Below are 99,452 nucleotides of genomic sequence, written 5' to 3'. Positions count from 1 at the left end.
CCTTCGCCTGCATGTACGGCACCACCATTACCGTAGTGGACGGCTACGCACGCGCGATTGCCGAACCGGTACGCCTGTTGCGCGGTAAAGATAAAACCGGCAACGTCGAACTGTTTGCTTGGAACGTCTGGGTTGCAGGCTCAGGCTTGGCCGTGATTTTCTGGTTCAACAGCGCGATGGCCGAGCTGCTCAAATTCGCTATGATTACTGCTTTCGTTGCCGCCCCTGTGTTCGCTTGGTTGAACTACCGCCTCGTCAAAGGCGACAAACGCCACAAACTGACCATGGGCATGAACTTCCTCGCCATTATCGGTTTGATTTATTTGACCGGCTTTACCGTTTTGTTCCTACTGAACCAAACAGGCATTTTGGCTGCGCCTAAATAAACCCACATGGAAAAAAGGCCGTCTGAAACTTAAAAACAGGTTTCAGACGGCCTTTACAATCAATCATATCTTTTTGAATTTTCATTCAAACCCATTATAATGACTCCTTATTTCGCCGTTGCAGACCACCCGACGGCATCCGTATTTTGGAAAACTTATGAAGCCGTCTATCTTAGAAAAACTACAACAACTCAGCGACCGACTGGAAGAAGTCACGCACCTACTCGGTCAGCCTGAAGCCACGTCCGACATGGACAATTACCGTAAACTCACACGCGAACACGCCGAACTGACCCCCGTCGTCGAAGTCTTCCAAAACTATCAGCTGGCGCAAAGCGACTTGGCAGATGCCGAAGAAATGCTGTCCGACCCTGAAATGAAAGACTTTGCCGCCGAAGAAATCGAAGCGGCAAAAGCCAAAATCGACGAACTCGATACCGAATTGCAAAAACTGCTGTTGCCAAAAGATGCCGATGACGACAAAAACATCTTTATTGAAGTGCGCGCCGGTACCGGTGGCGACGAAGCCGCGCTGTTTGCAGGCGATTTACTGCGTATGTACAGCCGCTACGCCGAGCGCAACCGCTGGCAGGTTGAAATCGTGTCCGCCAACGAAAGCGAGTTGGGCGGCTATAAAGAAGTTATCGCCCGCATTATCGGCTTGGGCGCATACAGCCGTCTGAAATTTGAATCGGGTGGTCACCGCGTACAACGCGTTCCTGCCACCGAAAGCCAAGGCCGTATCCACACCTCCGCCTGTACCGTCGCCGTCATGCCCGAAGCGGACGAACTCGAAGACATTGAACTGAATCCGGCCGACCTGCGCATCGACACCTTCCGCGCATCCGGCGCGGGCGGTCAGCACATCAACAAAACCGACTCCGCCGTCCGCATTACCCACTTACCGACAGGCATGGTAGTCGAATGCCAAGACGGCCGCAGCCAACACGCCAACAAGGCGCAGGCGATGAAAGTCCTCGCCGCCCGCTTAAACGATGCACAAAAACGTGAAGCCCAAGCCAAAGAAGCCGCCGAACGCAAATCCCTGATCGGCAGCGGCGACCGCAGCGAACGCATCCGCACCTACAACTACCCGCAAGGCCGCGTGACCGACCACCGCATCAACCTTACCCTGCACAAACTGGATTTTGTGATGGACGGCGATTTGGAAGAAATCACCAATGCCCTGATTGCCGAGCATCAAGCCGAGCTTTTGGCGGCCATGGGGGATTGATATTTGCCTCACTCTGATCATCATTACCAATATAAAAGCCGTCTGAAATGTAAATTTCAGACGGCTTTTATTTAAAAACAAACAAACCTATAAAACAGTATTTATTTTGAGATTTGCTCCAAAGTCTGGATCATCAATAATTTAAAAGACTGTTGTAAAGGTTCAGGAAGTTGTAAAAAAATCAGTTCGACCGGCATTTCTTCTAAATCCTTTAATGTATTGTTTTGCTGTCTTTCCAAGTATTCTGCTAGCAGAAAAATAGACGAAACACGGCATCCCAATGCATCAGCAAGATATTTTAAGATAGCCTCACTGTATCCTTGATTACCATTCTCAAGATTGGAGATATTACTTTTCGAAGTATTTGCAAAATCAGCAAGTTGCTGCTGTGTCCAACCTTTTTGTTTTCTCAAAAATCTAATTGCACGACTTATATTCATGCAAAAGATATTAGAGAGAAATAGATTCAATTAAAATTGTATTGCTGTACTTCTTGACATAAAAATACTTAAATGCAATACTTCATACAGTTTTACTGTACTTTTCTATTTTTATGAAACTTTAAATCTTGAGGTGACCAAATGAAAATTAAACACTATCTCTTTGCTGGGATTTTACCAGTGATGTTATTAACTGGTTGTATGGGGGGCTTACCTTCATGCGGTTCAAGTGATGCAGAAGATTTGGTTAAAAAAATCATTAACCAACGCTCATTTCTTTTAGGTCAATTTGTTTCATTGGATGATGTGGAAGAAACTGCCGTTAATCATGATGCCGAAATAAGAGTATGTTCTGCCAAATTGACCACAACAAAAGGAAGTGAAAACATCACTTACTCAATCAAATGGCAGAATAAAGATAAAAGTAGTTTCTACTTAGAAATTAATTAAATATTAGGAGTGATACAAATGAAGGGACAAATTTTAGACTTTTCAATTCAAAACGGTGGTGGTCTGATCAACGGGGAGGATGGTAAGCGTTATCCATTTAAAAGCGAAGAATGGAAAGAACAAAACATTCCTACTCGAGGCATGAATGTTGATTTTGATATTAATGGAGATGGTCAGGCTATTGGTATTTACAAGGCACTAAATAGCAGTTCATCTAATAATGTCGTAAATGCATTCAATACTGTGGCGCAATCCAGAAATGAAAATGGACAATTATCACTGTTTGCCTTATTTTTGGAAACGCTATCTAAACGTTATGCACAATTTTCAGGGAGAGCATCCAAACGAGAATTTTGGGGATATACACTCTTTAGAATAATTGCAGATTTTTCCATTTTTATTGTCGCAATAATAATGTCTGAAATTAGCAGAAGTCTTGGAGATATTTTCTTCCTCCTATATTACCTATTTGCTCTAGCTGTAATTATTCCATCTTTATCTGTCGTTATTCGCCGTCTCCATGATATAGGAAAATCAGGTTGGTGGTTTCTCATTATACTTATTCCTATTATTGGCCCAATCTGGCTAATTGTTTTGATGTGCCAACCATCCTTCAATGGGGATAATCAATGGGGTAGTATGCCTGAAAACTAACCTTCTAGAGTAAGGCCATCTGAAACAAAAATTTCAGATAGCCTTTCCCAATGAATTAATCAAACTTTGTCTTACTCATTTCTATTTTACTGATACTCTAATACTTCCAAAAATTATGACTTAACCTTCAATCACTGATCTCCATTTCTAAATTACCTGAATACCAGAATTTCCCCTATGAACAGTATATTTAAAATAGTGCGATCTTTTTTAAAATTAAAAAATATTTATTTTGAGTAAATATGTAAACTGATACTTTTAGAGAAAATCATGATGCCCTGATTGCCGAGCATCAAGCCGAGCTTTTGGCGGCAATGGGGGATTGATGGATTTGGTCCATTGCGTTTATACTTTTCAGACGGCCTGATGACATATGTCAATATGACCGTGTATATGTTATCCCAAAGTGATAAAATGCAGCACCAGCTGCACAACAGCAACACCCTTCTACAATCACCGAAAGAGAGGACACAAAATGGCAAAAATCCTGATCGCACCGGTATCTACCGGCCTGAGCGCCGATGCAGCGGCAAAAGCATTTGCAGCGGCATTGAATGCGCAAGTTTTCCAAGCCGTTGACTCCACTACAGAAACCCTGTTGGCTCAAGGCAAGAGCGACGACTGGTTTGACGCGCTTGTCGGTAAAGTTGCAGCATTGAATGCAGACAATCTCGTTATCGAAGGCATCACTCCTGATGCAGACAAATTGTTCTTGGCAGGCAAAAACGTCGAATTGGCGCTGTCTTTAGACGCTGGCGTTGTATTGGCGCTGAAATCCGACAATACCGACGCGGCCGCCATCGCCCAACAATTAAACCTCGCCAAACAGCTCTACACTAACTCCCCAGGCTTATTGGAAGGCTTTATCATTGACGGCGCAGCAGCCGCTTTAGGCGCACAAGTTGCCGAGCAAACCGGCCTGACTTTCTTCGGCTCCAGCGACAACCTACAAGACGTATCCGCTTTGGCCAAACGCGAAGCCAAACGCCTGTCTCCAGCCCAATTCCGCTACAACCTGATCGATTTTGCCCGCAAAGCCGATATGCGCATCGTCCTGCCTGAAGGCGCAGAACCACGCACCGTCGCCGCTGCCGCTATCTGTCACGAAAAAGGCATCGCCCGTTGCGTACTGTTGGCGACCCGCGAAGAAGTTGAAGCCGTAGCTAAAGAGCGTGGCATTTCCCTGCCTGATTCTTTGGAAATCATCGATCCTGCCTCTTTGGTTGAGCAATACGTCGAGCCAATGTGCGAATTGCGCAAATCCAAAGGCCTGACTCCGGAAGATGCTCGCAAACAGCTGCAAGATACCGTCGTACTGGGTACCATGATGATGGCTCAAAACGACGTGGACGGTTTGGTTTCCGGCGCAGTCCACACCACTGCCAACACCATCCGTCCTGCCCTGCAACTGATTAAAACCGCTCCGGGTGCAAGCCTCGTATCCAGCGTATTCTTCATGTTGCTGCCTAACCAAGTATTGGCATTCGGCGACTGCGCGGTTAACCCGAACCCAACGCCTGAACAACTGGCCGACATCGCCATTCAATCTGCCGACAGTGCCAAAGCCTTTGGTATCGATCCAAAAGTAGCCATGATTTCCTACTCTACCATCAACTCGGGCAGCGGCCCTGATGTCGATGCAGTGATCGAAGCAACCAAACTGGCGAAAGAAAAACGCCCTGATTTGGCCATCGAAGGCCCGCTGCAATACGATGCGGCTACCGTTCCATCCATCGGCAAATCCAAAGCTCCGGGCAGCGCTGTTGCCGGTCAAGCAACCGTTTTGGTTTTCCCAGACCTCAATACTGGCAACTGTACTTACAAAGCCGTACAACGCAGCGCCAACGTCCTGAGCGTAGGCCCGTTGTTGCAAGGTTTGCGCAAACCGGTTAACGACTTGTCCCGTGGCGCATTGATTGAAGACATCGTCTTCACCATCGCCCTGACTGCCGTTCAAGCCAAACAAATGCAAGGCTGATTGACAAGCTGATGCTTTGAAATCAAAGGCCGTCTGAAACCGATGTTTCAGACGGCCTTTCGTATCTTTGCGCCAACTATATTATAATTCGCCATTATTTTCTGAAAGACTGCCCCAATGACTGCCTACCAGCAACAACTAGCCGACAAAAAGCAATATCTTCAGCAACTTTTCCAAGGACTGGATTTCCCTGAAATCGAAGTCTTTGAATCTCCGGAACAGCATTACAGGATGCGTGCCGAGTTCCGTATCTGGCATGAGGGCGGCGAAATGTTTTACGCCATGTTTGAGCGCGGGCAAAAAGCAAACGGGGCAAGCCTGATCCGTTGCGACCAATTTCCTGCCGCATCCGAATCCATCAATACCTTGATGCCGAAACTGATTGAAGCCGCGTCCAATCATCCCGAGCTGAAAAACCGCTGGTACGCCGTCGAATTTTTGTCCACTTTAAGCGGCGAAATGCTGGTTACCATGATTTACCACAAGAAGCTGAACGACGCATGGCAACAAGCCGCGCAAGAGCTGGCGCACAATTTGGGCATCCACATCATCGGCCGCAGCCGCGGACAAAAAATCGTATTAAGCCAAGATTTTGTGACCGAAGCGTTGGAAGTCAACGGCAAAACCTTCCGCTATCGTCAAATCGAGGGCAGCTTTACCCAACCCAATGCCCAAGTATGCCAAAAAATGCTGACTTGGGCGTGTGATGCCGCGCAAAACTTAGGCAAAGACCTGCTTGAGCTATATTGCGGCAACGGCAATTTCACCCTGCCGCTTTCACAACATTTCAATCAGGTGCTGGCGACCGAAGTTTCCAAAACTTCCGTCAATGCCGCCCAATGGAATATTGAAGCCAACCAAATTACCAACCTCAAAATCGCCCGCCTGTCTGCGGAAGAGTTTACCGAGGCCTACACGCAAAACCGTGAATTCCGCCGCCTGCAAGAACAAGGCATCGACTTGAAAAACTATGATTTTTCAACTATTTTTGTCGATCCTCCACGCGCCGGTGTTGATGATGAGACGCTCAAATTGGTTGCCCGATTCGACAATGTCCTCTATATTTCATGCAATCCTGAGACTCTGCGCGCCAATCTCGACACACTCTGTCAAACCCATACCATCGAACGCGCTGCTTTATTCGACCAATTCCCATTTACCCACCATATTGAAAGCGGCGTTTGGTTGAAGAAAAAATAAAACCATACAAAAAGGCCGTCTGAATGTTCAGACGGCCTTTAATTAAGGGCATATTAAGCGATTTTCAAATCAATCCGCTTCCAAAACCACTTTCATGGCTTGGTTTTCAGCAGCGTGTTTGAATACATCGTAAGCTTTTTCCAATTCGCTGAATTTGAAATGGTGGGTCATCATTTTGGTGTAATCCACTGAGCTGCTGGAAATGGCTTTCATCAGCATTTCGGTGGTATTGGCGTTAACCAGGCCGGTAGTGATGGCAAGGTTTTTAATCCACAGTTTTTCCAGTTTGAAATCAACAGATTGGCCATGTACACCAACCACAGCGATATGACCGCCGGGTTTCACAATGTCTTGGCACATATTCCAAGTTGCAGGGATACCGACCGCTTCGATGGCGCAATCTACGCCGTCTTCGCCAACAATGTCGGCAACTTGCTTGCTCACATCGCCGGAAGCAGGGCTGATGGTATGGGTTGCGCCCAATTCTTTCGCCAGTTTCAAGCGGTTTTCGTCCATATCGCAAACGATGATGGCGGCAGGGCTATACAGTTGAGCAGTCAGCAACGCAGACATACCGACAGGGCCGGCACCGGCAATGAATACGGTATCGCCAGGTTTCACATCGCCATATTGCACGCCGATTTCGTGGGCGGTCGGCAGGGCATCGCTCAACAGCAGGGCAACTTCTTCGTTGACGTTGTCAGGCAGCGGAACCAAGCTGTTGTCGGCATAAGGCGTACGGACGTATTCTGCCTGAGTACCGTCAATCATATAGCCCAAGATCCAACCGCCGTTGCGGCAGTGTGAATAAAGTTGGATTTTACAGTTGTCGCAAGTACAGCATTTGCTGACACATGAAATAATGACTTTATCACCGACTTTGATGTTTTTTACAGCATCGCCGACTTCTTCTACAATACCGATGCCCTCATGGCCGAGAATGCGACCGTCGGCAACTTCAGGGTTTTTACCCTTCCAAATACCCAAGTCAGTACCGCAAATCGTGGTTTTAACGATTTTGACGACTGCATCGGTCGGATCGATAATTTGAGGGCGGGGTTTTTCTTCGAAACGGATGTCGTTTGCGCCATGATAAACCATTGCTTTCATGTGAATCTCCTTGAACGGTTAATAAACTTTAACAATACAGCGTAAATTCACGTTAACTATATTTATATACCCCTCCACAAGATAAGTCAATCCTGATTATTATTTTATATGTCATAGTGTAACATACTGTTTTAAAAATAAATAATTAAAAATTAAATATTAATGAACATACCCACATCCTTCGCGCGACGACTCATCGATTGGCAGCGGCAGCATGGCCGTCACGACTTGCCTTGGCAGGTCAAAGACCCCTATTCCGTCTGGCTTTCAGAAATCATGCTCCAACAAACGCAGGTTGCTACCGTATTGGACTACTATCCACGTTTCTTAGCCAAATTCCCGACCGTGCAATCGCTTGCCGCCGCGCCGCAAGACGAGGTTTTATCCTTGTGGGCAGGCTTGGGCTATTACAGCCGCGCACGCAACCTGCACAAAGCCGCACAACAAGTCGTCGGACAATTCGGCGGTATCTTTCCGCCCGAACGCAAAGACTTGGAAACGCTCTGCGGCGTAGGCAGAAGTACCGCCGCCGCCATTTCTGCCTTTGCTTTCAAACGCCGCGAAACCATCTTGGACGGCAACGTCAAACGCGTTCTCTGCCGTGTCTTTGCCCAAGACGGCAATCCGCAAGACAAAAAATTTGAAAACTCGCTTTGGGCGCTTGCTGAAAGCCTGCTGCCGTCTGAAAACGCCGATATGCCCGCCTACACGCAAGGTTTGATGGACTTGGGTGCAACCGTGTGCAAACGAACAAAACCCTTGTGCCATCAATGCCCGATGGCGGACATCTGCGAAGCAAAAAAGCAAAATCGCATCGCCGAGCTGCCGCGCAAAAAAACTGCTCCCGAAGTGCAAACCCTACCGCTTTATTGGCTGATTATTCATAACGCTGACGGCGCATTATTGCTTGAGAAACGCCCTGCCAAAGGCATTTGGGGCGGTCTATATTGCGTACCCTGTTTTGAAAAATTAGACGATTTGTATGCTTACGCCGAACGCTTCGGCATTGTTTCAGACGGCCTTGAAGAACAAACCACGTTTACCCATCGCTTAACCCACCGCTTATTGATGATTACCCCTTTTCAGACGCAACAAAGGCCGTCTGAACATCTTTCAGACGGCCTTTGGGTATCAGCAGAACATTTGGCGGATTATGGCTTGCCCAAACCTTTAATCAAATATTTGGCAAAAGGCTAAACTGCCCTATTCCACAATCTCTTTAAATACAACTTCTTTTCCGCCGCGAATCAGTACGGCAAACCCATCGCCAATTTGCCAACGCGAGCTTGGATTGGCATACTCGACGCCCTGACTCCGCAAATGGACTTGCACCAGTTTCTCAACCGTATTGCCTTCACGCAACTCAACCATCATCGGGCTGTGGCTGTTGATATAAATTGCAGTAATCGTCCGACCTTGTGCGGATTGATAACGGACAGAATACGTCTGCGCCTGTGCAATGACCGGTAACGGCGCATCAGGGCGCACAGCCTTGTACGAGCCGCACGCAGCGCACAAACTCACACACAAAGCGCAGATAATTTTGTTCAACATAGGCATAGATTAGTAATGGTGATGCGGAATCTCGCCATCAAGACGGTAATAAGTGCCACAATACGGGCATTCAATCTCACTGTTGGACTGAATCGGCAAGAACACACGCGGATGGCCGTTCCACGTTTCATGATTAGGGCCGGAGCAATGCAACGGCAAATCCTGCGGCTTGATGACTACAACGTTTTTTTCAGACTGTGTACTCATGGTTTGGTTCCTCACTATGTTTTCTTATCTTCCGATATTGTAAAGCAAAACGGCCGCTAGGTTCAGACTGAAAACATTATATAATCACTTTTTTCAGACGGCCTTTGATGATTATGACCACCCTGCTCCGCCTTCAAGATTTTGATACTTCCGATTCCGCTTCATTTCTTTATACACTCAGCGCAGCCTATTTGGATCACACCGAACAGGCAGGCGACGAGGAAATGTCCGGCCTCAACGACGAACAGCATACATTGACCGCCCTTTGCTACCTCGACAGCCAAGTTCAAGAAGGCGGCTTCGTACAGCTTATCGCTTCAGGATACGGAGAATATATCTTCGGCAATCCGGTTGCCGACAGTCTGCGCCGCTGGCGCATCAAGCCGATACCGAGAATCTTAGACAAAGCCAAAACCTTGTACGAAAAACACGGCGAAGCCATTGAAAAAATGGCAGACGAACAAAGGGATTTCGACGAAATCCGCAAAGCTTTTTCCGATTTTGAAGAGCTTGACGGCGATTATTATGACGTCGCCGACGAAGACTTGGAAACTGCGGCAGCCTACGTTCAGGCAAATTGGGATAAATTTGCCAAACTGTCAGGCTAAGAATAAAACTTTGCCGGTTTGAATCATCTGTTCAAACCGGCAAAATCATCAATACGTCAAATTAACGTTTGTTTTTCTGATAAATCGGCATCACTTCAGGCAACATTTTGCGGATTGCATTGATACGCGCCTGATTGGTCGGGTGGGTCGACAAAATAGCCAATGAGCTGCCGCCCTGTACTTTGTTCATTTTTTCCCACACGCTTACCGCAGCCTCAGGATTGTAGCCTGCTTCAGCCATCAAACGCACACCGCCGGCATCCGCTTCGCTTTCCTGATGGCGTGAGAACGGTTTGGTCGCCAACAAATCTGCACCCAAGCCGACCAAATCACCATCTACACCGGTTGAGCTGGCCAAAATCGAACCGCCCAAGCCGGTCAATACTTGTCCGCCCAAAGCTTTTTTACTGTGTTCCAACAAAGCATGGGTCATCTCATGGCCGACAACGGCGGCAATTTCATCATCCGTCAGCTTCAATTTTTCTACTATGCCGGTGTACACAGCCATTTTACCGCCCGGCATTGCCCATGCGTTCATTTCATCACTGCGGATAACGTTCATCTGCCAGTTAAAAGGCACGCCGGTTTTGTTGGCGCGCTCAGCATGAGGACGCAGACGTGCAAACACGCGTTGAACGCGTTGAGCAGTCGGAGATGAAACATCCAAAGCTTTTTGACCACGCGCTTTTTGAATGACTTGTGAGTAACTTTTAGCCGCGTCTTCATTTAAAGTCGCAGTATCGTAGCCAACCATATCCGCTACAGAAGTACAGCCGGTCAACGCCAAAATCACGCCCATGCCGGCCCAATATTTTTTATTCCATTTTTTCAACATGTTTTCTCTCTGTGTTTTTAAGTTAATGTAACGACATTGTACCCAAATTTAATACACTTTACACAAAAGGCCGTCTGAACGGTTTCAGACGGCCTTTAAACATAATATTTAAGAACGGCGCTGCGACATCCAAGACTCAATCTTACGCGCATCATTTACGCGGGTTGTTGAAGACGGAGAGTTGAGCAACACAATGGTAATCGGCTGATTCTGTACATTGGCCTTAACCACCATAGAACGTCCTGCTTCACGAATATAGCCGGTCTTCTGCAATTCGATATTCCAGCTACCCTCACGCACCAAGGCATTGGAGTTTTTATAGTTTTGACGACCATTTGCCGTCCAAACCGAGCCGTAATTTGAAGTAGAATTTTTGCGGATCAGCGGATATTTGCTGGCTGCCGCAACCATGCGGTTCAAATCGCGTGCAGTAGAAACGTTTTGGAAATTCAAACCGGTAGGCTCATAGAAACGGCTGCTGGTCATGCCCAGGCTTTGTGCTTTGGCATTCATAGCCGCAACGAACGCGCTCATACCGCCCGGATAGGTACGGCCCAATGCATGGGTAGCACGGTTTTCACTGCTCATCAGGCTCAGGTGCAATAATTCGCCGCGTGTCAGCGTCGTACCGATGCTCAAACGGCTACCCGTACCTTTCAAACGGTCGATTTCAGCCTCAGTAATCGTGATAGGCTCGTTCATATCCAGATGCGCATCCAACACCACCATCGCGCTCATCAATTTGGAAATAGAGGCAATCGGCATGACACGATCAGGGTTTTTCTGATACAGCACTTCACCGGTTTTATTATTGAAAATCAAAGCAGATTGCGAAGACAGCAGAGGACCTGCCAAAGCGGCTTGAGCTTCGACTTGGCCGGCATGACTCAACGCAAAAGCTTCCATCGGGTCATTTTGCACTGGGAAATTTTGCTCCAAAAATTGTCCCAATACATCCATATCATCGGCAACAGCAGGTGCAGAAGCAAAGGCCAATGCCACACCTGTCCATACCATTCCTAAAGTTTTATAGAATTTCATATCTGCCAATTCAAAAAAAATACATTTAATTCAACATTCTGTTAAATTTTTCGCTAATTGTAAAGCGAGTTGAGAAAACTTTGCGTTTGTTTGCGAGATATTCAAATCCAGCGCCCGCATCTGTTTCTTAGACGATACGGCGCAATGCCTGCTCTGATTTGAAAAAACACAAGATAGTCATTATACTTAGGCTCCTTTGTCAGAGACATTCCCTCAATCCGGCAATACGCCCGAAATATCTGTTCCCCCTTTACAACACAGCCTCCATACAACCATACGAAGAAATTATTATGTCTGAAGAAAAACGCACCTGTTCATTCTGCGGGAAGTCCGAAAACGACGTTAAAAATCTGATCGAAGGCGAACACGCCTTCATCTGTAACGAATGTGTAGAAACTTGCAGCATGATGCTGCAAGACAACGAATCCGGCGAGATTGAAAACGAGCTTGCCAAAGCGAAAGAAGAAAACGCCGAGAAAAAACTGCCTACCCCGGCCGAAATCGTTGCCAACCTCAACGACCACGTTATCGGTCAGGAACACGCAAAAAAAGCGTTGGCGGTATCGGTTTACAACCACTACAAACGCCTGCGCCACCCGAAAGCAGAGGGCAAAGTTGAATTGTCCAAATCCAATATCCTGCTTATCGGCCCTACCGGCTCAGGTAAAACCCTGTTGGCGCAATCTTTGGCGCGCAAACTGGATGTACCTTTTGTCATGGCGGATGCCACAACTTTGACCGAAGCAGGTTATGTCGGTGAAGACGTCGAACAAATCATCACCAAACTTTTGGGCAAATGTGATTTTGACGTTGAAAAAGCCCAACGCGGCATCGTTTATATCGATGAAATCGATAAAATTTCACGCAAAAGCGACAATCCGTCCATCACGCGCGACGTATCCGGCGAAGGCGTGCAACAAGCCCTGCTGAAACTGATTGAAGGCACGGTAGCGAGCGTTCCTCCGCAAGGTGGCCGCAAACATCCAAACCAAGAATTCATCAACGTTGATACCACCAACATCCTCTTTATCTGCGGCGGTGCATTTGCCGGCTTGGAAAAAGTCATCCGACAACGTACTGAAAAAGGCGGTATCGGCTTTGGTGCAGCGGTGCACAGCAAAGATGAAAACGCCGATATTTCAGCACTGTTTGAAACAGTCGAGCCTGAAGACTTAATTAAATTCGGTTTGATTCCCGAGCTTATCGGCCGTCTGCCCGTGATTGCCACATTGGCAGAATTGGACGAAGATGCTTTGGTCAACATTTTGACCGAACCGAAAAACGCCTTGGTCAAACAATATCAAACCTTGTTTGCAATGGAAGATGTCGGTCTTGAGTTTGAAGAAGATGCCTTGCGCAGCATCGCCAAACTGGCGATGGAACGTAAGACCGGTGCGCGCGGCCTGCGCTCTATCGTCGAACGCTGCCTCTTGGACACCATGTACGCCCTGCCAGATTTGAAAGGCGTAGCAAAAGTCGTCATCAATAAAGAAGTGGTGGAAAAAGGCGATCAGCCAAAACTTTTCCGCGAAGACGGCAGCGAATATAAGCAATAAGGCCATTCCCTAAAAAGACGTGTACCCGTTACACGTCTTTTTTATTTTCTTTATAAAACCAAAAGCATATCTTTGAATAATGGTCTTATGCATAAAAAACAAAGGCCGTCTGAAATATACTCAGACGGCCTTTGTTTTCAAGTTGCTCTAAGTCTGTCTTCATCCGGAGTATTGATGAGAGTGACTTCCTTGAATTTTTTGACACTTATTTTTTTGCTTTCTTAACAGCTGCTTTTTTAGCAGGAGCAGCTTTGGCGGCAGGCTCAGAAGCCGCAGCTTCAGGAGCGGCAGTTTCAGAATCAGCTACAGGCTCAGATGCAGCAGGTTCGGAGGCAGCTGATTCAGCCGTACGTTGATAGCCTTTGCCTTTCATGCAGGCATCAAATACAGCGCGATCAGCATTTTCACCAGATGCTTGTTGACATTGAGTCATTGCTTCTTCAACAGTGATGCGTGGCGCTGCCGCTTCTTCAGGTTTGGAAGAAGAACAAGCTGCCAACATCAGGCTACCGGTTGCAAGAGCGATTAATAAAGTTTTCATAATTGTATATTCCTAAATTTTGATTTTATGGTTTACCGTTAAACGGGAGATACAGGCTACAAAACAAGCTCTGCACCTCAATATTGAGTACGTGAGTACAATTTAGTTTCATTTCAGCCTGTAAGTTTTTGATAAATTAATTCTATTGACGTTAAGACAAATGCTTAATTCCTAATAAACTCAAAACCTTGCAGGCCGGTAAATTTTTCTGTTTTTGAACTGTAAAAATATCAAAATATGGCTGTTTCTAGCCGCAACCATCATTTGGGGAGTCCCTCTTTTTATGGCATAATGGACTACTTGACGGATTGTTCCGCTCCCCATTTTTTTTCAAACCGCAGAATCAAAATCATACTGCGGTTTGTCCATTTCAGAATCAGATTTTTCAGACGGCCTCATCATTCCAAAGGCCGTCTGAACAGAAAGCCAGCATCATGAATCCTTTCTCTTCACTCGGTTTAGGCAGCGAATTAGTCTCTGCCCTGACCGATCAGGGTTATGAAAACCCGACGCCTATCCAAGCTGCAGCGATTCCTAAAGCCTTGGCAGGACACGACCTTTTGGCCGCGGCACAAACCGGCACAGGTAAAACCGCCGCCTTTATGCTGCCCAGCCTCGAACGCCTGAAACGCTACGCCACATCCAGCACCTCCCCTGCCATGCACCCTGTCCGCATGTTGGTATTAACCCCGACCCGCGAACTGGCCGATCAAATTGACCAAAACGTACAGGCATACATTAAAAATCTTCCTTTGCGCCATACCGTCCTCTTCGGCGGCGTCAATATGGACAAACAAACTGCCGACTTGCGCGCCGGTTGCGAAATCGTTGTCGCGACGGTTGGCCGACTGCTCGACCACATCAAGCAAAAAAACATCAATTTAAACAAAGTTGAAATCGTCGTACTCGACGAAGCCGACCGTATGCTTGATATGGGTTTCATCGACGATATCCGCAAAATCATGCAGATGTTGCCTAAACAGCGACAAACCCTGCTTTTCTCCGCCACTTTCTCACCGCCTATACGCAAGCTTGCGCAAGATTTTATGCACACGCCTGAAATGGTTGAAGTGGCTGCGCAAAACACCACCAACGCCAATGTCGAGCAACACATCATTGCCGTTGATGCACTCAAAAAACGCAGCTTGCTCGAACGTTTGATTGTTGATTTGCATATGAATCAAGTCATTGTATTCTGCAAAACCAAACAAAGTGTCGATCAAGTTACCCGAGACCTCGTCCGTCGCAACATTGCTGCGCAATCCATCCACGGCGACAAATCCCAACAAAGCCGACTGGAAACCCTCAACGCCTTTAAAGAAGGTACATTACGCGTTTTGGTTGCCACTGACGTTGCAGCGCGCGGCCTGGATATTGCCGAGTTGCCTTTCGTCATCAACTACGAGCTGCCAACCCAACCTGAAGACTACGTCCACCGCATCGGACGTACCGGCCGGGCCGGTGCCGACGGCGTTGCCATTTCCTTGATGGATAAAACCGAACAGAAAATGTTTGAATCCATTAAAGAGCTGATCGGCAGCGATTTGAATGTGGAACGCATCGAAGGCTTTGAGCCGCATTGGTGGGGCAACGACAATCAAGATGAAGCCGAAGCACAACCGGTTCAGCACAACGACAGCCGATCTCGCCGCGATGATAGAAACAAACGCAACGAATACGCGAGTAAATCAGACAAAAACTCGAAAAAAGCAGAAGAGAAAAACGATCCGGGTATTGTCTGCGGCAAAATTGCCGGCAGAACACGCCACAGCCGTCACGAGCGTCAGCCTTGCGCCCTGCTCCAACCTGGTTTTGGCGTAAAGTAAACAACGCTGATTAATCGGTTTTCTGATTATTTATCCTAAGCAAAGGCCGTCTGAAACTTATCTTTCAGACGGCCTTTTATTGAACTAAAAATAAAAAGGACGTGATGAACACGCCCTTTATTTTTCCGTTTCAGACGGCCTTTATTATTTAAGGCCGTCTGAAAATCGGTTTACCTTACTATATTAAACATTCACTTTCTCGGCTACTTCGTTGTAGCTGTCGATTTCATTGAAGTTCATGTAGCGGTAGATTTGGTCACCCTGTTCGTTGATGATACCGATATTGGCTTGGTATTCTTCAACAGTCGGGATTTTACCCAGTTTGGAGCAGATTGCCGCCAACTCAGCCGAGCCGAGGTAAACAAAGGTGTTTTTACCCAAGCGGTTCGGGAAGTTACGGGTAGAAGTGGACATTACAGTCGCACCTTCGTGTACTTGCGCTTGGTTACCCATACACAATGAGCAACCCGGCATTTCCATACGCGCGCCTGCACGGCCGAGTACACCGTAGTGACCTTCGTCAGACAACTCTTTCGCATCCATTTTGGTCGGCGGTGCCATCCACAGACGTACCGGGATGTCGCTCTTGCCTTCCAAGAGTTTGGAGGCGGCGCGGAAGTGGCCGATGTTGGTCATACAAGAACCGATGAACACTTCGTCGATTTTGGTGCCGGAGCGTTCAGACATGAAGCACACGTCGTCAGGGTCGTTCGGGCAAGCAATAATCGGCTCTTTAATGTCGTCCATGTTGATTTCAATCACGGCGGCGTATTCGGCATCTTTATCCGCTTCGAGCAATTCAGGATTTGCCAACCATGCTTCCATGGCTTTGATACGGCGTTCCAAAGTGCGTGAATCTTGATAGCCGTCGGCAATCATGTTTTTCATCAACACAATATTGGATTTCATGTACTCGATAATCGGCTCTTTGTTGAGCTTCACGGTACAGCCAGCAGCAGAGCGTTCGGCAGACGCGTCAGTCAATTCAAAGGCTTGTTCCACTTTCAAATCAGGCAGGCCTTCGATTTCGAGGATGCGGCCGGAGAAGATGTTTTTCTTACCGGCTTTGGCAACAGTCAGCAAACCTTGTTTAATCGCGTAAAGCGGAATTGCATTTACCAAGTCGCGCAGGGTTACGCCCGGTTGCAGTTTGCCGCTGAAGCGTACCAATACGGACTCAGGCATATCGAGCGGCATTACGCCTGTGGCTGCTGCGAAAGCAACCAAGCCCGAACCTGCAGGGAAAGAAATACCGATAGGGAAACGGGTGTGGCTGTCGCCGCCGGTACCGACTGTATCAGGCAGCAGCAGACGGTTGAGCCATGAGTGAATCACGCCGTCACCCGGACGCAGGGATACACCGCCACGGGTAGAAATGAAGGCAGGCAATTCTTTATGGGTTCTGACATCGACAGGTTTCGGATAAGCGGCAGTGTGACAGAAAGACTGCATTACCATATCTGCTGAGAAGCCCAAGCAAGCTAAGTCTTTCAATTCATCGCGAGTCATCGGACCGGTAGTATCTTGCGAGCCGACAGTAGTCATGCGTGGTTCGCAGTAAGTACCCGGACGCACGCCTTTGCCTTCCGGCAGACCACAAGCACGGCCAACCATTTTTTGGGCCAAGGTGAAACCGGCTTTGCTTTCGGCAGGCGCTTGAGGCAGACGGAACTCAGTAGAAGCAGGCAGTTTCAGTGCTTCGCGCGCTTTGGCAGTCAGGCCGCGACCGATAATCAGGTTGATACGGCCGCCGGCTTGTACTTCGTCCAGCAATACTTGAGATTTCAGGCTGAACTCGGCAACAGTTTCGCCGTTTTTCACGATTTTGCCTTCATAAGGCAGGATATCGACGACATCGCCCATTTTCAGAGCAGATACATCGACTTCAATCGGCAATGCGCCGGAGTCTTCTTGAGTGTTGAAGAAAATAGGAGCAATTTTGCCACCCAGGCATACGCCGCCGAAACGTTTGTTCGGTACGAATGGAATATCTTCGCCTGTATGCCAAATTACAGAGTTGGTAGCAGATTTGCGTGAAGAACCGGTACCGACCACATCGCCGACGTAAGCAACAGGATGGCCTTTGGCTTTGAGTTCTTCCAACAATTTAATCGGACCGACTTCACCCGGTTTGTCAGGATTGATGCCGTCGCGCGGGTTTTTCAACATCGCCAGCGCATGCAGAGGGATATCAGGACGGCTCCATGCATCAGGTGCAGGAGAAAGGTCGTCTGTATTGGTTTCACCGTCGACTTTGAAGACGGTAACAGTGATTTTTTCTGGAACTTTGGCGCGAGAAGTGAACCATTCGGCATCTGCCCAGGATTGCAATACTTCTTGCGCGTATTTGTTGCCTTTTTCGGCTTTTTCTTGAACATCGTGGAAAGAGTCAAACATCAACAGAGTGTGTTTCAAACCATTTGCAGCGATAGGCGCAAGTTTGTCGTTATCCAAGAGTTCGATGAGTGCATGAATGTTGTAACCGCCAAGCATGGTACCCAACAGCTCGGTAGCATACTCAGGGGAAATCAGCGGACTGGATGCGCTGCCTTCGGCAACGGCAGCCAAAAATGAGGCTTTAACTTTGGCGGCATCGTCCACACCGGGTGGTACACGGTGAGCCAACAGCTCAACCAAGAATTCACCTTCACCGGCAGGTGGATTTTTCAGCAGCTCAACCAAATCAGCAGTCTGCTGAGCAGTCAGAGGAAGGGGGGGAATACCAAGGGCGGCGCGCTCGGCGGCGGCTTTACGATAGGCTTCTAACATCTCTTTGTTCCTTTTTCTGTTTTTTCTTCTGGGCAATTGCAAATGATTTGCAATTAAAGATTGTAAACAATCCTTTTAAGCATCATAGACCAGTTTTCAAAAAATGGGAACAGTTATGTTACTGAATGTAATAAATTTAAACTATTTTGCCTAATGTGTTAATAGTCCAACCTATCTAAAGCCGCCCTCTTCTATGCGTTTTAGCCAAACAGACGGGAAACTTCGGCTGATTTTTTACGGTACGGCAATATGATTTCAACGCGGAACAGGCCGTCTGATTGGATGTTTCTGATTTTCGCGTCGGTGTCATACATCAAAGTCAGGCGCTCTTTCAGATTGCGCAGAGCCATAGAATTGCCTTTATGCGGCTTGGTATTTTCGTTAGGTTCTGTTCCGCACGGGTTTTCGATACTGATGAAAATAGATGATTTTTCCAATTTTGTTAATACCGTAATTATCCCTGGACGGTGGATAGATTCGACACCATGGAATACGGCATTTTCCAAAAGCGGTTGCAGCAGCAGATGCGGCGTTTCTGCATCGTCGGGGGCATGGTGTTGCCACATAACCTGTACGCGCATATGTCCCATGCGGATTTGCTCGATGGCAATATACTCCTGCGCCCACTCGATTTCCTGCCCCAAAGTGCTGTTTTGACTACCGTCGCGCAGTTGCGCGCGAAACAGGTTGGCCAAATTCTCCAACAAAGTTTCTGCGTCATACGGACGCAGACGGATTAAGCTGATAGCGGCATTCAGGCTGTTAAACAAGAAATGCGGACGGATACGCGCCGTCAACGCACTCAGCCTGGCTTCGGAAATGGAAGGCGCAAGGCTGTTGCGGCGGGCTGCTTCGATGTACATGAAACTGAAACAAAAAAAGGTCAGCAAGAAGAAGTGTTGAATCAGCGGCCAAATCTCCGTCTTCAAAATCACTAAATCGACAAACAAGAAAATCAGCAGATTGGAGACGTAGGAAACCACGACGCTATACTGCGAGCGAAGCAGGGACGGTGCAAATGCCTGTAAGAAATAGACTTTAAGTAAAATTAAGAGGATGACGGGGCAAGCCCATGAAAAATGTTGGAAAATCTGTTCCGGATAAGGCACGCCCGATACCGTCATCAGAGGAAAGATAAACAAACTGATTAACAAAACAATGAGCAGGCGCACCAGAGTTGCGGAATTGCGCAAATCCGGCACTGCGAAATTCTGGTTTATTTGACGTATAATAGACATGATTTCAACCGTTTTCTTTCATAATGTATAGACGGGTCTGCTATATCGAAGACGTAGACCCTGTTTTTTTATTTATATTTTAAGGATGCTGATATGAGCAAGGACAAAACCTGGTCAGGCCGTTTTAACGAACCTGTTTCCGAGCTGGTCAAAAAATATACCGGCTCGATTGATTTTGACAAACGACTGGCAGAATGGGACATCCAAGGCTCGCTGGCACACGCGCAAATGCTGACGCAGTCGGGCGTTTTGAGCGAAGACGACCTCTCCGCCATCCGTCAGGGCATGGCCGAGATTATAGCAGAAATCAAAGAAGGAACGATTTCCTGGTCACTGGATTTGGAAGATGTCCACATGAACATCGAACGCCGCCTCACCGACAAAATCGGCGATGCCGGCAAACGCCTGCACACCGGCCGCAGCCGCAACGACCAAGTCGCTACCGACATCCGCCTGTGGCTGCGCGATCAAATTACCGTTATTCAAAGCCTGATTCAAAACCTTCAGACGGCCTTGGTTGATTTGGCAGAACAAAACGCCGAAACCGTTATGCCAGGCTTTACCCACCTGCAAGTTGCCCAGCCGGTCAGCTTCGGGCATCACATGCTCGCCTACGTTGAAATGCTCGGCCGCGATTTCGAGCGCATGGCCGACTGCCGCAAACGCGTCAACCGTATGCCGCTCGGCGCCGCAGCCCTTGCCGGTACTACCTACCCGATTCAACGCGAAATTACCGCCGAGCTGCTGGGCTTTGAGCAAATCTGCCAAAACTCGCTCGATGCCGTGTCTGACCGCGATTTTGCCATTGAGTTCACGGCTGCCGCTTCTCTGATTATGGTTCACCTGAGCCGCCTTTCCGAAGAATTGATTTTGTGGATGAGCCCACGTTTCGGCTTTATCGATATTGCCGACCGTTTCTGCACCGGCTCTTCCATCATGCCGCAAAAGAAAAATCCCGACGTACCCGAACTCGTGCGCGGCAAATCCGGTCGCGTGATTGGCCACCTGATCGGCCTGGTTACCCTGATGAAATCGCAACCTTTGGCATATAATAAAGATAATCAGGAAGACAAAGAGCCACTGTTTGATACTGCCGACACGCTTATCGACACCCTGCGCATTTATGCCGACATGATGCGCGGTGTAACCGTCAAACCCGACAATATGCGCGCCGCCGTAATGCAGGGTTTTGCAACGGCTACCGACTTGGCGGATTACTTGGTGAAAAAAGGCATGCCTTTCCGCGACAGCCACGAAGTCGTTGCCCAAGCCGTGCGCCATGCCGATGAAGCTGGAGTTGATTTGAGCGAATTGCCGCTTGAGGTCCTGCAAGGTTTCAGCGGTTTGATCGCCGACGATGTTTACAGCGTGCTGACACCCGAAGGCAGCTTAAACGCGCGCAACCACTTGGGCGGCACTGCGCCTGAACAAGTCCGTTTCCAAGTCAAACGCTGGCGTGAATTGTTGGCTTAAACCCATCTAAACACACAATAAAAGGCCGTCTGAAAATTTTCAGACGGCCTTTTGATTACCCATGTTACACTCAACCTCACAATAAAAACAGATAAACCTAAACTTACCTTCAAACGAGAAAACACGCCTCCTGACTTTACCGCCATCTTCAAACAAAAGGAGCAAGGATGAAAAACTTTGTCTTTAAATTGGCTATGATCTGCCTATTCAGCGGATGCTATGCCGTATTTGTCGCCTGGGAAAATGGTGGATTCAGCCAGCTCCATGATTTTCAAGCAATAGAGAACAACGGCATGAGCGCATACCTTCATCAAACCTCCCCCATAGCCATGCAGGCTGAAAAAAATGAGCTGTCGATTTTGCAAAACAACCAAAACAGCTTGGCCTCTTGTGTCGGCATTGAATCTTTATGCGAACAAGCCAAGCCGGGCATCTAGGTTGAGCATGCCAAATTCTTACAACACAAAGACACGGGCAAATTATTGGTACTTTCGTTGGACTATTTGGAAAACAATGACACCGCAAAAACCCTACACAACCGCTATACTGCATCGCTCCTCCCCCAAGCAGACAGAACGGAAGCGTGGCATTATGCCTGGCGTACATTTTTGAGCTCAATGATGTTTCTAATGGTCGTCAATCTGACGCCAATGATTTTTACCCTATTCGAGGAAAAAACAACCGCAGCATAAAAACATGCCGTCTGAAAACATTTTCAGACGGCATGTTTCATTATTAAAGCTTAACGCGGATGAACCATATCGGCAGGAACGACCAATTCGTCAAACTCTTCGCCTGTCAGCAAGCCCAATTCGATGGCGGTTTCACGTAACGATTTGTCGTTTTTGTAGGCGGTTTTGGCGACTTTGGCGGCGTTTTCGTAGCCGATTTTACGGTTTAACGCAGTAACGAGCATCAGGGAATGGTGCAGGAAATAATCGATTTTTTCCGGTACGGGTTCAATGCCGACGGCGCAGTTTTCGTTGAAGCTGTTGCACGCATCGCCCAACAGGCGGATGGATTGCAAGAGGTTGTAAGCGATAACGGGCATATAGACGTTCAGCTCGAAGTTGCCCGATGCGCCTGCCATGCCGATGGTGACGTCATTGCCGAACACTTGGCAGCACACCATGGTCATTGCTTCGCATTGAGTCGGGTTGACTTTGCCCGGCATGATGGACGAACCCGGCTCGTTTTCGGGGATTTTGATTTCGCCCAAACCGCAGCGCGGGCCGCTTGCCAGCCAACGGATGTCGTTGGCGATTTTGTTCAGGCTTGCCGCCAGCGTTTTTAATGCGCCCGAAGCGGCAACGGCGGCATCGCGTCCGCCCAAGGCTTCAAATTTGTTCGGCGCGCTGACAAACGGCAGGCCGGACAATTCGGCGAGCTTGGCGGCAACTTTTTCGGCGTATTCGGGATGGCTGTTCAAGCCCGTACCGACCGCCGTGCCGCCCAAAGCGAGTTCATACAAGTCTTTAAGTGCATCGTTCAGACGGCCTAAACCATGATCAAGCTGGGAAACGTAGCCGGAAAATTCTTGTCCCAAAGTCAGCGGCGTCGCGTCCTGCAAATGGGTACGGCCGATTTTGACGATGGGGGCGAATTCTTTGGCTTTTTTGTCCAATGTATCGCGCAAGGCTTTTACCGCCGGAATAAGGTGGCGGTTGATTTCAATCGCGGCGGCAACGTGGATGGCGGTCGGGAACGCGTCATTGGTCGATTGTGCGTGGTTCACATGGTCGTTGGGATGGACGGGCTGATACGCCGCCAAACCCGTACCGGCGATTTCGTTGGCGCGGTTTGCCAGCACTTCGTTCATGTTCATATTAGACTGCGTACCGGAACCGGTCTGCCACACTACCAATGGGAACTGCCCGTCGAGCTTGCCGTTCAACACATCATCTGCCGCCTGCGTAATCAAATCTGCCTGTTCGGGCTTAATCCTGCCGAGAGAAACATTGGTGGCGGCGGCGGCTTTTTTCACCAGCGCCAAAGCATAAATCAACGGCTGCGGCAGGGTTTCGCCGCCGATTTTGAAATTGTTGCGGCTGCGCTGGGTCTGCGCACCCCAATAGGCTTCGGATGGGACTTCGACATTGCCCATGGTGTCGTGTTCGGTACGGGTACTCATGTGTTTCTCCTACATTTAAACAGAAATAATAATGATTCGTAAAATTATTATAACCAGCAATAGGCCGTCTGAAAAGAGAGAGTTTTTTCAGACGGCCTATCTGCTTTATGAACGGAAAACACAAACGCAAAATAAAACTCAAATACAAACCTCGCTAACACTTTCTTCTTCTAAAAGTTTTCAGTCCGTATCGGCTTGTGTACCAGGCTAAAGCTTCCTTACCGACAATAAAGTTTTGTCGGCTTCAGACACTTTATCGTTTCTTTACTTTGCTTCTTTCTAAGAGCATAATAAATAAAAATGATTATCAGGATATAAATAATGAAACAAAACCATTTGATTTGCTTGTTAATGAGCAGTTTTGCCGCCGCAAACGGCTTTGCCGAAACCTTGGCAGACCCTGATGAAATCCAGCCTGTCAAAACCTTCTCCCCGCCCAAACCGATTGCACCGACCGCCGCACAAGGCTATTTCCCCGAAAACCAATTCGACCGCACCGACCGCAGCGATCACTACTTTGTTACCGAAAACATAGACCAAGCCTTCCGTCCGTTGAAAGCAAACAGCGGCTTTTACGGCAAAAGCTTTTACAACTCCGTTACCGCGCAAGCGCGTGGAGCAAAAGTGTACGGCGTGGCCAACCTCAATCACACCAAGGCCAACGGCTATAAAGACGGCGGCGGCAATCAGACCGATTGGAAATACAGCCGTTTCAATCAGGCTTTGGTACTCGGTTTCGTGCCGTCTGAAAATCAGGAATACCGCCTCACCTACCTACACGACGACATCAACAACGACCGCCAGCCGCAGTTCGTCAACGACGCATTGGATACCGAACGCCACATCGCCAAACTCAACGCGCGTTGGGGCAATGCCGATTTGAGCAATACGGTCAGCGCAGAAGCTGGTGTCATCAAACTCAAACGCCATGCCGACAATTACTCCCTGCGCCCAAACAACACGCCGCAGCAAGTATTCGTAGAGCTTGACCGCAAAGTGTACGACTTCTCGCTCAAACACGATGCGGATTTCGGCAAGTTCCATAACACCGCCGCCGTCAGCTACCGCAACGACAGCCAAAACGGCGAACGCAACGCCCACACCGCCATGCGCGACTTCCTCAACGGCTACCGTTTCGCCGATGTGCACCTCGACCGCTGGCGCATTGCCGATACCCTGTCTTACAAGTTTGACGACCAACACAAACTGGGCTTGGGTTTAAGCTACGAGCTCAACGAAGCGGACGTTCGCAAAAATACAGTGCAGCCCGCCCATCCGATGAACCGCAATCTCGCCTTCGCCTCGGCTCAGCAAATCTGGAAAACCCATTACGGCTACGACTTCAACGGCAAAGTGCGCCGTCATGCTTTGTCGGGCGAACTCAAATATGATTTCACGCCGTCTGAAACGCAAAAATACAGCGTCTCCCTTGCTCACTTAGAACGCATCGGCGACAACACCGAACGCTTCAACTCGCTTGCCGCCATCGTGCAAAACCGCATGAACGGCGCGCTGATGAACCAAAACTCGGCCGCCGCCATCGCAGGCAATCCCCTGCTGAAAACCGAAAAACACAACCGCATCAAGCTCACCGCCGACAGCCGCAACGACTACTACAACGGCTATATGAACTCGCTCGCAGGCGCGGGCTGGAACGTGGGCGGCACGCTTGTGGCGGACAAAGTCAAAGACCTGATTATTTTTGACCGCGCCCACGGACAAAGCGGCACGGCTTCCAAAGGCGGCGGCATCATCACACGCAACGTGGACGCTCGATTGTTTACCGCACAGGCCTATGCGCGTTACAACTTCAATCCGCATTGGGCGGCAGGCATCAAAGCCACCTACAACTACGGGCACAACGAAACCGACGGCAGACCGCTCTATCAAATCCGTCCGTTTGAAGCCGCCGTCCAAGCCGACTACAAAAACTACTTTGCCCACGGAAGCTACAACATCGGCGTCGCAACACGCTTTGTCGCCAAACAAACGCGCGGCGATTTTGACGCGGCAAGCGGTCTGGGCATAGACAAACGCGAAGCCGCCAAAGGCTTTACCGTTGCCGACCTTTACGCAGGCGTAAACATCAAAGACAAATACGGCTTACGTTTGGGCGTGAACAACGTGTTCAACAAAAAATACGCCGAATACATCAGCGGCGACCACGTCCTCGCCCTGTCGCCCAGCGTGGTGTATGCACCGGGCAGGACGTATTGGTTGAGTTTGCATGCGGCTTTTTAAAATCAGGCCGTCTGAAAGAATGCCTGCATTGGCTTATTAAGAATTAGGAGATAAAAAATGGACATGAAAAGACGTGATTTCTTAAAAATGACCGCCGCGCTGGCAGCCGCAGGCGTTTCGCCTTCATTGTTGGCAGCCGGTAAAGAACAATTTACCGTGTACGGCGCACCGGCAATGCCCAGCGTAACCATTGCCGTAGCGGCGTTGCAAGGCAAGCTGGCGAAGCAGGCGGATGTATCGCTGAAAATCTGGCGTTCGCCCGACCAACTGCGCGCAGGTGTAGCAAGCGGACAATTTAAAGTCATGATGAGCCCGAGCAATGTCGGCGTAAACCTGCGTAACCAAGGGCAAAAAGTCGGCATGGTGAATATTTTGACCAACGGCATCACGCAGCTGATGTGCAAAGGCAGCGCGATTACCTCGCCGCAGGATTTGGTCGGCAAAAAAATCCTTGTGCCGTTTAAAAACGATATGCCCGACATCGTGTTGCAAGCCTTGTTGAAAAAACTGAAAATCGACGCGCACAAAGTCGGCATCACCTACACCGCCACGCCGCCCGAAGCGGTGGGACTGTTTTTAAGCAAAGACTACCACGCCGCCATCCTGCCCGAACCGATGGCGACCGCCAGCATGCTCAAAGGCAAAACCATGGGCGTAAACGTCGTGCGCGGTTTTGATTTGGTAAAAGCATGGGGGCAGGCGTTTGACACCAAACCGCTGATTCCGATGGCAGGCATCATCGCCAACGAAGAATATTTCCACGCACACAAGGCACAGTTCGACATCTTCCATCAGGATTTGAAAAACGCGCTCAACTGGATACTGGCCAACCGCCAAAGCGCGGCGAAAATCGGCAAAAACTACCTCCCCGCCCCCGAACCCGCCCTAGTCATGGGCTTGGACGGCGCGCGGCTGACAGTCACCAAAGGCAGCGAAGTGAAGAACGAGATTTTGAAGTTTTACGAAATCCTGATGCAGTTTAACCCGAAACTCTTGGGCGGCAAGCTGCCGGATAACGGGTTTTTCTTGGCTTAAAGGGAAAGAGGTCGTCTGAAAAAGGGGTAAGTTGTATTGGGGAATCCAATATACCCTTTTCAGACGACCTATCAGATAATAGTCAGAACAGTACACAAAAAGCCTTCATTACCAGGTAGGCGGGAATGACGGCAGATATCTGTATGTTGGTTTGTCAAACTCAACATACTCTTGCTAGATAAATATATTAATTTCATTTTAGAGGTAATTATATGAGGCTTAAATCTATTAGGATTAAGAATTTTAGAAGTATCAAAGATGATTTTGAAATTGTTGGAATGGAGCATGATATATCGATTGTTGGGCCTAATAGCAGTGGTAAAACTAATGTATTAAAAGCTATTGAAATGTTTTTTACAGGTCCAGATAATCGTTATGAGTATAATATAAAAAATGATTTAACTTTTGATATGAAAGGAGGGCAAACAAGTATTATTGCTACCTTTACTGGTGATAGAGAGTCGACTATAGATAGAGAATTTTATAACTCATATGATGAATTAAATAATTTTCTTGAAAAGCCTAAGCCAGAATCTAATGATATTGTTTTGTATCTAACGTTCTTATCAAATGGTAGCCCGCAATATAGGTTTTTCCCAAATGAAAAATATAGACCTCATGTTAGACGTGAAAAAGCAGCTGAAAAACAACAAGTAGCATTGTCTATTTTGTTAAGTCAATTTAGTTGTTATTATATTCCATCTTCAAAAAGTATCAGGGAATTAATAGATTCATTATTAATACCTTTTGTTAAACAATCAATATCTTCAATTTTAGAGGAAAAGATTGAAGATATTAATAATGAGTTGTCTTCCATATCTTCATCTATTACGTCATCGTTAGAGGATAATGGTGTTGGTAATGTTAAGGCGTTGCTTTCAATACCCAATAATTCAATAGAGAATATGATTTCATCCTTTGAGTTCAAACTTGAAGATAGTGAAGAAACATTGTTTTATCAGAAAGGGATGGGGATTCAAACTACTAGCTTATTAGCTGCTTTAAAATGGATTACAGATAAAGAGAATGAGCGTGATAAAAAAGTTATATGGTTAATTGAGGAGCCAGAATCTTTTTTACATCCACAACTATATAAAAGTTGTTTTGGAATGCTTAAAAAATTATCGAATATAGCATCGGTATTTTGGACTACTCATTCAATATCCTTTATTAATAAAGATGCACATAAAATTATTGGTACTAAGTTAGAAGGAAATAGAACTAAAAAAACCGTATTCAATTCATATCAAAATGCCGTCACTGAAATACAAAAAGCTCTTGGTATACAGTTTAGTGATTTTTATTCCCTATTAAAATATAATATTTTTGTTGAAGGAAAAACTGATAAAAGCACATTTGAATATGTATTAGAGGTAATTAAGAAAAGGCTTAACAAAGATTATATTTTTTTAGATCAATCTTGTTTTCTTGATATGGGGGGTGTTTCTGCTGTTGAAGGTTTTCTTAAGGCTACTTATGAATTTATTTCTAAGGAAAGAGTTTGTGTTGTCATATTTGATGGTGATGATGCAGGAGTCAAAGTATCAAGAAACCTACAAAAGTTTTTTGGAAACAAAAAAATAGCATTTCAATCAAATAATGATTATATTTTTGTTGGAAAAAATATTTGTTTAGAGGGATTGTTTCCTCCAGAATGGGTTAAAGAGTTACATAAGGAACATAATGATTACTTTTCAACCTATAGTGAATCTCCAAGTGGAGACATCATTGAGTTTAGCATTAAGGATGATAAAAAAACAAAAGCACAACAATTTTTTATGAATAAAATTGAGAATTCATCTAATGACGATTGGTTAGAGAGATTTATATCTATTTTTGATGTTTTAGAAAAAATGATCAGGAATAAAGATAAAAAAATCTATGGTGAATAGCAACTGTAGGTCGTCTGAAAAACACTATTTAGGAAAACCAAGCCATTTCGTTGGATTGCGACGTTCCGTCTAACCCAATCAACCATTTTTTCAGACGGCCTATCATCTCCAAACCATCACTATGAATCAACACCCAAACCATGATTAAAACCGACAAAATCCGCAAACCGCAGCCTGCAGTGTTTTACATCATCGACTACCTTTGGAGCGGCTTTGCCGGTCTGAGCGTAGCGATGGTGGTGGTGGCGTTGTGGGCGTGGGGCAGCGCCGTGTTCGGCGAGTTTATGTTGCCTGCGCCGGTGGAAGTGTTTCAAAAGTCGTTTGATTTATTGAAACATTTTCAGGAAAACGAAATCGGGATTTCGCTGTGGCGGTCGGTGGTGGGCATTTCGGTTGCGCTGGTAGCGGGATTGGCGGCGGGGCTGGTGGCGGGCAGTTTTAAGACGGCGATGGCGTTGCTCAAGCCTGTGATTACGATTTTGTTGGCGATGCCGCCGATTATTTGGGTGGTGATGGCTCTGTTTTGGTTCGGTTTCGGCAATCCGAGCGTGTTGTTTACCATTATTGTGTTGGTTGCGCCGCTGACGTTTGCGAGTGCGGCGGTCGGGATGGCGAGCGTGAACAAGCAGCATGAGGAATTGTTTGACGCTTATAAGTTAGGCCGTCTGAAAAAAATCCGTTATCTGTATATCCCGCATCTGACGGGCTATGTGATTTCCAGCATCGGCGTGGCGGTGGCGATGGGGGTGAAAGTGGTGATTATGGCGGAACTCTTGGGCGCGAGCGAAGGCGTGGGCGCGCGGATTGCGGATGCGAGGGCGATGCTGGAGACTTCGACGGTGATGGCTTATGTGGTGTTGGTTATCATATTTGTGTCGCTGTTTGAATACTTGATTACCAAGCCTTTGGAAATTTTGTTTATGCCGTGGAGGAGATGATGCTCTGTCTTGAAAACGTACGTTTTGAAATTCTCCGCGATCCCATTGTGCGCGATTTCAGTTTGAACCTGCAACATGGCGAAGTGAAGGCTTTGTTCGGGCCGAGCGGCTGCGGCAAAACGACGGTTTTGCGGCTGATTGCCGGTTTGGAAACGCCGAAATCAGGCACGATACGCAATACTTTCCGCAAAACGGGTTTTCTGTTTCAGGAAAACCGCCTGCCGGAAAACTTGACCGCGATGCAGAATATCGCGATTTTTATGGACAAGCCCGATGAAGGTGAAATCGTCGCGCTGGCGGCGAAAGTCGGGCTGACTTCGGGCGATTTGAACAAATATCCGACCGAATTGTCCGGCGGCATGGCGAAACGGGTGGCGTTTCTGCGCCTGCTGCTGTGCGGCTGCGACCTTGCCTTGCTGGATGAGCCGTTTGTCGGTTTGGACCGCGATTTGCGCGATATTTTGGTCGCTATGCTGGTGGAAAAAATCGAGCGGCAGGGCATGGCGTGTATGCTGGTAACGCACGATCGCTTTGAAGCCGCGCGACTGAGCCGCGAGATTATGTTGCTCTCCCCGAAAGGCATGAACGTGCAAAATGTGATAACCTTACCCACGCCGCTGTCCGAACGCGATTCGGCTTTTGAAGAAGCCGTGGTGGCAAGGGAGTTTCAGGGGATTCATTATTATGAGTGATAGGAATTTAAATTTCTGACAAACCTTGCGGTTCGTTGCCCTCTCACTAACCCTCTCCCACGGGGAAAGGGGATCAGGTTTCTCAAAATCAGAGAGCCGTAGAATTGGGAATCAGATGTCAGGTAAACCTGAAAATGTTCAGGCTCGACAGCCCAATTCCCTCTCCCCGTGGGAGAGGGCTAGGGAGAGGGTAAGCAAGCCGCAGGCTTGCCTCTTTAGCGAAAGATACGAATCTGTTATCCGAACGCGATTCGGTTTTTGAAAAAGCCGTGGTGCCAAGGGGGCAGGGGATTCATTATGAGGTGCTTTATGTTTTCGACTGTGATTACTGCTGCTGTTTTATATATTGCTACAGCAGTAGATTTGTTGGTAATACTATTAATATTTTTTGCTAGAGCAAATACTAGAAAAGAATATCGAGATATTTATATCGGACAATATTTAGGTTCTGTAATTTTAATATTAGTTAGTTTATTTCTAGCTTTTGTTTTGCATTATGTTCCGGAAAAATGGGTGTTGGGTTTATTAGGTTTAATACCGATTTACTTAGGTATTAAAGTTGCTATTTACGACGATTGTGAGGGCGAAAAAAGAGCTAAAAAAGAATTGGATGAAAAAGGGTTGTCAAAATTAGTCGGTATTGTTGCTTTGGTTACAGTTGCTAGTTGTGGTGCAGATAATATTGGACTTTTTGTTCCTTACTTTGTGACTTTAGATCTTGTCGACTTATTAGTTACTCTTCTTGTATTTTTAATATTGATTTTTGTTTTAGTATATACAGCACAAAGATTGGCTAATATTTCAGGTGTTGGTGAAATTGTAGAGAAGTTTAGTCGTTGGATAATGGCTGCTATTTATATTGGTTTAGGGTTATTTATTATTATTGAAAATAATACAATTCAAACAATAATATCAATGATATGAATGATACGGGCATTTGAGTATCTGACGAACCTTGCGGTTCGTTGCCCTCTCCCTAACCCTCTCCCACGGGGAGAGGGAATCAGGTTGCTGAAAATTAGAGAACGTAGGATTGAAAATCAGATGGTAGGCAAACCTGAAAATGTTCGGGTTTGGCAGCTTAATCCCCCCTCCCCGTGGGAGAGGGCTAGGGAGAGGGCAAGCAAGCCGAAGGTTTGCCTCTTTGGCAAAAGATACAGCCCTGCCCACCCAATAAATCCATATCTGAAAGCATCTTCATGCAGAATCAAGCCAAGCCATGAATAAATTTTTCACCCACCCCATGCGGCCGTTTTTCGTCGGCGCAGCGGTGCTTGCCATACTCGGCGCGTTGGTGTTTTTCATCAGCCCCAGTGCCGTCATTTTGCACCGCCAAATCTTCTTAGAACTCATGCTGCCTGCGGCATACGGCGGCTTCCTGACTGCCGCTATGCTTGAATGGACGGGCTATAAAGGTCGTCTGAAACCCGTTGCCACCGTCTTGGCGGCGCTGTTGCTCGCCGCAACCGTCTTGCTGCCGTTTGCGCCGCAAACCGCTTCGTTTTTCGTTGCCGCCTATTGGCTGGTGTTGCTGCTTTTCTGTACTTGGCTGATTTGGCTCGACCGCAACACTGATAACTTCGCCCTCTTGATGTTGCTTGCCGCGTTCACCGTTTTTCAGACGGCCTATGCCGTCAGCGGCGATTTGAACTTACTGCGCGCGCAAGTACATCTGAACATGGCTGCGGTCATGTTTGTTTCCGTGCGCGTCAGTATTCTTTTGGGCGCGGAAGCCCTTAAAGAATGCCATCTGAAAGACCCTGTTTTTATTCCAAATATCGTTTATAAAAACATCGCTATTACTTTCCTGCTCTTGCACGCCGCCGCCGAACTCTGGCTGCCTGCGCAAACCGCCGGTTTTACTGCGCTTGCCGTCGGCTTCATCCTGCTCGCCAAGCTGCGTGAGCTTCACCATCACGAACTCCTGCGCAAACACTACGTCCGCACCTATTACCTGCTCCAACTCTTTGCCGCCGCAGGCTATTTGTGGACAGGCGCGGCGAAACTGCAAAACCTGCCTGCCTCCGCGCCCCTGCACCTGATTACCCTCGGCGGCATGATGGGCGGCGTGATGATGGTGTGGCTGACTGCCGGACTGTGGCACAGTGGCTTTACCAAGCTCGATTATCCCAAACTCTGCCGCATCGCCGTCCCCCTACTCTTTATGGCCGCCATCTCGCGCGCTTTCTTGATGAACGTGAACCCGATATTTTTCATTACCGTTCCTGCGATTCTGACCGCAGCCGTGTTCGTACTGTATCTTTTCACGTTTGTACCGATATTTCGGGAAAATGCGTTTACAGATGATCCGGAATAAAACAAAAGGCCGTCTGAAAATTTCAGACGGCCTTAGCTTTAAATAAATGCTTTATTTGTTGGCGTTCAAATAAAGATTAATCAGCCGTGTAGTGGAGCTGTCGTGTTTTTGCACTTCGGTCTCGCCGGTCAATTCGGCAAGAATGGTTTTGGCCAGTTGTTTGCCGAGTTCTACGCCCCATTGGTCAAAGCTGTTAATGCCCCAAATAATGCCTTGAACGAAAGTTTTGTGTTCGTACATGGCAATTAGGCTGCCCATATTGCGCGGGTTGATTTTGTCCATGAGGATGAGGTTGGTCGGACGGTTGCCGGAGAAGGTTTTATGCGGAACCAGCTCTTCGATACGCGCTTCGTCCATGCCTTGGGCTTGAAGCTCGGCGCGTACTTCGTCAGGCGTTTTACCGCGCATAAAGGCTTCGGCTTGGGCAAAAACGTTCGCCAGCAGGATTTCGTGGTGGCCGCGCAGGTTGCTGCGTTTTTCAAGGGAGGCAATCAGGTCAATCGGCGTGATGTGCGTACCTTGGTGCAGCAGTTGGAAGAATGCGTGCTGGCCGTTGATACCGGTTTCGCCCCAAATAATCGGCGAAGTTTCGTAACCGACAGCTTTGCCGTCAAGGGTCACTTGTTTGCCGTTGCTCTCCATATCGAGCTGCTGGATGAATTTGGGCAGTCGGTGCAGATGTTGGTCGTAAGGCGCGATAACGTGGCTGCCGCCGCCGTAGTAGTTGATGTACCAGATGCCGATAAGGGCAAGGATAACCGGCAGATTGCGCTCCAGCGGCGTGTTGATGAAGTGTTGGTCCATTAAGTGCGCGCCGTTGAGCATTTCGATGAAGTTTTCTTCGCCGAGGTACAGCATAATCGGCAGGCCGATGGCCGACCATAGGCTGTAACGTCCGCCGACCCAGTCCCAGAATTCAAACATATTGGCGGTATCGATACCGAATTCGGCGACGGCTTTTTGGTTGGTCGATACGGCAACGAAGTGTTTGGCTACGGCGCTTTCATCGCCTGCATGATCCAAGAACCATTTACGCGCGGTCAGGGCGTTGGTCAGGGTTTCTTGGGTGGTAAAGGTTTTGGAAGCAATAATGAACAGCGTGGTTTCAGGGTGGACTTTAGACAATACGTCGCGCAGTTGGGAGCCGTCTACGTTGGAGACGAAGTGCATATTCAGGCGCGGATGACCGAAAGGCTTGAGCGCGGTACACATCATCAGAGGGCCGAGGTCGGAGCCGCCGATACCGATATTAACAACGTCGGTAATCACTTGATTGGTATAGCCCAACCAGCTGCCGCTGCGGACTTCATGCGCGAACTCGCCCATGCGTTGCAAGACATGGTTGACCTTAGGCATGACATCCTCGCCATCCACGACGATCGGGGCATTGGTACGGTTGCGCAGGGCAACGTGGAGTACGGCGCGGTTTTCTGTCGTATTGATTTTTTCGCCGCGGAACATTTGCTGCATCCGTTCCGGCACGCCTGCTTCACGCGCCAACTCGAACAAAAGCGACATGGTTTCGTCGTTGATACGGTTTTTAGAATAATCCAAAGTCAGGCCGCCAACCTGCAGCCAGTAGCGCTCGGCACGTTCGGGATCTTGCTCGAACATTTCGCGCATGTGTTGTTCTTTGGTTTCGTCAAAATGTATCCATAATTTTGACCAAGCCGGTAAATCGTGAAGGTGTTTCATCGGATGCTCTCCTGGATAGTGGACAGTTTTGTTGAGAAAACGGCCGTGAGGTCGTCTGAAACGGGAACGGGGTGGTTTCCGTTTTTTGAGGTTTCAGACGGCCTTGATGTGGGTTAAGGCCGTCTGAATATATCAGTGAAGAATCAATCTTTATCGTATTCGATGTGTTTGTTATGTATGCTTTTTTTACTTTTTTGCAGTTGCGTGCTGGCAGTATCACCCAAGCGTAAAGCCAAGCCGATGGCAAGAATGTCGATAACGGCCAACTGCAAAAGACGGGACACCATAGGCGTATAAAGCTCTGCATTTTCCTGAGTGGCAATGCTCAATACGCAGTCGGCCATTTGGGCCAACGGCGAATCATTGCGGGTCAGCGCAATAACAGCTGCGCCGTTTTCTTTGGCGATACTGGCCGCATCCAACAATTCGATAGATGAGCCGGTATTGGAAATCGCCACCAACACATCCTGCTCGGTCAATACGGAAGCCGCCATCAACTGGGTATGCGTATCGACATAGGCGACGGTGGACATACCGAAACGGAAGAATTTGTGCTGCGCATCTTGAGCAACGATGCCGGAGTTGCCGACACCATAAAACTCAACGCGTCGCGCGTGCATCAGAATAGCAATCGCGTTTTCCAGCTCGGACTCTTTCAGGAAGCGGCGCTCGCCCAAGAGGGAGGCTGCGGCATTGCCCAATACTTTTTCGACCACGCTGCTCATGTTGTCATCGGCGTTCAATTCTTCATGAACGTAAGGCATACCTTCATGACCGATGCTGGCAGACAACGCGAGTTTGAATTCAGGCAAACCTTTGTAACCCAGACTGCGGCAGAAACGGATCACTGTCGGCTGACTGACGGATGCACGCTCGGCGATTTCGGCCACAGCGGCATGAACGAACCATTTCGGCTCAGCCAACGCAGATTCGGCAACTTTGCGTTCTGCGCCGGAGAGATTGGACAATGATTCGCTGATTTTGCTTAACATATACTCTACCCTTTGATTCTTTGACGTTCAGGACAAGGCACATTTTCGTACCCTGCACTGCACCGCCGTTTGTGTGTTTAAACGTTATTTAAATGATTGTCTAATGCCACCGCCGCGCCGACGATGCCCGGAAATTCGCTCAATACGACATACACGGGGATGGCGGCAAGATAAGCTTCAAAGCGGCCTTTGTTTTCAAAGCGGCTGCGGAATGGAGACGTTTTAAAGTAATCCAACACGCGCGGGATAATCCCGCCGCACAAATATACGCCGCCGCGCGCGCCCAAAGTTAAAGCCAGATTGGAAGCGACCGTACCCAGCATAGCGCAGAAAATATCCAAAGTCTGACGGCAAATCGGCGATGTTCCGCTCAATGCCTTATCGGTGATTTCAGAGGGTTTCAGACGGTATTGTTTGATGTTGTCGCGTTTGGCCAATGCCTCGTAAATCAGGCTCAAACCTGCGCCGCTCAAGAAACGCTCGGCAGAAACATGACCGTATTTGTTTTTAGCGTATTGCCAAATCAACACTTCCATATCGTCAAACGGTGGGAAGCTGGTATGGCCGCCCTCGCCTGCCAACGCCACCCAGCCGGCAGCGCTGTGCACCAAACCGCTGACACCCAAACCGGTACCCGGACCGATAACGGCTTTAGGCGCAAATTCGATTGGTTTTTGACCGCCGATTTGTATCAAATCTTTCTTATCGGTTTGTGTTACTGCCAAAGCTTGGGCGGTAAAGTCGTTCAACAGAATCAACGTTTCAAAACCCAAAGCCTGACGGGTGGTTTCGATGGAGAATGCCCAGTGGTGGTTGGTCATCTGCACCCAGTCGCCCAAAATCGGATTGGCAATCGCAAAGGCGGCATGCAAAACTTTCGGGCTGCCTGCGCGTTCCAAATAAGTTTTGGCGGCATCGATGATGGTGTCGTAATCCTTGCAAGGCAAGACTTCAGCTTTTTCAATAACCTGTGGTGCAGTTTCAAGTGCAAAACGGGCATTCGTACCGCCGATATCGGCGACCAAACGAGGATAAGCTTCAGTGTGCATAGTAGACATGGCAGTTAATTCCTTGGTGATTAAGAATCAGACTGGTCGGATATTCGGTGTCAGCCCTTGTAGCAGCCTTATCGAATACCGCTTTTTTCTCTGCGCCTTGAATGGCCAAAAATACATTCGGCGTTTTGGCAATCGCACCCAAAGTCATGCTCACACGCTCATGCGGCGCGGTAACCGGCGTAGTATGAATCAATGTCGGGTCATCATCTTCATTGATTGCGGCCTGTAATTGAGGCGCTTGAGGGAACAACGACGCCGTATGCCCGTCTCCGCCCATGCCCAACACCAGCACGTCAGGTTGCTTATAATGTTTCAATGCGTAAGCAACGACAACTTCAGGTTGTAATTCAGTTTCAGACTTTCCGTCTTCAACAACAGGAATCCATGTAGCAACGGCCGCATTATTTTTGAGTAGATATTCGCGTACCAAGCCCGTATTGCTGTCGGCATGCGTGGTCGGAACGATACGTTCGTCCACCAAAGTAATGCCGACATTTTGCCAATTTAAATCTTTTTGCGACAAAGCCTCGAAAAACGCAATCGGCGAACGACCGCCGGAAACGGCCAAAACCGCATGGCCTTTCTCATTCAACGCGGCTTGCAATGCGGCGGCAACGGCATCGGCGAGAGCTTGCGCGGCAGTTGCAGCGTTTTCTTGTTCGTGCCAAACAAACATGTTTCGTCCTTTCATGGTTTCAGACGGCCTTTTGTTGGAAAACAAGGCCGTCTGAAAGAAATATTATTGCTCTTCGTGCCACTTGTTGCCGTCACGAGCCAACAGCGCGCGCGCAGCTTCAGGACCCCAAGAATGGGCTTCGTAAGCATGTGGAGGCGTTGTATTGTTCGCCCAGTTTTCCAAAATCGGCATCACATATTCCCAAGCGGCTTCGAGTTCGTCACGACGGTTGAACAAAGCGAGTTTGCCGTTAATCACATCCAGCAGCAGACGCTCGTAAGCCTCGGCGCGGCGGCCCTCTACGGCTGAGCCCAAGTCCACGCCAATCGGTGTAACTTCGACTTTGTTGCCTGCACCCGGGGTTTTCACTTGGGTGTAAAGGCGGACGGATTCGGTCGGTTGTAGTTCAATAACCAAACGATTCGGCGCAGGTTGGCTGTTGTCAAAAATATGGTTTTGCAGCGGACGGAAGTTCAACACGATTTCCGCCACTTTGCCTGCCATGCGTTTGCCGGTACGCAGGTAGAAAGGTACGCCTTTCCAACGCTCATTTTCGATTTCGGCTTTGATGGCGACATAGGTTTCAGTAAAGCTGTCTTGCGGAACGTTGACTTCTTCCAGATAGCCGTTCATGCCGTTTGCTGCAACATATTGGCCGCGAATAACATTTTCATTGACGGATTCGATGGTCAGCGGTTTCAGCGATTTGATGACTTTCACTTTCTCGTCGCGTACGGCATCTGCATCCAAGCTCGCCGGTGCTTCCATCGCAGTCATACAAAGCATTTGCATCAAGTGGTTTTGCACCATATCGCGCAACGCGCCGGTAATGTCGTAAAACTCGCCGCGTTCTTCCACGCCCAACTGCTCGGCGATAGTCAGCTGTACGCTTTCAATATATTTGTTGTTCCACAAAGGCTCGAACATCACATTGGCAAAACGTAAGGCCAACAGGTTTTGCAGGCTTTCTTTACCTAAATAATGATCGATACGGTAGATTTGTTCTTCTTTGAAATAACGGGCTACATCTGTATTGATTTGTTGGGAAGAAGCCAAGTCCGTACCCAACGGTTTTTCCAAAACTACACGCACGTTATCGGCATTCAAACCGATTTCGGCAAGGTTTTCACAAGCTTGTGCAAAGAATTTCGGCGCAGTTGAGAGGTAGATCACGACATTTTCAGTATTCTTGCGTGCTTTTACCAAGTCGCCCAAGGCAATGAAATCGCCTTTCTCTGTAACATCGACTTTTAAATACTCGATGCGTTGGATAAACGACGTCCACGCTTCATCTGAGAAGTTTTGTTTGATATGGATTTTAGAATTCGTTTCCACTTTGGCCAAAAAGCCGGCGGTATCCAATTCGCTGCGGCTTACGCCCAAAATACGACCTTCGGGATGAAGCAAACCGGCTACATGCGCCTGATACAGGCAAGGCAAAAGTTTACGCATTGCCAAATCGCCGGTCGCGCCAAACAACACCAAATCAAAATTTGTCTGTGTACTCATTGTTTCATCTCTCGTTGAGGAAGCTTGCTTCAAAACTTTTGGACTGTCGTCATCCATAAAAATCAATTAAAATCAAAAGCCTTTAAGCAATAAGCAGTAAAAAACCAATCGCCTGCACCAAAATTTCAAACAAGCGGGCTAATGAGTAGTAATACTACACATGGCTACAGATTTTGTCCATTCTCATTTTTACAAATTGTTTGATTTAACATAAAAGTTTGATGACTTTTGCAGCCTGCCATTTTACGAATTGACCATACCTCGATTTAAATCAAATTTCTTCCACTTAGTGAATTATTTTGTAACAAAATTACAGAATTTGTACTATAATACGCAGACGCTTCGAAGAGAAAATCTTCAACACTTTCAGACAGCACTTATTATTTATTCCCACAGCTCCAGGCCGTCTGAAAAACACCCAATACAAAAATCAGAAACGCGCAAACAAAATCCCTATCACATCGTTTTGCCAGGAGACAGCACATGAACCCCACTCCTATTCACCCTAAACTCGCCGAGATTACCGAGCGCATTATCGAGCGCAGCCGCCCGACGCGTGAAAAATATCTGGCGAAAATCCGCAGTGCCAAACAGATGGGACGCTTAGAGCGCAACCAACTCGGCTGCAGCAACTTGGCGCACGGCTACGCCTCCATGCCCAAAAGCATCAAAATCGAAATGCTTCAGGATACCGTTCCCAACTTAGGCATCATCACTGCCTACAACGACATGGTTTCCGCACACCAGCCGTTTAAAGACTTCCCCGATCAAATCAAAGACGAAGCACAGAAAAACGGCGCGACCGCCCAAGTCGCCGGCGGTACACCCGCCATGTGCGACGGTATTACCCAAGGCTACGCCGGTATGGAATTGTCGCTGTTCTCCCGCGACGTGATTGCCATGAGTACCGCTATCGGTCTGTCTCATCAAATGTTTGACGGCAGCCTGTTTATGGGCGTGTGCGACAAAATTGTTCCCGGCCTGATGATCGGTGCGTTGTCTTTCGGCCATATTCCAGGCATCTTCGTTCCGGCAGGCCCGATGTCCAGCGGTATCGGCAATAAAGAAAAAGCCCGTACCCGCCAACTTTTCGCCGAAGGCAAAGTTGGCCGTGATGCCTTGCTTGAAAGCGAAATGGGTTCTTACCACAGCCCGGGTACTTGTACCTTCTACGGTACAGCCAACTCCAACCAAATGATGATGGAAATGATGGGCGTGCACCTGCCCGCCGCCGCCTTTGTCCACCCTTATACCGACCTGCGCGAAGCCCTGACCCGCTACGCTGCCGGACACCTCGCACGCGGCATTAAAAACGGCACCATTAAACCATTGGGCGAAATGTTGACCGAAAAATCCTTTATCAACGCCCTGATCGGCCTGATGGCGACCGGCGGTTCGACCAACCACACCATGCACCTCGTCGCCATGGCGCGTGCCGCAGGCGTGATTTTGAACTGGGACGACTTCGACGAAATTTCTTCCATCATCCCATTGCTGATCCGTGTGTATCCAAACGGCAAAGCCGACGTAAACCACTTCACCGCAGCAGGCGGCCTGCCTTTCGTTATCCGCGAATTGCTGGACGCAGGCCTGTTGCACGACGATGTTGATACCGTCGTCGGACACGGTATGCGCCACTACACCAAAGAGCCTTTCCTCATCGACGGCAAACTCGAATGGCGCGAAGCCCCTGAAACCAGCGGCAATGAAGACATCTTGCGCAAAGCCGACAACCCGTTCTCCCCGGACGGCGGTCTGCGCCTGATGAAAGGCAACATCGGACGCGGCGTGATTAAAGTATCCGCCGTGCGCGAAGGCTGCCGTATTATCGAAGCACCTGCCATCGTGTTCAACGACCAACGCGAAGTATTGGCGGCATTTGAACGCGGCGAATTGGAACGCGATTTCGTCTGCGTTGTCCGCTACCAAGGCCCGCGCGCCAACGGTATGCCCGAGTTGCACAAACTGACCCCGCCTTTGGGCATCCTGCAAGACCGCGGCTTCAAAGTGGCGCTGCTGACCGACGGCCGTATGTCCGGTGCGTCCGGCAAAGTTCCGGCGTCCATCCACATGACGCCCGAAGCCCTGATGGGCGGCAACATCGCCAAAATCCGTACCGGCGACCTGATCCGCTTCGACTCCGTTACCGGCGAACTCAACGTTCTGATTAACGAAGCCGAATGGAATGCCCGTGAAGTCGAACACATCGATTTGAGCGCGAACCAACAAGGTTGCGGCCGCGAACTCTTCGCCAACTTCCGCAGCATGACCAGCAGCGCAGAAACCGGTGCCATGAGCTTCGGCGGCGAATTTGCCTAAACCCTTTTCAGACGGCCTTTTAAAACAATCAGGCCGTCTGAAACCATGTTAACGACCCTATTACGATACAGTCCCCAACGGAGACCTAAAATGTCTAAACTGACCCCTCGTGAAATTCTGACTGCCGGCGCAGTTGTGCCGGTAATGGCGATTGACGACTTGAGTACTGCCGTCGATTTATCCCATGCCCTTGTCGAAGGCGGCATTCCCACCCTCGAAATCACCCTGCGCACCCCTGTCGGCCTTGATGCTATCCGCCTGATTGCCAAAGAAGTGCCCAACGCCATCGTCGGCGCGGGTACGGTAACCAATCCCGAACAGCTCAAAGCCGTCGAAGACGCAGGCGCGGTTTTTGCCATCAGCCCGGGTTTGCACGAATCCCTCGCCAAAGCCAGCCACAACAGCAGCATCCCCCTGATTCCCGGCGTTGCCACTCCGGGCGAAGTCCAACTGGCTTTGGAACACGGCATCGATACCCTCAAACTCTTCCCTGCCGAAGTCGTTGGCGGCAAAGCCATGCTCAAAGCCCTCTATGGCCCTTATGCCGATGTTCGCTTCTGCCCGACCGGCGGCATCAGCCTGGCAACTGCACCCGAGTATTTGGCACTGCCTAATGTCTTGTGCGTCGGCGGCTCATGGCTGACTCCGAAAGAAGCCATCAAAAACAAAGACTGGGATACCATCACCCGTCTGGCTCGCGAAGCTGCCGCTTTGAAACCCAAAGCCTAATTAGGTTATAAGGTTAAAAAAGGCCGTCTGAATATGATTTCAGACGGCCTTTTTTACTGCAAGCATACCGAATCAAACATTATTCGGCTTAATATTTATCCTAACTGGCGGCATTAACACACAAAGATTCAATCTTACCTGCCCTCGGGAAGCGGATGGTGTAACGTCCTTTTTGATTGATTTCGGCAAAGCTGAAGCGGTTTTCAGGCGCATCTCCATCAGCCCCTACTTCCAAAGCAATCCGTTTGCCTTTCGGGTCTTTTACAACGACACCTGGACTGACAGGCGCGAATGAAAGCACTAAACCGGCATCTGCCGAACTATTAAAACCAAACACTTGGCCACGTTTAACCTGTAAGGGTTGGTCAATGCAGCCCGTTTCGTTCAGAGGCAGCATTTTTTCAGCAGAGGCAAATGCCGCGCTCCCTAACCCTAAGGCAACAATCAGAGAAAAGCTCAAATATTTCATATAATTTCCTTTTAGAATTGAAATTTAAATACAAACAGATATTTAGCCCAGCATCTGCCCATTCAAATTATCCCTGCCCCAACACTTTCCGTGCCGCTTCCACACCCCAATACAAAGCCTCTTCAAATACCGAATAGCTGCTTAAATCACTGTGTGCAAACAATAATCCGGTATTTCGACTTCTGATTTTTAATAAAGCCTCATCGCTTAAATAGCCGGGTTTCGGCACGCTCATGCCATGCCCGCGAACGGTAATGTCAACATGGGAAACGTGCCGCCAAAAGCCTTCGCCGTAAGCGGTAAGCAGATCTTGGGCGGCAAGCTGGAGCAGCTCTTCGTCGCTTGCTTCAAGCAGCTGTCGGCGGATGGCTTGTGGCGTATCATGGTTGAGCGCGGCGTAGGCGGTAAAAATCGTGCGTTCAGGACGGGCAACCCGGATAAGCTGGTTGGTCGCAACAACATAACCCAGCCCTTGGCTGCCGTAAACCACATTGTCCCACGCAAGTTCGCTGTTGTTTTTTTCTTTCGGGAAACTGTGCAGTTCAAAATTAGAAACCAGCCATGGCGCGTATTCGGGAATGTCCAGACCAAATTGTTCGGGAAATTCAATAATGCGGGCGGCAACCATCAGCGGCATGGCGGAGATAACGTGTTGCGCGGTAACGGCAACGGTTTCCCCTTTTGCATTATCACGCAGCCACACTTTAATCCGGCCGTCTGAAAGCGGTTTGATTTTGACGGCAGAAGCATTAATTGAAGCAGGTTTTTCCAAACGGATACTGCTTTCAGACGGCCATTGCCAGCTTTCCTGTAAACCGGCATGACGGCGCAGGTTTTCAGAAAGATGCGCCAAACCTTCGGGCCAAGTGAGGACGGTTTCCGCGCTGTTGCGGGCGGCAAAATAATGCAGTCCGGCAAAGGCAGACACTTGCCCAATGCCTTGTCCGTAATCGTCGCGGCAACAATAATCGAGATACCATAAAAGCTCGGGTGAGTTATAACTTTCTTGCTCAAGCCATTGTTTGAACGTCAGATTATCGAGTTTGCGCCATGTCTCATCTGCCGATGACAGCGCAATCGGAATGGCAAAAATTTTCTTACCGTCATTGCCGTAAGCCTTTTTCAGACGACCGATTAAATCGAAAAAACGTTTGGAATCCGCATCTTTTTTCGGCAATAAATGTTCCACCCATTTATCCTGATACAAAAGGCGCGATTCGGGCGCATAAACCAAATCGGTTTCCCTAAAGCTGCCGTCCGGCTGCAAAATACCGAAATCCGCCAGCATCTCGCGCACATACACGCTTTCTTTCGACGGCAAAGCCAAATAATGCGCACCGCTCGGCGCTTTCAGGCCGTCTGAAGCGACGTAGGCGGCATTGTTGCCGTTGCGCTCGAACCCTTCCGCCAGCAATACATCGCGATGACCGTGTTTCGCCAAATACCACAACGCCCCCAAACCAGCCGCACCGCTGCCGAGTATCAACGTATTGCATTCATAACGACGAGCTGGCACTTGCAATAATTCTCCGTCGCGCAACAAATGCCCCAACGGTAAGCCGACACGGTTAATAGAAACCGGCGGTTTGCGGTTGAGGTATTTGTAAGTCTGCCAAGAAAAAGTAGAGGCAGCACTAAGCGCGGCGGTATAGCTGAGAAATTGACGGCGGGTTAGCATGTTTTATAAAAAGGTCGTCTGAAAAAATAAAAGTAAAACGGTACAACGAGGTTAAGCAGGTCTCACGTTATTTATGCCCTGCCGAATAACCATGATAGGAGCCGCTGGAACCGGAATGCGATGAATCACTGTCTTCCGCTTGGACATAGTTGAACAAGACGGTAAGGAAAATGATGAAAGCAAAGAAAATAATCGTCCCTACCCGTTCTTCTTCATAATTACGATCGTTTTTATATCTGTCGGAAACCCATATCCATACCAACACACACAGACTGACCGCTATACCAACAGGGTTACGTAGGTGCGGTGACAGCCAGGCCGGAAGGTTGACGATGATAAGAATCAGCATAGCAATGATACGGGCTACATTATCTCTGCTCCCAACATTTCTATTGTCGCCCTTCAGCCAGTAAGAGAGCATCTCCTTAGTATCAAAAGACAGGCCGAATGCCTTTCTCATTTGACGGTAAGACACAGGGCTGCTTTTACTCCAGACAATTTCATCCTTGCTCTGCTCGGAACACAGAATGACATTCCGGCCATAACTTTTCTTGCCGCTATATTCCTTGTAATGAAGCAAATCGCCTTGCTTGACTTTCCAATAAAAAGCACCAGCCGCTGCCTCGACCTGTCCGCGGTAATGATCAATCAACATTTCACTGGCAGGATTGCCACTTGAATCAAAGTCCGGCCATGTGTGTAAGGTTTCTGACAGCCGCCAGCGTTTTCCAGACTCAATCAGCCAGGCAAACCCTTGTTGCGTGTTATAAAGCAGATATTCCGTCCAGTATTCAGACTGATTTTGGTTATAAGACGATATTTCGGCAAATCTTACAGCCCCGATAATCAGATATTCTGTATCGTTCAGACGGCCTGTCGTACCAATGGGAAGCGTAAACAGGTTTTCTTGTTCTTTCCTTCGGGCATTTGCCTCCATCAACGCAACAGTATCTTTTGTCGTGTTCAAACTACTGCCGCAAGACTGACACAAAAGGAAAGAAGTAACACCACTTGGCCAATGGATAGGAGCGCCGCAATGAGGGCAGTTTTCAGAAAGAATCTCTCCTTTCAGACGGCCTGCACTTTCACGGATTTCATCATCACTGCGCTTATTTTCCAGCTTCAAACTGTCCAAACTGACTATGCGTCCGAAGTAGGAGTCCATTGGAAAAGTCGAATAATCCAAGGTCAAAAACAAATTGCCCCGTCGCCAGTCGCAAACCTTGCCTATCGCTTGATTCCCAGATAAATTGAACGGCAACTCGCCTTGCGCATCAGTATTACGGTAATGTATGGTGCGGACATCTGACGCAATAAAGGTTTGGCCATTAAAGATCAACGAACTGGAACCGGCTTTCACCGACTTAAAATTTTTCGGCCCCCGTCTCCTCTTCTGAGCAAGCAAACATGTCATCGCATATAAATCGCCAACCTCGGAAAGCCAGCCAGTCTGCCCGTCATCAAACAAGACATACCATTCATTCCATGCGCCGACATCGTAATGCACCTGCAATCGCCCAATCAGCGTAAATTTCCGATCATCAAAAACGCCTCGCGTTCCAATCTGCAACGGACTGAAATCCTCCATCAGCGCTGAATCACGCCCTGAATTGGCAACAAAATATCCGCTCCTCCCCTTACCGCTTCTAGCAACCAGCATACTGCGGCAATGGCCACACACCAGTGTTACGGCAGTAGCGGAATACGCCTCCACAGGCGCACCACAGCTTGGGCAATCAGTTTTAAAAAAAGGCGTTTTTTCCATATAGCGTCAATATTTCAGTTTAATCAGCGCAAGGTTTAAGGCCGTCTGAAAACGGATTGAATATGTTTTCAGACGGCCGGAAAGATTTTATGGTTCAACCGATAGTTGTATATCATCTAGTATACCTTCGCCACGTTGCGCAACCGTCCAAACAGCCCTTTCAGCCGCCAACTCCCTGCACAAGATTTCCTTCACTTCTTCCAATTTCATACCGCCGCAAATAAATGCGTCTATAGCAGCAAAACGGTGTTCCGGCCAAGTATGGATACTGATATGGGACTCGGCGAGCAGCAAAACGCCGGTTATGCCGCCTGCGCCGCCGAAGGTGTGGAAATGTTCAGTCAATATGGTGGCTTCTGCGGCCTGTGCGGCAGCTGTCAAAACGGTTTTCAGACGGCCTTCATCTTTTAAGATGGCTTCATCGCAGCCGTATAAGTCTAATAGACCATGATTACCGGGGACATGGGTCATTTATGGCCTCCGGAATAACCACTGCCGCCGTAATAACCGCCGGAGTGCATACGAGAGCCGTCAGAGTCAGAAGAGCCGTAGCTGATGATCATGGAGATGACGATGATGATGGTGCTGAAAATGATGTAAGTGATTCTCGACATATTAATCCTCGTCCTCGTCTTTTTTTCCCATGGTCCACAACAACCAGCATCCTATAAAGATGACGGTAAGTGCGGCAGAGCTGTCACCGGTCAGAAGCGCAGGGAAATTGACGACAACCAAGATGGCGGTCATTATGATTCTTAATGATTTATCAATACCGTCTACCGCCATGTTTGCAGTGTAATGCGGTGCGCGGCTGGTTAAATTAAACGCATCTGCAATTTCCCGATAAGCAATGGGTGTACTTCTACTCCATGCCATTTCGTGACTGTTTAGTTCTGCGCCAAGCTTACGGCTTTGTCCGTCTCGGTAATCGCTGTAATAGTTCAAATCACCGCTTCGGATACGCCAATAGAAGGCGCCGGCAGCGACTTCTACCCTACCTCCATAGTCATAAAGTTTGCCATAGCCTTGCGGTTGGCGGTTGCGGTCGAGGCGCGGCCAATCGTTCAAGGTTTCGGAAATATTCCAACCTTCATCAGCTTCAACCAGCCATAAGAAACCCTGAGTTGGGTTGTAAAGCAGATATTCCGACCATTGGCCTTCGGGTGTGAGCACGCGGTTGGCGCCGTTGAACAGGTTGTCGAATGTTTCCTGCGCATCTGTTTCTAAATATCGGATTGCGCCGATAACATGAAACTCTTTATTTTTCAGACGGCCTGTCGAGCCGACAGGCAAAGTAAACATCGTATTTTGTGACAAACGCAGATTATTGGCGGTAATAAGTTCCGCTTTATCTTTGCCGACTGCCAATTCGCTACCGCAACTTTGACAGTTTAGATGGGAAGTCAGACCGTTTACCCAATGAATGGATGAGCCGCAGTTAGGACAGTTTTCTGAAGTAATACTGCCTTTCAGACGGCCTGCGCTTTCTTTAATTTCATCTTCGTGGCGCGTGTTTTCCAGCTTTAAATCATCTAGGTTTACCATCCGCCCGAAGAAGACTTCGGGTGTTTTGTTGCTGTAATCGAGCGTGATGAAAAGGTTTTCGCAACGCCAGTCGGAAACCCGATTTTCTGTATCCTCTTTCAAAACAAACGGCAATTCACCCTGTGCGGCGGCGCGTTTCAAGCTGATTTTGCGGACATCGGAGGCAATATAGTGCTTATCTTGAAAAGTCAGCTCGCTAAATCCGGCTCGCGTGTCTTCAAATTTCGGCGGATTATCGATTTCGACCGGCATTGTCATCACATACAAATCACCCGCCTCAGAAAGCCACCCGGCCCTGCCGTCGTCAAACAGCGCATACCATTCATTCCACGCACCATCGTCGTATTTCACCTGAAGCCGTCCAACCAAGGTAAAGCGTTGCACGACAAATGTGCCGCTGGTTCCGATTTGAAGCGGACTAAAATCTTCTAGCAATGCGGAATCGCGGCCGGAGTCGACAACGCCGTTATCTTGCCGCACTAGCATGCTATTGCAATAGCCGCACACCAGCGTCACGGCGGAGGCAGAATGCGCTTCGACAGGCGCGCCGCAGCTTGGGCAGTCGGTTTTGAAGAAAGGAGTTTGAGACATGGATTTGCTTTTTCAGAATGGGTTGGAGTGTTTCAGACGGCCTTAACGTTTATATCAACTGGTTTTATCAATGATTTCAGATTAGAAACACACCAAATCGCCGAACAGACTCACTCAAATGATTCGAAGGCCGTCTGAAACCTTTTCACAAAAGCAGCTTAATGCTTCTTTTGAATAATATTTTTCAGACGGCCTTCAATTGCTTAACCAATCAACTGTTTCAACACTTCAGCCTTGGCTTTATCAAAATCTTCTTGCGAAATCAAACCGCCATCCAGCAAAGACTTGAGTTTCACCAATTTCACCTGAGGATCTTCGGCAGCCGGCTGAGCATTTTGCTGAGCCTGTTGCGCATTCGGCTGCATCATGCCCGCCATGGCACCCGCCATCGCCTGACCAATACCGGCACCCACGCCCAAACCTGCACCGATTCCGGCAAGTCCGCCTTCATTTTGTGCCGCAAGCGGGATGGATTCGGCGGTTTGATATTGGGTGTAGCGTCCCAAATCGCCGATAACGCCCATCGAAATTTTCTTATCCAACGCAGCCTGAATAGACGCAGGCAAGGTAATGCTTTCAACAGTGAAGTTTTCCAGCGCCAAACCCAGCTTGGCAAATTCCGCACCAAGCAATTCGCCGATTTTTTGCGACAGCAAAACTTGGTTCGCCGCCATATCCAAGAATGGGATACCGGAGCTGCCAAACGCGGCCGCCAATTGGGTGACTGCAATATTGCGCAACTGGTTTTCCAAATCTACACCGCTGTATTGCGCCGCCACGCCGCTGACTTCTTTGAAGAATTTTGCCGGATCGCTGATGCGGTAAGAATACATACCGAACGAACGCAGTTGCACCGCGCCAAACTCGGCATCGCGCACGGTAACAGGTTGGGACGTACCCCATTTTCGTGCGAGCTGTTGTTTGGTATTGAAAAAGTAAACATCCGATTTAAACGGGGATTCAAAGAGCTTGTCCCAGTTTTTCAAGTTGGTCAACACAGGCAACGTTTGCGTATTGAGCGTGTAACGCCCCGGCCCGAACACGTCGGCAGTTACGCCTTCATCGACAAACATCGCCATCTGCGCCTCGCGCACAGTCAGACTCGCGCCGTTTTGAATTTCCTCATCGGCAATCGGAAAACGCCACATCAGCAGGCTGTCATCAGGATTCGGCCATTGAATGACATCGATAAACTGTTTCTTGATAAAGTTGAACATCGCAGTTCCTTATTTGAAGAAGAAGGGATAACTTATGGGCAGTCAGGTCAATTTACCTGGCCGGTTATATCGCTTATTTTATATAAATAGAATGTCATATAATATGAACATTCAAAATGTCTTTATGTATGAAAATAGAGTAAGCAGCCGTATGTGCTTTTACTGTTAAACCAACTAGCCTACCTAGAAACATTAACATACCAACAGGCTTCAAAATTAGACTTTATATTGCCTTAGTTTTACACTATTTCCAGACTTTTTATCTGCACTGTCTCATAAAAAAGACAAATACTTGCGGTAAATCATTAAATAACACACCAAACAGTCAACATATTACCCCAACTGCATTGTTAATATTCATTAAATACTATAAAATCCACCATGCTATATCACTAAATTATCACACTGATTTTCACAAAGTAAAAGGAATTTACATGAAAAATTCTGCTCATTTCTGTCTTGCTGTATTGGCACTGTCTGCTGCAGTAGGCGCACAGGCTGCCCGCCCTGTTGAATTTACCGTTGGCAGCGAATATTACAACGAAACCTATCGCGAATATGAACAAGATGGTAGCCGAATAATGCAACAAAAAGGCAACCTGTGGTCTATTAATGCGGGGGTTAAATACCGTTTCAACGATCGCCATGCAGCGAAATTGGAAGGCCGTTATTCCCGCGGTAAATCAGATTACACAGGAAGTTTCCAAAATGGATTTGGTGAATCCACAGGTTATGGTTCTGCCACACTCAAAGATGCCCCACGCCGTGCATACGATATCCGTGCCTTATATGAATATACACATCCGATTAACGATCGCTTTAGCCTGACTGCCGGTGCAGGCTTGGGACACCGTGTTCTGAGAGATTTGAGCCGACGCGTCGATCCTGATGATTATGACCGCAAAAACCGAACTACATATGCGCAAATCAATGCCGGTGTAAATGTTGCCCTTCCTGCAAACTTTGAGATTGCTCCTCGTATTGCTTACAATCGTGCCGTGAAAGGCCGCCAGTATTCTTACGAACCAAATCGAGAAGAAACCAGAATGAAACAAGGTGGTGGACAAGGTATCGAGGTGGAAGTACCTGTATCTAAAAAATTCGCTAACGGTTCTAAAATCACCCTGACCCCGTTCTATCGTGGCTGGAAAGTTAAAGATTCAAACTTCACCGTTACAGAAGACTATGGCTTCATTCAATTGGGCGCGATCGAACCTAAAAACCGCACTCGTGAAACAGGCATAAGATTGCAATACTCGTTCTAATTTAGCGAACTTACGCAGTTAAAACATTTCAGACGGCCTTGTATATAACAGGCCGTCTGAATTTTTTGATACTTACCAAATCTCACCATTACGCTAATAACGTCAGACATAAGACCTTATCAGTCAAAAAAATCTACCGATAATTTTTCCAGGTAAGAATTAGGATAAGCACATCTTTTGCTATCCAACCGACCATCAAAATCAAGTCAAGCAAGCAGCGTTCAAAATGCCGATCGAGATGGACACTGCACCAAACAACGCGCCGACGGCGACATTGTTGTCAATGAGTTCTGCGGTAGCGCCTTTAATCATCATTGTTGCAGCGAAATAGACAAAAATCTGAATCACTGCTGCGGCAAATCCCCATAGGATAAAATCGATGAAGCTGACACTGTGGGCAATACTTGAGGCAAGCGTCAGACAGAAACCGACTAACGCGCCACCAAACGATAAGGCACAGGCAAGATTGCCGTTTTTAATCAGGCGCAATTCTTCGACGGGGGTAATCCGCAAATATACGGCACCGAAAACTACAGTCATTGCGATACCTGCCAACATATATTGCAGGTAAAGCAGATATTGGGACAGAGAAAGACTCACGATAAGATTCCTTGGTTTGCAATAAAGTGATTATGCCATATTTTTGAAGATAAACCCTTCGGAAAATATGGCATTTTTAGAAGCGCTTCATCAGGCCGTCTGAAAGGGTCTGATTTTTAATTTATGTTTTATTGTGATAATTGTTGACGATTTTTGTATATTTATGTAACTATTGCGCACCGCTATTTATCAGAGCAAAGAGGAGAATATGAGCATACTCGCCGCCATCCGCCCTAAAGAGCCTTTGCGCCATCTGCGCTGGTTTGACATGCTGATTGTGACCGCCATCCTGTTCGGTCAATTTGCCTACCGGTCTACCCAACTTTATATCGCCAGCCTGATGCCGCAAGTAGAAACAGCCGCGGTTGCCGAGGAAGTGCGTGATACTGCGGTAACCGGCGTGGCTTATTCGGAAAACATGAGCCTGCAGTTGACGCTGCTTGCCATTGCTTTGATTTACCTTGTTATCCGCCGTTTCGACTTTAAACAGCTGCCGATTCGCTTTAATTTAGGCGTATTATTTTGGACGCCTGTGATTTTTATCCTAATGGGTCTGACCGCCGACGCGGTGACTTCGTTAAGCGGCGGCTACAATTACTTTACCACTGAAATCTTTCAATACATCAAACCATTATCCATCTTCGACAAATTCGCCGCCCTTGCGCCGATGGCCATCCTCTACGGCCTTTTAAACGGCTTTTACGAAGAATTCTGTTTCCTCGGCCTTTTAACCTGCGTGGAAGACAAATACAAATGGCAGGCATTGGCCTATTCGACCTTGGTGCGTATCTCCTTCCATACTTACCAAGGCATGCTTTGGGCAACCGTTATCGGCGTTGTTTTCGGCTTGATGTACTACTTCTTCTACAAATACAAAGTCAAAAACCTGCTGCCGTTTTTCCTGATTCACGCCTTGGCAGATATCTTCGGCTCCGGCTTCATCTATTTGATTTGCGCTTAATGGCAATAGTTGACTGAATAAACAAGGCCGTCTGAAACATCATTTTTCAGACGGCCTTTTATCATTTATCGGTTTACTTAATCAAAGTAATTGCCACATCCGCATCTTCGGTTGCAACTGCCTCAATCACTGCATCGCCGCCAAACCGCAACACCGAGCCTGCGCCGACCGTATGTTTTTCAGTCTGATTCAACGTTACGTCAAAGCTTCCTTTTCCAACGGCAAAAATCAGCGTTTTAAAACCCGGATGATCGTGCGGCTTAATCTGCTCCCCTTTCTTCATGTCTTTCTTAACAACCATGTAATTTTCGCCGCTGAAAATTTTACCGTTTTCGGAAGAAACCTCTCCCAAAGGCGCGGCAGAAACGGCAACGGAAAACAAAGCAGACAGCAATACAGCAGAAATATTAGATACTTTCATGGCAAGCCTTTCTTAAAATAGGGCTTCCATTCTATAAAAACCCACCTCATTACTCAATAATAATTCTTATTTTCTAATAAAAAGGCCGTCTGAAACCCAACGATATTTTTCAGACGGCCTGATTGACCTGTATAATATTTTCTTATTAATAAAATCGCTTTACATACCCATCAAATGGAAACCGTCAGAAAAGATCCGCTCGGCTCGGCATGGGTGGTTATTGCCGCGCTCGGCTTTACCGTCATGAACCTCTCCGTCAAAGCCGCCTCTACACATTTCGGCTTTTCCAGCGGCGAGCTGGTCTTTTGGCGTATGCTGGTCTCCACCCTGTTCTTAGGCATCATGGCCAAAGCGCAAGGCAACACATTTTCCACGCCGCATTGGAAAACCCATCTCAACCGCAGCGTCATCGGCACGCTTGCCATGATGTGCACGCTTTATTCCGTCATACATCTGCCGCTGGCAACAGGCGTCACGCTCAACTACACCTCCTCCATCTGGCTTGCCATCTTTTCATTTTTCATTTTAAAAGAACGAATTACGCTTTATACCCAAACCATTCTGGTTATGGGCTTTATCGGCGTTATCCTGTTGCTCAATCCATCTTTCCAAGGCGGACAGGAATTTGCCGCGCTGGTCAGTTTGGCAGGTGGCGCCATGTCGGGCTGGGCATATTTACAGGTGCGCGAACTCTCGCTTTTAGGCGAACCGGGCTGGCGCGTGGTGTTTTATCTGTCGCTTACCGGCCTGATCATGTCCGCCATTTGGAGCTGCTTTACCGGCTGGCATCCGCTGACCGCGTCTTCCCTGCCCTATCTGGCCGGCATCGGCATCTCCGCCATGATTGCCCAACTGGCCATGACCCGCGCCTATAAGGTCGGCAAGAAATTTACCGTTGCCTCACTTTCCTACCTGACCGTCGTTTTCTCCGCCCTCTCCGGCGTACTGCTTTTCGGCGATAAAATCACTTGGCAGGAAGCCGCCGGCATGGTTATCATTGTTGCAGGCGGCGTGTTCAGCAGTTTTACTCCGGCCTCAATCAAAAAATTTCTGATGAAGCAATAATTTAACAAGGAGAACACCATGATTTCCATCCGCGAACAATCTTACGGCTTAAACGTAGCGCTGTACAACGAGTTCACTTTGGACGATTTCCGCCAATTGGAAGAAGCCTTGTTGGCCGCGAAACAAAAAGTCCATCTGCCCGACATCCTGTTAGATTTATCCATGCTGAAAGACTTCACCATCGATATGGCGGTTGAGCAAATCAAATTCCTCAACCAACATGAAACCGACTTCGGCCGCGTTGCCGTCATTACCGACGACATTTGGATCAAACTCGGCGCGCGCCTTTCCAGCCTCCTGACCAACCAACATCCCAAATATTTCAGCGATGCCACCGAAGCACAGGCTTGGTTGTTGGCAAGCAATTTGAAATAAAGACAAGGCCGTCTGAACGCATTACCTAAGCAAATTCAAAACCGCTTAGGCTCAAAATCAACGACATAACGACATCTGTCAAACCATCAAAAAGGCCGTCTGAAACTTTGCAACCCGCAAAGTTTCAGACGGCCTTTCATCATTTTTATTCAAAAACTTACATCACATCCAATACATCAATGCCCAACAATTCCAAGCCTTGTTTCAGCGTGTCGCCGGTCAGCTTCGCCAGTTGCAGGCGGCTGTTTCGGGTTGCGCCTTCTGATTTCAGGATTGGGCAGGCTTCGTAGAAGCGGCTGAACAAGGTAGCGATTTGATAGAGGTAGGTGGCGAGGTAGTGCGGATATGCCGTGTCCGCCACGCTTTGCAGTACGTCTTCAAATTTCAGCAGCTCGGCGGCCAGTTGTTTTTCCAAAGGTTCGGTCAAAATGGTTGGCGCAGTTGCGTCCCATTCGCCGGCTTTACGGAACACGCTTTGCACGCGAGTGTAGGCGTATTGCAGGTAAGGGGCGGTATTGCCTTCAAACGAAAGCATGGCGTCCCAGTCGAACACATAATCGCTGGTGCGGTTTTTGCTCAAATCGGCATATTTGACTGCGCCGATGCCGACGGTTTTGCCGATTTTACCTGCTTCGTCTGCACCCAATTCAGGATTTTTCTCTTTCACCAAAGCAGTGGCGCGCTCGACAGCTTCAGTCAGCAGGTCAACCAGTTTCACGGTGTCGCCGCTGCGTGTTTTGAACGGTTTGCCGTCTTTGCCCATCATGGTGCCGAAGCCGATAAACTCGGCTTTTACATCTTCCGGCAGATAGCCTGCTTTGCGGGAAGTGGTAAAGAGTTGCTCAAAGTGCAGGGCTTGGCGATGGTCGACGACGTACAGCAGGCGGTCGGCATGAAGCGTGCCGACACGGTAGCGCAAACATGCCAAGTCGGTGGAAGCATAAAGGAAGCCACCGCCTTGTTTTTGCACGATAAACGCGGCAGGTTCGCCCTCTTTGTTTTTGAACTCGTCCAAGAATACGACTTTCGCGCCGTCGTCTTCGACTGCCAGACCTTTTTCAACCAAATCATCGACTACGGGTTGCAAATCGTCGTTGTATTTAGATTCGCCCGCCACGTCTTCTGGGCGCAGTTTCAAGCCCAACGTGTCATAAACGGCTTGGGCGTGCGAGAGCGAAATATCGACAAACTGTTTCCACAATGCCAATACGGTTTCATCGCCGCCTTGCAGCTTCACAACGTATTCACGTGCGGTGTCGGCAAAGGCAGGATCTTCGTCAAAGCGTACTTTGGCGGCGCGGTAAAACTGCTCCAAATCTGCCAGCTCAAACGCGGCATTGTCTTTTTGCTGCTCAACCAAATAAGCGACCAACATGCCGAACTGTGTACCCCAGTCGCCGACATGGTTTTGACGGATAACGGTGTTGCCCATAAATTCCAATACGCGCGAAATGCTGTCGCCGATGATGCTGGAACGCAGGTGGCCGACGTGCATTTCTTTGGCAAGATTAGGCGAAGAATAGTCGATAACGACGGTTTGCGGTTTGTCGGTTTTCGCTACGCCGAAACGCGCGTTGTTCAAGGCCGTCTGAATGTTTTGAGCGAGAAATTCAGGACGCAGGCGCAGGTTGATAAAGCCCGGGCCAGCGACTTCCGCGCTTTCAATCACGGCGTTGCCCGCCAATGCTTCGGCTACCTTTTGCGCCAACTCGCGCGGATTTTGTTTGGCTTTTTTCGCCGCACCCATCACGCCGTTGATTTGGAAATCGCCGAAGTCGGGATTTTTTGCCGCCTGCAATACGACGGGGCTGTCGGACAAACCGGCAGCGGTAAAGGCTGCTTGGGCTTCACGTTCGACGGTTTGGTATAAATTCATGTTGTCGGTCTCTATCAATTCAAATCAGGCGGTATTTTAAAAGAATTTCGGGCTTTAAAACAGGGCAAGCTGCAATACTTTTCCAGCGGCTTGTTATATGATTGCATTCTGATTCAACGATTTTGCTGTAAAGGCCGTCTGAAAGGAAAAGCCATGAACCCGAAAAATACGCTTTGTCTGATTGTCGATATTCAAGAACGCCTGCTACCCGCCCTTTCCGGCACGGATGAAATGTTGGAACGCTGCCGCCTGCTAATTCAAGGTTTGACGGCTTTGGACGTACCCTTTGCCGTAACCGAACAATATCCGAAAGGTTTGGGCAACACTGTATCCGCTGTATCGCTGCTGTTGCCCGAAGGCACGCCCATTGTCGAGAAAACCCAATTTTCGGCGTTTTTACCTGAAATTCGGGAAATCTTACGCAAAAACGACATCAAAAACGTTATTTTAGTTGGAGCAGAAGCGCATATCTGTATACTTCAGACGGCCTTGGATTTGAAGGCGCAAGGTTATACTGTGTTCCTGCCTTTTGAATGCACCGCCTCGCGTACAACGGCCAACCGTGACAATGGTTTGGCGCAACTGAGCCATCAGGGCATTATCATTTCCAATGTCGAAAGTATTTTGTTCCGACTGCTCGGCGATGCCAAACATCCGGCCTTTAAGACTATCTCCAAACTAATTCAATAACAGGCCGTCTGAAATGCAATACACCATCCGCCCTGCCCTGCGCCAAGACTTGCCCGCCATCGTCGATATTTACAACAGCACCGTGGCCACGCGCCAATCCACGGCCGATTTGTCGCCGACCACGGTTGCCGAACGCGAAATGTGGTTTGCCGCGCACACGGACAAACGCCCGATTTACGCCCTTTACGATGCCGACGGCACCGTATTGGCCTGGGGCAGTTTCAGTGACTACCATCCGCGCTACGCCTACCACATCAGCGCGGAAGTCAGCATTTATGTCCGCCACGATATGCGCGGCGTAGGCGTGGGCAAAATCCTGTTGCGGCACATGCTCGAACGCGCGCCGTCCTTAGACATCCGCAACGTCATCGCGCTTGTGTTCGGCCACAACTATCCGAGCCTGAACCTATTTCACCGTTTCGGTTTTGAAGAATGGGGACGACTGCCGCAAGTCTGCGATTTGGGAACCATGTTGGCAGACGTGGTGATTTTGGGCAAAAGGATTGTGGATTGATGACGACAAAGGCCGTCTGAAAACTGAATTCAGACGGCCTTTTTACGGTAAAACCTTTATTCCGGTTTCTTCGCCAGCATGGTGACGAATTTAAACTGAATCGGATTGCCGAATTCGTCTTTCGCGTGCATCGAACCCAACTCTTCCTTGTATTCCACCAATTCCCAATCCTTATAGTATTCGCGCAACTCGCCCTCGCTAAACTTGAACGGGAACGGCATCGGACAAGGGAAATCTTCCGTATCCATCGCAGACACGATCAGGTTGTAGCCGCCAGGGTTGGTGTGTTCCTTCATATTGGCAATCACATCAGGAACGTAACGCGGCATCAGGAACATAAACACCACGGTCGCCACCATATAATCAAAGTTTTCCTGAATATTAGCGGCGTTGAGGTCGTATTCAAACGCGCGGACATTCAACTCTTCGATACGCGCCAGCTCTTCCACGTTTTGAACCGCATGGGGATTATTATCGACAGCGGTAACGTCAAAACCTTTCAAACCCAGATACAGCGCATTGCGGCCCTGGCCGCAGCCCATATCCAAAACCTTGCCGACAGGCACGATGCCTTCGGCGGCGCGGACGGCCGAATGCGTCGCGCTCATGCCGTATTTCTTATTGAAATAGTCCGCCGCCTCGCAGTAAAACGACAGTTGAATTTCCGTGTCTTGCGTTTGCGGCGCGATAAAGTGCCATGCTTGCGGATGGATAATCCAATCATCGCTTTCAGGCGTCAGCTCGTGCGTGGCCGTAACATTGCCCGCCTCGTCCACTTCATTGAAGTTCAGACGGCCTTGGAGGACATTGAGGCAGCCCCAAGTACCGGCTGCGGTATTGTGTTTGGACAACAAGGCTTCGGGAATCTCATCCGTCGTCCACACCGGCATCTGCTTGTAACAAAACAATTCTTGCTGTTCGCTCATCATGTTTCCTTTCTATTTTGACGGTTTCAACACAGCTTCTGCCAAAGCTTTCTGAATGGCAATCACGCTCTTGTCGCTTTTAAATTGCAAGGTTTCGGTCGGTGCTTCGCCGGAAGAAACCCAAATCTTCAGCTCGGCATCCAAATCGAAATGGCCCGAGGTTTCCACCGAAAAGCGCGACACGGAACGATACGGAATCGAACGGTAAGACACTTTCTTGCCGGTCAACCCCTGCTTGTCCACCAACACCAGCCGATATTCGGTAAACACAATCAAATCGCGCACCAGACTGAATGCCATTTTTACCTGTTCGCCATCAATCAGGATATTCGCCAAATCGCGTTCGACCGCATCGGCGTCTTTTTGCGAAGCATTGCCCAAAAGGCCGCTGAACAATCCCATATCTACCTGCTTTCTATACGAGTGATAAGTGCAGGGTATTTTACACGCGCAAACCGTATTTGCCGATATTTCAGACGGCCTTATGTTATGATACCGCCTTATTCGACAAAGACATGCCCATGGATAAACCCGTTTACCTCTACACAGACGGCGCATGCAAAGGCAACCCCGGCGCAGGCGGCTGGGGTGTATTTATGCGCTACGGCACACACGAAAAAGAACTGTTCGGCGGCGAAGCCGAAACCACCAACAACCGCATGGAGCTGACCGCCGTCATCGAAGGACTGAAATCCTTAAAACGCCGCTGCCAAGTCGTCATCTGCACCGACTCGCAATACGTCAAAAACGGCATGGAAAGCTGGATACACGGTTGGAAAAAAAACGGCTGGAAAACCGCCGCCAAAAAACCGGTCAAAAACGATGATTTATGGAAAGAGCTGGATAGTTTGGTTCAACAGCACGATGTCCGCTGGACTTGGGTAAAAGGCCATGCCGGACACCCTGAAAACGAAAAAGCCGACGAGCTCGCCAACCGAGGCGCAGCAAAATTTGCATAACACTTCACCCATGACTGTACTCAAATATCTCAAACCATTCTTTTGGATTGCTATCATTGCATTGATTTGTGTGACGCCAATAGCACTTATGTTCGCCTATTCGCCCTTTCATGATGTCAATGATTTTTTTAACTTTTGATTGTGTGATCACGTTAAAAGTGCCGAAGAATGTGACGACTGAATCACGCCCGCCTATTTATTTTGGTGGTTTATACCCAAACCGTGGTTTTTCACATTCATCACACTGACTGCTATTTACCTCATTCTAAAAATCCTGATTGAAATCATCCGATTCCTATTCAGACTGAGAAAGAAAAACCCATGACCTGCCCTATCTGCACTGCCGACAACGAAGATATTTTGCTGCAAACGCCAAACCTGCGCGTTATCGCCGTCCACAACGAAGCCGGCGCACCGGCATTCTGCCGCGTTATTTGGAATGACCATGTTTCCGAGATGACCGACCTTTCCCCTGCCGAACGCAACGAAATCATGGAAATGGTGTATCAAGTTGAAGCAGCAATGCGCCAAGTCTTCCGCCCGGCCAAAATCAATTTGGCCAGCCTCGGCAATGTTGTGCCCCATCTGCATTGGCACGTCATCGCTCGCTTTGAAAACGACGCCAACTTCCCCGCGCCGATTTGGGCCGCACCCGTCCGCGAACACGGCATGACCCTGCCCGAAAATTGGCCGGAACAAATCAAAAACTTAATCGCTTAAACTTTTAGACGGCCTGTAAGGTCCAACACGCCAAGCTTCAGGCCGTCTGAACATATAACGAAAGGAAAACCTCAATGACTTCCACCACGCGCCGCCATTTCCTGCGTACCTGCTCTGCCGCGGCAGGCGCAGGGTTGTTGCAAGCCTGCGGCACCGGCACAACCACCACGCCGCAAACTAAAACCACATCTACCACCGCGAAAGCCAAAACCGTGCAACCTAAGCAACCCCATCCGCCACGCTCCGGCGACAACCTCCTGCGCGTTGTTGCGCCGTCAGGCTTCGCCGAAGACCCCAACCGCGTGACCACAGGCCTGACCCGCCTCTACAACGCAGGCTTTACCGTGACCAACCAACAGGCAGGCAGCCGCCGTTACCAACGCTTTGCCGGCAGCGACGCCCAACGCGCCGCCGACTTCCAAGACGTTGCCAGCGGCCGCGTCGAAACGCCTAAAGTCTTGATGGGCCTGCGCGGCGGCTACGGCGCGGCACGCATCCTGCCGCAAATCGACTTTGCCTCACTCGGCGCCAGAATACGCGAACGCGGTACATTGTTCTTCGGTTTCAGCGACGTGTGCGCCGTCCAACTCGCCCTGTTGGCCAAAGGCAATATGATGAGCTTTGCCGGCCCGATGGTGTACAGCGAATTCGGCAAAGCAGACCCCAGCGTCTTTACCATGGATTCCTTTATCCGCGGCACGACCAACAATGTCAACATCGTTGATGTCCCAACCATCCAACGCGCCGATGTCAACGTCGAAGGCACATTGTGGGGCGGCAACCTCAGCGTTCTCGCCTCTCTCGCCGGTACGCCTTACATGCCCGATATTCAAGGCGGCATCCTCTTTATCGAAGACGTCAGCGAGCAGCCCTACCGCATCGAGCGCATGCTTAATACGCTTTATCTGTCAGGTGTTTTACAAAAACAACGCGCCATTATCTTCGGCGATTTCCGCATGGGTACCATCCGCGACGCATACGACTCCAGCTACGACTTCTCCGCCGTCGTCAACCACATTTCGCGTACCGCCAAGATTCCTGTGTTGACCGGTTTCCCATTCGGCCACATCACCAACAAAACCACTTTCCCTTTGGGCGCGCATGCCAAAGTCCGCAGTACCGGCAACGGCGGTTATTCCGTTACCTTCAGCGGCTACCCGACGCTGAACCCGTCCGCGCTGACGCTCAACAACCTGCTGCCGCCTCCTGTTCCGACTTACGACAGCACCATCTACCGCGACAGCATCACTGAAGAAGTTACCGAATAAGGCTTGTTCAAATCAAAAGGCCGTCTGAAACCCAGTTTCAGACGGCCTTTTTATATCTTCATCTTAACCGTAACGTCGTTGAAAATCTTTCATAAAGTCAGCCAACGCCTTCACACCTTCAAGCGGCATCGCATTGTAAATGCTGGCACGCATACCGCCGACGGTTTTATAACCCTTGAGCAGGCACAAGCCCTGCAACTCGGCTTCCAACACAAAACGACGGTCCAAGTCTTCGCTTGCGGTTTTGAAGACCACATTCATTTTGGAGCGCGCATCAGGATGAATATCGTTGATGTAAAAACCGCCGCTGCCATCTATCGTCTCATACAAGGTTTGCGCCTTTATTCGATTGACCGCTTCAATTTTTTTCACACCGCCCTGCGTTTGCAGCCAGCGGAACACCAAACCCGACATATAAATTGCATAAGTAGATGGTGTGTTGTACATACCGTCGCGGTTGATGTGCGAACGGTAGTTGAACACATCGGGAATATCGTTCGGACAACGCTCCAGCAAATCCTCGCGGATAATGACCACGGTCGCACCGGCAGGACCGATATTTTTTTGTGCGCCGGCATAAATCAAGCCGTAGTCGGACACATCAAACTCACGCGACAAAATCTCGCTCGACATATCGCACACCAGCGGTGGCAGGCCGTCTGAAAGTTTGGGGACGTTTTGATACTGCAAGCCGTTTACGGTTTCATTAATCGCAAAATGAACAAACGCGGAATTCGGGTTGACATCCCAATCCTCCACCGCGGGCAGGTTTTTATAGGCATATTGTTCGCCACCATGCGCCGCCAAACGGATTTCGGCATTGCTCAAACGGCTCATCTGTTCATAGGCAATACGGCTCCAGTTGCCCGTTACCACCGCATCGGCAGTCGCAAAACCGTGCGCCAAATTCATGGCCACCATATTAAATTGCGTGGTCGCACCGCCCTGTAAAAACAGGATTTTATAGTTGGACGGAATATTCAAAAGCTGGCGCAAGTCTTGTTCGGCATGATGCAGAATGCTCAAAAACATATCCGAACGGTGGCTCATCGCCATCACAGGGAAACCCGTACCGTTGTAGTCGAGCATTTCCTGTTGTGCGGTACGCAATACCGCTTCCGGCAATACGGCAGGACCTGCGGAAAAATTGTAAATCTGGTGTGCGGACATGGCGGCCTTCTTTCTTATTCGGTGGGTATGAAGAAATTGTAGAACCGCCTTGCACATTGTGCAAGCACGAAAAACCAGGAAATACAAGGCCGTCTGAAAACAAAGCAATACCAATTCTTTGTTTTCCAAAATAATTTCAGAAACGCTACATCAAAACTTGTCAACAATTTCCTTTTCAGACGGCCTCGACCCTACCCTTTACATTTAAGCAATCACTTCAAAAAATCCACGCCAAATCAACACTTTTCTTTTATCTTGAAAACAGTTATAATAGGCCAATTTTTCAAATCACACGAAAAATGGCCGCGCGGCCATTTTTTTGTTTATGTACTTCTGGAGAAGCATGGATATTCAAAGCATTCTTGATAAAACCCTGCCCGGCTTGGGCTACGAACTGGTCGATTTCGAACTGACCGCACAAGGCGATTTGCGCGTTTTCATCGATAAAGAAGGCGGCATCACCGTCGAAGACTGCGCCACTGTCAGCAACCATCTGAGCCGCGTGTTTATGGTTGAAGACATCGACTACAAACGTTTGGAAATCTCCAGCCCGGGCCTTGACCGTCCGCTGAAAAAAGCCGCCGACTTCGTGCGCTTTGCCGGCCAGAACGCCAAAATCAAAACACGCCTGCCGATTGATGGTCAGAAAAACTTCATCGGCCGCATCGAATCTTGCGAAAACGACATCGTTACCGTCTCTTTCGACGGCAAAACTGCCCAAATCGAATTGAGCAACATCGACAAAGCCCGTTTGCGCCCCGAATTTAAATTTTAAAAACCGATTACTTGGAGATTCTAGAAAATGAGTCGCGAAATGTTACAGCTGGCCGAAGCGCTGGCAAGTGAAAAAAACGTTGAAACGGAAGTCGTATTCAAAGCCCTTGAATTCGCCCTCTCTACTGCTGCCAAGAAAAAAGCCGACCGCGAGCACATGGACGTGCGCGTCGAAATCGACCGCGATACCGGCGAATACCAAACCTTCCGCCGTTGGCTGATTGTTGCCGATGAAGACTACACCTACCCTGACGTAGAAAAAACCATCGAGGAAATCCAAGAAGAAATTCCTGGCACCACCATCCAAATCGGCGAATACTACGAAGAGCAGCTGCCAAACGAAGGCTTCGGCCGCCAAGCCGCGCAAACTGCCAAACAAATCATCCTGCAACGCATCCGTGATGCGGAGCGCGAGCAAAACCTGAACGAGTTCCTCGCTTCTAAAGAAGACATCGTTTCCGGTACGGTAAAACGTGTCGAGCGCCACGGCATCATCGTTGAAGTCGTTGCAGGCAAACTCGATGCCCTGATTCCGCGCGAAGAAATGATTCCGCGCGAAAACTTCCGCAGCGGCGACCGCATCCGCGCCCTTTTCCTGCGTGTGGACGAAATCGGTAATACCGGCCGCAAACAAGTCATTTTGAGCCGTACCAGCGGCGACTTCTTGGCTAAACTCTACGCCAACGAAGTGCCTGAAATTGCAGACGGCCTGTTGGAAATCCGCGAAGTAGCACGCGATCCCGGCCAACGCGCCAAAGTTGCCGTTAAAGCCAACGACCAACGCATCGACCCGCAAGGTACTTGCATCGGCGTACGCGGTTCCCGTGTTAACGCCGTAAGCAACGAATTGTCCGGCGAACGCATCGACATCGTATTGTGGTCTCCTGAGCCAGCCCAATTCGTGATGAATGCGTTATCTCCTGCCGAAGTGAGCCGCATCGTGATTGACGAAGACAAACACGCTGTTGACGTAATCGTTGATGAAAACCAACTGGCGCTGGCCATCGGCCGCGGCGGTCAAAACGTCCGTCTGGCTTCTATTCTGACCGGCTGGCAGCTGAACATCATGACCGTTGAAGAAGCCGACGAGCGCAATGCTGCCGAAGACGCGGTTATCCGCAACCTCTTCACTACCCACTTGAACATCGACGACGAAACCGCCGATATCTTGGTGGAAGAAGGCTTTGCCACTTTGGAAGAAGTTGCTTACGTTCCAGCGGCAGAATTGCTCTCGATTGACGGCTTTGACGAAGAAATCGTTGAAACCCTGCGCAACCGCGCACGCGACGCGATCCTGACCATTACCATCGCCGCAGAAGAAAAACTGGGTGAAGTGTCTGAAGACATGCGCAATTTGGACGGCGTAGATTCCGATATGTTGCGCAAACTGGCTGAAGCTGGCGTTACCCAACGCGATGATCTGGCCGAATTGTCTGTTGACGAATTGGTCGAAATTACCGGTGTTGACGAAGAAGAAGCCAAAAAAGTGATTTTGGCTGCACGCGAACACTGGTTTACTGAAGAAAATAACTAAGGGGGTACTGAATGAGTAATACAACCGTAGCGCAATTTGCCGCCGAACTAAACCGCCCCGTCGATGATTTGCTTAAACAATTGAAAGAAGCCGGGGTCAACAAAAACAGCGGCAATGACAGCATAACCACTGACGACAAACAACTGTTGACTGCTTACCTGCAAAAGAAAAACGGCAGCAACAGCGGCACCATCAGCATCCGCCGCAAAAAAACCGAAGTCAGCACTGTTGACGGCGTAAAAGTGGAAACTCGCCGCCGCAGCCGTGCCGTTACCATTCCTTCTTCCGAAGAATTGGCAGCAGAAGCCAAAGCCAAAGTAGCAGCGGAAAACCAAAAAGCCGAAGCAGAAAAAGCAGCCGCTCAAGCTGCCGAAGAAAAAGCCAAAGCTGAAGCAGAAGCTGCCGCAAAAGCTGAAGCCCGTGCCAAAGCAGAGGCCGAAGCAGCCAGACTGAAAGCAGCCAAAGCCGCACCAAAAGCGGAAGGCAAACCTGCCGAAGCCAAAAAAGAAGAAGTCAAACCGGTTGAAACCGTAGAAGCTAAGGCCGAAGCAAAAGTTGAAGCTAAAGCAGACAACAAGCCGTCTGAAAAATCCGTTGAAGCTGAAAAACCAGTCGAAGCCAAAAAACCTGCCAAAGCCAAACAAGACAAAGGCGGCAAAGGCAAAGAAGCGAAAAAGGCAGCCAAACCTGCCGCTCCTGCCGTACCGCAACCTGTCGTCAGCGAGGAAGAACAGGCTCAACGCGATGAAGAAGCCCGTCGTGCCGCCGCCCTGCGTGCGCATCAAGAAGCCTTGTTAAAAGAAAAACAAGAGCGTCAAGCACGCCGTGAAGCCATAAAACAACAGGCCGATCAAGACTCAAAACCTTCTAAAGAAGCCAAATCAGGCGAACGCAATAAACCTGCCGAGAAAGCCAAAGCGGCATCCGGCGAAGGCAAATCCGAACACAACGCGCGCGGTAAAAAAGAAGACCGTCGTGACCGTGATGAAGAAAACCAAGGCCGTAACGCCAAAGGTAAAAGCGGCAAAGGCGGCCGTGACCGCAATAATGCTCGCAATGGCGACGACGAGCGCGTACGCGGCGGCAAAAAAGGCAAAAAACTCAAACTTGAGCCAAACCAACACGCCTTCCAAGCGCCGACCGAACCTGTCGTACACGAAGTTTTGGTGCCTGAAACCATTACCGTTGCCGACTTGGCACACAAAATGGCCGTTAAAGGCGTCGAAGTGGTTAAAGCCCTGATGAAAATGGGCATGATGGTAACCATCAACCAATCTATCGACCAAGACACTGCCCTGATTGTGGTGGAAGAACTCGGCCACATCGGTAAACCTGCCGCAGCCGACGACCCTGAAGCATTCCTGGATGAAGGCGTTGAAGCAGTAGAAGCCGAAGCATTGCCACGTCCGCCGGTTGTTACCGTGATGGGTCACGTTGACCACGGTAAAACTTCCCTGCTGGACTACATCCGCCGTGCCAAAGTGGTACAAGGCGAAGCGGGTGGCATTACCCAACACATCGGTGCATACCACGTTGAAACCCCTCGCGGCGTGATTACCTTCTTGGATACTCCGGGTCACGAAGCGTTTACCGCCATGCGTGCGCGCGGTGCGAAAGCAACCGATATCGTGATTCTTGTGGTTGCAGCCGACGACGGCGTGATGCCGCAAACCATCGAAGCCATTGCCCACGCTAAAGCTGCGGGCGTACCGATGGTGGTTGCCGTCAACAAAATCGATAAAGAAGCTGCCAACCCAGAGCGTATCCGCCAAGAGCTGACCGCACACGAAGTCGTGCCTGACGAATGGGGCGGCGACGTACAGTTCATCGACGTTTCTGCTAAAAAAGGCCTGAACATCGATGCATTGCTCGAAGCCGTCTTACTCGAAGCCGAAGTTTTGGAACTGACTGCCCCTGTCGATGCACCTGCCAAAGGCATCATCGTTGAGGCTCGTTTGGACAAAGGCCGCGGCGCGGTTGCCACATTGCTGGTTCAAAGCGGTACACTGAAAAAAGGTGATATGCTGCTGGCCGGTACTGCATTCGGTAAAATCCGTGCAATGGTTGACGAAAACGGCAAAGCCATCAATGAAGCCGGCCCGTCTATCCCTGTCGAAATCCTCGGCTTGTCGGATGTACCGAACGCAGGCGAAGATGCAATGGTATTGGCCGACGAGAAAAAAGCGCGCGAAATCGCCCTCTTCCGTCAAGGCAAATACCGCGACGTGCGCTTGGCCAAACAACAGGCCGCAAAACTGGAAAACATGTTCAACAACATGGGCGAAAACCAAGCCCAATCCTTGTCTGTCATCATCAAAGCAGACGTACAAGGTTCTTACGAAGCTTTGGCGGGCAGCCTGAAAAAACTGTCCACAGACGAAGTGAAAGTGAACGTGTTGCACAGCGGCGTTGGCGGCATTACCGAATCTGATGTCAACTTGGCCATCGCTTCCGGCGCATTCATCATCGGCTTTAACGTCCGTGCAGATGCTTCCGCACGCAAACTGGCTGAGAATGAAAACGTGGAAATCCGTTACTACAACATCATTTACGATGCCATCGACGATGTGAAAGCCGCCATGAGCGGTATGCTCTCTCCGGAAGAGAAAGAGCAAGTAACCGGTACGGTCGAAATCCGTCAGGTTATCTCCGTTTCCAAAGTCGGCAACATTGCAGGCTGTATGGTTACCGACGGTGTGGTCAAACGCGATTCCCACGTCCGCCTCATCCGCAACAACGTGGTTATCCATACCGGTGAGCTGTCTTCTTTGAAACGCTACAAAGACGACGTCAAAGAAGTCCGCATGGGCTTTGAATGTGGTCTGATGCTCAAAGGCTACAACGAGATTATGGAAGGCGACCAACTCGAATGTTTCGACATCGTCGAAGTTGCCCGTACTCTGTAATCAGACAGGCCGTCTGAAAAATCAGAAGCAGGTTTTGCAATGCGAAACCTGCTTCTTTTTTCAGACGGCCTTTTTACAACCATTCATAGTTTGAAACTATGGAAATTGATGTGTGGTATATAGGAAACAAAACAGCCGCACAAGGCAAAGCCATTTAGCAAAAGAATAGACGGTAAACTAAGCCTGATAAGGCTCTCTATATATTGTCATATCTTAACGTTTTTGTTGTTTTTATCAAATTTCGGCACTAGTATATACAGCCTAAACACAATACAAATTAAGCAATACCGGCCATATGCCGGATACGTTTACTTCCTTGTTACTCTCATCAATATCTAAAGAAAATATCATGACAATCGAAAAAGCAATGCGCATCCGCAATGCGCAATTTGAATTACGACATTTAGAGCAATTGCAGCCATCCCCCCTTGCACAAGCAACAACAGGCACATCGGGAGATGACGTTTATTATGTAACCCGCAGCGATGATAAAATCATTGAAAACCCAAATGGTGGAGATGATACGGTTTACAGCAACGTCAGCTATACCCTTCCAAACCACGTTGAAAACCTTGTTTTGACCGGTACAGCCAACATTTTTGGCGCAGGCAACAACAGTAACAACATCCTCATCGGCAATGAAGGCCGCAACCGCCTCAACAGCGGGCGTGGCGACGACATCGTTTACGGTGGCGGAGGCAACGATTTCATCAACGGCGGCGAAGGTAACGACCGTCTTTTCGGCGAAACAGGCAATGACACCCTCAACGGCGAAGCAGGCAATGATGTGCTTGAAGGTGGCGAAGGCGACGACACCTACCTTTTCTCTGCCAAAAGCGAGCAAGACACCATCATCGACAACCAAGGCCACAACAGCATCCGCTTTCATACCGACCTAAGTCTTAACGATTTAACCGTTGAAGTCCGAAACAACGAAACCGGCGGTCAAGACTGGCTGATTGCCGTGAAAAACAGCAACGCCGTTTTAACCATCAAAAACCAATACACTCAAAACGGCACAACACCAGCAGTCTCCCAATTCATCATCGGCACACAAAAACTGGATGTAAACAGCTTTGCTAAATATTTCGATATTTCCCTGACTGAGCATACCGAAAGCGGCAAGATCATCAATGGCAGCGACGGCAATGACCACCTGATCGGCACATCCGGCGATGATATTATTGACGGCAAAGCCGGTGCCGACATTATGGAAGGTGGTGATGGCAATGACACTTACTACGTTGATGATGTAAAAGATGTGGTTATCGAACAGGCTGGCGGCGGCGAAGACACCGTATTCAGCAGCATTTCCCATACTGCCGCTACCCACGTCGAAAATGTTACCTTGACCGGCTCGGCCAATATTTTTGCCGCCGGCAACAACAGCAATAACATTCTAACCGGTAACGAAGGCCGCAACCGCCTCAATAGCGGACGCGGTGATGATACCGTTTACGGCATGGGTGGCAACGACAACCTCAACGGCGGCGACGGCAATGATTATCTGGATGGCGGCGACGGTAACGATGCCATCAACGGTGATGCAGGCGACGACATTTTGGTGGGCGGCAAGGGTAAAGACATTCTGAAAGGCGGAGCCGGAAACGATACCTATATCTACGGCGACAACGATACCATTATCGACAACCAAGGCATCAATACCTTCAAGTTTTCAGACGGCCTGAGCAATACCAAGCTCAACCTGAAGACCATTCATAACGATGATGGTAGCCAAAGCTGGGAAATTACTTCGGAACAAGGTTCAGTCCTGATTCAAAACCAAATCGGTGCGGATGGTAGTATTTCCATCAACCGTTTCCAGTTCAATGACCAAATCTACACTGCCGCGCAGTTCCAACAAGCCTTCCAAGCGCTGAAAGCCGAAACCATTAAATTTGTCGGCACTAACGGCGATGACATCTTGCATGGCAATGCAGGCAACAATGAAATCGACGGCGGCAACGACGGCCATGACACCCTTTATGGCTACGATGGCGATGACATCTTGCGCGAACACAGCGAAACTTATTACGGCAACGAACCCGCTTCCGACGATAAACTCTATGGCGGCAACGGTAACGACAAACTCTATGCCCATGTAGGCACCGACTTACTCGACGGCGGCGCAGGCAATGATTATCTGGAAGGCGGCGAACACAACGATACCTATGTTTTCGGAAAAGGTTACGGTCACGACACCATTTTCGACTACAACTTCGGTTTTGACAGCGAAGCAAGCCTACACAGACTCAACGCCAACGTCGTTAAATTTACCGGCGGCATTACCCTTGACGACCTTGAAATTACCGTTGAAAAAGGTTACGACAAAACGGGGATTGCCGATATGCCCGATAGCAACCAATTTGTATCCAATCCCCTGTTGGATGGCGATACTTGGCATATCCGCATTAAAGGCACAGACGATGTTTTAACCATCAAAAACCAAAGCGGTATTTATGGTGCGATTTCCGAATTTCAGTTTGACGGCAATACCTCATACAGCACGGGAGAGGTAATCAACCACTTCAAACTGTCTATCCCGCACATGATCGGTAACACAAACATCGTCCAATACACCGGCCAACCCGTTGAAGAACTCAACCGTGATGTGTACAACAACTTCAACCACACCATCCACGCCGATAGCGACAACAGCGATTTAGATTTGTCTCGTTACACTTCTGTTGTCGAATACAGGGGCAACCGCAGCGATGAAACCATTACTTTGGGCCGAGGCATCAACATCGTTGATACGGCCGGCGGCAACGATACCATTACCGACCCAGGTGCCGACAACACCGTTATCATGTTTGGCAGAAACAGCGGCAACGACACCTTTAATCCGTATGGTGGCAGCGATACCCAAGTCCTTTTCAAAGAAGGGCTTACGCTGAAAGATTTACAGTTGAAAACCGGCGATGATTGGGTATTAACCATCAAAGATACAGGCGACACCCTGACCATCCATGACATTGCCAACAATAATGTCGACAGCTTTGTATTCGGAAACGGTAAGAGCTACACCGCCGACGAAATCAGCAAAGCTCTGATTACTGAAAATACACAAAACAACGGTATCCTGTAAAACTCAAAGGCCGTCTGAAACCTTAATTCAGACGGCCTTAGTCCTTTGCTGATTTATTTATCGTTCTGTTATATAATTATTCTCATTCGAATCCACAAGAAAGAATAAAAATGGATGCCTTAAATCTCCTGACCACACGTCGCTCTTCCAAAAAACTGGCTGCTCCGGCACCCAATGCCGAGCAACTGGAACAAATGCTGCAAGCGGCAACACAAGTACCTGATCACGGCAATATGCGCCCTTTCCGCTTTACTGTGATTCAAAGCGAGGCCGGCTTGCAACGTTTCCGCGAGCTGTTGAGCAAGACCGTTACCGAACTCAACTTCGGCGATGATGCCATGAAAAAGGCCGAACGCGTCGGCAACATGGCGCCTATGATTATCGGCGTTACATTCGCGCCGAACCATGAAGTGGCAAAACCCAAACCTGAATGGGAACAAATGCTGACTGCCGGCTGCGCCGCCTATGCTTTACAACTGGCTTCTTCTGCTCAAGGCTTCGACAATGTTTGGATTACCGGCATGTGGGTCAACAGCCCATTGTTGCGCGAAGCATTTGAGTGTGCCGACAAAGACAAAATCATCGGCCTGATGATGATTGGTTCGCCGACCGAAGAAGGAAGTGGCCCGAAAAATACCAACTTAGAATGTTTTACAACTTATTGGTAAAGCCTGAAAATACTAAGGCCGTCTGAAAAACCTGATTTAATGGTTTTCAGACGGCCTTTTTATGTCTCTTGTCAAAATATCAAGCCGGATTCATAAACGCTTCAACTTCTTCCAAAGAAATATCCGCCGTTGCACCATGACGCGAAGCAACCAATGCACCCAGCGCACAAGCAAAAGTAATGGCTTCTTGAGGAGGCGCATTATTGAGCAGCTTGTAAGTCAAACCGCCAAGAAAGCTGTCGCCGGAGCCGACAGTATCCACCACTTTGACGCGGAAACCGCAATGACGGTACAACTCGCCGTCCTTATACAAAACCGCGCCATGACTGCCCAAAGTCACGCAAAAAATTTTGACGCCGCTCAACTCAACGAGGTAGCTGATATTTTGCTCGATACTGTGATAAGGAGAGCCATAAGCCGCAGCCAATTCATACAACTCATCATCGTTGAGTTTGACCATATCAGACTGTTTCATGGTCTCCAACAAGCGGTCAATATCGTAATGAGGCTTGCGCAGATTAACATCAAAAATTTTGAATTTGGCTTCTTTCAGCAAAACTGCCAAACTTTTACGCGAAACTTCATCACGGGTTGCCAAGCTGCCAAAAACGAAAGCATCGGATTCTGACACACGTTTGATTGCCGCATCATCAACCGCAATCCTGTCCCACGCGCAAGGATAAACAATCTCATAAGACGCACTGCCAGACTTGTCCAAGTGTACTTTCACCAAACTGGTCGCGCATTCCTGGCAAACCTGCAAATAATCAGTGTTGACGTTTTTGCTTTGAATCTTGCGTAGCAATTCTTCACCATCGGCATCATCGCCGCGACGACTGATAATGGCAGTATCGATACCCAAAGACTGCAAACGAACGGTAACATTCAGGGGTGCACCACCCAATACCTTTCCGTTTGGAAAATCGTCCCACAGTACTTCGCCGAAACTGGTTACTTTCATTCTTGGCCTTCCTTTTTTGAGGTTGATTGGCAGGGTCTGCACACCCGACAGATTTTTTGCAAATCATGTACTTGTAGTAAAATTCCAGTATCGGGGGCAAAAGTATTATGTTTTAAAATATTGGGACTGACAAGCAATTAAGGGGACATCAGACAATAAACTTGATTCATCACAAAATTATATTGTTCCTATTTTTTTCTTTTTCTTTCACATTTATCCCCTCCTATTTCATTAAAACAAAACATTCTGAAATTTAAATACACAAGGCCGTCTGAAAACTGATTCAATCAATTTTCAGACGGCCTTTATCGAATTATTGCAGCAATTAAACTACCACTTCTTCTTTTTTCTTCACTTCTTTGGCAATGTTCTCACGACTCAAGCCAAACATCAGCAAAAGCGGGCTAGCAACCAATACGGAAGAGTAAATACCGAATACGATACCGATGGTCAGCGCCATAGAGAAACCGTGCAAGGCTGCACCGCCAAACACCAGCATAGAAACAACCATTGCCTCGGTCGAACCGTGGGTAATGATGGTACGGCTCATGGTTGCAGTAATCGCGTTGTCGATAACTTCCGGCACAGAGTGGCCGCGCATATGCGGCTTACGGAAGTTTTCACGAATACGGTCAAATACAACCACAGATTCGTTCACGGAATAACCCAAAACTGCCAAAATACCTGCCAAGACAGTCAGAGAGAATTCCCATTGGAAGAAGGCGAAACAGCCGAGAATAATCACGATATCGTGCATATTCGCAATAATCGCGGATACTGCAAAACGCCACTCAAAACGCATGGACAAGTAAATAATGATGCCTGCCACCACGAAGCCCAATGCCATCAAACCATTGGTAACCAACTCTTCACCAACCTGAGGGCCGATGAATTCGACTTGGCGCAAGGTAACGTCAGGATTGTCTTTTTTCAGCAAATCCATCACTTGGTTGGACAGCTGGGCTGACGTTACGCCTTCTTTATTCGGCAGGCGGATCATGATGTGTTTGTTCGTACCCAATGCCTGAACCTGTACATCACCCATTTTCAGCGTATCAAGGCGTTCGCGCGTTTGATTCACATCCACGCCCTGCTGATATTGGACTTCCATCACCGTACCGCCGGTAAATTCGACGGAGAAATTCAGGCCTTTGGTTACCAAAAAGAACACGGCGGCAATAAACGTAACCAACGAAATAAAGGTCGTCAGTTTGCCGTAGCTCATAAACGGAATATCGCGTTTGATTTTAAATAATTCCATGTTTTACTCCTTGCCTTCTGCCATTTCAGCTTTCGGCTTCCATACCGCACCAATGGAAATATTCCGCAATTTGCGACGGCGGCCGTACCACAGGTTAACCAAAGCACGGAACACGACCACAGACGAATACATCGAGGTCAGAATACCGATACAGTGCACAACGGCAAAACCACGTACAGGGCCGGAACCGAATACCAACAAAGCAATACCGGCAATCAGAGAAGTCAAGTTAGAGTCGACAATGGTTGCCCAAGCATGTTGGAAACCGAGGTTGATGGCCTGTTGAGGTGGTATACCTGCGCGTAATTCTTCACGGATACGTTCGTTAATCAATACGTTGGAGTCAATCGCCATACCCAATGTCAATGCCAACGCGGCAATACCCGGCAGGGTCAGCGTTGCCTGCATGGCAGACAAAATACCTACCAAAAATAAGATATTGGTACTCAAAGCGATGGTAGAGAAGAAACCCATCAGGCGGTAGTAAACCACCATAAACGCAGCAACGGCGGCAAAGCCCCACAAGGTAGAATGGAAGCCTTTTTCAATGTTTTCTTTACCCAAAGACGGGCCGATGGTGCGTTCTTCGACAATTTGCATAGGCGCAGCCAGCGAGCCGGCACGCAACAACAATGAAGTATCGTTGGCTTCGGCAGTTGTCATGCTGCCAGTAATTTCTACACGGCCACCGGTAATTGCGCCGAGGATTTTAGGTGCAGTAACGACTTCGGATTTCCCTTGGTCGATCAATACCATAGCCATACGCTTGCCCACATTGGCCGAAGTCAATTCGCCAAAAATACTACCGCCTGCGCTGTCCAAGCTCAGGCTCACGGCAGGCTTACCCATTTGATCAAAGCTAGGTTGCGCGTCGTTGATGTTGTCACCGGTCAGTTCAACTTGTTTGTTGACCAAAATAGTTTCCGGATGATCGCCACCACTTGACAGTAACTCATAACCAGTCGGTACATTACCGTTTAAGGCTTCCTGCAATTTAATCGGATCGTCTTCCACCATGCGTACTTCCAAAGTCGCGGTACGGCCGATAATGTCTTTGGCTTTGGCAGTATCTTGCACGCCCGGCAGCTGTACAACAATACGGTCAAGGCCGGATTGTTGGATAACCGGTTCGGCTACGCCCAATTCGTTCACACGGTTGTGCAACGTATTGATGTTTTGTTTAACTGCATCAGAACGTACTTTATTGATTGCCTCTTCAGACAAAGTCAGCACGATATTGTTGCCATCCGGCAGCAGCGTGGCTTCAGGGAACAATTTTTGCAACTGAGGCAAGGCTTTTTGTACATCGGCAGCATCTTGCAAAGGCACGGTCAGACCGTTTTCAGTCTGATGCACCGTGCCGGTACGGATTTTTTCGCGGCGCAATTCGCGGCGGATATCGCCGGAATAACGTTCAAACGTTTTCTGCATCGCGGCTTTCATGTCCACCTGCATGGTGAAATGCACGCCGCCGCGCAAATCCAGACCCAGGAACATCGGATTGGCTTTGATTTTCGCCATCCACTCAGGGCTGTCTGCCAACAGGTTTAGCGCAGTAATATAGCCCTCACCCAAAGTATTTTCGATGACGTCGCGCGCTTTCAATTGCGTTTCGGTATCTTTGAAACGCACTTTCAGCGAGTTGTCGACGATGAACATACCATCAGTCTGAATACCTGCCTGTTTCAGCGCGGCATCCACTTTAGACTGGGTTTGATCGTTGATCACGATGGCTTGTCGGTTGGTCGATACCTGTACGGCAGGCGTTTCACCGAAAAGGTTGGGCAGCGAATACACAGCCGCAACCACAATCGTGAACGCAATCAGCAGGTATTTCCATAAAGGATAACGGTTCATGGTAAACCTTTGCTTTATTTATAAAGGCAAACAGCCGCACTCGGAAAATGAGGCGGCTTTTCGCAAAAAAACGGATTATTCGGCTTTCGCGGCAATCGCGTTGCGTTCCACTTCCACTTCGATTCTCGCACCTTGGCCGATGTCGACAGTGTAGAATTGCTCGCCGACTTTGGTCACGCGGCCTTTGAAACCTGCAGCCAAAACGACTTTATCGCCTACTTTCAAAGCAGCCAGCATAGCTTGGTGTGCTTTGAATTTCTTTTGTTGAGGACGCATAATCAGGAAGTAAAACACCACCATAATCAGCAGTAAAGGGGCAAATTGAGCCACAGCTTGATTCATAATATATCCGTTCTTTTGAGTTTTAAGATAAAGTAAAAAACTGCATACAGCCCAAAACGCAGTTGGTCGGACTGTAAAATTGAGCTATTCTAAAGGTCGTCTGAAAAATTTCCAAGCATTTCCGTATTTATTAACCATATTTAGCAGTCCGTGCGACTCGTTCGAGACACACTTTCCATGCTTAAAAAAATCATTTGGCGCGTGCGTACCCTACTGCGTCGACTACTTGGCAAAAATGCCCGCACCGTATGGATTTCCCATCCGATATTTCTGCAGCACCAACCGGGCACCAACCACCCCGACAAGCCCGAACGCATCAACGCCATTCAAGCCGCCTTAAAAAAGGAAGGCATTTGGCGTCATCTGCAAACCGCTGAAGCACCCGAAATCAAAGATGCGCAACTGGCATTGGTCCACTCGCGCAATTATCTGCACGAATTGGAGGCCGCACAGCCGCTTCCCGGCAAAATCCACCGCATCGATGACGATACAGTTATCTGCCACAACTCCCTCCAAGCCGCCCGTTTTGCGGCCGGAGCCGTTGTCAAAGCAGTCGATATGGTGATGAACAAAAAGGCATGGCATGCTTTTTGCGCCATCCGCCCACCCGGCCACCATGCCCACAGCAACAGCGCCAGCGGATTCTGCCTCGTCAACAACACCGCCGCAGGCGTGATGCACGCCATTGCCCAATACCGCCTGCAACGCATCGCCGTCATCGATTTCGACGTCCACTTCGGCGACGGTACGGCGGAGATTCTCCAAGATGATCCGCGCGTGATGTTTTTCAACCTGTTTGAAACCGACATCTTCCCCTTCCCGGAGGCGGAACAATACGCCGACAGCAAAAATATGCTGCATACCCCCCTCAAACCGGGCACAGGCAGCCGCATCTTCCGCACGACCATCCGCGAACAATGGCTGCCCAAGCTCACGGCTTTCCGTCCCGAGTTGGTGTTGCTTTCAGCCGGTTTTGACGGGCACAAACAAGACGAAACAGGCCGTCTGAACCTGCATGAAGCTGATTTTGCCTGGCTGACGCACAAAATCGTCCAAGTAACGGCAAGCTGTCAAGGACGTGTCGTTTCCGTACTGGAAGGCGGCTACACCTTGGAATCCCTGTCCAAATCCGCCGCCGCCCACATCCGCGTATTGGCGGGCTTGAGCAAGGCCGATTACGTCATCGCCTACCAAAAGCATTTGAAGCGCGGCAAAAGTAACAATCCTACGCAATAACGCATTTAAACTATCGACCCCAGGCCGTCTGAAAACATATCATCCGTTTCAGACGGCCTTTTCTTCATTTACAAACTTTAATTTGAGCAAAGACAAACCATTTCCATATTATCAGTAGTAAAATAACAAACATAAAACATATCAATAAAAACATTTCACACGCCACACTGCTTCCCTTTCCCCAATTGACCGTCTTTTTCAGACGGCCTCCACTTTAAAAAAGGAGCGTTACAATGAAAGCAGCACGTTTTTACAACAAAGGTGACATCCGCATCGAAGACATTCCCGAGCCAACCGTAGCTCCGGGTACTGTCGGCATTAATGTTGCGTGGTGCGGTATCTGCGGTACCGACCTGCACGAATTCATGGAAGGTCCGATTTTCATTCCGCCTTGCGGCCATCCGCACCCAATCTCCGGCGAGTCAGCGCCAGTAACTATGGGGCACGAGTTCTCCGGCGTGGTTTATGCCGTAGGCGAAGGCGTGGACGACATCAAAGTCGGCCAACACGTTGTCGTTGAACCCTACATCATCCGCGACGACGTACCGACCGGCGAAGGCAGCAACTACCACCTCTCCAAAGACATGAACTTCATCGGCTTGGGCGGCTGCGGTGGTGGCTTGTCTGAAAAAATCGCCGTCAAACGCCGTTGGGTACACCCTATTTCCGACAAAATCCCATTGGATCAAGCTGCTTTAATTGAGCCTCTGTCTGTCGGCCACCATGCTTATGTACGCAGTGGCGCAAAAGAAGGTGACGTCGCATTGGTTGGCGGCGCAGGCCCAATCGGTTTGCTGTTGGCTGCCGTACTGAAAGCCAAAGGCATCAAAGTCATCATCACCGAATTGAGCAAAGCGCGTAAAGACAAAGCACGCGAAGCCGGCGTTGCCGACTACATCCTCGACCCATCCGAAGTCGATGTCGTCGAAGAAGTGAAAAAACTGACCAACGGCGAAGGTGTGGACGTCGCATTCGAATGCACCAGCGTCAACAAAGTGCTGGACACCATGGTTGAAGCCTGCCGTCCGACTGCGAAAGTCGTCATCGTATCCATTTGGAGCCACCCCGCCACCATCAACGTCCACAGCGTTGTGATGAAAGAGCTGGACGTACGCGGCACCATCGCCTACTGCAACGACCACGCCGAAACCATCAAATTGGTTGAAGAAGGCAAAATCAACCTTGAGCCTTTCATCACCCAACGCATCAAACTGGACGAATTGATTTCCGAAGGCTTCGAGCGCTTGATCCACAACAACGAATCCGCAGTAAAAATCATTGTTAATCCTAATCTTTAATCCTAAGGTTTAAAGAATAAACAGGCCGTCTGAAACTTTTCAGACGGCCTGTGTACTTGATAAATTCCCGAATGGCCCAATGCTATGCCGACCATTCACTTATCAAGAGCAAAATCTCATGAATCCAAAATACGCCCCACTCTTTCAAACATATACCCTCAATAACGGCGTAACCATCAAAAACCGCCTTGTCGTCGCCCCCATGACCCACTTCGGCTCACAAGCCGACGGTTTGATCAGCGACCAAGAGCGTACCTTCCTCAGCAACCGCGCAGGCGATATGGGCATGTTTATCACTGCCGCCACTTTGGTTCAAAAAGACGGCAAAGCCTTTCACGGCCAACCTGAAGCCACAGGCGAACACTGCCTCGACAGCCTGAAAGAAACCGCACAAATCCTGCAACAACAAGGCGCAAAAGCAATTTTGCAAATCCATCACGGCGGTTCCAAAGCCATTGATGACCTTTTGGACGGTCTCGACAAAATCAGCGCTTCCGCCAGCGAAGCCGAACACGCACGCGAAGCGACCGCAGAAGAAGTCGAAGCACTCATCGCCTCTTATGCGCAAGCCGCCGATTTGGCGCTTCGTGCCGGTTTTGACGGCGTGGAAATCCACGGTGCCAATACCTATCTGATCCAACAGTTTTACTCTGCCCAAAGCAACAGCCGCAACGACCAATGGGGCGGCAGCTTGGAAAACAGAATGCGCTTCCCGCTGGCCGTTATCGATGCCGTGGTTGCCGTCCGTGAAAAACACCAGCGTAACGACTTCATTATCGGCTACCGCTTCTCTCCCGAAGAACCGGGCGATGACGGCTTAACCATGACCGAAACCGGCGCACTGATTGACGCATTGGTACAAAAACCGCTGCAATATCTGCACGTTTCCCTGTGGGAATTTGATAAAAAAATCCGTCGCGGCGGCGATACTGCGCAAACCCGTATGCAGTTCATCCACGAACGCATCAACGGCAAACTGCCGCTTATCGGCGTGGGCAACCTGTTTACCGCCGACCAAATTTTGGCCGCCTATGAAACCGGCTGGGCAGAATTTATCGCATTGGGCAAAACCGTGATGATTAATCCGCACATCGCCACGCAAATCCGTGAAGGCCGCGAAGATGAAATCGTAACGCAACTCGATCCGACGCGCGCCGACCATTACGGCCTCCCTGACACCTTATGGGGATTTGCCTCCAGCGGTACGCAATCATGGCTGCCGCCGGTAAAAGGCGCGGAATGGAAACCGATGGATATTTAATCATCGATTCATAACCAAAGGCCGTCTGAAACTTTTCAGACGGCCTTTGTTTTGGTGCAAACATTGAATTATCAAGCATTTTTTTGTACAATTCCGCATCTTTCAATCTATTGCAGGGCGTGTTGCACACGCCCTTATTTTAGCCTGTTTTCCAACACCCATATCCTTCAGGCCGTCTGAAAAAGCGGCCTGAACCTTTTTGCAAAGAAAACCATGTCCCAAGAAATCCTCGACCAAGTGCGCCGCCGCCGCACGTTTGCCATCATCTCCCACCCTGACGCGGGTAAAACCACGTTGACCGAAAAACTGCTACTGTTTTCAGGTGCGATTCAAAGCGCGGGTACGGTAAAAGGCAAGAAAACCGGCAAATTCGCCACTTCCGACTGGATGGAAATCGAGAAGCAGCGCGGCATTTCCGTGGCCTCGTCCGTGATGCAGTTCGACTACAAAGACCATACCGTCAACCTCTTGGACACGCCGGGACACCAAGACTTCTCCGAAGATACCTACCGCGTGTTGACCGCCGTCGACAGCGCCTTGATGGTTATCGACGCGGCAAAAGGCGTGGAAGCGCAAACCATCAAACTCTTGAACGTCTGCCGCCTGCGCAATACGCCGATTGTCACGTTCATGAACAAATACGACCGCGAAGTGCGCGATTCTTTGGAATTGCTGGACGAAGTGGAAAACATCCTGCAAATCCGCTGCGCGCCCGTAACCTGGCCGATCGGCATGGGCAAAAACTTCAAAGGCGTGTACCACATCCTGAATGACGAAATCTATCTCTTCGACGCTGGCGGTGAACGCCTGCCGCATGAATTCGACATCATCAAAGGCATCGACAATCCTGAATTGGAACAACGCTTTCCATTAGAAATTCAACAGTTACGCGACGAAATCGAATTGGTGCAGGCGGCTTCCAACGAATTTAATCTCGACGAATTCCTCGCCGGCGAACTCACGCCCGTGTTTTTCGGTTCGGCGATTAACAACTTCGGTATTCAGGAAATCCTCAATTCATTGATTGAATGGGCACCTGCGCCGAAACCACGCGACGCGACCGTACGCATGGTCGAGCCGGACGAGCCGAAATTCTCCGGATTTATCTTCAAAATCCAAGCCAATATGGACCCGAAACACCGCGACCGCATCGCCTTCTTGCGCGTCTGCTCCGGCAAATTTGAGCGTGGCATGAAGATGAAACACCTGCGCATCAACCGTGAAATCGCCGCCTCCAGCGTGGTGACGTTCATGTCGCACGACCGCGAGCTGGTGGAAGAAGCCTACGCGGGCGACATCATCGGTATCCCGAACCACGGCAACATCCAAATCGGCGACAGCTTCTCCGAAGGCGAACAACTGGCGTTTACCGGCATCCCCTTCTTCGCACCCGAACTGTTCCGCAGCGTCCGCATCAAAAACCCGCTGAAAATCAAACAACTGCAAAAAGGTTTGCAACAGCTTGGCGAAGAAGGCGCGGTACAGGTCTTCAAACCGATGAGCGGCGCAGATTTGATCTTGGGCGCGGTCGGCGTGTTGCAGTTTGAAGTTGTTACCTCGCGGCTGGCCAACGAATACGGCGTGGAAGCCGTGTTCGACAGCGCATCCATCTGGTCGGCACGCTGGATATCGTGTGAAGACAAGAAAAAGCTGGCGGAGTTTGAAAAAGCCAATGCAGGCAATCTGTCGATAGACGCAGGCGGCAACCTCGCCTACCTCGCGCCTAACCGCGTCAACCTGAATCTGACACAAGAACGCTGGCCGGATATCGTGTTCCACGAAACACGCGAACATTCGGTTAAACTGTAAAACGCAAAGGCCGTCTGAAACATTCAGACGGCCTTTTTTTTCATTCGATATCAACCCAATAAATCCCAAGCGAACTTCCCAATGGTCAGACACAGCAGCAACATAAATCCGTAACGCAGCAGCTTAGTTCCGCCGCGTATTGCCAAGCGCGCGCCGACCACTCCGCCGCATAAATTTGCCACCGCCAACGGTATCGCCCATGCCCACACGACATGGCCTTGCGGGATAAAAAACGTCAGCGCGGCAAGATTGGTAGTCGAATTGATGACTTTTGCCGAGGCGTTCGCCGCTAAAAAATCGTAGCCGTAAAAGCGGACGAACACAAAAGCCAGCAGGCTGCCCGTTCCCGGCCCGAACACGCCGTCGTAAAAGCCGATTAACGCGCCGAAAAATAAGCCCCATAAAGTTTCGCGGCGCGTCAGCTTTTCAGTGCGCACCGTCTGCCCCAAGTCTTTTTTCAAAAAAGTGTACAGACACATGGCAATCATGATGACCAACATTGCCGGTTTCATATATTGCACGGGGAAATACACCACCGTTTTCGCGCCCAAATATGAAGCGGCAAATGCCAACGCCGCGGCAGGCAGCAGCATTTTCCACGGCACGGGGATTCGGCGCAGATATTGCCCCGTCGCGGTCAGCGTGCCGCAGCAGGAAGCAAATTTATTGACCCCCATCACCGAGGCCACAGGCGTAGCGTTTGGCAATAGGTTGAACAATCCGGGAATCTGCAACAGCCCTCCGCCGCCAACCGCTGCATCCATCAGCCCGGCGGCAAAGCCGACCAACACCAGATAATAAAAAAACGAATCTGCAAGCATAATGTCCATCTCTAAAAAGCAAAGCGATTTTGCGCGTGTTTGCCTGTCCTGACAACCTACAAGGCCGTCTGAAAACAAGAAACCATATTCTGTTTTCAGACGGCCTTTCTTTTTCAATTCAGCCGCTCAAATTGCGGCTTGAAAATTTTTCCATTAAAATGCCGCCCCTTATCTTTCCTACACACAACCATTATATGGAACACCCCACCCCGACCAAACGCACAGCCCACGACTGAATGGGCATCTTCACGCATTTCATTTTCGCCAGCCGCTGGCTGCAACTGCCGATTTATATAGGCTTGATTATCGCCTAAGTCATTTATGCCTGTAAGTTCCTCAAATCCCTGTGGTACTTGATCTCCAACTTCGGCATTATGGATGACAATACCGTCTTGCCGTGTTAAATCTGATCGATATCGTGATGATTGCCAACCTGTTAACGATGGTCATCGTCGGCGGCTACGAGACCTTCGTTTCCCGCCTCCATGTTGACGAACATCCCGACCAACCCGAATGGCTCAGCCACGTCAATGCTTCGGTTTTAAAGGTCAAACTGTCCATGTCCATCATCAGCATCTCTTCCATCTATTTGCTGCAAACCTTCCTCAACGCCGACAATCTGTCGGAAAAACAAATCATGTGGCAATGTATTACCCACATCTGCTTCCTGATTTCCGCCCTTGCCATGGCTTTAACAGACAAAATCGTGTACAGCACGACACATAAAGCGCATTGATAAAAGGCAATCAAAAGGCCGTCTGAAATGTTTCAGACGGCCTTTTGTTATCTGGCAATGTTTACAGCTTATTGCTTGCGCTTGTCCCACCATGCAAACAAGTTGCCCAAAACCGTTCCCGATACAGAGTGCCAAACGCAGGCAACGGCGGCGGCAACGGCAGACTCGGCATTACCGGGGAAGAATTTAGCACTCAAACCGGTGGCAAGTCCGGCATTTTGTACGCCGACTTCGATGGCAAGGGTGCGTTTTTTGGCGGTGTTCATGCCGGTCAGCGCACCGCTGTAATAGCCGAGGATGTAGCCGCCGATGTTGTGGGCAGCGATGGCAAGTACCATCACGAAGGCGGATTCGGCAAAGCGGTGGCCATGAACAGCAGCAACGCCGCCGACAATACAGGCAAATGCAATAACGGCAACGGCCGGCATAATCGCGCGCACATCTTCAAACCAGTGTTTTTTATGCAGCAAGATATTGGCAACAGAGCCGATAACGACAGGCAACAGGGTAACGAGCAGCATAAATTTGAACATACCCCAGCCGTCCATTTCGACGGTTTGTCCGACCAAATAAGTCATCCACAGCGGCGTCATCACAGGCGCGAGGACGGTAGAAACAGTCGTCATGCCAACCGAAAAGGCAACATCGCCTTTAGCCAAAAAACTCATGATATTGGACGAAACACCGCCCGGGCAGGTACCGACCAAAACCAAACCCAGCGTCAATCCGGGCGAAAGGTCAAAGGCCTTGGCAATACCGATGGCAAGCAGCGGCATAATCGTGTATTGGGCGATGGCGCCGATAAAAATATCGAGCGGACGTTGTGCCAAAATTTGATAATCTTCTTTGCCCAAAGTCATGCCCATACCGAGCATGATAATGCCGAGTACGACAACTTGCGTATCGCCTTTCACCCACGAAAAAGTGGCAGGTTCGATAAAGGCGATGATGGAGGCAAGGACGATAATCAGGGCGGTGAAGCGGGTCATTTGCCGACTGACAGCGGTCAGAAAGTTCATGTTTTTACTCCTTTGTATGTTTTTATCATGACAATATTTGCCATAATTTAACACATGTTAACTGTTGTACGCAATTACAGTAACGAAACAGGAAATCCGCCATCCAATAATGTTTAAAAACAAACCGCACCGATTCCACCCAATATCAACACAAAGGCCGTCTGAACCTTTTCAGACGGCCTTGTTTTATCCGTTCATGATCGATTTATTCGATATTTTGAACCTGTTCGCGCATTTGTTCGATTAAGACTTTCAGTTCAACTGACGCTTGCGTACATTCGGCGGCGATGGCTTTGCTGCCCAAAGTGTTGGCCTCACGGTTCAACTCTTGCATCAAGAAATCCAAACGTTTGCCTGCGCTGCCCTTGCCTTCGGTAACAATGCGGCGCACTTCGGCGATATGGGTACGCAAACGGCTGAACTCCTCATCCACATCGGATTTTTGAATAAACAAAGCAAATTCCTGTTGCAGGCGGTCGTTGTCGATATTGCCGACGGCTTCTGCCAAACGGGCTTTGACTTTGTCCATATGCGCCTGCAGCAGGCTTGGGAACAGCTCGTTCAAAGCGTCCACAATCTCTTCCATGCCATCCAGGCGTTGCAGCAGGTGCTCACCCAGTTTTTTGCCTTCGCGTTTGCGGGCGGCTGTAAACTCTTTCAAAGCGCTGGTCAATAAATCTTTAACGCCTTTGGCCAAAGCCTCGGCATCTTCGCCCTGGCCTGCCAAAACGCCGGGGAAACGCAAAACGTCTGCCACGCTCAGCTTGCCGAAATTGTGTTCCTTGCGCCATTCTTTGTTCAAATGCGCCAGTTGGGCAACCAAGTCCTGATTGACCTCCAAAGTCTGTCCGCCAGAGGCCGCATCTTGCAGCTGAACACGGCACTCCAATTTACCGCGTGCCACAGCCGCAGCAATCTGTTCGCGCAATGCGCCTTCCAAATAGCGCAACTCTTCCGGCATACGGAATTGGACATCCAAATAACGATGGTTGACCGCACGGATTTCCAAATTAATCCGCTTGCCGCCGCATTCGCCTGCGGCATTGGCAAAGCCGGTCATGCTGTGAATTTGAATAGTTCGTCTTGTAGCCATGGTTTTACTCCGTTTCCAAATACGAGTGAAAGTATGGACACTATAACACACCCGACCGACGATTTTCAGACGGCCTTTGGTGCCAAATTCCTCTATAATTCAAGGCAACCTGTTTTTTATTCTCCCCAAAGGACCATCATGAGCGACTACACTCGCACCGGCCGCGCCGCCGACAGCCTGCGCGACATTAAAATTACCCCCAATTTCCTGCCACACGCCGACGGCTCCTGCCTTATCGAGTGTGGCAACACCAAAGTGATTTGCACGGCTTCCATCGACGAAAATGTCCCACCGTTCCTACGCGGTAAAGAACAAGGCTGGGTAACGGCCGAATACGGCATGTTGCCGGCATCCACTGCCTCCCGTATGCGCCGTGAAGCCGCCGCAGGCAAACAGTCCGGCCGCACACAAGAAATCCAACGCCTGATCGGCCGCTCGCTACGCGCCGTCGTCGATATGGAAAAACTCGGCGAACGCCAAATCCTGATTGACTGCGACGTTATCCAAGCCGACGGTGGCACACGTACCGCCTCCATTACCGGTGCCTACGTTGCCCTGCAAATCGCCGTGGACAAACTCCTTTCAGACGGCCTTATCAGCGAAAACCCCATCCGTGAAGCCGTTGCCGCCGTTTCCGCCGGCGTGGTGGGCGGTGTACCGCTTTTGGACTTGGACTATCCCGAAGATTCAGGCTGCGACAGCGACGTTAACATCATCATGACTGCATCTGGCAAAATCATCGAAATCCAAGGTACGGCCGAAGGCGCACCGTTCAGCATCGAAGAATTGGGCAAACTCATTGCCCTCGCGCACAAAGGCATTGCCGAATTAGTCCAACACCAGCAGGCCGCCCTTTTGGCCCGATAATCAGCAAGGCCGTCTGCAAACTTTCAGACGGCCTTTTTTAACCCAACCCCTTTATGCGCATTTACTTAAAAAAGCGCGTCCCATCCTTGAATTTCATGTAAAAAATAGTAATAATAACCCTTTTTCCAGCAAACCAAGCTGCCCGACAACCCCCACAAGAAAGCACGAAACATGGCGTTAATCGTACATAAATACGGCGGCACATCAGTAGGCTCGCCCGAACGCATCAAAAACGTAGCCAAACGTGTCGCCAAAGCCCGCGCCGAAGGACACGACATCGTAGTCGTCGTATCCGCCATGAGCGGCGAAACCAACCGACTGGTCGCACTGGCGCACGAAATGCAAGAGCATCCCGATCCGCGCGAACTCGACGTCGTTCTCGCTACCGGCGAACAAGTGACCATCGGCCTGCTGGCCATGGCCCTGAAAGACATCGGCGTTGACGCCAAGAGCTACACCGGCTGGCAAGTCGCACTCCAAACCGACACTTCCCACACCAAAGCCCGCATCGAAAACATCGACGACGAGAAAATGCGTGCCGATTTGGCCGCAGGAAAAGTCGTTATCGTAGCCGGTTTCCAAGGCATCAGCAGCGAAGGCAATATCTCAACCCTAGGCCGTGGTGGTTCGGACACCTCCGCCGTTGCCATCGCCGCAGCCCTCAAAGCCGACGAATGCCAAATTTACACCGACGTGGACGGCGTTTACACCACCGACCCGCGCGTCGTACCCGAAGCGCGCCGCATGGACACGATCACTTTTGAAGAAATGATCGAACTGGCCAGCCTCGGTTCAAAAGTTTTACAAATCCGCTCCGTAGAATTCGCCGGAAAATACAAAGTGCGCCTGCGCGTACTCAGCAGCCTGCAAGATGGCGGCAACGGCACCCTGATTACCTTTGAAGAGGACGACAACATGGAAAGAGCAGCCGTAACCGGTATCGCATTCGACAAAAACCAAGCACGCATCAACGTACGCGGCGTACCTGACAAACCCGGCGTTGCCTACCAAATCCTCGGCGCAGTGGCCGATGCCAACATCGAAGTCGACATGATCATCCAAAATGTCGGTAGCGAAGGCACAACCGACTTCTCCTTCACCGTTCCACGCGGCGACTACAAACAAACCATCGAACTGCTGCAACAACGCCAAGACAGCATCGGCGCCGCCTACATCGACGGCGACGACACCGTATGCAAAGTCTCCGCAGTCGGCTTGGGCATGCGTTCACACGTCGGCGTAGCCGCCAAAATCTTCCGCACTCTCGCAGAAGAAGGCATCAACATCCAAATGATTTCAACTTCCGAAATCAAAGTATCCGTCCTAATTGACGAAAAATACATGGAACTGGCTACCCGCGTTCTGCACAAAGCATTTGACTTGGGCAACTAATTCCAGCCAGTCAAAAGGCCGTCTGAAACGATAAAATTTCAGACGGCCTTTTTATTTCCATCATATCAATCAATAATTCTATGATGCACAATACATCCACTTCTGCTCAAAACAGTATATCCACCCCACCTTGCCGTTTAATTCCCAAAACATACCACTTAACCTAATTTGAGAAAAATAAACAAATTTGTAATAAAATAGAACAAAAGTACAAATAATTATCTACGCTCATCAATAAAAACAAATTTCCCCCAATTTTCTCCCTAACTTAAGAAGGAATCCTAATATGAACGTATTAAACAAATTCGGTATGCTAATCTTGACCGCTTCCCTGCTGGCAGCTTGCGGCGACTCCGGCAATAAAGGCAGCAGCGACAAACCGGCAGAACAAGTTACCCAAAGCGAATCTAGCCCGGCCAATAAATACGAAAAAGCCCTGAGCGAATTCCCGGAAGCAGATCCTAAACTGGCCGAACCTATCGTCATTTCCGATAAAAAATCTCCAGACGGTCTTGCCGAATTGCAAAAATTCATTCACTTTACCACTGGTGAAGAAGCTCAAAAAATTACTCAGCTAGGCCTAGAATTACAAAACTTGGCTAACCAAAATAAAGAAAAAGAAGCTTTGGAGCAGATGAACAAACTGACTGCTGCACTGGAACAATTCCATCAGAGCGCAGCTGCCCTCGACATCAAAGATCCTGAAATCAAAGCAGTTCTGGATCGTGCATTACAAGTCAGCAGTGCTGCCAACAACATGATGATTTATGCAGGCAAACATGCTTCTGAGCTGACTATCAACGGCAAAGATAAAGATTCGCTCAAATTTGCCAAAGATTTCCAAGAAAAATCTCAAAAACTGCAAGAAACCCTGCGTGCAGCCAATCAAGAAATACAAAAAGCTGCCGAAGCTTTAGGCAAAAAATACTCCCAATAAGCCTATCGTTTCCAATAAATAGTGGGTGGTATCGACAACATCGATATCACCTTGCCAAACCATAAGTCAGGTTGAATAAAATGAACAATCTTAATCCTTCACTCCCCTGCCCACACTGCCATGCCCCGATCCAAGGCGGATTGGTTAAAGGATTGGCTGCAGTTAAAGAATGCCCTTCCTGCCATAAAAAAGTCAAATTTAAAAAACCGCCTGTTGGCGAATATTTCAAAGCTTTACTAAAGCCTTTCGCTATTTTTGTAGTAGTCGTCTGCATCGTAGCGGCAATACTGATCAGCCTGTTTGGTACATTTCCCCCATATATCAGTACGGCATTAGTTATAGGCTTTCTCGTCTACTACATTATCCCGATTCAAAACAAACTTTCATCTTTTGAAAAAGACGAATAAACATATACATTGCCCATCCAACCCATTTTCCCGGATGGGCAATACCTTAATACAGCCCAATAAAAAATAATGAAACCGTCCCCATTCTCTTGTCCGCATTGCTCCAATCCGATTCGAAGCGGTGCATTCAAAGGGTTGAAGAGCATTAAAGAATGTCCGACCTGCCACAAAAAAGTCCGCTATAAGCAACCGACTGCAAAAGAAATCCGCCAGGCGACATGGAAAAAGAGCGTTATTTTCATCGCCCTGCTGACCTTATACCTTGCCTTTCTGATTGCACTATTTCGCGCAGATATTCCTTTTACGTATCTCATCCTTCCTATCATGATCTATTTGGTTGCAGTCTTCCAGCCTGCCATTATCAAGCTTTCTTCATTTGAGAAAGACGAATAGCCTGCTTTCAGACGGCCATCGCCTTCAATAATAAGGTTTGGCCGATGCCGATTTCAATCCTTATCCCCGATATCCCCTCCAAGGCTTTTATTACATGAAACGTCCAGTCCCTGTTACCGTCGCCGTAGTTCTCTATTTCATCCTAACTGCCCTTACTTGCTTTACCACTGTTGCTCTTGCGATTTATTCGGGCGATTTACTGATAGAAGTTGCAGCTTTAGCATTCCCTTTCCTGCCTTGGTGGCTGTCTATGCCTCTATACTTCATCCTCCTTTCCTTGCCGGTATTTATTGCCGTCGGCCTGCTTTCAGGCAACCGTGCTGCCCGTTGGCTGGCCGTTGTGCTGGCAGCCGCTTCACTGATCATGGTGTATAGCGATATGGCGAGCTATAGTTCTCAACAAATCATTATTCAATCCATTCTCCACCCTGTTTTGCTGCTCCTTATCTTCAACCCTGTATCCAACCGCTATTTCGCCAACTCGGCCTCAAAAACCGAATCCTGAACCATCGGATTTTGACTTCAAAAAGACTTAAGGCCGTCTGAAACCCTTGCTCTTACGCAAATCTTTTTCAGACGGCCTAAAATAGAATGGTCTTTTCAGACTATCTTTTCCTAAGGCAGCCCTTCATACAAGCAGTAATGCGTTTCCCTTAACAGCTTTAAATACCAAACTGTAAGCAAACAAACCCATGAAATCTGTTTTTCCTATTTTCTTTATCCTGCTCAACTTATTCTTTATCCTCTATTTGCCACGCAAGCTGTCCATATGGGCCCGGTTGGCGCTTTACCTGTCTATCGGTGGGCTGATTTATTTATGGATGTCCAACAAACCTGCCCTAGCCTCCCTATTTGCACACACCCGGTCATTACAGCCATTCGACGTATTTCATGAGGCAATCGGGTTTTCATTATTGGTTACAGTCTTCCTCAATCTGTTTGACTTGCTTGCCGTACCTTCGATTGTCCGTTTCCCCAACTTAATCCTCAAAAATCCCCAACACCACCATCAGTCTGTTCAATGGTATCTTGCCAATACCTCCCTTTTTGAACGCTTTTTCCACTATTTCTACTCTTTCTGCTGTTGTCTCATATTTTATGGCATATGGCGCGAAGCCTTCCGATAATCAATCTAAAAAATAAAGGGACATCATCAAAATGTCCCTTTGTTTATATTCAGACGGCCTTGAATATTTTCAACACTCAATCCTTCCCTTCTCTCGAAAAATGCTCAATCTCAAATCCGCTCTGACGATAAGCTCGAAAACGGTCTCGGGCTTCGGCCAAATCTTCCAAGCTGTTGCCCACAATTTCAAGGATACGGTTTGGAATCGCCGGGGCTTGGCTCCAAAAATCGGCAGACAGGTTTAAAACCGTGCAATCTTGCGGAATATTCGGTAATGCGTTTCCAAACGCAAGCAATACAGGCGTTTCAGACGGCATGGGGTTGGTAGGCAGCCAAACTTCATGCGGAATAAAGCTTTCGGGAATCTGCTGCCACAAATCAACGTCTAGTTGCTGCACTGCCGCAGCGGAATCCGACCACACCAAAATCTGCCCGCCATCGCGTATGGCGCGCGCAATCAGGCGGCAGGCAAAGGCGGCCGGCTGGGCGACGTGTGTATAAAAAGTGGCTTTAGGCATGGCGTATTCTTTCGTTTGAGCAATGGATTTGCCGTTTTCAGACGGCCTTTTTGGTTTTCAACAATCTCAAGGCATTGCCCAACACCAGCAGCGAGCTGAAACTCATGCCGAGCGCGGCAATCCACGGGGTAACGTAACCAAACACGGCCAGCGGAACGGCAACCAGATTGTATGCGCTCGCCCAAGTCAGGTTTTGGCGGATGATTTGATGAGTGCGGCGTGCCTGTTCCATCATCACGGGCAAAACGTTCAAATCATCATTGAGCAAAACCACATCCGCACCATCTCGCGCCACATCAGCACTCGTGGCCACGGCTGCCGATACGTCTGCTTGGGCAAGGACGGGGGCATCGTTGATCCCGTCGCCGATCATCATGACTTTACGCCCTTGTTTTTGCAAATTTTCTACATAAGCCAGCTTGTCTTCAGGCGTGGCTTCGGCACGATAGGCATCCAAACCCAGTTCTTGCGCGACTTGGGCTACGGCAGCCTGACGGTCGCCGCTTAAAAGGTGCAGACGAATGCCGTGCTGTTTCAGGTTTTGCAACATTTCAGCGGCGCTGTCTTTGATTTGATCTTCCAGCAAAAAGGCCGTCTGAAAACCGCTTTGATTGCCCAAGAAAATCATGCCGCCAGTGTGGTCGATATGGGCAAATGTTTCAGGCAGATGACCGGCAATTTCCGAAACAAACGCCGCTTTACCCAAAGCCCAAACTTGGGTTTCGCCATCAAATTCGATTTGCGCGCTGACGCCATGCCCAATACGGTTGACCCGTTGTTGCACTTTCACATCAAGCGCTAATACAGGGCCGTCTGAAAGGGTATGGTTCAAAATGGCACGGGCGATGGGGTGTTCGGATTGCTGTTCTAATGCTTGGGCGATAGCAAGGGCTTGGGCTTCGTTCAGACGGCCTGCGTGCAACATACGGCTGACGGAAAGCTGCCCTTTGGTCAGCGTACCGGTTTTATCGAACACGACATCGTCAATTTGGGCAAGCGTTTCCAGGCTTTGTTTGCCGCTGATAAGAATACCGTCTTTGGCAAGTGCGCCAGTTGAAGCGGCCAGTGCGGTCGGGGTAGCAAGCGACAAGGCACACGGGCAGGTAATGACCAGCAGGGCAACGGTAATCCACAAGGCAGTGTGCGCATCAGCATACCAAGCCCAACCGATAAAAACAGGAATCGCAAGCAAGAGTTCGCCAAACACAAAACTGGACGCGTATTTTTCGGCCAACTCGGCGGCACGCGGTTTTTGCGCCAGCGCGCGGTCGAGCAGTTTAACGATATGGGACAGGCGCGTGTTGCCGCCGGTATGGTCGGTGCGGATGATTAAAGGACTGCTGGTATTGAGCGTACCGGCGGTTACTTTTTCAGACGGCCTTTTCACGATGGGCAGGCTTTCGCCGGTCAACATGGCTTCGTTAACTTCGCTCTCGCCGGATAAAACCGTACCGTCCACCGGAATGACTTCGCCGGGTTTCACAACAATCGTATCGCCGATATTGAGGCGGACGACTGCAGCTTCCTCGATGGCATCGCTTTCAGGATAAGACGGCAAACGGTGGCAGAATGCCGGAACCAGTTTGACCAACCGCTCCGCCGCATCGCCTGCTTTGCGTCGGGCAATCTGTTCCATGAAACGCCCGCCCAACAGGAAAAACAGCAGCATGGCGATGGATTCAAAATACATGCCCTGCCCTGCGTTGGTAGCCAGGCTGTAAATACCGGCGATAAAGGTCATCACAATGGCAATGGCTATCGGCGTATCCATGCCGACACGGCGGTTTTTCCAGTCACGCCATGCGCCGCGGTAAAACGGCAACGCGCTGTAAAACACAACGGGCAATACCATCAAAAAGCCGCCCCAATGCAGGATTTCCAAATAAAGCGGCTCGATGTCGCCGCCGTAAAAATAAGTCGGCAGGGCGAACATCATCGTCTGCATCATACCCAGACCGGCCACGGCCAATCTGACGATAAACTGTTTGCGCTCCTTCTGCGCCTGCACTTCAATTTTTTGCGCATCATAAGGCGCGGCGGTATAACCGGTTTGGCGGATTTTCAGCAAAATGTCCGACAATTCAATGTGGGCGCTGTCCCACACCACGCGGCAGCGGTGGGTACTGTAATTCAAATCCACGCGCACTACGCCCTTCATGCGCAACAACTGCTGCTCAATCAGCCACACACACGCGGCGCAGGTAATGCCGCCCAGCATCAACACCGCCTCGCGCTCATCCCCTGCGCCAACCTCGACAAAATCAGCCTGCACTTCGGGCAAATCATATAGCTTTAATTGCGACAACACTTCCGGCGGCGGCAATTCGGATTTTTCCGCATCTGCAGTACGCTGTTTATAATAATTACCCAAACCGGCATCAATAATACTCTGCGCCACCGCTTGGCAACCGGCGCAGCAAGTTTCGTGTTCTTCGTCTTCAAAACGAACCGTCAGATGCAGATGCTCCGGGACTTCAAGTCCGCAATGAAAGCAGTTTTTTTGGGGATGTGTGGAAGATGTCATAATGTGTTCGATTTATTTTTCAGACGGCCTGAAACAATCATCTCAGGGTGTTACATTTTAGCAAAAAGCGTTTTTCCGCCTCATTTCATTTACTTTTGAATTAATAGACTGTCGAATTTTATAAAAAATATGGAAAACAAAGTATTGACCGTTTATCATATGATGAACGGTAACATATAAATACCGTTTATCTTTAAAAACTTCCAATTATTTTAATGTAAAAATGGAACTTTTTTAAAAATCCCAATACATTTTTTATTGACCTCAATCCATTTACGCAGCATACTTTAGGCATTCCGCGAAGACGGAAATAAAAAACACACATTTACTTATAACACTAACTTATTGGGAAACCTCACCATGATTGATCGCCTTATGCCTATCTTTGCCGTTATCGGTATTTTGTCCAGCACCGTATACCTGAGCCTCGCCGCTTGGATGCTTTACGAAAGCGTGTTCAAAAAGAAAAGCCCTCTGTCGGCATAATCCTCGGATTTAAAATTTTACGGTAAGGCCGTCTGAACATTCAGACGGCCTTGTTTCATTCCATACTATCAATCATTTGGCTGTACGGCCAATTCAATCATCGCTTCGCGCAAACCATCCAAGCCCAAACTTTCGGCAACGGAAACATTCACGCCGACGGCATGCCCGGAGTTGTCGCGCAAAATACCTGCTTCACGCATACCCGACGGCAGCAAATCGATTTTGTTGTACACCACCAATTGCGGAATTTCATGCGCGCCGATTTCTTCCAAGACTTCGTTGACATCGTCCATCTGCCGTTCAAAATCGGGATTGGACGCATCAACGACGTGCAGCAGCACATCCGCCATCGCCGTCTCTTCCAAAGTAGCGGAAAACGCCGACACCAGCTTGTGCGGCAAATCGCGGACGAAGCCGACGGTATCGGTCAAAATCACGCTCGCCTCGTGCGACAGGAAAAGCCGACGCGCAGTGGTATCCAAAGTGGCGAACAACTGGTCTTTCGCCAATACGTCCGCTTTGGTCAAACGGTTGAACAGGCTGGATTTTCCGGCGTTGGTATAGCCGACAATGGCAAAGGTTTTCAGACGGCCGCTCATACGCGATTTGCGGCGCGTGGCGCGTTGTTTGCGGACATCGGCAAGCTGTTTTTTCAATGCCGTGATTTTTTGTCCGATTAAACGGCGGTCGGTTTCCAACTGGGTTTCGCCCGGCCCTTTCAAGCCGATACCGCCCTTCTGACTTTGCAAATGTCCATAACCGCGCACCAGCCGTCCGCTCAAATGGTTCAACTGAGCCAGCTCCACCTGCAACTTACCTTCCTGCGACTGGGCACGTTTGGCAAAAATCGCCAAAATCAAACCCACTCTGTCGAGTACGCGGCATTGAAGCTCTTTTTCCAGATTACGCTCTTGTGTCGGCGTGAGTTCGTGGTTGAACACAACCAGCCCGACATCATGCTGCTTGACCACTACTGCCAACTCTTCCACCTTGCCCGTACCGACAAACAAAGCCGGATGCGGTTTATCGCGGCGTGACGTTTCGATAGAAACCAAATCGCCGCCGGCCGCGCTCACCAATTCTGCCGCTTCGGTCAAGGCCGTCTGAAAGCCGCGCTCGCGCGTTTCGTTTGCGCCAGAATAGTCCGCCGTCAGCATCACGCCGACCAAGAGGACGCGTTCGGGCTGATCCAAAGATTTATCGACGGAAAACAGATTGCGCTTGCTCAAAAAATTTCCTTTCAGACGGCCTGACGGCTGGGTCAAAGTGCTAATTAACGGTTTTTCAAAATATCGGCAAAATATTCGGTCACTTCTGCCAAACGTCCACCCTGCGCGACATAAGGCTGCATTACGGCCACCAGCTGCTCCAACACTTCGCGCGTTTCGGTTTGCGCGTGTTCGCGGTAGAGCCACATATTTTGCATGGTTACCGTGGTCAATTCCTCGCGTACATTAAGCAAGAGCAAGTGGCGGCAAGACTCGTAGCCTTGGCGCAAATCACCGGCCGCATAGGCGGTAACCGACAATTCATAGTCGATGTCCAACTGATAAACATTGCTTTGGACAAAAAGAATATCGTCTGTTGGGAACGGAATGCGTTTCGCCATCAGGCCGATCGCATGGGAAATGCGGTATTTCCCTTCCTGACGCAGCATGGTTTGCGCAAGGTAGAGACACTCGGCACGGCGCGGATTGTAATCGTAGCCTGCCAACCAAGTCGCCAAGGCTTCATCGCGTTTGCCCATTAATTTGTAGCACTCGCCCAGCTGTTGGTAAGAAACCGTCACTTCCTCGATCCAACCGCCCAACTCGATGCGTTTTTTAAACCATTCGCTCGCGCGCTCGGGCATATCGGAATCCCAATAAGAACGTGCCGCATAAAAGGCGTAACGCGGTTTCAGGTCTTCATCTTCAGGGCTGTAAAACGCTTTTTCCAAAGAAACGGCGTCAAGCAGGTATTTGTTCGCCATATTGCTGCGTGCGCCGAAACGGCCGCTGAGGACCGTATAGTCGCCATGAAGCGTGGCTTCGCTGGTATCTTGTTTGTCGGTTTCGATAAACTCGTGCAACACGCCGCGCCAGTAGAATGTACCGTCATTGCGCAACAACAGCGGACGGTAATAAACCACGCTGCCCATGGCATTTCGCATGCGGAGGCGGTAGCGGTCGGCGGTCAGCTCGGGCAATTCCAATTTGCCTTCAAAGCGGTCGTCCGCATCAAAAATCAACACGTAATCAGTTTTGCCTTTTGCGTGTTTCAACGCCTGATTGCGGTTGTATGCAAAATTTTGCCAACCATCATGATGAATCTCGCCCGCGATGCCCTTTGCATCGAAAAAGCGGCGGATCACGCCGACGGTATCATCGGTCGAGCCGGTGTCGCTGATGACATAGTAGTCAAGTTTGATGTGGTCGGTGATGTTGGCCAGTGTTTCTTCGATGATTGCCGCTTCATTTTTGACAATCATATTCAAGCAGATGGTTTGGGACATTTTCAATAGCCGCATTGGTTTGGAAAGGTATTATTTTACTTTAGCATTTTGTTTTTTGCACACAAAATACTCAGGCCGTCTGAAGATTGCCTTTCAGACGGCCTGAAGTTTATTTTGCCTTATCTTTTTTCCTGACGACGTATCAGATACACCGCCAACAGTGCAAACAAAACCGTCGGCAATGCGCCCGCCAAAAACGGCGGCACGCCGTACAACTGGCTGGTAAAGCCGAAGAGCCGTCCGGCAAAGTGGAACAGCAAACCGAGGCAGATACCGCCGAAAAGTTTCAAGCCCATATTGCCGTGGCGCGTGGTTTGCGGGGTAAAGGCAAAGGCGACGAGCGCCATCACCCATGCGGCGACGGGGTAAACCAATTTGCGCCACCAGGCGATGGCGTAGACTTGGGTATTTTGGTTGTTTTTTTCCAGATGGTCGATGTAGGTGGTCAATTCGCCGACGGACATTTGGTCGGGCTTGACGAGCAATACATCCATCAGGTTGCGTTTGACGGAAATCGGCCAGTTTTCTTCGGAGGTAGTAGAAACCTCGACTTTATCTTCACCCAATATGCTGCGGCGGATATTTTTCAGCTGCCAGCTGCCGTCGGGATTCAAAACGGCTGATTCGGCTTCCGCCGCTTGGATCAGTTCATTTTTATCGTTGCGCTGCCAAATTTTGATGCCCAAAAGCGTATGGTCGGGCAACATTTCACGCACGTTGATAATGCTGTTTTTTTCTTTCAGCCAAAGGCCGGTATTGCCGGTACTGATTTTGCCGTTGATGGCCGCGGCTTTGATGTTTTCGGCTTTTTGGCTCAACGTGGGGGCGACCCATTCGCCGAGCGCAACGGTGGCAATGGCGAAAATCAAACCGAACTGCGACAGAATCAACAGCAGCTTTTTGGTGCTCATGCCGCTGGCTTTGATAACGGTCAGCTCGCTACCGGAAGCCAGTTGGCTGAGGGAAATCAGGCCGCCGATCAAAACGGCAAGCGGCATCAGTTCATATGCGCGCGCAGGCATCTGCATTAAAACATACTGCCCCAATTTTGCACCGTTATAGCTGCCTTTTCCAAGATCGCCGACTTCGTTGATGATTTCAAAAAAGCTGTACAAAGCGAGGAAGGCAAGGAGGGCGTAAACCGCCATAACCGCCATTTGACGGATGATGTAACGTGAAATCAGGTTCATTTTCCGCCTTTCAATGTCAAACTTTTGGCAACCGCCTGCCAGAAGGGTTGGCTGGGCATACTGCGCACGCGCAACAGGACGACGGCAATCACAAACATGATGATGTGCATAGGCAGCAGTCCGAGCCAGAAATGGATTTTGCCGTCTTCCACAGCATTGCGCAGGAAGGTCAGCCCGTTTTGGTAAACCAAAAATAGACCGATGGCAATCAGGATATTGTAGGTATGGCCGCTGCGCGGATTGAAATAGGAAAGCGGCACGGCAAGCAGGCACAACAGCAAAACGCTGACAGTCAAGGAAATACGCCACATCAACTCCGCTTGGTGTTGGGGATTGCTACTGCCAATCAGTTGGGCGGTCGGAATGGTACGACGGTGTGAAACAGGGTCGATGAGTTTGGGCGTGGTGCTGATAATCAGGCTGAGGTGTTGAAAAGAAACGCGGTTGTAATCGGCTTTGCCGGGCGTACCGCTGTAACGGTAGCCGTCACGCAATTCAAGCGTGCGTTTGTTGTCGGTCAGCGAAAAATTGCCCTCTTTGGCAAAAACGATGTTGTCGTTGCCGTTTTTGTCCTGCTCGCGCAGGAAGAGGTTTTTCATGATGCCGGATTCGGTATCGAAGGTTTCGACAAAATAAACCCTGCCGTTGCGCTTGCCCAAGTTATTGAACTCGCCGGCTTCCACCAAAGACAATTCCTGCTTCTGTTTCAAGATTTCGGCATATTCGCGGCTGCGCAACTCTGCCCACGGCATTACCCAAAGCTGCATGACGGCAATCAAAATGGCAAACGGCACGGCAAACTGCATGACCGGGCGTATCCATTGTTTCAATGCCAATCCGCAGGAAAGCCAAACCGACATCTCGCTGTCGCGCCAGTAGCGGGTCAATACGGTCAACGTACTGATAAATGCGGTCAACACCAGCAAAAGCGGGGTCATGCCGATTACCCAGAAGCCGACTAAGGCCAACACGGCATCGATGGCGACACGCCCGTCGGCTGCGCGGCCAAGCAGGTTGATGGCCTGCGTCGACACCAATACCGCCAAGAGGACGACAAAGATGCCGACGGCGGTAAAGGAAAGTTCTTTAATAAAGTTTCTTTGGTAAATCATAAGATTGAGCGTGGTATACGGTTTATGGGAAACCTATATTTATTAATAAGGCTTCAGACGGCATGACACAAATGGAGTACAATGATTTTCATCTGTTCGGACGGTTGGTCAACAGGCCGTCTGAACAACCGACAACCGTTCCAATCAGGAGAATAAACGTGAAATTTAGCACAAAAGCCGAAACTTTGCAGGCTCAACAGGCAGGTGCGCAATTATTTGTCTGCGCCGAAGCATCGCAACTGAGCAACCCGACTGCCCTCGCCCTCTTCGCTTCCTTTGAAGAAGGTCAAAATTTCGCCGACACCAAAATCCCGACGGACAACGGTTTGCAAGCCATTGCCGTCGCACGCCTCGCTAAAACCGACCGCGCCGCATTGAACAAAGCCGCAGCCGAAGCCGCCAAATGGGCGCAAAATCAAGAAACGGTCAATGTGGACGTTCATGCTTTCGATGAAGCGCAAGCAGCAGCCGTTGCCGAAGCGTTTGCGATAGCGTTCGGCAATGCCGCCTACCGTTTCGACCGCTACAAAAAAGAAGCCAAACCGGCCAAATTTGCAGAAGCCGTGTTCCACAGCGCACACGAAGCCGCCGTCAAAGAAGCCCTGCGTGTTGCCGAAGCGCAGGTTTACGGACAAAGCCTCTGCCGCGACTTGGGCAATGCCGCGCCTAACGAATGCACGCCTGAATTCCTCGCGCGTACAGCCAAAGCCGAAGCCGAAAAATTGGGCGCACACGCTAAAATCATTGAAAAAGACTACATCAAAGAAAACATGGGTTCATTCTGGTCTGTCGCCAAAGGCAGCGTCGAAGACCCATATTTGGTCGAACTGAGCTATTTCGGTGCAGCCGATAAAGAAGCCGCGCCTGTGGTATTGGTCGGCAAAGGCATTACCTTCGACACCGGCGGCATTTCCCTCAAACCCGGCCTGAACATGGACGAAATGAAGTTCGACATGTGCGGCGCGGCAACCGTCATTAGCACCTTCTGCGCCGCCGTCAAACTGCAACTGCCGATCAACCTCATCGCCGTCGTCGCCACTTGTGAAAACATGCCTTCCGGCGCGGCCAACAAACCGGGCGATGTCGTAAAAAGCATGAAAGGCTTGACCATCGAAGTGTTGAACACCGATGCCGAAGGCCGTCTGATTTTGTGTGACGCGCTCACTTACGCCGAACAATTCAAACCTAAAGCCGTTATCGACGTCGCCACCCTGACCGGCGCGTGCATCATCGCCTTGGGTCATGACGTCAGCGGCGTGATGGGCAACAACCAAGATTTGGTCGACAGTCTGCTGGCCGCTTCCCACAACGTGGACGACAAAGCATGGCAACTGCCGCTCTTTGAAACCTACAAAGACCAACTCAAATCCAACTTTGCCGACATCCCCAACATCGGCACGCCGGGTGCAGGCACGATTACCGCCGCAACATTCTTGTCTTACTTTACCGAAGACTATCCATGGGCACACCTCGACATCGCAGGTACCGCATGGAAATCCGGCGGTGAAAAAGGCGCGACCGGGCGCCCTGTTCCTTTATTGTTGAACTATCTGCGCAATGTGAAATAAATCTTGGGGGAAGCCTGCGGGGTTAATCGTTTCAACCCCGCAGGCCGTCTGAAAACGGAATCCGCATTATCTGACTCAACCTGACAAACGGAGAACCACCATGAAACCACTATTTGCCGCATTATCTGCCGCCCTTCTGCTCGGCACATCCATAAATGCTCAAGCTGCCGAACAAACCACCCCCACCGACCGCAGCATCCAAGTGTACAAAAAAGCCGACTTAGCAGAATGGAACCGCGAAAACGCAGCCGGAGGTCAAGGCCCGCTGCTCGGCAGCTTTGCCTTCACGCGCCATCAAACCGCCGACCAAGACGCATTCAAAGAAATCGGCTGGCTCACATTACCGCCGGGCGCTTCCATCGGCCAACACAAACA

At 49.2% G+C, this 99,452-nt stretch carries 89 protein-coding genes and 2 pseudogenes (1 of these 91 only partly in view); 50 read left to right on the top strand and 41 right to left on the bottom strand.

Features of this window, described 5'->3' with window-relative positions; genetic code table 11:
• Together ACTHS8_RS08255 and prfA are read left to right on the top strand one after the other, a co-directional pair.
• Positions 1–386: pseudogene (locus ACTHS8_RS08255) on the top strand (divalent metal cation transporter); the annotation flags it as partial.
• Positions 387–543: 157 nt separating this feature from the next.
• On the top strand, positions 544–1,620 hold the full coding sequence (gene prfA, locus ACTHS8_RS08250; RefSeq protein ID WP_049329850.1) for a peptide chain release factor 1: 1,077 nt from the start codon (positions 544–546) through the stop codon (positions 1,618–1,620).
• Between the two features lie 101 nt (positions 1,621–1,721).
• Here prfA and ACTHS8_RS08245 read toward each other — a convergent pair whose 3' ends face one another.
• Positions 1,722–2,033, bottom strand: a complete 312-nt coding sequence (locus ACTHS8_RS08245) for a helix-turn-helix domain-containing protein (protein ID WP_003745796.1) — start codon at positions 2,031–2,033, stop codon at positions 1,722–1,724.
• A gap of 168 nt (positions 2,034–2,201) precedes the next feature.
• Between ACTHS8_RS08245 and ACTHS8_RS08240 the strand changes: the two genes are divergently transcribed.
• The 4 genes from ACTHS8_RS08240 to trmA all read left to right on the top strand — a co-directional run bounded on the left by ACTHS8_RS08240 (position 2,202) and on the right by trmA (position 6,342).
• Positions 2,202–2,510, top strand: coding sequence for a hypothetical protein (locus tag ACTHS8_RS08240; RefSeq protein WP_003745794.1), 309 nt, complete (start codon positions 2,202–2,204; stop codon positions 2,508–2,510).
• 18 nt (positions 2,511–2,528) lie between these two features.
• Positions 2,529–3,164 carry a DUF805 domain-containing protein gene (locus tag ACTHS8_RS08235; protein WP_004519377.1) on the top strand — a complete coding sequence of 212 codons (636 nt, stop codon included), beginning with the start codon at positions 2,529–2,531 and terminating at the stop codon, positions 3,162–3,164.
• Between the two features lie 475 nt (positions 3,165–3,639).
• A complete protein-coding gene (gene pta, locus ACTHS8_RS08230; protein WP_063067961.1) occupies positions 3,640–5,142 on the top strand; it encodes a phosphate acetyltransferase in 1,503 nt (500 codons plus the stop codon).
• Positions 5,143–5,259: 117 nt separating this feature from the next.
• Complete coding sequence (trmA, locus tag ACTHS8_RS08225) at positions 5,260–6,342, top strand: tRNA (uridine(54)-C5)-methyltransferase TrmA (RefSeq protein ID WP_440373455.1); 1,083 nt, start codon at positions 5,260–5,262, stop codon at positions 6,340–6,342.
• Positions 6,343–6,411: 69 nt separating this feature from the next.
• On the opposite strand, the gene ACTHS8_RS08220 is transcribed toward trmA, so the two are convergent.
• A complete protein-coding gene (locus ACTHS8_RS08220; protein ID WP_296186457.1) occupies positions 6,412–7,452 on the bottom strand; it encodes a zinc-dependent alcohol dehydrogenase family protein in 1,041 nt (346 codons plus the stop codon).
• A 162-nt stretch (positions 7,453–7,614) separates the two neighbouring features.
• Here ACTHS8_RS08220 and mutY point away from each other — a divergent pair, with 162 nt between their 5' ends.
• Positions 7,615–8,649 carry an A/G-specific adenine glycosylase gene (mutY, locus tag ACTHS8_RS08215; RefSeq protein ID WP_440373454.1) on the top strand — a complete coding sequence of 345 codons (1,035 nt, stop codon included), beginning with the start codon at positions 7,615–7,617 and terminating at the stop codon, positions 8,647–8,649.
• A gap of 6 nt (positions 8,650–8,655) precedes the next feature.
• Here the strand turns inward: mutY and ACTHS8_RS08210 are convergent, their stop codons facing one another.
• A complete protein-coding gene (locus ACTHS8_RS08210) occupies positions 8,656–9,012 on the bottom strand; it encodes a hypothetical protein (protein WP_440373453.1) in 357 nt (118 codons plus the stop codon).
• Between the two features lie 3 nt (positions 9,013–9,015).
• Positions 9,016–9,213 (bottom strand): zinc-finger domain-containing protein, encoded by a 198-nt coding sequence (locus ACTHS8_RS08205; RefSeq protein WP_003745781.1) that lies wholly within the window; start codon positions 9,211–9,213, stop codon positions 9,016–9,018.
• A 113-nt stretch (positions 9,214–9,326) separates the two neighbouring features.
• Here ACTHS8_RS08205 and ACTHS8_RS08200 point away from each other — a divergent pair, with 113 nt between their 5' ends.
• A complete protein-coding gene (locus tag ACTHS8_RS08200; protein ID WP_440373452.1) occupies positions 9,327–9,821 on the top strand; it encodes a DMP19 family protein in 495 nt (164 codons plus the stop codon).
• 61 nt (positions 9,822–9,882) lie between these two features.
• On the opposite strand, the gene ACTHS8_RS08195 is transcribed toward ACTHS8_RS08200, so the two are convergent.
• Positions 9,883–10,656: a M48 family metallopeptidase gene (locus ACTHS8_RS08195; protein ID WP_440373451.1), complete on the bottom strand. Its 774-nt coding sequence runs from the start codon at positions 10,654–10,656 to the stop codon at positions 9,883–9,885.
• Between the two features lie 108 nt (positions 10,657–10,764).
• A complete protein-coding gene (locus ACTHS8_RS08190) occupies positions 10,765–11,673 on the bottom strand; it encodes a serine hydrolase (RefSeq protein WP_440373460.1) in 909 nt (302 codons plus the stop codon).
• 314 nt (positions 11,674–11,987) lie between these two features.
• On the opposite strand from ACTHS8_RS08190, the gene clpX reads away from it, so the two are divergent.
• Positions 11,988–13,253 (top strand): ATP-dependent Clp protease ATP-binding subunit ClpX, encoded by a 1,266-nt coding sequence (gene clpX / locus ACTHS8_RS08185; protein WP_440373450.1) that lies wholly within the window; start codon positions 11,988–11,990, stop codon positions 13,251–13,253.
• A gap of 205 nt (positions 13,254–13,458) precedes the next feature.
• Here the strand turns inward: clpX and ACTHS8_RS08180 are convergent, their stop codons facing one another.
• Positions 13,459–13,794 (bottom strand): hypothetical protein, encoded by a 336-nt coding sequence (locus ACTHS8_RS08180; protein WP_440373449.1) that lies wholly within the window; start codon positions 13,792–13,794, stop codon positions 13,459–13,461.
• Positions 13,795–14,225: 431 nt separating this feature from the next.
• Between ACTHS8_RS08180 and ACTHS8_RS08175 the strand changes: the two genes are divergently transcribed.
• Entirely contained in the window at positions 14,226–15,620 is a 1,395-nt protein-coding gene (locus tag ACTHS8_RS08175) for a DEAD/DEAH box helicase (RefSeq protein ID WP_440373459.1), read from the top strand.
• Positions 15,621–15,803: 183 nt separating this feature from the next.
• Here ACTHS8_RS08175 and acnB read toward each other — a convergent pair whose 3' ends face one another.
• On the bottom strand, positions 15,804–18,389 hold the full coding sequence (gene acnB, locus ACTHS8_RS08170) for a bifunctional aconitate hydratase 2/2-methylisocitrate dehydratase (RefSeq protein WP_254321607.1): 2,586 nt from the start codon (positions 18,387–18,389) through the stop codon (positions 15,804–15,806).
• Positions 18,390–18,589: 200 nt separating this feature from the next.
• Complete coding sequence (locus ACTHS8_RS08165) at positions 18,590–19,627, bottom strand: sensor histidine kinase (RefSeq protein WP_049331614.1); 1,038 nt, start codon at positions 19,625–19,627, stop codon at positions 18,590–18,592.
• Positions 19,628–19,720: 93 nt separating this feature from the next.
• Here ACTHS8_RS08165 and argH point away from each other — a divergent pair, with 93 nt between their 5' ends.
• Both argH and ACTHS8_RS08155 read left to right on the top strand, forming a co-directional pair.
• Positions 19,721–21,100 (top strand): argininosuccinate lyase, encoded by a 1,380-nt coding sequence (gene argH / locus ACTHS8_RS08160; protein ID WP_036491665.1) that lies wholly within the window; start codon positions 19,721–19,723, stop codon positions 21,098–21,100.
• A gap of 167 nt (positions 21,101–21,267) precedes the next feature.
• Positions 21,268–21,537, top strand: a complete 270-nt coding sequence (locus ACTHS8_RS08155; RefSeq protein WP_440373448.1) for a hypothetical protein — start codon at positions 21,268–21,270, stop codon at positions 21,535–21,537.
• 305 nt (positions 21,538–21,842) lie between these two features.
• Here ACTHS8_RS08155 and fumC read toward each other — a convergent pair whose 3' ends face one another.
• Positions 21,843–23,231 carry a class II fumarate hydratase gene (fumC, locus tag ACTHS8_RS08150; RefSeq protein ID WP_440373447.1) on the bottom strand — a complete coding sequence of 463 codons (1,389 nt, stop codon included), beginning with the start codon at positions 23,229–23,231 and terminating at the stop codon, positions 21,843–21,845.
• A gap of 321 nt (positions 23,232–23,552) precedes the next feature.
• On the opposite strand from fumC, the gene ACTHS8_RS08145 reads away from it, so the two are divergent.
• The 7 genes from ACTHS8_RS08145 to ACTHS8_RS08115 all read left to right on the top strand — a co-directional run bounded on the left by ACTHS8_RS08145 (position 23,553) and on the right by ACTHS8_RS08115 (position 32,346).
• Entirely contained in the window at positions 23,553–25,472 is a 1,920-nt protein-coding gene (locus ACTHS8_RS08145) for a TonB-dependent receptor (protein WP_440373446.1), read from the top strand.
• Positions 25,473–25,529: 57 nt separating this feature from the next.
• Positions 25,530–26,507, top strand: coding sequence for an ABC transporter substrate-binding protein (locus ACTHS8_RS08140; RefSeq protein WP_440373445.1), 978 nt, complete (start codon positions 25,530–25,532; stop codon positions 26,505–26,507).
• A 212-nt stretch (positions 26,508–26,719) separates the two neighbouring features.
• The gene (locus ACTHS8_RS08135; RefSeq protein ID WP_440373444.1) at positions 26,720–28,399 is read left to right on the top strand and encodes an ATP-dependent nuclease; all 1,680 of its coding nucleotides are present in this window, start codon (positions 26,720–26,722) and stop codon (positions 28,397–28,399) included.
• Positions 28,400–28,539: 140 nt separating this feature from the next.
• Complete coding sequence (locus ACTHS8_RS08130) at positions 28,540–29,337, top strand: ABC transporter permease (RefSeq protein WP_440373443.1); 798 nt, start codon at positions 28,540–28,542, stop codon at positions 29,335–29,337.
• Complete coding sequence (locus ACTHS8_RS08125; protein WP_440373458.1) at positions 29,337–30,029, top strand: ATP-binding cassette domain-containing protein; 693 nt, start codon at positions 29,337–29,339, stop codon at positions 30,027–30,029. The genes ACTHS8_RS08130 and ACTHS8_RS08125 overlap by 1 nt, the downstream gene beginning before the upstream one ends.
• A 309-nt stretch (positions 30,030–30,338) precedes the next feature.
• On the top strand, positions 30,339–30,953 hold the full coding sequence (locus tag ACTHS8_RS08120; RefSeq protein WP_223168748.1) for a CadD family cadmium resistance transporter: 615 nt from the start codon (positions 30,339–30,341) through the stop codon (positions 30,951–30,953).
• Between the two features lie 295 nt (positions 30,954–31,248).
• Positions 31,249–32,346, top strand: coding sequence for an NnrS family protein (locus tag ACTHS8_RS08115; protein ID WP_440373442.1), 1,098 nt, complete (start codon positions 31,249–31,251; stop codon positions 32,344–32,346).
• A 51-nt stretch (positions 32,347–32,397) separates the two neighbouring features.
• Here the strand turns inward: ACTHS8_RS08115 and pgi are convergent, their stop codons facing one another.
• From pgi to zwf, 5 genes are all read right to left on the bottom strand, one after another.
• Complete coding sequence (gene pgi, locus ACTHS8_RS08110) at positions 32,398–34,041, bottom strand: glucose-6-phosphate isomerase (RefSeq protein WP_440373441.1); 1,644 nt, start codon at positions 34,039–34,041, stop codon at positions 32,398–32,400.
• A 143-nt stretch (positions 34,042–34,184) separates the two neighbouring features.
• Positions 34,185–35,033 (bottom strand): DNA-binding transcriptional regulator HexR, encoded by an 849-nt coding sequence (gene hexR / locus ACTHS8_RS08105; RefSeq protein ID WP_049352085.1) that lies wholly within the window; start codon positions 35,031–35,033, stop codon positions 34,185–34,187.
• 77 nt (positions 35,034–35,110) lie between these two features.
• Positions 35,111–36,091, bottom strand: a complete 981-nt coding sequence (locus ACTHS8_RS08100; RefSeq protein WP_250579168.1) for a glucokinase — start codon at positions 36,089–36,091, stop codon at positions 35,111–35,113.
• Complete coding sequence (gene pgl, locus ACTHS8_RS08095; RefSeq protein ID WP_440373457.1) at positions 36,072–36,767, bottom strand: 6-phosphogluconolactonase; 696 nt, start codon at positions 36,765–36,767, stop codon at positions 36,072–36,074. The genes ACTHS8_RS08100 and pgl overlap by 20 nt, the downstream gene beginning before the upstream one ends.
• A gap of 63 nt (positions 36,768–36,830) precedes the next feature.
• Positions 36,831–38,276: a glucose-6-phosphate dehydrogenase gene (gene zwf / locus ACTHS8_RS08090; protein ID WP_254342806.1), complete on the bottom strand. Its 1,446-nt coding sequence runs from the start codon at positions 38,274–38,276 to the stop codon at positions 36,831–36,833.
• Between the two features lie 483 nt (positions 38,277–38,759).
• On the opposite strand from zwf, the gene edd reads away from it, so the two are divergent.
• A complete protein-coding gene (edd, locus tag ACTHS8_RS08085; protein ID WP_440373440.1) occupies positions 38,760–40,595 on the top strand; it encodes a phosphogluconate dehydratase in 1,836 nt (611 codons plus the stop codon).
• Between the two features lie 90 nt (positions 40,596–40,685).
• Positions 40,686–41,324 carry a bifunctional 4-hydroxy-2-oxoglutarate aldolase/2-dehydro-3-deoxy-phosphogluconate aldolase gene (locus tag ACTHS8_RS08080; protein ID WP_254342804.1) on the top strand — a complete coding sequence of 213 codons (639 nt, stop codon included), beginning with the start codon at positions 40,686–40,688 and terminating at the stop codon, positions 41,322–41,324.
• A 100-nt stretch (positions 41,325–41,424) separates the two neighbouring features.
• Here the strand turns inward: ACTHS8_RS08080 and ACTHS8_RS08075 are convergent, their stop codons facing one another.
• The 7 genes from ACTHS8_RS08075 to ACTHS8_RS08045 form a co-directional block, all read right to left on the bottom strand.
• Positions 41,425–41,793 carry a hypothetical protein gene (locus tag ACTHS8_RS08075; RefSeq protein ID WP_254345904.1) on the bottom strand — a complete coding sequence of 123 codons (369 nt, stop codon included), beginning with the start codon at positions 41,791–41,793 and terminating at the stop codon, positions 41,425–41,427.
• Positions 41,794–41,860: 67 nt separating this feature from the next.
• Positions 41,861–43,471 carry an NAD(P)-binding protein gene (locus tag ACTHS8_RS08070; protein WP_440373439.1) on the bottom strand — a complete coding sequence of 537 codons (1,611 nt, stop codon included), beginning with the start codon at positions 43,469–43,471 and terminating at the stop codon, positions 41,861–41,863.
• Positions 43,472–43,538: 67 nt separating this feature from the next.
• Positions 43,539–45,236, bottom strand: coding sequence for a DUF4178 domain-containing protein (locus ACTHS8_RS08065; RefSeq protein ID WP_440373438.1), 1,698 nt, complete (start codon positions 45,234–45,236; stop codon positions 43,539–43,541).
• A gap of 87 nt (positions 45,237–45,323) precedes the next feature.
• Entirely contained in the window at positions 45,324–45,707 is a 384-nt protein-coding gene (speD, locus tag ACTHS8_RS08060) for an adenosylmethionine decarboxylase (RefSeq protein ID WP_254342799.1), read from the bottom strand.
• Positions 45,704–45,850 carry a hypothetical protein gene (locus ACTHS8_RS08055; protein WP_162837292.1) on the bottom strand — a complete coding sequence of 49 codons (147 nt, stop codon included), beginning with the start codon at positions 45,848–45,850 and terminating at the stop codon, positions 45,704–45,706. Before ACTHS8_RS08055 ends, speD begins: the two co-directional genes overlap by 4 nt.
• A gap of 1 nt (position 45,851) precedes the next feature.
• Positions 45,852–47,372 carry a DUF4178 domain-containing protein gene (locus ACTHS8_RS08050; RefSeq protein ID WP_440373437.1) on the bottom strand — a complete coding sequence of 507 codons (1,521 nt, stop codon included), beginning with the start codon at positions 47,370–47,372 and terminating at the stop codon, positions 45,852–45,854.
• Positions 47,373–47,575: 203 nt separating this feature from the next.
• Positions 47,576–48,589 carry an SPFH domain-containing protein gene (locus tag ACTHS8_RS08045; protein ID WP_063075971.1) on the bottom strand — a complete coding sequence of 338 codons (1,014 nt, stop codon included), beginning with the start codon at positions 48,587–48,589 and terminating at the stop codon, positions 47,576–47,578.
• Positions 48,590–49,023: 434 nt separating this feature from the next.
• Here ACTHS8_RS08045 and ACTHS8_RS08040 point away from each other — a divergent pair, with 434 nt between their 5' ends.
• On the top strand, positions 49,024–49,854 hold the full coding sequence (locus tag ACTHS8_RS08040) for an outer membrane beta-barrel protein (protein WP_063075970.1): 831 nt from the start codon (positions 49,024–49,026) through the stop codon (positions 49,852–49,854).
• A 201-nt stretch (positions 49,855–50,055) separates the two neighbouring features.
• Here ACTHS8_RS08040 and ACTHS8_RS08035 read toward each other — a convergent pair whose 3' ends face one another.
• Positions 50,056–50,454, bottom strand: coding sequence for a DUF350 domain-containing protein (locus ACTHS8_RS08035; RefSeq protein WP_440373436.1), 399 nt, complete (start codon positions 50,452–50,454; stop codon positions 50,056–50,058).
• 208 nt (positions 50,455–50,662) lie between these two features.
• On the opposite strand from ACTHS8_RS08035, the gene ACTHS8_RS08030 reads away from it, so the two are divergent.
• Positions 50,663–51,415 carry a CPBP family glutamic-type intramembrane protease gene (locus tag ACTHS8_RS08030; RefSeq protein WP_070826588.1) on the top strand — a complete coding sequence of 251 codons (753 nt, stop codon included), beginning with the start codon at positions 50,663–50,665 and terminating at the stop codon, positions 51,413–51,415.
• 73 nt (positions 51,416–51,488) lie between these two features.
• Here the strand turns inward: ACTHS8_RS08030 and ACTHS8_RS08025 are convergent, their stop codons facing one another.
• Complete coding sequence (locus ACTHS8_RS08025) at positions 51,489–51,836, bottom strand: hypothetical protein (RefSeq protein WP_003686176.1); 348 nt, start codon at positions 51,834–51,836, stop codon at positions 51,489–51,491.
• Positions 51,837–52,010: 174 nt separating this feature from the next.
• Between ACTHS8_RS08025 and ACTHS8_RS08020 the strand changes: the two genes are divergently transcribed.
• Both ACTHS8_RS08020 and ACTHS8_RS08015 read left to right on the top strand, forming a co-directional pair.
• A complete protein-coding gene (locus tag ACTHS8_RS08020; RefSeq protein WP_440373435.1) occupies positions 52,011–52,901 on the top strand; it encodes a DMT family transporter in 891 nt (296 codons plus the stop codon).
• A gap of 18 nt (positions 52,902–52,919) precedes the next feature.
• The gene (locus tag ACTHS8_RS08015; protein WP_003686136.1) at positions 52,920–53,276 is read left to right on the top strand and encodes an STAS/SEC14 domain-containing protein; all 357 of its coding nucleotides are present in this window, start codon (positions 52,920–52,922) and stop codon (positions 53,274–53,276) included.
• Positions 53,277–53,433: 157 nt separating this feature from the next.
• Here the strand turns inward: ACTHS8_RS08015 and argS are convergent, their stop codons facing one another.
• The gene (gene argS, locus ACTHS8_RS08010) at positions 53,434–55,152 is read right to left on the bottom strand and encodes an arginine--tRNA ligase (protein ID WP_440373434.1); all 1,719 of its coding nucleotides are present in this window, start codon (positions 55,150–55,152) and stop codon (positions 53,434–53,436) included.
• Between the two features lie 153 nt (positions 55,153–55,305).
• Here argS and ACTHS8_RS08005 point away from each other — a divergent pair, with 153 nt between their 5' ends.
• Together ACTHS8_RS08005 and ACTHS8_RS08000 are read left to right on the top strand one after the other, a co-directional pair.
• Complete coding sequence (locus tag ACTHS8_RS08005) at positions 55,306–55,842, top strand: isochorismatase family protein (RefSeq protein WP_440373433.1); 537 nt, start codon at positions 55,306–55,308, stop codon at positions 55,840–55,842.
• A gap of 13 nt (positions 55,843–55,855) precedes the next feature.
• Positions 55,856–56,356, top strand: a complete 501-nt coding sequence (locus tag ACTHS8_RS08000) for an N-acetyltransferase family protein (protein WP_440373432.1) — start codon at positions 55,856–55,858, stop codon at positions 56,354–56,356.
• 56 nt (positions 56,357–56,412) lie between these two features.
• Here the strand turns inward: ACTHS8_RS08000 and tehB are convergent, their stop codons facing one another.
• Together tehB and ACTHS8_RS07990 are read right to left on the bottom strand one after the other, a co-directional pair.
• A complete protein-coding gene (gene tehB, locus ACTHS8_RS07995) occupies positions 56,413–57,282 on the bottom strand; it encodes an SAM-dependent methyltransferase TehB (RefSeq protein ID WP_440373431.1) in 870 nt (289 codons plus the stop codon).
• Between the two features lie 12 nt (positions 57,283–57,294).
• Positions 57,295–57,684 (bottom strand): PH domain-containing protein, encoded by a 390-nt coding sequence (locus ACTHS8_RS07990; RefSeq protein ID WP_003678731.1) that lies wholly within the window; start codon positions 57,682–57,684, stop codon positions 57,295–57,297.
• 119 nt (positions 57,685–57,803) lie between these two features.
• Between ACTHS8_RS07990 and rnhA the strand changes: the two genes are divergently transcribed.
• The 3 genes from rnhA to ACTHS8_RS07975 all read left to right on the top strand — a co-directional run bounded on the left by rnhA (position 57,804) and on the right by ACTHS8_RS07975 (position 60,229).
• On the top strand, positions 57,804–58,241 hold the full coding sequence (rnhA, locus tag ACTHS8_RS07985; RefSeq protein ID WP_049350717.1) for a ribonuclease HI: 438 nt from the start codon (positions 57,804–57,806) through the stop codon (positions 58,239–58,241).
• Between the two features lie 321 nt (positions 58,242–58,562).
• Complete coding sequence (locus ACTHS8_RS07980; RefSeq protein WP_107810229.1) at positions 58,563–58,961, top strand: HIT family protein; 399 nt, start codon at positions 58,563–58,565, stop codon at positions 58,959–58,961.
• Between the two features lie 74 nt (positions 58,962–59,035).
• Positions 59,036–60,229, top strand: a complete 1,194-nt coding sequence (locus ACTHS8_RS07975; RefSeq protein WP_107810228.1) for an LD-carboxypeptidase — start codon at positions 59,036–59,038, stop codon at positions 60,227–60,229.
• 63 nt (positions 60,230–60,292) lie between these two features.
• Here the strand turns inward: ACTHS8_RS07975 and serC are convergent, their stop codons facing one another.
• Positions 60,293–61,399: a phosphoserine transaminase gene (gene serC, locus ACTHS8_RS07970; protein ID WP_063075959.1), complete on the bottom strand. Its 1,107-nt coding sequence runs from the start codon at positions 61,397–61,399 to the stop codon at positions 60,293–60,295.
• A gap of 343 nt (positions 61,400–61,742) precedes the next feature.
• On the opposite strand from serC, the gene rimP reads away from it, so the two are divergent.
• The 5 genes from rimP (at position 61,743) to ACTHS8_RS07945 (ending at position 70,369) form a co-directional block, all read left to right on the top strand.
• Entirely contained in the window at positions 61,743–62,174 is a 432-nt protein-coding gene (gene rimP, locus ACTHS8_RS07965) for a ribosome maturation factor RimP (RefSeq protein ID WP_003685973.1), read from the top strand.
• Between the two features lie 27 nt (positions 62,175–62,201).
• Positions 62,202–63,707, top strand: coding sequence for a transcription termination factor NusA (gene nusA, locus ACTHS8_RS07960; RefSeq protein ID WP_003678742.1), 1,506 nt, complete (start codon positions 62,202–62,204; stop codon positions 63,705–63,707).
• 11 nt (positions 63,708–63,718) lie between these two features.
• Positions 63,719–66,613: a translation initiation factor IF-2 gene (infB, locus tag ACTHS8_RS07955; protein WP_440373430.1), complete on the top strand. Its 2,895-nt coding sequence runs from the start codon at positions 63,719–63,721 to the stop codon at positions 66,611–66,613.
• Between the two features lie 349 nt (positions 66,614–66,962).
• A complete protein-coding gene (locus tag ACTHS8_RS07950) occupies positions 66,963–69,701 on the top strand; it encodes a calcium-binding protein (protein WP_440373429.1) in 2,739 nt (912 codons plus the stop codon).
• Between the two features lie 110 nt (positions 69,702–69,811).
• Positions 69,812–70,369 (top strand): nitroreductase family protein, encoded by a 558-nt coding sequence (locus ACTHS8_RS07945; protein WP_440373428.1) that lies wholly within the window; start codon positions 69,812–69,814, stop codon positions 70,367–70,369.
• 79 nt (positions 70,370–70,448) lie between these two features.
• Here ACTHS8_RS07945 and ACTHS8_RS07940 read toward each other — a convergent pair whose 3' ends face one another.
• The 4 genes from ACTHS8_RS07940 to yajC form a co-directional block, all read right to left on the bottom strand.
• Entirely contained in the window at positions 70,449–71,330 is an 882-nt protein-coding gene (locus ACTHS8_RS07940) for a carbohydrate kinase family protein (protein WP_254323927.1), read from the bottom strand.
• A 325-nt stretch (positions 71,331–71,655) separates the two neighbouring features.
• Positions 71,656–72,591 (bottom strand): protein translocase subunit SecF, encoded by a 936-nt coding sequence (gene secF / locus ACTHS8_RS07935; RefSeq protein WP_250579137.1) that lies wholly within the window; start codon positions 72,589–72,591, stop codon positions 71,656–71,658.
• Between the two features lie 3 nt (positions 72,592–72,594).
• Positions 72,595–74,448, bottom strand: coding sequence for a protein translocase subunit SecD (gene secD / locus ACTHS8_RS07930; RefSeq protein WP_440373427.1), 1,854 nt, complete (start codon positions 74,446–74,448; stop codon positions 72,595–72,597).
• A gap of 75 nt (positions 74,449–74,523) precedes the next feature.
• A complete protein-coding gene (yajC, locus tag ACTHS8_RS07925; RefSeq protein ID WP_003678762.1) occupies positions 74,524–74,790 on the bottom strand; it encodes a preprotein translocase subunit YajC in 267 nt (88 codons plus the stop codon).
• A 177-nt stretch (positions 74,791–74,967) separates the two neighbouring features.
• On the opposite strand from yajC, the gene ACTHS8_RS07920 reads away from it, so the two are divergent.
• From ACTHS8_RS07920 to ACTHS8_RS07905, 4 genes are all read left to right on the top strand, one after another.
• Positions 74,968–76,026, top strand: coding sequence for a histone deacetylase family protein (locus ACTHS8_RS07920; RefSeq protein ID WP_440373426.1), 1,059 nt, complete (start codon positions 74,968–74,970; stop codon positions 76,024–76,026).
• A gap of 233 nt (positions 76,027–76,259) precedes the next feature.
• Positions 76,260–77,324 carry a 2,3-butanediol dehydrogenase gene (locus tag ACTHS8_RS07915; protein ID WP_003745670.1) on the top strand — a complete coding sequence of 355 codons (1,065 nt, stop codon included), beginning with the start codon at positions 76,260–76,262 and terminating at the stop codon, positions 77,322–77,324.
• A 118-nt stretch (positions 77,325–77,442) separates the two neighbouring features.
• Positions 77,443–78,585 (top strand): NADH-dependent flavin oxidoreductase, encoded by a 1,143-nt coding sequence (locus tag ACTHS8_RS07910; RefSeq protein ID WP_440373425.1) that lies wholly within the window; start codon positions 77,443–77,445, stop codon positions 78,583–78,585.
• A gap of 213 nt (positions 78,586–78,798) precedes the next feature.
• On the top strand, positions 78,799–80,394 hold the full coding sequence (locus ACTHS8_RS07905) for a peptide chain release factor 3 (protein WP_440373424.1): 1,596 nt from the start codon (positions 78,799–78,801) through the stop codon (positions 80,392–80,394).
• 50 nt (positions 80,395–80,444) lie between these two features.
• On the opposite strand, the gene ACTHS8_RS07900 is transcribed toward ACTHS8_RS07905, so the two are convergent.
• A complete protein-coding gene (locus tag ACTHS8_RS07900; RefSeq protein WP_254322192.1) occupies positions 80,445–81,215 on the bottom strand; it encodes a sulfite exporter TauE/SafE family protein in 771 nt (256 codons plus the stop codon).
• Between the two features lie 236 nt (positions 81,216–81,451).
• Between ACTHS8_RS07900 and ACTHS8_RS07895 the strand changes: the two are divergent.
• A pseudogene (locus tag ACTHS8_RS07895) lies at positions 81,452–81,951 on the top strand (TIGR00645 family protein).
• 68 nt (positions 81,952–82,019) lie between these two features.
• Here ACTHS8_RS07895 and ACTHS8_RS07890 read toward each other — a convergent pair.
• Together ACTHS8_RS07890 and ACTHS8_RS07885 are read right to left on the bottom strand one after the other, a co-directional pair.
• Positions 82,020–82,970 (bottom strand): bile acid:sodium symporter family protein, encoded by a 951-nt coding sequence (locus tag ACTHS8_RS07890; protein WP_440373423.1) that lies wholly within the window; start codon positions 82,968–82,970, stop codon positions 82,020–82,022.
• Positions 82,971–83,175: 205 nt separating this feature from the next.
• The gene (locus tag ACTHS8_RS07885) at positions 83,176–84,063 is read right to left on the bottom strand and encodes a YicC/YloC family endoribonuclease (protein ID WP_440373422.1); all 888 of its coding nucleotides are present in this window, start codon (positions 84,061–84,063) and stop codon (positions 83,176–83,178) included.
• Between the two features lie 138 nt (positions 84,064–84,201).
• Here ACTHS8_RS07885 and rph point away from each other — a divergent pair, with 138 nt between their 5' ends.
• The 7 genes from rph (at position 84,202) to ACTHS8_RS07850 (ending at position 89,186) form a co-directional block, all read left to right on the top strand.
• On the top strand, positions 84,202–84,930 hold the full coding sequence (rph, locus tag ACTHS8_RS07880) for a ribonuclease PH (RefSeq protein WP_049330971.1): 729 nt from the start codon (positions 84,202–84,204) through the stop codon (positions 84,928–84,930).
• A 171-nt stretch (positions 84,931–85,101) separates the two neighbouring features.
• Positions 85,102–86,322: an aspartate kinase gene (locus ACTHS8_RS07875; protein WP_063075945.1), complete on the top strand. Its 1,221-nt coding sequence runs from the start codon at positions 85,102–85,104 to the stop codon at positions 86,320–86,322.
• A 286-nt stretch (positions 86,323–86,608) separates the two neighbouring features.
• The gene (locus ACTHS8_RS07870; RefSeq protein WP_440373421.1) at positions 86,609–87,259 is read left to right on the top strand and encodes a hypothetical protein; all 651 of its coding nucleotides are present in this window, start codon (positions 86,609–86,611) and stop codon (positions 87,257–87,259) included.
• An 80-nt stretch (positions 87,260–87,339) separates the two neighbouring features.
• Entirely contained in the window at positions 87,340–87,666 is a 327-nt protein-coding gene (locus ACTHS8_RS07865) for a purine permease (protein ID WP_223168895.1), read from the top strand.
• A gap of 69 nt (positions 87,667–87,735) precedes the next feature.
• Complete coding sequence (locus ACTHS8_RS07860; protein ID WP_440373420.1) at positions 87,736–88,059, top strand: dimethyl sulfoxide reductase; 324 nt, start codon at positions 87,736–87,738, stop codon at positions 88,057–88,059.
• A gap of 94 nt (positions 88,060–88,153) precedes the next feature.
• Entirely contained in the window at positions 88,154–88,564 is a 411-nt protein-coding gene (locus ACTHS8_RS07855; protein WP_440373419.1) for a hypothetical protein, read from the top strand.
• A 187-nt stretch (positions 88,565–88,751) separates the two neighbouring features.
• Positions 88,752–89,186, top strand: a complete 435-nt coding sequence (locus ACTHS8_RS07850; RefSeq protein WP_440373418.1) for a hypothetical protein — start codon at positions 88,752–88,754, stop codon at positions 89,184–89,186.
• Between the two features lie 76 nt (positions 89,187–89,262).
• Here the strand turns inward: ACTHS8_RS07850 and ACTHS8_RS07845 are convergent, their stop codons facing one another.
• Both ACTHS8_RS07845 and ACTHS8_RS07840 read right to left on the bottom strand, forming a co-directional pair.
• A complete protein-coding gene (locus ACTHS8_RS07845; RefSeq protein ID WP_440373417.1) occupies positions 89,263–89,703 on the bottom strand; it encodes a DNA polymerase III subunit chi in 441 nt (146 codons plus the stop codon).
• Between the two features lie 37 nt (positions 89,704–89,740).
• Positions 89,741–92,227 (bottom strand): heavy metal translocating P-type ATPase, encoded by a 2,487-nt coding sequence (locus ACTHS8_RS07840; RefSeq protein ID WP_440373416.1) that lies wholly within the window; start codon positions 92,225–92,227, stop codon positions 89,741–89,743.
• 360 nt (positions 92,228–92,587) lie between these two features.
• Between ACTHS8_RS07840 and ACTHS8_RS07835 the strand changes: the two genes are divergently transcribed.
• Positions 92,588–92,713 (top strand): hypothetical protein, encoded by a 126-nt coding sequence (locus ACTHS8_RS07835; protein ID WP_003678791.1) that lies wholly within the window; start codon positions 92,588–92,590, stop codon positions 92,711–92,713.
• 68 nt (positions 92,714–92,781) lie between these two features.
• On the opposite strand, the gene hflX is transcribed toward ACTHS8_RS07835, so the two are convergent.
• From hflX to lptF, 4 genes are all read right to left on the bottom strand, one after another.
• Complete coding sequence (gene hflX, locus ACTHS8_RS07830; RefSeq protein ID WP_440373415.1) at positions 92,782–93,942, bottom strand: GTPase HflX; 1,161 nt, start codon at positions 93,940–93,942, stop codon at positions 92,782–92,784.
• A gap of 44 nt (positions 93,943–93,986) precedes the next feature.
• The gene (locus ACTHS8_RS07825; RefSeq protein WP_440373414.1) at positions 93,987–95,207 is read right to left on the bottom strand and encodes a glycosyltransferase; all 1,221 of its coding nucleotides are present in this window, start codon (positions 95,205–95,207) and stop codon (positions 93,987–93,989) included.
• Between the two features lie 119 nt (positions 95,208–95,326).
• Positions 95,327–96,397, bottom strand: a complete 1,071-nt coding sequence (lptG, locus tag ACTHS8_RS07820) for an LPS export ABC transporter permease LptG (RefSeq protein WP_250579125.1) — start codon at positions 96,395–96,397, stop codon at positions 95,327–95,329.
• Positions 96,394–97,509 (bottom strand): LPS export ABC transporter permease LptF, encoded by a 1,116-nt coding sequence (gene lptF, locus ACTHS8_RS07815; RefSeq protein ID WP_003686055.1) that lies wholly within the window; start codon positions 97,507–97,509, stop codon positions 96,394–96,396. The genes lptG and lptF overlap by 4 nt, the downstream gene beginning before the upstream one ends.
• Before the next feature lie 158 nt (positions 97,510–97,667).
• On the opposite strand from lptF, the gene ACTHS8_RS07810 reads away from it, so the two are divergent.
• Together ACTHS8_RS07810 and ACTHS8_RS07805 are read left to right on the top strand one after the other, a co-directional pair.
• The gene (locus ACTHS8_RS07810) at positions 97,668–99,077 is read left to right on the top strand and encodes a leucyl aminopeptidase (protein ID WP_440373413.1); all 1,410 of its coding nucleotides are present in this window, start codon (positions 97,668–97,670) and stop codon (positions 99,075–99,077) included.
• Between the two features lie 100 nt (positions 99,078–99,177).
• Positions 99,178–99,452: the 5' portion of a cupin domain-containing protein gene (locus tag ACTHS8_RS07805; RefSeq protein WP_440373412.1), read on the top strand. The gene runs 208 nt beyond the window's last position; 275 of the gene's 483 nt are visible here — the first part of the coding sequence; its start codon is at positions 99,178–99,180; the stop codon falls past the right edge of the window.

Source organism: Neisseria sp. P0016.S008 (assembly GCF_051957775.1).
Lineage (GTDB): Bacteria > Pseudomonadota > Gammaproteobacteria > Burkholderiales > Neisseriaceae > Neisseria > Neisseria flavescens_B.
Note: the sequence above shows the minus strand (reverse complement) of the source record. Positions and strands in the feature narration are given on the sequence as shown.

Bases quoted from the DNA above. Each gene is read 5' to 3' on its own strand.
- prfA (WP_049329850.1), top strand. From the start codon at position 544: ATGAAGCCGTCTATCTTAGAAAAACTACAACAACTCAGCGACCGACTG.
- ACTHS8_RS08240 (WP_003745794.1), top strand. From the start codon at position 2,202: ATGAAAATTAAACACTATCTCTTTGCTGGGATTTTACCAGTGATGTTA.
- ACTHS8_RS08235 (WP_004519377.1), top strand. From the start codon at position 2,529: ATGAAGGGACAAATTTTAGACTTTTCAATTCAAAACGGTGGTGGTCTG.
- pta (WP_063067961.1), top strand. From the start codon at position 3,640: ATGGCAAAAATCCTGATCGCACCGGTATCTACCGGCCTGAGCGCCGAT.
- trmA (WP_440373455.1), top strand. From the start codon at position 5,260: ATGACTGCCTACCAGCAACAACTAGCCGACAAAAAGCAATATCTTCAG.
- ACTHS8_RS08220 (WP_296186457.1), bottom strand. From the start codon at position 7,452: ATGAAAGCAATGGTTTATCATGGCGCAAACGACATCCGTTTCGAAGAA.
- mutY (WP_440373454.1), top strand. From the start codon at position 7,615: ATGAACATACCCACATCCTTCGCGCGACGACTCATCGATTGGCAGCGG.
- ACTHS8_RS08210 (WP_440373453.1), bottom strand. From the start codon at position 9,012: ATGCCTATGTTGAACAAAATTATCTGCGCTTTGTGTGTGAGTTTGTGC.
- ACTHS8_RS08205 (WP_003745781.1), bottom strand. From the start codon at position 9,213: ATGAGTACACAGTCTGAAAAAAACGTTGTAGTCATCAAGCCGCAGGAT.
- ACTHS8_RS08200 (WP_440373452.1), top strand. From the start codon at position 9,327: ATGACCACCCTGCTCCGCCTTCAAGATTTTGATACTTCCGATTCCGCT.
- ACTHS8_RS08195 (WP_440373451.1), bottom strand. From the start codon at position 10,656: ATGTTGAAAAAATGGAATAAAAAATATTGGGCCGGCATGGGCGTGATT.
- ACTHS8_RS08190 (WP_440373460.1), bottom strand. From the start codon at position 11,673: ATGGTATGGACAGGTGTGGCATTGGCCTTTGCTTCTGCACCTGCTGTT.
- clpX (WP_440373450.1), top strand. From the start codon at position 11,988: ATGTCTGAAGAAAAACGCACCTGTTCATTCTGCGGGAAGTCCGAAAAC.
- ACTHS8_RS08180 (WP_440373449.1), bottom strand. From the start codon at position 13,794: ATGAAAACTTTATTAATCGCTCTTGCAACCGGTAGCCTGATGTTGGCA.
- acnB (WP_254321607.1), bottom strand. From the start codon at position 18,389: ATGTTAGAAGCCTATCGTAAAGCCGCCGCCGAGCGCGCCGCCCTTGGT.
- ACTHS8_RS08165 (WP_049331614.1), bottom strand. From the start codon at position 19,627: ATGTCTATTATACGTCAAATAAACCAGAATTTCGCAGTGCCGGATTTG.
- argH (WP_036491665.1), top strand. From the start codon at position 19,721: ATGAGCAAGGACAAAACCTGGTCAGGCCGTTTTAACGAACCTGTTTCC.
- ACTHS8_RS08155 (WP_440373448.1), top strand. From the start codon at position 21,268: ATGAAAAACTTTGTCTTTAAATTGGCTATGATCTGCCTATTCAGCGGA.
- fumC (WP_440373447.1), bottom strand. From the start codon at position 23,231: ATGAGTACCCGTACCGAACACGACACCATGGGCAATGTCGAAGTCCCA.
- ACTHS8_RS08145 (WP_440373446.1), top strand. From the start codon at position 23,553: ATGAAACAAAACCATTTGATTTGCTTGTTAATGAGCAGTTTTGCCGCC.
- ACTHS8_RS08140 (WP_440373445.1), top strand. From the start codon at position 25,530: ATGGACATGAAAAGACGTGATTTCTTAAAAATGACCGCCGCGCTGGCA.
- ACTHS8_RS08135 (WP_440373444.1), top strand. From the start codon at position 26,720: ATGAGGCTTAAATCTATTAGGATTAAGAATTTTAGAAGTATCAAAGAT.
- ACTHS8_RS08130 (WP_440373443.1), top strand. From the start codon at position 28,540: ATGATTAAAACCGACAAAATCCGCAAACCGCAGCCTGCAGTGTTTTAC.
- ACTHS8_RS08125 (WP_440373458.1), top strand. From the start codon at position 29,337: ATGCTCTGTCTTGAAAACGTACGTTTTGAAATTCTCCGCGATCCCATT.
- ACTHS8_RS08120 (WP_223168748.1), top strand. From the start codon at position 30,339: ATGTTTTCGACTGTGATTACTGCTGCTGTTTTATATATTGCTACAGCA.
- ACTHS8_RS08115 (WP_440373442.1), top strand. From the start codon at position 31,249: ATGAATAAATTTTTCACCCACCCCATGCGGCCGTTTTTCGTCGGCGCA.
- pgi (WP_440373441.1), bottom strand. From the start codon at position 34,041: ATGAAACACCTTCACGATTTACCGGCTTGGTCAAAATTATGGATACAT.
- hexR (WP_049352085.1), bottom strand. From the start codon at position 35,033: ATGTTAAGCAAAATCAGCGAATCATTGTCCAATCTCTCCGGCGCAGAA.
- ACTHS8_RS08100 (WP_250579168.1), bottom strand. From the start codon at position 36,091: ATGTCTACTATGCACACTGAAGCTTATCCTCGTTTGGTCGCCGATATC.
- pgl (WP_440373457.1), bottom strand. From the start codon at position 36,767: ATGTTTGTTTGGCACGAACAAGAAAACGCTGCAACTGCCGCGCAAGCT.
- zwf (WP_254342806.1), bottom strand. From the start codon at position 38,276: ATGAGTACACAGACAAATTTTGATTTGGTGTTGTTTGGCGCGACCGGC.
- edd (WP_440373440.1), top strand. From the start codon at position 38,760: ATGAACCCCACTCCTATTCACCCTAAACTCGCCGAGATTACCGAGCGC.
- ACTHS8_RS08080 (WP_254342804.1), top strand. From the start codon at position 40,686: ATGTCTAAACTGACCCCTCGTGAAATTCTGACTGCCGGCGCAGTTGTG.
- ACTHS8_RS08075 (WP_254345904.1), bottom strand. From the start codon at position 41,793: ATGAAATATTTGAGCTTTTCTCTGATTGTTGCCTTAGGGTTAGGGAGC.
- ACTHS8_RS08070 (WP_440373439.1), bottom strand. From the start codon at position 43,471: ATGCTAACCCGCCGTCAATTTCTCAGCTATACCGCCGCGCTTAGTGCT.
- ACTHS8_RS08065 (WP_440373438.1), bottom strand. From the start codon at position 45,236: ATGGAAAAAACGCCTTTTTTTAAAACTGATTGCCCAAGCTGTGGTGCG.
- speD (WP_254342799.1), bottom strand. From the start codon at position 45,707: ATGACCCATGTCCCCGGTAATCATGGTCTATTAGACTTATACGGCTGC.
- ACTHS8_RS08055 (WP_162837292.1), bottom strand. From the start codon at position 45,850: ATGTCGAGAATCACTTACATCATTTTCAGCACCATCATCATCGTCATC.
- ACTHS8_RS08050 (WP_440373437.1), bottom strand. From the start codon at position 47,372: ATGTCTCAAACTCCTTTCTTCAAAACCGACTGCCCAAGCTGCGGCGCG.
- ACTHS8_RS08045 (WP_063075971.1), bottom strand. From the start codon at position 48,589: ATGTTCAACTTTATCAAGAAACAGTTTATCGATGTCATTCAATGGCCG.
- ACTHS8_RS08040 (WP_063075970.1), top strand. From the start codon at position 49,024: ATGAAAAATTCTGCTCATTTCTGTCTTGCTGTATTGGCACTGTCTGCT.
- ACTHS8_RS08030 (WP_070826588.1), top strand. From the start codon at position 50,663: ATGAGCATACTCGCCGCCATCCGCCCTAAAGAGCCTTTGCGCCATCTG.
- ACTHS8_RS08025 (WP_003686176.1), bottom strand. From the start codon at position 51,836: ATGAAAGTATCTAATATTTCTGCTGTATTGCTGTCTGCTTTGTTTTCC.
- ACTHS8_RS08020 (WP_440373435.1), top strand. From the start codon at position 52,011: ATGGAAACCGTCAGAAAAGATCCGCTCGGCTCGGCATGGGTGGTTATT.
- ACTHS8_RS08015 (WP_003686136.1), top strand. From the start codon at position 52,920: ATGATTTCCATCCGCGAACAATCTTACGGCTTAAACGTAGCGCTGTAC.
- argS (WP_440373434.1), bottom strand. From the start codon at position 55,152: ATGAATTTATACCAAACCGTCGAACGTGAAGCCCAAGCAGCCTTTACC.
- ACTHS8_RS08005 (WP_440373433.1), top strand. From the start codon at position 55,306: ATGAACCCGAAAAATACGCTTTGTCTGATTGTCGATATTCAAGAACGC.
- ACTHS8_RS08000 (WP_440373432.1), top strand. From the start codon at position 55,856: ATGCAATACACCATCCGCCCTGCCCTGCGCCAAGACTTGCCCGCCATC.
- tehB (WP_440373431.1), bottom strand. From the start codon at position 57,282: ATGAGCGAACAGCAAGAATTGTTTTGTTACAAGCAGATGCCGGTGTGG.
- ACTHS8_RS07990 (WP_003678731.1), bottom strand. From the start codon at position 57,684: ATGGGATTGTTCAGCGGCCTTTTGGGCAATGCTTCGCAAAAAGACGCC.
- rnhA (WP_049350717.1), top strand. From the start codon at position 57,804: ATGGATAAACCCGTTTACCTCTACACAGACGGCGCATGCAAAGGCAAC.
- ACTHS8_RS07980 (WP_107810229.1), top strand. From the start codon at position 58,563: ATGACCTGCCCTATCTGCACTGCCGACAACGAAGATATTTTGCTGCAA.
- ACTHS8_RS07975 (WP_107810228.1), top strand. From the start codon at position 59,036: ATGACTTCCACCACGCGCCGCCATTTCCTGCGTACCTGCTCTGCCGCG.
- serC (WP_063075959.1), bottom strand. From the start codon at position 61,399: ATGTCCGCACACCAGATTTACAATTTTTCCGCAGGTCCTGCCGTATTG.
- rimP (WP_003685973.1), top strand. From the start codon at position 61,743: ATGGATATTCAAAGCATTCTTGATAAAACCCTGCCCGGCTTGGGCTAC.
- nusA (WP_003678742.1), top strand. From the start codon at position 62,202: ATGAGTCGCGAAATGTTACAGCTGGCCGAAGCGCTGGCAAGTGAAAAA.
- infB (WP_440373430.1), top strand. From the start codon at position 63,719: ATGAGTAATACAACCGTAGCGCAATTTGCCGCCGAACTAAACCGCCCC.
- ACTHS8_RS07950 (WP_440373429.1), top strand. From the start codon at position 66,963: ATGACAATCGAAAAAGCAATGCGCATCCGCAATGCGCAATTTGAATTA.
- ACTHS8_RS07945 (WP_440373428.1), top strand. From the start codon at position 69,812: ATGGATGCCTTAAATCTCCTGACCACACGTCGCTCTTCCAAAAAACTG.
- ACTHS8_RS07940 (WP_254323927.1), bottom strand. From the start codon at position 71,330: ATGAAAGTAACCAGTTTCGGCGAAGTACTGTGGGACGATTTTCCAAAC.
- secF (WP_250579137.1), bottom strand. From the start codon at position 72,591: ATGGAATTATTTAAAATCAAACGCGATATTCCGTTTATGAGCTACGGC.
- secD (WP_440373427.1), bottom strand. From the start codon at position 74,448: ATGAACCGTTATCCTTTATGGAAATACCTGCTGATTGCGTTCACGATT.
- yajC (WP_003678762.1), bottom strand. From the start codon at position 74,790: ATGAATCAAGCTGTGGCTCAATTTGCCCCTTTACTGCTGATTATGGTG.
- ACTHS8_RS07920 (WP_440373426.1), top strand. From the start codon at position 74,968: ATGCTTAAAAAAATCATTTGGCGCGTGCGTACCCTACTGCGTCGACTA.
- ACTHS8_RS07915 (WP_003745670.1), top strand. From the start codon at position 76,260: ATGAAAGCAGCACGTTTTTACAACAAAGGTGACATCCGCATCGAAGAC.
- ACTHS8_RS07910 (WP_440373425.1), top strand. From the start codon at position 77,443: ATGAATCCAAAATACGCCCCACTCTTTCAAACATATACCCTCAATAAC.
- ACTHS8_RS07905 (WP_440373424.1), top strand. From the start codon at position 78,799: ATGTCCCAAGAAATCCTCGACCAAGTGCGCCGCCGCCGCACGTTTGCC.
- ACTHS8_RS07900 (WP_254322192.1), bottom strand. From the start codon at position 81,215: ATGCTTGCAGATTCGTTTTTTTATTATCTGGTGTTGGTCGGCTTTGCC.
- ACTHS8_RS07890 (WP_440373423.1), bottom strand. From the start codon at position 82,970: ATGAACTTTCTGACCGCTGTCAGTCGGCAAATGACCCGCTTCACCGCC.
- ACTHS8_RS07885 (WP_440373422.1), bottom strand. From the start codon at position 84,063: ATGGCTACAAGACGAACTATTCAAATTCACAGCATGACCGGCTTTGCC.
- rph (WP_049330971.1), top strand. From the start codon at position 84,202: ATGAGCGACTACACTCGCACCGGCCGCGCCGCCGACAGCCTGCGCGAC.
- ACTHS8_RS07875 (WP_063075945.1), top strand. From the start codon at position 85,102: ATGGCGTTAATCGTACATAAATACGGCGGCACATCAGTAGGCTCGCCC.
- ACTHS8_RS07870 (WP_440373421.1), top strand. From the start codon at position 86,609: ATGAACGTATTAAACAAATTCGGTATGCTAATCTTGACCGCTTCCCTG.
- ACTHS8_RS07865 (WP_223168895.1), top strand. From the start codon at position 87,340: ATGAACAATCTTAATCCTTCACTCCCCTGCCCACACTGCCATGCCCCG.
- ACTHS8_RS07860 (WP_440373420.1), top strand. From the start codon at position 87,736: ATGAAACCGTCCCCATTCTCTTGTCCGCATTGCTCCAATCCGATTCGA.
- ACTHS8_RS07855 (WP_440373419.1), top strand. From the start codon at position 88,154: ATGAAACGTCCAGTCCCTGTTACCGTCGCCGTAGTTCTCTATTTCATC.
- ACTHS8_RS07850 (WP_440373418.1), top strand. From the start codon at position 88,752: ATGAAATCTGTTTTTCCTATTTTCTTTATCCTGCTCAACTTATTCTTT.
- ACTHS8_RS07845 (WP_440373417.1), bottom strand. From the start codon at position 89,703: ATGCCTAAAGCCACTTTTTATACACACGTCGCCCAGCCGGCCGCCTTT.
- ACTHS8_RS07840 (WP_440373416.1), bottom strand. From the start codon at position 92,227: ATGACATCTTCCACACATCCCCAAAAAAACTGCTTTCATTGCGGACTT.
- ACTHS8_RS07835 (WP_003678791.1), top strand. From the start codon at position 92,588: ATGATTGATCGCCTTATGCCTATCTTTGCCGTTATCGGTATTTTGTCC.
- ACTHS8_RS07825 (WP_440373414.1), bottom strand. From the start codon at position 95,207: ATGTCCCAAACCATCTGCTTGAATATGATTGTCAAAAATGAAGCGGCA.
- lptG (WP_250579125.1), bottom strand. From the start codon at position 96,397: ATGAACCTGATTTCACGTTACATCATCCGTCAAATGGCGGTTATGGCG.
- lptF (WP_003686055.1), bottom strand. From the start codon at position 97,509: ATGATTTACCAAAGAAACTTTATTAAAGAACTTTCCTTTACCGCCGTC.